This window comes from Flavobacterium shii, assembly GCF_025847235.1.
Classification (GTDB): domain Bacteria; phylum Bacteroidota; class Bacteroidia; order Flavobacteriales; family Flavobacteriaceae; genus Flavobacterium; species Flavobacterium shii.
This window is the reverse complement of record NZ_JAOZEW010000012.1, coordinates 1-115,343: the sequence shown is the minus strand read 5'-3', so window position 1 is coordinate 115,343 and position 115,343 is coordinate 1. Positions and strand designations below refer to the sequence as shown.

Here is a 115,343-nt window from a genome sequence, read left to right as displayed (position 1 = left end):
CTAATTTTTATAGTTATTTGAATACTATCTGAGGTAGTATCAGAAACAAAGGCACCTAAAATTCGACCATTATTACTTTCTACAATTTGAGTAATCTCACTCATAGAGTAATCTAAAAGTCCTTTTTTTACAATTATTATTCCACCTGGTTCCTTTAAAAAAGGAGTCTCATGAAAAAATTTGATGATGTCTTCTATTTCATAGACCCCTAGAAAAATGTTATTTTCATCCAGAACAGGAATTAAATTAGTGTGATTTTTGGCAAAAACTTCTAGTACATCAAGCCAAATCATATTTTTTCGGGCAAAAAAATGCTCAAGAGTATATTTGTAGTCTATTACTTTTTTGTCTCCATCAAAAGTTTCAATGTCATCGGCTGCTATACTTCCAATATAAATACCCTCTTCTAAAACAGGGAAATGCGAAAACTTCAAATCAGCAAAGAAATCCTGAACCGAAGCTATGGTTTCCTGGCTGTTGATAGCTCTAAAATCATTTGTTATATAATTGGTAATATCTGTCATAAATCAATCAGCAATATTTGATGCAAAATAATCAAAAAATACCAAAAACTCCTAAGTTTTACTTTGTATTTTTGTCGTAACAAATATAGTGTTACTAGAATTAATATCCATTTATATGACAAAGTTAAGTGTAAATATCAATAAAATTGCAACATTACGCAATGCACGAGGAGGAAATGTACCAGATTTATTAAAAGTTGCTACCGATATTCAAAAGTTTGGAGGGCAAGGAATCACCATTCATCCACGTCCGGATGAACGCCATATTCGTTATCAGGATGCTCGTGATTTAAAAGCAATTGTGCATACTGAATATAATATTGAAGGAAATCCAGAGAAAAGCTTTCTTGATTTGGTTCTCGAAATAAAACCAGATCAGGTTACTTTGGTGCCAGATGCTGTCGATGCAATTACATCCAATGCAGGTTGGGATACTATCAAACATGCTGATTATTTAACCGAAATTGTACAAGAATTTCAACGAAACGGAATTAGAACTTCAATTTTTGTAGATCCAGTTCTTGCAATGGTTGAAGGGGCTAAAAAAATTGGAACCGATAGAATCGAATTATATACCGAAGCTTTTGCACATCAATATGGTTTAGGAAATAAAAACGGAGTAGATCCGTATGTTGCTGCTGCAAAATTGGCAAATGAACTTAATATAGGAATCAACGCCGGACATGATTTAAGCTTGGATAATATCGAATTTTTTAAACAAAATATTCCAGGTTTATTAGAAGTTTCTATTGGACATGCTTTAATTTCTGAAGCTATTTATCTTGGTTTGGATAACGTAGTTAATATGTACTTAAGAAAACTAAAATAACATTGTAATTAAAACAATTATAACCTGATGTAATTGGGTTATAATTGTTTACTTTCGCACTTTTCTTATTAAAATCAAGTGTTGAAGTCAATTATACTCTTCTGTTTGTTCTGTTTTTCTAATGTATTTGCGCAATCCAAAGCTACTATAGCGGGGAACGTGAAATCTTTAGAAAATGAAAATTTAATCGGTGCCAATATCTCTTTTGAGGTCAATAGCCAATCCTACTATTCTGTAAGTGATGTTTTAGGACATTTTGCAGAAAATCTTCCAGTTGGATTAGTTAAAATCAAGGTTAATCATTTTGGATATCTTGAAAAATCCATCAGTTTTGATTCTAAAAAAGATACTATAATCTCAGTCGTATTAGAAAAAGACATTTCACTTTTAAATGAAGTTGTAATATCTAATGCTAAAAAGAATGCAATTACAAATCTTTCCGGTAGTAAATTATCCTTTAATCTTAAAGCATTATCTGCTGTTCCCACAGTTTTAGGAACAACCGATATAATTAAAATTTTACAGCTCACACCTGGAGTGCAAAATTCTGGAGATGCCAATGGGTATTTGTATGTAAGAGGTGGAGATCCGGGGCATAACTCTATGTTATATGATGGAACGCCCATTTATGGAATGTCACATTTATTAGGGGTATTTCCTTTTTATAATACAGATCATATACAAGATGTGGAATTTGATAAATCAAGTTCAAATTCGAAATATGGAGGACGCTTGAGTTCGACAACTTTATTAATCCCTAATAAAAAAATTCCTTCGGAGTTTACTGTTCAGGGGAATGTTGGTTTATTGGCATCTCAGGCTACATTAAGTGTTCCAATTAGTGAAAAATCAGGAATTACTATATCCGGTAGAAAAACTTATATAGATGAGATAATTGCTCCGATGTTAAGTTCTGATTCTAATAATAAGGATGTTCAGAATATGAAGTATGGATTTTCGGATGCTAACTTAACTTTTGTCTCAGAAATTTCTAAAAACAATTTGTTAACTGTTTCTGCTTTTACCAGTGCCGATAAATTGCAAATAGAAGACTCCAATCTGGCTTTACACACAAATTTAAAATGGAGTAATTTTAATATATCACCTGCTTTAATCTCAAAATTATCTTCTAATGTAACCATGTCTAATGCTGTTTATTTTACGAGATATACTAATGAATTAAATATGGAGCAATCGACAATCCAAATGGGGATTTCTTCATTTGTTGAAGATTTTGGATTTACAAACTCGATACAGTATTCGGTTAAAGGAACTCGTTTTGAATCGGGTTTGCAATATGTTTATCATAATTTACAGCCGCAAAAAATTGAGATTGAAAATTTTAACGATGCTAATAATACGGAACAAAATAATTCAATTAGGGCAAATGAATTAGCTGTTTTTACAACTGCAAAGCCAAGACTATTCGATAATTTAATTGCAGAATTAGGTTTAAGGATTAATTATTATAATTCGGGATCAAAATCATATTTGCATTTTCAGCCTCGAGTTATTCTTAATTATTATATGGATAAAAACGTGTCATTTTATGCTTCTTATAATAAACAAAATCAGTATTTAAACTTAATAACAACTTCAAGTGTAGGTATTCCTACCGATTTTTGGGTTGCAAGTACAGATGGGATTCCTGCACAGTCTTCCAATGAATTTGCTTTAGGCTCGAATCAGACTATTTCAAAGAGTTACACGTCTTCGTTTGGTGCATTTTATCGTTCGATGAAACATTTGCTGGAATACCCTTATGGAGTTACGCAGTTTAATGAGATTTCGACACTAAAAAATGATTTGTTGGAAGGAAATGGGAAAGCATACGGATTGGAATTTATGCTAAAAAAAAATAGTGGCAAGTTTAAAGGCTGGGTAAGTTATACTTTGAGTTGGTCCGACAGGAATTTTGAAAAACTAAATAACGGAAATACTTTTTATGCTAAATATGACAGACGACATAATTTGGCATTGGTTGGAACATATGATTTAAATTCAAAATGGAATTTTGGAGTTACTCAAATTTTCAGTTCAGGAAATCGTTTTACAATGCCTACATCATGGTATTTTATAAATAATAATCCAGTTAAAGAATATTCCGAGTATAATAATGCTCAAATGCCGAATTATGTTCGAACAGATCTTTCGGTTAATTATTTTTTTATAAAAAGCGCCAGAAAAGAAAGTGCTCTTAATTTTTCTATTTACAACACTTTTAATGTCGAGAATCCTATTTATGTTGTGCTAAGTGTACTTGTGAATACAGATAAAAATAGTGTAATCGTTAAGCCAGAGAAAAAGGTTTTGTATAGAATACTTCCTTCGATAAGTTGGAGATTTAAATTTTAGATGATGAAAAAAAATGTTTTATTTCTTTTGATAATTATAACATGTAGTTGTAATAATGACACTTTTACCGACGGGATTAAGCTGGAATCAAAACTGGCTGTTGAAGGCTGGATTGAAGAAGGAGATGGTCCGCAGGTAATATTGTCGAGTACGATACCAATAAAAGATGTGATCGACTCTACAAATGTTCTGGATCACGTGATACGTTCGGCAAAGATAACTGTGTCGGATGGAGAGACAATAGAAGTTTTGAGAGTTAAAAAGGACAATGACAGAGTTCCTCCATTCATATACTTTGGGAGTGAAATTATAGGAAAGGCAGGAAAGACTTATACATTAAAAATTGAATATTTAAACAGAATAGTAGAGGCTTCAACAAGTATTCCTAAAACGGTTCCAATTATAAGCGCAACCTACGAAAAGAAGAATGTAGTAGATACTATTGGATATGTTCATATAAAATTTGATGATCCGATAACTGAAAAGAATTATTACCAGATAGCGACGAAAATAGACAAGAAAGAGCCGATTTTTGTTCCTGCTTTTTATGGGAATCTTGATGATAAAAATTTTGATTCTCATTCGGTTTCTATGCAAGTAAACAGGGGGATATTGCTTTTCCCTAAAACTAAATTTACACCTTATTTTACCGATGGAGATTTGATCTTGGTGAAATTAAGAACTATGAATAAGGAAACTTTTGATTTCTGGAATAGTTGGCAAAATGAAATTGTAAATAGTAAAAACCCAATTTATCCATCTAATACAAGTTTAAAATCCAATATAAAAGGAGGAGTAGGTATTTGGGCTGGTTATGGACAAAGTACAGTTCAGGTTAGAACAGTGCAAAAAAAATAAAGCCGATTTGAATTATTTTCAAATCGGCTTTAAGTCATTCTTTTGTTGTTTCTATCTATCTGTTAAAAGATTTTATGAAATCGTTGAATTTAGTTTCTAATTGACCAAACCCTTCAGAGAAATAAGCACCCATTTCTACTTGAGTATTATCATTGAATTTTAAGTAATATACTTCGTCATATTGTTGAGTAGTAAATGCCTCTCCTGTACTATCCCAAGACCAATATCCACCATTAGTAGTTACCCAAACAGGTAAAGTATTAGCGTAGCTATATCCTTTTTCTGAACGTTGAACGATATCTGCTATTTTTGTTCCGTCTTTTTTAGATACTAAAATTAGTTTTGTGTTTTTATTATAATTAGCCACAGTACCTTCAGAATACTTTTGATAGTATATATTTCTTGCAGTGTAAAATGCTTTGTAATTATTGTTAGGGTTATTGTAATCAAGATATTCAGGATAAACTAAGCTTTTTTCTAGAGTTTCGTCATCTTTTGATAGTGCAGTAATATCTGCATCAGCAACAATAATAAAATTGTCCATGATTTTTACCAATCCATTAGCTTTACCTTGGTATTGAACAAGAGGCTCATCTTTTAATAAACCATCAATGTCTGCAGTACTTCCCGCAACAAATTCTACTAAGTTTTTTCCATTATATGTAAAAGAAGCTTTACCAGTATTATCTGTAGCTTTCTTGTTACCGCTAATTTCGAAAGTGTATCCGTCGTTTAATACCATTTTATAGCTAGCTTCATCCGGAGCTGAGCTTCCGTTAGAATATTTAGTATTAGAAACAATAGTTGCAGCCTGAGCACCACCAATTGTTAAAGTTGCATTAACTGATGTTGGTAAAAAGAAGTAGTCATTTATTGCAGGACTTTGAGTATACATTTGGGTTATTGGATCATATGACCAACTTCCGTAAGTATCTTCTAGTTTTACTTTTATAGTAGATGCTGTAGCATTAGATGTAAGTATTGCATCATTAGTAGTTCCTTTTATTTTAGCTGGGAAAATAAATTTTAATTCTGTGCTAGAAGCTGTTTTAGTCCACTTTTTGGTAGTGCTGTTCCAAGTATAAATACCATAAACATCGGCTACATTAAGAACGTCTTCTATTTTGTTACCATTTTTTCCACCAAAAACATCAACAGCATCAGTGCCTAATAAGTTTCCTAAATTTTGCATTGCTTCAACCGCACCAGACGTTTTAGATTTGTCCATTTGCAAAAGCATTTCATTTGCTTCAACCTCTAGTTTTACTTTTTGATCAGCTGGAGTTAAGGCAGAATAAGGTAGTTTGCTAATTCTTGCAATTTGTTCTTGTAGCGTTTCTGCTGCTGGAGGAGTTACGACAACAGGGTCTTTAATGATTTCGTCATCATTACTTGAACACGAAATAGTAAGCTGTGAAAGAATCACAGAAGCTAAAAATAATTTTTTAATCATTTTAAAGGGTTTAAGTTAAGGGTATGTATTTTATCAATCTTTTGGATTGACCTGGTTAAAATAGATTTAGATTTTTTCTTATTAAAAAAATAAATCTCGCGCAAAATTACTCTTATATAACGATGTCACAATACCCACTTTTAGTGATATTCGCTAGATTAAATTAGTTTTTTACCTTTGTTGTATGATTTAGTCAATTAAAAATAAAATTTATATTAAATGTTATACTCAAAAATAGAAGGTGAAGGCAAACCGTTACTTATTCTTCATGGATTCCTGGGAATGTCTGATAATTGGAAAACACTCGGGACACAATTTGCTGCTGAGGGGTTTCAGGTTCATATTTTGGATTTACGCAATCATGGTCGTAGTTTTCATTCGGATATATTTACTTATGAAGCGATGTTGCAGGATGTTTTCGAATATTGTCAAGCCAATAATTTAGATAAAGTTGATATTATAGGACATTCAATGGGTGGAAAAATGGCAATGTTTTTTGCAACTAAACATTCTGAAATGGTCGATAAGCTAATTGTTGCCGATATTGCTCCTAAATATTATCCGCAACACCATCAGGATATTCTGGCTGGATTAAATGCTGTAGACTTTTCGATAAAACCAAGTCGCAATGATGTTGAGACCACTTTGGCAGAATATGTTTCGGATTTTGGAACAAGACAATTCTTAATGAAAAATCTATATTGGATAGAGCCAGGGCAATTGGCATTCCGATTTAATTTGCCAGTTTTTAATACGAACTTAGAAGCTATCGGAAAAGAATTGGATGCGAATCTGGTTTTTAATAATCCGACTTTGTTTATTAGAGGAGGGGCTTCGAGATATATTTTGGATTCTGATTTTGAGAATATAAAGCAACATTTTCCAAACTCTAATATTGAGACAATTCCTAATGTTGGGCATTGGTTACATGCCGAAAATCCTAAGATGTTTTATGAGTTGTCGATGGCTTTTTTGAAAAAATAATTACTTTTTTTATAAAATTTTTATTACTTTTAAATAAACTTTAAAACTTAAAGAGATGAAATTACTACTAAGAATATTGATTACCGCAGGTTTAGTATTGCTAATTGCTCATTTTATGCCAGGCGTTCATGTTGCTAGTTTTACTATTGCTTTGATTGTTGCGGTTGTACTAGGATTGCTTAATGTTTTTATCAAACCATTATTGGTATTGTTCACATTGCCAGTTACTTTACTTACGTTTGGATTGTTTCTACTCGTTATTAATGCTATAATTATCTTGTTGTGTACTAAAATTGTTGGTGGATTTACGGTAGACTCGTTTTGGACAGCATTAATTTTTAGTATCGTACTGTCTATACTACAGTCGATTACATATAAAGTGTTAGGTGAGGATAAATAAATGAGTAAGAAGAAAGTGCATTAAAAAGCACTTCTTATCAATATATTAAAAAGCTTGGTTGGGTTGCAAAAATTTTATAATTTTGCAACCCAATTTTATTATGTAAATTAAAGAAGAAGATGGATATTAAAAGAGTAGCAATAAACGCAGTAAATGAGACAATTGTATTGAACGTTGTTCATATGGATTACAAAGGTCAAGTAGCAAAAAGATTAAACGAAAAAATGCCTTTGGCAACTGTAAAAGGTTTTAGAAAAGGTCAAGTTCCTAAAGACCTTGTTGAAAAACAATACGGGAAAGGATTAAAACAAGAGGAAGTTAAGAAAGTAGTTGATTTGGCTTTGGAGCGTTTTGTGCAATCTGAAAGATTAAATCTTCTTGGAACTCCACTTGCTAAAGAAAACGAAAATTTTGATTGGGATGCTGAGGAATTAGTATTCGAATATGAAATCGGTTTAGTGCCAAACTTTGAAATCGATCTTGAAGCTAAAAATGATATCGTTAAATATATCGTTACTGCAGATGATAAATTAATTGACGGTCAAGTAGAGCGTATCCAAAAACAATTTGGAAAAGCAATTCCTCAAGACGTAGTTGTAGCAGATTCTGACTTAACAGGAACTTTTACAAACGAAGAAAAAGGAATCAACAATACTACAACAATCTCTCTTTCTATCTTTAAAGATAAAAAAACTGCTGATAAATTTATCGGTAAAAAAGTTGGAGATGTTGTAACTGTAAATACTAAAGGTTTATTCGAAGACGATCACCAATTAATGGATTACTTAAAAGTAAGTCATGATGACGTTCACGGTTTAGAAGTAGATGTTAACTTTACTATCGAAGCTATCAACGGTGCAGAATTGGCAGAATTAAACCAAGAATTGTTTGATAAACTTTTTGGTGAAGGTAAAGTAGCTTCATTAGATGAGTTGAAAGCGAAAATTAAAGAAGACGCAGAGCTTCAATTTGCACAACAAGCAGATCAAAAATTATTATTAGATGTTCAGGATTTCTTAATCGAGAGCACTAAATTTGAATTACCTTCTGAATTCCTTAAAAAATGGTTGCAAACTGTAGGTGAGAAAAAATTATCTCCAGAAGAAGCAGAAGTTGAATACGCAAGATCTGAAAAAGGTTTACGTTTTCAATTAATTGAAGGAAAAGCAATGGCTCAAAGTAATATCCAAATTACATTTGAAGATTTGAAAGCATTTACAACAAACGCTATCAAACAACAAATGGCTCAATTTGGACAAACAAATCCAACAGATGAAGAAGTTCAGGGAATTGTTGCAAGAGTATTATCAAACCAAGAAGAAGTAAAAAGACTTTCTGAGCAAGTAGTTGCAGAGAAGTTATTGGTATTGTTTAAAGAAAAAGCAAATCCTACAACTAAAGAAGTTACTTACGAAGAATTTATTGCAGCTTCTTACGGAGAATAATTTCTAAAAAAAATAAGTATATTTGAGCGTCAAAAGAATATTTTTCTTTGACGCTCTTTTTTTAGGCTTAAAATTTAAAATAAGACATATTGGCATTGTTTATAAAGAGGTATGACCTTTGATTAAATGAAATATAGAATATAGTAACGTACAACTTAGAACAAAAAAATATGAACTACGGTAAAGAATTTAAAAAATTTGCTACAAAGCACCAAGGAGTGAATGCTATGTATTACGATAAAATCGTAAGTGCAATGACTCCAACCAATATGACTCCATATATTATCGAAGAGCGCCAGTTGAATATTTCACAGTTGGACGTTTTTTCAAGATTAATGATGGACAGAATCATTTTCCTTGGAACAGGAATCGATGATCAAATTGCAAATATTGTTCAGGCACAATTATTATTTTTAGAAAGTGCAGATGCATCTAAAGATATTCAGATTTATCTAAATTCTCCTGGAGGAAGTGTTTACGCAGGATTAGGGATTTATGATACAATGCAATATATCAAGCCAGATGTAGCAACAATTTGTACAGGAATGGCTGCTTCTATGGGAGCTGTTTTATTATGTGCAGGAGCTGCAGGAAAACGTTCGGCTTTACCACATTCCAGAGTAATGATTCACCAGCCATCTGGAGGAGCTCAAGGAGTTGCTACAGATATGGAAATTAACTTACGCGAAATGTTGAAACTGAAAGATGAATTATACAATATCATTTCTCATCACTCAGGACAAACTTTTGATAAAGTACATAAAGATAGCGAACGCGATTACTGGATGATTGCCGATGAAGCTAAAGAATACGGAATGATTGATGAGGTTTTAAGAAGAGGATAAATTTTTTAAGGTTCAAAGTTGCAAAGGCACTAAGTTACAAAGTGCATTGTTTTGTAAATTTGAAGATGAAAATTTAGGTTAAAATAAAATGAAGTTATAGGTTGTCTTAAGTTCTGAGTTTCCAATATAGGAACCTCAGAACCTCAGAGCCTTTGTAACTTTGCAACTAAATATAGATGGCAAAAGTAGTATTAGAATGTTCGTTTTGTGGGAGAAAAAAGCCAGAGACCAATTTATTAATTGCTGGTATTAATGCACATATCTGTGATAAGTGTATCGAGCAAGCACACGGAATTGTTTTAGAAGAATTAAAATCAAGTGGAAGTGCTAAATTAGTTGGTGATTTAATATTAAAGAAACCAAAAGAGATTAGAGCATTCCTAGATCAATATGTAATTGGTCAGGATCAAACTAAAAAAGTGATGTCGGTTGCGGTTTATAATCACTACAAGCGTTTAATGCAACAACAGTTGGATGACGAAGTAGAGATAGAAAAAAGTAATATCATTATGGTTGGTCAAACAGGAACAGGAAAAACATTGGTGGCAAAAACCATTGCAAAAATGTTAGACGTTCCATTGGCAATTGTTGATGCTACGGTTTTAACCGAAGCAGGATATGTTGGAGAAGACGTAGAGAGTATTTTGACACGTTTGCTTCAAGCTGCCGATTATGATGTGGCTAAAGCCGAAAGAGGAATCGTTTTTATTGATGAGATAGATAAAATTGCCCGTAAGAGCGATAATCCATCAATAACACGTGATGTTTCGGGTGAAGGAGTACAACAAGCATTATTGAAATTATTAGAAGGAACAGTTGTAAACGTACCACCAAAAGGAGGACGTAAACACCCGGACCAAAAATTTGTTGAGGTAAACACACAAAATATCTTGTTTATTGCCGGAGGTGCTTTTGATGGAGTAGAGCGTATTATTTCAAAACGTTTAAATCGTCAGGCAGTTGGTTATAGCACATCGAAAAATGTGGATAATATCGACAAAGACAATTTATTGCAATACATCATTCCAAAAGATATTAAAGACTTTGGATTGATTCCAGAAATCATTGGTCGTTTACCAGTTTTGACACATATGGATCCTTTAGATAGAGAAACATTACGTGCAATTCTTACTCAGCCTAAAAATGCATTAATCAAACAATATCAAAAATTGTTTTTAATGGATGAGGTAGAGTTTACGATTACCGATGAAGCATTGGATTTTATTGTAGAGAAAGCTTTGGAATATAAATTAGGAGCACGTGGATTACGTTCGTTATGCGAAGCTATATTAACCGATGCTATGTATGATTTACCAAGTTCGGATGTTAAGACATTAGAGATTGATAAAGATTACGCTAAAGAAACATTGAATAAAAATTTATTGAAACGATTAGAAATCGCTTCGTAAATCTTGAAAGATCTTTGAAAAAGTTTTAAGCTTTGTCAAAGATTAAAAATTAAAAATCCCAGCATTGCTGGGATTTTTTTTATCTCACTCTAAACTTCTCCCGATATTCTATCGGTTTCATACCGACCATTTTATAAAATACTTTTCTAAAAGATTTTGGATCATTATAACCAGTTTTTTCAATAATCTCGGATATAGAAAGTTGCGTTTGCTCGAGGTATTTTTTAGAACTTTCTACTCGAATGTTTTGCAAATACTCTATAGGAGGAATTCCAACTACGAGTTTGAATCTTCGAGTCATATTTCGATTACTAGTTGGAATGTCTTTAGTAATCTCTTCCAGTTTTTCTATGGTGCTATATTCATTTTCTATCTTATGTTGCAATTGCGCCACAAGAGTATCGTTATGTAAATGATTCGGACGAAAAGTGCTAAAATAACTTTGTTTGTGACGGTTTAAATCAATAGCAAAAATTTTGGCAATTTGCACAGCAACCTCATTTCCGCAATATTTCTGTACCAAAAGAATGAGTAAATGAAAGGATGAGGTCGATCCGCCACTGGTATAAAGCGTTCCGTCGGCAGTTAATGTTTCTTCGGGTTTTAAATTAACCAAAGGGAATGATTGATTAAAAGCACTGCAAGCATCCACATGTGTTGTTGCTGATTTTTCATCCAGTAATCCCGAAGCGCCAAGCAAGAAAGCACCAGTACAGAAACTAGCTATTTCTGCACCAAATTGATGTTGCTTCTTTAGCCAAGGAATAAAATTACTGTTTCTTGTAATCATTCCTTTCATATCGTCGGTCGTAAATGCGGGGATTAAAACCAATCCTAGTTTTTCGTCAGACGATTGAATGGAATTAACTTTATAATTAAATAATTTCTCTTGTTCGATTTGTTCAGATGATTGAAAAATTAATATTTCAAACGGTTTTTCACCTTCGGGATGTAGTTTATTAGCGGTTTCAAAAACTTCAAGAATGGCAGCTATACTCAATAATTTATAGTCATGCGGAACGATTAACCCAACTTTTTTACTCATTATTTTTTTCTTTTTAATGAAAATGACCCATGCAAAAATAGTTCTTTTGTCTTAAATGACCCTAAAAATGACTTTTATTATGATCTTAAGGATAGACGATTACTGTAAATTTGTTTTAAATAATTCGTAAATTTATATAAAAATGAAAACAGAAATTTTTTTAAATCTACCCGTTAAAGATTTGAATCGTAGTATGGCTTTTTTTACAGAATTGGGATTCACATTCAATTTAAATTTCACAAATGATAAAGCAGCTTGCTTAGAAATCGGTGAAAATATATTTGCAATGCTTCTGTTAGAAGAGTTTTTTAAAACCTTTACTAAAAAGCAAATCTGCAATACTGCAACTACAACCGAAATTTTAATGGCACTATCTGTCGATAGCCGTGAAAAAGTAGATGAAATAATTACATCAGTTGTAAAGGCTGGTGGTATCGAATATATGGAAGCCAAAGATTATGGCTGGATGTATCAAAAAGCCTTCTTGGATCTAGACGGGCACCATTGGGAAATATTCTTTATGGATGAGAGTCAGGCGCCAAAAGAATAAAATTCAATTTATAAGAGATAATTTTAAAAGATTAAATATGATAACAGTTCAAAGTACAGTAAAAGCTCCAATAACTAAAGTTTGGGAAATATGGACAACTCCTAAGCATATACAAGAGTGGAATAATGCTTCTCCGGATTGGCATACACCATACGCAGAAAATGATTTACAAACGGGAGGTAAATTCAAATCGACAATGGCTGCTAAGGACGGTAGTATGAGTTTTGATTTTGAAGGGGAATATACTTTAGTAAAAGAAAATGAAGTTATCGAGTACATAATGTCTGATGGAAGAAAAGTTGAAATTAGTTTTAATGAAACTCAAAAGGGAGTAGAAATAATCGAAAGTTTTGATCCCGAAACACAAAATCCCGAAAACTTCCAGCAGCAAGGATGGCAAGCGATTCTTGATAATTTTAAAAGTTACGCCGAGAGTAATTAAGTAAGGCATAAAGGCTCTGAGGTTTCTCTAAAAAAATGGATAAAAAACGTTGTGACTTAGCACCTCCTTTGCGGCAAATATATAGGCAGCTTAGCTGGTTTAAAATAAACTTAAAATATCAAAAAATGACAAAGCAAATATGGCTCAATTTGCCAGTAAAAGACATCGCAAAAACGAAAGCCTTTTTTACAAAAATAGGATTCACTTTTAATGAAGAACATGACACGTCAAGTTCGACTTGTATGTTAGTTGGCGAAGGTAAATTTGTAATAATGCTTTTTGAAGAAAATATGTTTGTAGATATTTCTCAAAACAAACTTACGGATACAAAAATAAGCTCAGAGATGTTAATATCTATAGATGCGGAAAGTAGAGAAGAAGTAGATGTACTTGCTAAAAAAGTTCAGGAAGCAGGAGGAAATGTTTTTTCAGCGCCTGCAGAGAATCAAGGCTGGATGTATGGTTGTGGATTTGCAGATTTAGACGGACATCGCTGGAATTCGTTGTATATGGATCTTGGTAAATATCCAAAATAATAATAGAATTAGTAATAATAAATAAATAACAAAATATCATGGCAGCAGTAAATCCCTATTTAGTTTTTAATGGAAATTGCGAAGAAGCATTTCTATTTTACAAATCAGTTTTTGGAGGCGAATTTGCATTCATTGGAAGATTCAAAGATATGCCCGTGGACGAAAATTGTTCTCAAACATCAAGCGAAAGTGATGAAGCTAACCGAATTATGCACGTTAGCCTACCTATTGGTCAGACCATTTTAATGGGAAGCGATAGTACCAAACAATCTGGAGATGTAATTTTTGGAGGAAACTTTTCGGTTTCAATTAATATCGATAGTACAAAAGAAGCAGACAGAATCTTTAATGGACTCTCAGCAGGAGGAAATCCATTTATGCCAATGAGTAAAACCTTTTGGGGTGCTTATTTCGGAATGTTTACCGATAAATTTGGAGTAAACTGGATGGTAAATTTTGATGAAAATATGCCAAGTAGTTAAATTAAATAACTGCGATTAGGCAGTATTCAGGAGATTATTTAAGGCAATTTAAGAACATGATTTGCATGTTTTTCCAGTTGTCATGAATAATCTCTTTTAATTCCAGGCAGCTTATTTTATTCAGCGGAAGCAAATAGTAATTTATTTAAATAAATCACATTGATTTGTGTTTTTTCTATATAAGAAAACAAAGCATATTCTTTTTTATCAACAATAGATTACCGATTTTTGTCACTTCTAAATCAATAAAGATAAAATGGCAGTAGAAGATAAAGAGATTATTTTATTAAAAGTTTCAGGTCATGATAAACCAGGAGTTACAGCTGGTTTAACCGCAGTATTGGCTACCTACGATGCTGTTATTCTAGATATAGGTCAAGCCGACATTCATGACACACTTTCTCTGGGGATTTTATTCGAAATCCAAGCCGGTTCAACTTCAGGGCCAGTTTTAAAAGACTTGTTGTTTAAAGCTTATGAATTAGAAGTAAAGGTAAAGTTTATCCCAATTTCTATAGAAGATTACGAAAAATGGGTAAAAACACAATCCAAGCAACGTTATATAGTTAATATTTTAGGAGAAAAATTAGCTGCATCACAACTAGCTGCAGTTGCCAAATTATTATCCGATCAAAATTTAAATATTGTTTCCATAATAAGATTAACAGGAAGAACATCTGTTGTAGAACAAGAAGATTATCCTCGTTCCTGCATACAATTATCCCTAACAGGAGATGTTGTCGATAAGATTGCAATGACGGCAAGTTTCATGGAAATTTCCAGAACCCTAAATGTAGATATCTCATTTCAGGAAGATAATATCTATAGAAGAAACCGACGTTTAGTTTGTTTCGATATGGACTCAACACTAATCCAAACCGAAGTAATCGACGAATTGGCAGAGCTTAACGGAGTAGGTGAGCAAGTAAGAGCAATTACAGAATCGGCTATGAATGGCGAAATAGATTTCAACGAAAGCTTCAAACAACGTATGGCATTGTTAGAAGGTTTAAGTGAAGACGTTTTACAGTCAGTTGCCGAAAAATTGCCTATAACCAAAGGGGCACATCGCTTAATGAAAGCCTTAAAATATTACGGATACAAAACCGCTATATTATCAGGAGGATTCACCTATTTTGGAGATTATTTACAAAAAGAATTAGGTATCGATTACGTTCATGCCAACCGATTAGAGATTAAAGACGGTAAATTAACCGGTAAATATTTAGGAGAAATCGTAGATGGACAAAAGAAAGCCGAATACTTAAAAGCAATTGCCGAAAAAGAAGGAATCCACATTAATCAAACCATAGCAGTAGGAGATGGAGCCAACGATTTACCAATGCTGAATTTAGCCGGTCTAGGAATCGCTTTTCATGCAAAACCAACCGTAAAAGAAAATGCATCAACCTCAATTTCAAGTCTAGGATTAGATGGCGTTTTGTACCTATTAGGATATCATGATCGATATATCGACATGATGTAGAATATCAAATAATATAAAGTTTGTCATTCTGAGACACAGCAGCATCTCCGCAAGTAGCTCGACAATCAAAATAAAAAATACAAACCTTAGTTTTAATTTAAGCTAAGGTTTTTTTATGGGCATGCCCCGCAGAAAAAGCGGGTCGGGCTATACATTACAATCTTTTTATTTTTTAAAGAAAAAAATAAAAAGGATTTCCATTGCTATCCCTCATGCGATCTAATCGTGAACAAAATAAAAAAGACCTAACAGGTTTTTAAAACCTGTTAGGTCTGACTAGATAATAACACCCAACCTCAATGTTAGTGCGAGCGTCTCGCTCGTACCCGTAAAGAATATATTTTAAAGTTAAATATTTAGTCTGTTTTCTCACAAACTTGTCATTCCGAAGAATGAGGAATCTCCACAAGAAACTAACACAACGTATTTCTATATTGTCGAGCAACTAACGAAGATTCCTCATTCTTCGGAATGACAAGTTTGTGGTTATTTTAGACAAAATCCCAACGCTCATACCAGTAACGGATGGGTTGTTGGTGTCTACAAAGATTATTCTATAAAATAAGATTCATTTAAGATGAGTATAAAACCTGAGCCTATTCCATATGGTCTTTTTAGTTCTTCGAAGTGATTGCCTACACGATTACCTGAGCCCATTGAACTAGTTGCTCCAGTTGGATTAATAGTTATCCATTGGGTTTCTATAAATGGTTGTAATTCATTAATGGTTTGGCTATTTAAAACCAATGGAATTTGAGAATTGCTTTTTTTGAGAAATTTCTCAGTATTATCATTTCCAATAATTTCACCTAATAGTAGGCTCATCCTTGTTTTAGTAGGAGTTTGTAATAATTTATCAAGTTCTATTAAAATATTTTTTAATTCAAATTCAGTTTTGTCTGCCCATTCAGCTAAGACTTCATTGTATTCTTGTTGCTCTTTTTCTCCCCAAATGGAACCCGAAGCAGCAATAAAACCTCCAATAAGAGGAATTGAACCAAATGAGTTTAATATAAATCTAATAGCTTGCTTTCCTCCTGGTCTTTCAATTATTTCATTCATTTTTTGAATCAAATCATCTTTATCTTTACTCATTTTTATGATTAATTTTTATTAGTTTAAAATACTACTATTTGGCAATTAGTGATTTAAACCTGCATCCCCTTCAATTGTTCCAAATAATCTCTTTGGTTCGAAAGCCTAGGTATTTTATGCTGACCGCCTAATTTGTCTTTTTCTTTTAACCAATCATAGAATAAATTCTCTCTGGCAACATTAATCACCAAAGGATTTAGCGTCATATTATTATAACGTTTGGCTTCATAGTCGGAGTTTAGAGATTGTAGTGTTTCGTCAAGAGCTTTTTGGAAAAGCCCTACATCGGCAGGTTTTTTCTTAAACTCAATCATCCATTCGTGAGCGCCTTTTTCCTTGTCTTGCATAAATATCGGAGCTACAGTATAATCTATAACTTCGGTATTTGTTAGCTGGCACGCTTTGGCTATAGCCTGATCGGTATTTTCGACCATAAGCTCTTCGCCAAAAACATTAATATGGTGTTTTGTTCTTCCTGTAACTCGAATCCTGTATGGGTTTAAAGAAGTAAAACGAACAGTATCACCAATTAAATAACGCCATAGACCAGAATTGGTGGTAATAACGATTGCATAATTTTTATCCAATTCTACATCTGCCAATCGGATAGCTTTTTGTTCTGGTTTCCCAAAAGTCTCCATCGGAATAAACTCGTAGAAAATTCCGTAATCCAGCATTAGCAATAAATCGCATGAATTATTTAAATCCTGAATGGCAAAGAAACCTTCAGAAGCATTGTATATCTCGTAGTATTTAAAATCTTTTTTAGGCAATATGTTTTTGTATTGTTCTCTATAAGGAGAAAAACTCACACCACCATGAAAATAAACTTCCAGGTTTGGCCATATTTCAAATAAATTCCCTTTTCCGGAATCTTCTAGAACACGATTCATTAAAACCAACATCCATGAAGGAACACCAGCAAAACTGGTTACATTTTCATTTTTCGTTTCATTAATAATAGCAGCAATTTTGGTTTCCCATTCGCTCATAAGCGAAGTTTTATTGCTAGGTGTACTACTAAATTCTGCCCAAATAGGCATATTCTCAATCAAGATAGCCGATAAATCTCCGAAGAACGTATTGTTGTTTTCGTAAATCTGAGAACTTCCGCCTAAGCGAAGACTCTTGCCTAGAAATAATTCAGAGTCTTCATTATTATTCAGATACAAGCACAGTAAATCTTTACTTCCTTTATAATGACAATCCTCCAGAGCTTCATTACTTACAGGGATAAATTTGCTTTTAGCATTTGTAGTTCCGCTAGATTTTGCAAACCATTTTATTGGAGTTTCCCAAAAAACATTTTGTTCACCTTGGCGTGTACGCTCAATCAAAGGTTGCAATTCTTCGTAGGTTGCAATAGGTAATCTTTCAGAAAAAGTTTTATAAGAATTTATCGAAGCAAAATCATATTGTTTTCCAACAATTGTATTTTCGGCAGCCAGTAATAAATTATGAAGGAGTTCTTCCTGAACTTCATTTGGGTATTTAAGAAAAAGCTCTATTTGATGAATTCTTTGTTTAAGAACCCAAGAAGCAAATGAATTGATTATTGATAGGGGCATGAATAATTTTAGATTTTAGATTGCTGATTTTCCTAGTAACTCAAAAAAGTCAAGAATTTAAGATTTGATTATCGGCAGACAAATACTAACTTTGTCGTTGTATCAAAAATAGTGTTTTTTTATAAACGACAATTCTATTTATGGCAAAGATTCCAATTCAAAAATGGAATTTTAACAATAAAAAATTTAAATTCTTTGAAGCGGGTTTAAAATCTAAAAACTGCTCCCGAAGCTTCGGGACTAAAATCTAAAAATCTAATGCAATATCAAGGTGTACTTACAAAGATGCAAACTGAAATGGGAAATCCAATTCAATATTATTTAGTTTTTGAAGACAGTTTTATAAATGTCAATCAATTATTGAATAAAGAAATCGAAATCAATTTTGTTGGGTATCAATGTTTGAATTGTGGTAAAAAGAAAAAGATATTCCGTCAGGGATTTTGCTATGATTGTTTTTACTCAAGCCCAGCTGTTGGAGATTGGATTATGAAACCAGAATTAAGTACGGCACATTTAGGAATTCAGGATCGAGATTTGGCATACGAAGAAAAAGTACAATTACAACCGCATATAGTATATCTGGCTCTGTCCAGCGAAGTAAAAGTAGGAGTGACCAGAAAGACGCAAGTACCTACACGATGGATAGATCAAGGTGCAACACAAGCTTTGGCAATCGTAGAAGTTCCGAATCGCTATTTGGCAGGAATTACCGAGGTAGCGTTAAAGAATCATTATGCTGATAAAACAAATTGGAGAAAAATGCTTCAGAATAATATCGAAAGCGTTGATTTGATTTTAGAGAAATCTAAAGTCGAAAACTTGATTCCAGATGAAGTTCGCGAATATTTTTTCCCAGAGAAAAATGATTTGTATGAACTGCATTATCCAGTTCTTGAATATCCAAAAAAAGTAGCAAGTTTAAGTCTGGATAAAACACCAACTTTTCAGGGAAAACTTACTGGAATAAAAGGACAGTATTTATTGTTTGAAGACGGAACAGTCTTTAATATCCGTGGATCTGAAGGATATGTAGTAGCAATAAATGTATAATTCTTTAAAAGGATATTTAACACATAGAAGCATAGATTTAAAACTTAAAAGAGTTTCTAGAAAATCATGATTTTTTCACATAGTGCTATGTGGTTTATTTTGAGTGAAACGTCTTTTTTATACTTTGAAAGTTAAACTATGTTTCTATGTGTTGAAATAATTGAAAGCGTGTATTTATTAGTTTCTTATCGTCGATTCCCTCTCGATAATGAGTGTTGGGAGTTCGATAGTTTGATGAATAACCGGAAGATGTTCTTTAATTTGAGCAATTTCATTTATTAATATAGAAGCAGCACGTTGACCAATATCATAACCGGGTTGGTCAATCGTGGTAAGCTTTGGCGAAATTACGGTAGACATAAACCAATTGCTAAAACCAAATACTGCAATTTGCTCCGGAATCTTAATATGCATATCGTTGAGGTATTTTATAATACCAATAGCCACTAAATCGGTAATGGCAAAAATAGCATCAACATCCTTATGTTCGGCAACTAGTTTTTGTGCATTGTCGTAACCATCTTCAAAATCGGAGTTGTGATCACATAAATAAACCAATGTAGGATCGTAAGGAATATTATGATCCTCCAATGCTTTTTTATACCCAAGAAAACGATCAATAGAATTTTGGGGTGTATAAGAACCCCTAAAATGAGCAATTTTTTTATATCCTTTATTTATTAGATAAGTTACAGCATCATAAGCCGCTTTTCGGTCATTGATAACGACTTTAGAGCAATCTACCAATTTCGCGATTTTATCAAATAATACTACAGGAGTATTCTTTTTTATAGCATCATTTATATGAGAGAAATCATCTGTTTCATTGGATAACGAAATTAAAATCCCATCAACTCTTTTTTGCTGCAGCAAAGCAATCTGCTTTTTTTCAAGCTCATACTTTTCATTAGATTGCAAAATAATTACAAGATAGCCTCTGTTTTCAGCCTCGTCTATAATTCCATTTAAAACACTCGAAAAGAAATGATGTACCATCGTAGGAATTACAACTCCAAGAGTTTTGGTTTCGTTAGTTCTAAGGTTTACCGCATTGGCATTGGGTTTGTAATTCATAGTAGCGACCATTTCAAGAACTCTTGCTCTGGTATTTTCGCTAATATCAGTGTACCCTTTTAATGCTTTTGAAACTGTTGTCACAGAAATTCCTAGGGCAGCCGCAATGTCTATAAGTCTGGTATCATTCATTGAATAAATGTAATAAAACTAATTGATAATTAATTAAATTTAATAAATCGAAAACGTTTTCGGTAAAATCGAAAACGTTTTCGTCGAAAATTTTCGTTGATATAATTAAATAGGCAATAGTTTTACCCTAACTAATAACCTAACCAAATAATAAATCATGAAACAGTTCAAATTTAGTTCAATAACATCATTCTGGATGTTATTGCTATTTATTCTTCCGGTGATGGCTTTTTCGCAAGAAAAAAGCAGTATCTCTGGTCAAGTATTCGATGAAAACGGACAAACAGCGCCGGGGGCAAATATTGTTATTCAAGGTTCCTCACTAGGAGTGAGCACAGATGTAGATGGTGGATATGTGTTTCCAAATCTTTCTGCAGGAAGTTACATTATTATTGTTACAAATGTTGGTTATAAATCAACTCAAAAAAGTATTACGATTAAGGATGGAGAAAACTCAAAAGCCGATTTTCATTTAGAGGCTGAGTCTCAAAGTTTGAAAGAAGTTGTTGTTACCGGATCCTCAAATCCAAGGTCTAAACTGGAGTCAAGTATTGCTATTACTACTTTGGGAGCGAAAGCAATTGAAAATAGAGCGCCTATTAGCACAGCAGATCTTCTTCAGACTATTCCGGGATTTGTTGTAGAAACATCGGGAGGAGAAGTAGGGAATAACCTTTTTGCAAGAGGAATTCCATCCGCAGGAGCTTATGAATATGTGCAAATTCAAGAAGATGGTTTACCCGTTTTTGAAGATGGTGCTTTGCAGTTTGCAAATGCAGATAACTGGTACAGACTTGATGAAACAGTGAGTAAAATGGAAGCAGTTCGAGGAGGTTCGGCATCAATTTTTGCCTCGAATGCGCCAGGAGGAATTGTGAATTTTATTTCGAAAACAGGACAAAATGATTTTCAGGGAAGAGCTAAACTTACTGTTGGAGATTATGGATTGTTCCGTACCGATCTTAATTTAAGTGGCGCCTTGGTAAAAGATAAATTATTTTTTAATGTAGGAGGATTTTACAGAGCCGACGACGGAATTAGGAAAACTGGTTTTACCGCAAACAAAGGTGGACAAGTAAAAATGAATCTTACTTATAAGTTTGATGACGGAGGATATTTGAGATTAAACTACAAAAAACTAGATGACAGAAACACGTTTTATTTACCAATTCCATTAAAAAGTAATAACGGAAAAGTAGAAGGAATAGCTGGATTTAATCCAAATTATGGAACATTGACTTCTGCAAATTTCTCTCATTTAAGTGTTCCTCAGTATGGTGGAGGAACTTTTAATGCCGATTTAGAAGATGGTGTTCATCCAGTTGTAGATGCGATTGGAGCAGAATTTAAAAAGAAAGTAGCTGATAAAGTTACCTTAAAAAACGCATTTAGAAATACCAAAATAGATTTGAATTACAATGCAATTTATAGCAGTGGCGGACCATGGACACAAGCAGGATATGCGACAGATGTACAGAATTTAGCTCCGGCAAATACAGGAAATTTAAGTTATACTTATGTAGATAATAATGCAAAATTAGATCCAAATGCTTTGATTATGAGAGCAGATCATTGGTATATCCATAAACAGATGGATAATTTTGCTAATAATTTGTCTTTTAATTTCGATTTAAAACCTGTTAATCTTACTGTAGGATATTATTATTCTAATTGGAGATCGAAGCAATATTGGAACTGGAGTAACTATCTGGTAGATGTTACCGACAATCCTAGATTGGTAAACGTGAATAATACTGCAACAGGAATAGCACATACCTGGAATGGAATAGAAAGAATTACCTGGCTTGAAAGAGATGCAGAAACCAAGGGGAAATTAAATGATGTTTATGTTGATGCCGAAATCCAAGCTACAGATAATCTAACATTTAATGCTGGAGTGAGATACGATAAAAATGTATATTCAGGATACAGAGATAATGCCCGTTTTGGAGCCGAAAACCTAGGAGTTTTGGAAAATAATACTGCCGATGATGCAGTAACTACAGTTCAGGGAAATCCATATACTTATTGGAGATATGATGTAAGTGAGTTATCTTATACAGCAGCAGGGAATTATAAGTTTAATGAAAATATGGCTTCTTATTTAAGATATAGCCACGGTTTTAGGTCTCCAATCGAGGAATCATTTTATGACAATGCCAAAGATTTGAGTAAACTTCAAAATACTTTTGTGAATCAATTTGAGTTAGGGTATAAATATGCCAATTCATTCCTTTCGGTGAATGCCAATTTGTTTCACATGAATTTAAAAAATGTAGCCTTTACAGATATATTGGCCGACGGAACATCTGAAAATAAATTTGCCGATGTAAATAATTTAGGGTTAGAAGTAGAAACAAATGTAAGATATAGTATAGCGAGACTGAATTTTAATTTTACACTTCAAAATCCGAAGTATGATAATTTTACAGGTCAAAATGCTGATGGAAGTACTTTTGATTTTAATGGAAATACAGCTCGAAGAATTCCTAAATTCTTCTGTGTTATAAGACCAGAAGTAGATATAACCAAAAGATTATCAGGATATGTTCAGTATTCCTATTTTGATAAAAAATATACAAATCAGGACAATAAACAAGTTTTACCAGCTTTTAAAGAAGTTGGAGCAGGTTTAAGCTACATCGTTAACAATTTACGATTTGCTGTTGATGGCACTAATTTGTTCAATGAGATTGGTTTGACAGAAGGAAATCCTAGACAATCAACATCAGATACAGATGTGTTTTTGGCAAGACCAATTTTGGGACGTGCTTTTAGATTTTCTGTAGCAATCAATTTTTAGTTTTTTATATTAATTAGTTCAGCCAAATGCTGTTTTAATAACAGCATTTGGTTTTTTGTTACATTCGTTAGTAAATCAATATGTTAAGATGAAAAAAGCAGGAATAACAGCAGTATTATATCTCAATTACTTTGTATTTGCGATTTTACTGAACAGCGTTGGGATAGTAATTTTAAAAGCGCAAAAGAATTATGGCGTAAATGAATTACAAGCTAGTATTCTGGAAGCTTTTAAGGATTTACCAATCGCAATTGTATCGTTTTTAATAGCTTCATTTTTACCAAGAATCGGCTATAAAAAAGCAATGCTCATTGGGTTAGGATTGGTAACTTTTGCCTGTATTGCTATGTATTATGGCAACTCTTTTAATTATGCCAAATTACTTTTTGCAACCGTTGGAGTTTCTTTTGCTTTGATAAAAGTATCGGTTTATTCTCTTATTGGTACGGTAACTAATAATCAAAAAGAACACAATGCTCTGATGAGTAGTGTCGAAGGTGTTTTTATGATAGGAATTGCACTGGCGTATTTTTTATTTCCCGCTTTTAATAACGATACTAATCCCGATTCTTGGCTTAATGTGTATTGGTTTTTAGCTTTATTGACATTGCTATCATTTGGCTTTTTGTTTTTTATAAAAATAGAAAAACCGGTAGAAATTCCAGGGGCTAATCTTGCTGATGATTTTGTGCAAATGATAAAATTAATGGCGAAGTCTCTCGTAATAGTTTTCGTAGTAAGTGCCTTTTTGTTTGTAATGATCGAACAAGGAATTATGTCTTGGTTACCAACATTTAATGATAAAGTACTTCATTTATCGGAGAACAATAGTATAATGATGGCGAGTATTTTGGCAATTTCATTGGCAATTGGAAGAATTTTGGCGGGTGAAATTACCAAAAAAATAAACTGGATTTGGGTATTGAGTTTCTGTATTATTTGTGCCATGCTTATTGTGATTTTTGTATTGCCAAAAGCAGTAGGACTAGAGGTAAAAACAATCCATTCGTTTAGCGAAATTCCATTAATAGGTTTTACATTTCCACTTGTGGGATTATTTATTGCGCCTATTTATCCGTTGCTTAATTCGGTTATATTAAGTGCTTTGCCTAAAAAGTTGCATAGCTCCATGACAGGATTAATTGTTGTGTTTTCGGCACTGGGAGGAACAATCGGCTCTAGAATAATTGGATGGTTATTCCAAAATCAAGGACCACAAAATGCATTTTATTACACTTTGATTCCAATGACATTATTATTGGTCTCTTTCTTTATATTAAAAAAAATAACTGCTAAAAATGAAATTTAAACTAAACATAAATCAGACGCTTCAGCGTTTATTGGCTCAGGAAGACACGGATGGTGACAAAAGAATTACGATTGACGATAAAGGACCGAAAAGCTTTTTGTTGGAAGATGAAAATGGAAATTCTCAGCTTATAGAAGGAACCTATTATTTGTCTAATTTATTACAGGAACTGGCATTGTCAAAAAAAAGCAATTCGGAATTTGCAGAAATAGATAGCTCCGAAATAATAGAGAATCCTGTAAGCCGTATTTCCAGAAAAATAAAAGATTTATATTGGAATGGATTAACGAGAACTATCGATGCAAAAGGAGTTGCGGAAATTGTAGAAGATGAAAAGATAGAAAATGCAATTTCGTATTTATATGTTCCTGCAACAGATACTGTAGCTTTTGAGTATTTTAAAGAATTGGAAAAAACGATTCCTAAATTAAAAGTGGTGCAACTAGCCGAAGATATTTCGTCTGAATATGTACTGACTTTAAATAAAAAGCCAGGGATTTTGGGCCTAGCATTGCAACAAGATAATAACGAGATAAAAGGCATTCCTTTTGTAGTTCCGGGTGGTAGATTTAACGAGATGTATGGTTGGGATAGCTATTTTATCGCAATAGGACTTTTGCTGGATGATAAACCAGAACTTGCGATTGCAACTGCAGAGAATTTTAAATACCAAATTGACCATTATGGTAAAATTCTTAATGCAAACAGAAGTTATTATTTAACCCGAACCCAACCGCCTTTATACACCTCTTTGATTGCGGCAATTGTAAAAAATGCAAAGCCTGAAAAAAACTGGATTGTAAAACATCTTAATACTGCGATAAAAGAATATCAAACTGTTTGGATGGAAGATGGGAAGAGACTTACGTCAAATGGGTTAAACCGATATAAAGCAGAAGGAATTGGTCTTCCGTTTGAAGTTGAGGTAGGACATTTTGATGATGTTTTGGAAAAATATGCATTGTTATATAATTTGCCTTTAAGAGAATTTGAGAAAAAATATCTTGATAGAGAAATCACAGATGTGAGTCTGGATGCTTATTTTGTTCATGACCGCAGCATGCGAGAAAGTGGTCACGATACAACCAATCGATTTGTAAATGTTTGTGCCGATTTAAACACGATCGACTTGAACAGTTTACTTTATAAATATGAAACAGATATTGCCTTCCTGATTGAGACAGAATTTGAGAATCATTTTACAGATGATAAAAACAAAACCTATTCAAGTGAATATTGGACAAAAAAAGCAGCTTTCAGAAAAGAAAAAATCGACGAATTGCTTTGGGATAAAGATGCAGGAATTTATTACGATTATAATTTTATTAGGAACGAGCCACATCCGTTTGAAGCTGCCGCAACATTTTATCCGCTTTGGGCAAAATTATGTAATGCAGAACAGGCAGAAACATTAGTGAAAACGATATTACCGAAATTTAAATTAAAAGGCGGAATTGCAGGATGTACCAAAGAAGCAATCGATGATATTGGTGTAAATTCACCGCAACGACAATGGGATTATCCTTTTGGATGGGCACCACACCAAATGTTTTTATGGGAAGGTTTACTTAATTATAATTATATAGATGAAGCTCAGGAAATGGTTTATCGCTGGTTATGGCTTATTACCCGCAATGCCGTAGATTATAATGGGGCTATTCCCGAAAAATTTAATTTAGAAACCAGTTCTCTTAAAATCGTTGCAGAATATGGTAATGTAGGTACAGTATTCGATTATATTACCGAAGAAGGTTTCGGTTGGATGAATGCATCTTATCAGCTTGGATTAAGTATTTTAAAAACAGATTTAAAAGGGGAGTTAGAAAAATTAACGGATCCTGATTCATTGTTTTAGAAATAAACATTTAATATCAATAAAAAAGCCTAAGCAATTATAATAATATGCTTAGGCTTTTTTTAAACGTAATGATGAAATTTTATGGAGTCGTTGCTGGCTCTTCTTTTTTCTTTTTCTTAAACAAACCGTTTAATAATTCGGTTGCTTTTGTAGTAACCTGTTCGGTAGTTTTTTCCTTATTTGTGGCAGCTGCTTTGGTAGTATCTTTCGATTTGGTATTTCTATTAATCAAATCGGTTAAAGCGGTTGTTCCTTGTTTCGTTAATTTGTCTTTTTGCTGATTTACCAATTGTGTTGTTAAACTTGTAACAGCGCTTTTCATATCAGTAGAAACTTTCGGATTAGAGAAATTCCCTGTCAATAAAGCGGTAATCGGAATGTTGTCTAATTTAGCAGCATCTGCAGGAGACATTTTAGCAATAAAAGCATTGGCTTCGGTTCCAAGGTATTTTGCAGGAACATCCAGTTTTATCGTATAGTTCATCGTTTGGTCAAAACCATGTGTTCCTCCAATTGTAGCTTTTATGTCTTGGTATTTTATGTCAAATGGTTTTACGTTTACTTTTCCATTTTCGAATGTAAGCCCAACTTTTAAATCATTTAAGTTTAGTTTGCTTACATCAAGGAATTTAACGTTAGAAGTTAAAGCATTTAATACAGTCGAATTTTTAGCATTAATAGTTGTCGAAAGTAATTGCCCTAATAAATCTCCAGAGATTGATTTTAAATCTGGAGTTAACTCGGTAGCATTAAGATTTCCGTTAAGTTTTATTGTCGAATTTAATTTACCATTGATAATTCCAGCTATTGGAGCAATCTTTTTCAACATGTCTAGTTGTGTAAACGATTGAGCAATATCAACTTGATTAAATCCTAAGTCCATATTAAAGGTGGGTACTTTTTCTTTTGTAGAAACAGTTCCGTTTACGCCAATTGTTCCTCCGAAAATAGATGTTTTAAAGTTCTCTAAAGTTGCTTTTTCGTCTTTTACAATTATCTTTCCAGCAACATTTGTTAGTTTTAAATTATCATACAAAACGGTATTTGCTTTAGCAGTTAATGTACAATTTAAGAAAGCTGGGATTTTCATTGCTTCGGCGGGTTTACCCTTAGCTTTAGAATCTGTTTCTGTTTTAGCTGGAGCAGCAGGTTCTCCTGTAGTCATAAAATCATCTACAGCAAGTTGGTTCGAACTCATATTGAAATTCCCTCTTAGTTCTTGTTTCTTAAACATAAAACCGTAGAAGTTTTCAAGAACACCATTGATGCTTAGGTCACTTTTTCCAGTTGTAGCATCAAATTGTTTTAAGTTAATCGTACTTGTGTTAAACTGAACAAGAGCAGTGCTAATATTCATCGATTTGTTATTCTCATCGGTATATTTAAATCCAGATAAACTCATTGTACCTGCATTTTTAATATTCTGATATTGACTTTTTTCAACCGAAGCCATATCAAAATTAGTAGTTACATCGGCTTTTAAAATTCCAGCCAATGGTTTGTCCATTTTTATAGGATATGCTTTAGAAAGATTGGCTAAGTTGATAGTTCCTTTTAAGGCTGCATCTACAATAGGATTTACAGTAATGTTTTTGATATTTGCTTTAGCATTAAAGACATCCTGATCAATCTTGAACGAAAGCTTATCCAAATTCACATACGTATCATTTAGCACTCCTGTTTCGTTTATAATTTTAGTATCAATTACAATATTCTGAACCGATTTTGGTAAATTAGGATATTTAAAAGAAGCATTATTTGAAGCAATTGCGATATTGAATTTAGGAACTGTAGTATCCGAGTATAATCCCTTGGCAAATCCTACAATTGTAAAATCTCCTGTTGTCTTTACACCGTCTAATCCAGAAGCGTAGGCAGAAGGAATTAATCCTAAGAAGTTTGTAAATGATGAGGTCGGTGTTTTAAACTTTAAATCATATTGTTGACCACCTTTCACCATTTGAATAAAACCATCAAATTCCAAAGGTAATTTATTGATTAAAGCTTTATTTTCTTTAAAAGTATATTTGCTGTTTTGTAAATCAATTCCTAAAACTGCATCAAGAGTTAGTGATACATTTTTCATATAATTCACTTTATCCATATCCAAAGATACTTTTGCAGTCGATTTTGTAGTTAAATCCAGTTTTGAAGCAGTAAAATCTCCTGTTCCTTCGTGGTTTAAGCTATCAATAACCATTTTTATTTTGGATCCCTGATCAAAATACCTAAAAGTGAAATTTTCGATCTTATAGTTTTGGATTTTTAATGAAAGAGGTTTGCTGGCAGTTTCGTCTTTTTTTGAATTGTCTTTTAATGCAATGTCAAAATTCCCAACACCATTTTTATCAAATATAATATTGATTAATCCATTTTTTGTATCAATTCCCTGGATACTCAAAGGTTCGTCTTTTCCTTTGAAAAGTTCTTTGATACTCATCTTTAAATTTAATTCACCTAGTGACACTAATGTATCTCCTTCAAATGGAGCTTTGTTTATAATCACTAATTTGTCAATAGAAACATTGGCATTAGGGAAATTTTTAAACAAGCTCAAATCTGCATCAACAAAACTTACTTTGGCGTCAACGCTATTATTGATGGCTTCGGATATTTTGGCTTTTATTTGATCTTTAAAAAAATACGGAATGGCAAACAATGATGCAATTAGCAAAATGACTACTATTCCTGCGATTTTTAGAATTTTCTTTACATTCATATACAGAGTTATTTGGGTTCAATATTACAGGTGTTTTCATACCTGCTTGTTGCAAAAATAGACTTTTATACGAGATTCCTTTTGTAATTTTTTCATAAAAAGGAATTGATATCTGATTATTTATAAGGTTTTACTGTCGTGAAGTCCAAAAAAATAGCCTACTGCATGTCCCAGGGTGGAGTATGAGTAAGCTATTCAAAAAATAAACAGGGTTATAATTGTCATAAACTTTACTTGCGCAAAGTGTCTTAAATTTTCCTTTAACTAGTCTTGTAATATTTGGCTAAAGTAGTAACAAGATGGTCTTATATGTGTTACCAGTAAATTAAACCTGAGTTAACTTTAATGGGTTTTATAATAGCATTGTTAGGGTATATCGAAAATGTTGTTGTATAAAATGGAACGCAGATGACGCAGATTTGCTAAGGCGAAAACAGGGATTAGATGGATTTTATTTTTGATTATTTTTAAATCAGTTTTTAATCCGCGTTACCTTATAGATATTTAAGTTAGCAACTCTTTGTCAAAGACCCAAACGTACTTTCGTGACCTGAGACTGAAAGTCGAACAGACGAAGTAAATTTATGGCAAAAAAACTTCTATAGTTTTATAAAATAGAAAATCCGTTTAAGTTAGACTCAAACGGATTGTAGTTTTTGGGTGAATTAGTATTTATTGGATATTAATTTGAAAAGGTATCATGGCTTGTACGCCTTTTTTTCCTTGTAATCTTTTTATTTGTTGGATGATAGTGTAATTATCTTCGCCTATTTCTTCTTTTAAGAAAGCTTCTTTTGATTTGGCAAAAGGTAAGTTTTGCAACATATCATTAAATTTCTTGTCATATTCAGGATAGTTTTGTGTGCTAAAGTCTTTTATTTTAGCAAGACTTGCTGCTTCGGCTATAGCATCATTTAAATCTCCAATTTTATCTACAAGACCAATTTTTATGGCTTCAGAACCTGCCCAAACTCTTCCTTGTGCAATAGCATCAACTTGCTCAAAAGTCATTTTTCTTCCTTCGGCAACATGAGTTACAAAGGTGTTGTAAATATGTTCTACACCTTCTAACGTTACTGCTTTGAAGTTTTCATCAAGAGGCACAAACGGACTATAATTGGCAGAGTTCTCATGAGTTTTTACTTGTTGTGTATTAATTCCAAGTTTATTTGCCAAAGGAGTGAAATTTGGTAATACACCAAAAACTCCTATAGAACCTGTAATTGTATTGTTTTGTGCGAAAATTTTATTGGCATTAGAAGCAATATAATATCCTCCGGATGCAGCATAATTACCCATAGAAACAACTACTGGTTTTACTTTTTTGGTTAATTCTACTTCTCTCCAAATTAAATCGGAAGTTAAAGCACTACCACCAGGGCTATCAATTCTTAATACAATTGCTTTTACATCTTTGTTTTTGCGAGCTTCTTGTAACGAGCGGCGCATTGAGCCTTCTCCTATAACGGTAACATCACCTTCACCGCTCTGGATTTCGCCTTGAGCATAAATAATCGCTATTTGATTACCCGAAGAGTCTGCAGTTTGAGCAGTTGTAATGATATTTTGAGTGTAATCCGAGATTGAGATTTTATTATAATCATCATCACCAGTTACCTTTAATGCTTTTTTAATTGCATTGTGGTATACATCTTCATAAGCTACAATATCTACAAGATGCTCTGCTTTTGCCATTTCTGGTGTTCTGGCCAAAAGTCCATTTGCGATTTCATTTAATCGGGTAATAGGAATATTTCGGCTTTTCGAAATATCGGCAACAACCGAATTCCATATAGAGTTTAATAACGCGCTGGTTTGCTCTCTGTTGGCATCACTCATGTGGTTTTCAAGAAATGGTTCAACGGCACTTTTATATTTTCCGTGACGAATAACTTCCATATGAATACCTGATTTTTCCTGAAAATCTTTAAAGAACATAATCTCCGATGATAATCCTTTAAAATCCAAATCTCCTACAGGGTTTAGATAGATAGTATTCGCAACCGAATTTAAATAATATTCTTTTTGTGAATAAGCATTAGAATACGCCAATATAAATTTTCCTGATTTTTTAAAGCTTTCAAGAGCGTTGCGTAAATCTTTGCTTTGTGCCATTCCTAAAGAAGATGCATCGTTAAGGATAGAAATTCCTTTGATGTTATCATCTGTTTTAGCGATATCTATAGCGTTTATAATATCTGTTAAACCAATACCTTTTTGCTCTGAAAAAATAGTTACCCATGGGTCTTTGTATTTTCCGGCATAGTCATTTTGTATCTTTCTTAAATCGAGTTCAATTACCGAATCGCTTTTTATGGAAACAGCATTGCTGTCACCTCCAAAAACTGCTGCGAGTAACATTATTCCGAAAAAAGATAGCATAAAAAAAACAAAAATACCGATTACGGTAGCTATTACGTTTCCTAAAAATTTCATAATTACATTTTTTTAATAAGTAGCAAAAAAGCTAAAATGTTACAAATCGCGACTTTATATTTTTTTATTTTGTTGTAAGTCGTTACACAAATATATTGCTATTTCTAAAATACTTTTAGTTAATTTGCATCTAATTATGAAATCACAGCATCAGGTCGTTTTATCACTAGGAAGTAACCAGGGAAATAGGTTCGCAAATATCGAAAATTGCATTAATTTAATACATCAGGAAATTGGTACTGTTGTTCAGGTTTCGAGATTATACGAGACGCCTGCCTGGGGTTTTGAAAGTGATGCATTTTATAATTGCACCTTAATTTTGCATACCAATGCATCGGCACAAAAAATATTAAATCAGGTTCTAAAAGTTGAAAAACAATTAGGACGTATTCGTTCAGAGCAGCAAGGATACCAGTCTCGTATTATAGATGTTGATGTGATTATTTATGATGATGAAGTTGTCGATACCGAAAAGCTTCAGATTCCTCACCCTTTGATGCAAAATCGAAATTTTGTATTGTTGCCCATACAAGATTTGAATTTACACTGGAAACATCCAATTTTTCAAAAAACAATTTCAGAATTAATTGCTATATCTCCCGATGATAGTGTGTGTACTGTTGTTCAGGATTTAAAAAATCCATTGCAGGAAATCCCGATGCAGCGATTTAATTATATTGCTTTTGAAGGAAATATTGGTGCAGGTAAAACAACTTTGGTTCATAAGATAGCAGATGATTTTAATGCAAAAACTGTATTGGAGCGTTTTGCAGACAATCCATTTTTGCCTAAATTTTACAAAGATCAAAATAGATATGCTTTCCCGCTTGAGATGTCTTTTCTCGCAGATCGATATCAGCAATTATCAGATGATTTAGCACAATTTGATTTGTTTAAAGATTTTATTATAGCTGATTATCATATTTTTAAATCATTGATTTTTGCCAAAATTACACTTGCCGAAGATGAATATCGCTTGTATCGCAATCTGTTTGATATTATTTACAAAGAAATGCCAAAACCAGATTTGTATGTTTATTTATATCAAAACACAGAAAGGTTATTGCATAACATAAAAAAACGCGGTCGAAGCTATGAGCAAAACATCTCGGCCGATTATTTGGATAAAATAAATAACGGATATTTAGATTATATCAAATCACAGCCAGATTTGAATGTTTTGATCATCGATGTTTCTGATCGTGATTTTGTTAAGAAACACGAAGATTATCTTTTTATCTTAAGCGAAATACAGAAAAAAATAGGATAGTTATTCTTTTCTCAGCCAACCTAAAATTCGGTTATTGGCGATTGTCCATTTACCCTCTTTTTCAATTAGAGAAAAGACTTCTCTCGATTTGCTAAACGGACCTGGATTTTGCTGGATTATTTCAATTGAGTTATCGGCAACATTCGAAACAATTGCAACGTGACCGAATCGGTTAAAGATAGTTCCGCTATAAATTAAAAGGTCATCAACCTTAGGTTTGCTGGTACTTGAATTAGTATATTGCGTTAAATCTCTTTTTTCGTTTTTTTGACCATCCGAAAGTTTATCATCAAAAAAATCTTTGGCATGACCATAACTATCGGGCATTTTATGGTTAAAATGTTCGTAATAATATCTTTTTACAAATTCTACACATTGATATTTTAAGCCAAGATTATAATTGTCTTCCGTAAGATTTCTATCTGTAACATTGTTTACTCCGCCATTGTAATAAACACAAATTCCATTTATGCTATCAAGAGGTTGTCCTATGGTATGACTGGAATTAAAGTTGAATTTTTTAAATGCCCATATTCCGGAGAAAAGAAATATTGACAAGCCAATAAGTAAGAATAGCCAACGTTTTGTTTTCATTATGAGAGGTGTTTTATTTTGGCCAATTCATCTTCTGAAATAAGTCCCAAACAACGATACCGGCACTTACAGATATATTAAGAGAATGTTTAGTTCCTAATTGTGGAATTTCGATACATCCATCACAAATAGCCACTGCTTCCTGGGCTACACCATATACTTCGTTTCCAAAAATCAAAGCGTATTTTTTATTTTTTTCAACTTCAAAATCCTGAAGAAAAATAGCACTTTCAACCTGTTCAATTGCTAGAGTTGTAACGTTTTCTTTTTTAAGATTCTCGATTACTTCCAATACGTTTTCGTGGTGTTCCCATGTAACTGTATCGGTAGCGCCAAGTGCTGTTTTGTGAATTTCTTTGTTTGGAGGAGTGGCTGTAATTCCGCACAAGATTATTTTTTCGATTAAAAAAGCATCTGCAGTTCTAAACACAGAACCTATATTGTGCAGACTGCGAATGTCGTCTAATACCAAAATAAGTGGTGTTTTCTCAGATTTTTTAAAATCAGCGATAGATTTTCTTTCGAGTTCGCTATTTTCGAGTTTTCTCATAATTTGTTAAATTCATGTAATAAAAAAAGCTTCCAAATATAAGGAAGCTTTTCGTTTATTTAGTTGTTTTACGATTTAGCTTTTTGTAGCGTCATCTGCTAAAACAGTACCTTTAATAGTAAGTACTTTTGTAGGCTGTCCAGCTGCATTAGATGTAACTGTTACAGTTTTTGTAAAAGCACCAACTCTATCAGTAGCATATTTTACACCAATAACACCTTTCGCTCCTGGAGCAATTGGTTCTTTTGGAGAAGTAGGCACTGTACAACCACAAGAACCTTGTGTGTTAGTAATGATTAATGGTTTGTTACCGTTGTTAGTAAATACAAATTCACGTTTTCCATCTGCATTGTGTGCAATTGTACCGTAATCTATAACTTCATTAACGAAAACCATTCCTGCACCATCAACTTTAGCAACTTTAGCTTTAGCTTGAGCGTTAGATGTAGCAACGCTTAATACTGTAAACATTGCAAGTAAAATTATTTTTTTCATTTTCAGTTTAATTTTTTAATTATTAACAAATCTATGTAAAATAATGAAAACGAAACTTAAAATTGCCTTAAAAATATTTTAATTTTTTTGAGATTCTTTATTCGCTTTAAAATTTATAAATTCGCTGTCATAATTTTTCATTTAAAACATAGTAATTTGGCAGCGAAAGAGAAAGTGGTGAAAGAAACACCCTTAATGAAACAGTACAACGAAATCAAGAGAAAATATCCTGATGCATGTCTGCTTTTTAGAGTTGGTGATTTTTACGAAACCTTTGGAGAAGACGCCATTAGAGCTTCTAAAATTCTTGGCATAACATTGACCAAACGTGGAGCTGGTTCGGAAACCGAAACAGCCTTGGCGGGTTTTCCACATCATTCTATTAATACGTACTTACCAAAATTAGTAAAAGCAGGACTCCGTGTGGCGATTTGTGACCAACTGGAAGATCCTAAAATGACCAAAACAATTGTAAAAAGAGGCGTTACAGAACTGGTTACTCCGGGAGTTTCTCTTAATGATGAGGTTTTGCAATCCAAAACTAATAACTTTTTGGCATCAGTATATTTTGCTAATAAGAATATCGGTGTTTCATTTTTGGATGTTTCTACAGGAGAATTCCTCACGGCACAAGGAAATGCTGAATACATTGATAAATTATTGCAGAATTTTAATCCAAGTGAGGTTCTGGTTCCGAAGCATAATAAGAATGACTTCAAAGAAGCTTTTGGGGAAGATTTTCATAGTTTTTATTTAGAAGATTGGATTTACAAAGAAGATTATGCTTTGGAGATTCTTACGAAACATTTTCAAACCGTTTCTTTAAAAGGTTTTGGAATTGAAGAATTGAAAGAAGGAATTATTGCTTCGGGGGCAATCCTGTATTATTTGTCCGAAACGCAGCATAATAGAGTACAACATATAACAGCAATTCAGCGTATCGCCGAAGATGCTTATGTATGGATGGATCGATTTACAATTCGAAATCTTGAATTATATCACAGTTATAATCCAAATGCTGTAACGCTTCTCGATGTTATCGACAGAACGCTTTCGCCAATGGGAGGGCGTTTGTTAAAACGTTGGCTTGCATTGCCACTTAAAGATAGTAATAAGATAAAAAGCCGTCATCAAGTGGTGACGTATTTAAAAGAAAATACCGAAGTATTACATGATATTCAGTATCAAATTAAACAAATATCCGATTTAGAGCGTTTGATTTCTAAAATCGCTGCAGGGAAAGTTTCTCCCCGTGAGATTGTTTATTTAAAAGAATCTCTGGATGCTGTAATTCCGATAAAAGAACTTGCGCTTAAAAGTCCGCAAGAAGCTGTAAAAGTAATAGGAGATAGTTTGCATAGTTGTGAATTATTGCGTGAGAAAATTAAAACAACTTTAAATCAAGAATCAGCACCGGTATCTATTAATAAAGGGAATGCTATTGCAAAAGGAATTAGCGAAGAACTGGATGATTTACGAGCAATATCGACTTCTGGGAAAGAGTATCTAGAAGGGATTGAGACCAGAGAATCGCAAAGAACAGGAATCACCTCTTTGAAGATATCATTTAATAATGTTTTTGGATATTATATCGAAGTTCGAAATACGCATAAAGATAAAGTACCTGCCGAATGGATTCGTAAACAAACCTTGGTTAATGCAGAGCGTTATATTACTGAAGAATTAAAAGAATACGAAACTAAAATTCTGGGAGCCGAAGAGAAAATTCATAAAATAGAGTTGGAGCTTTTTGAGCAATTGGTTTCTTGGATTGCAACATATATCAAGCCTGTGCAAATGAATGCAAGCTTGGTGGCACAATTGGATTGTTTGTGTTCGTTTACACAATTGGCAATCGAGAATAAATACGTTTGTCCGGAAATAGATGATTCTTTCGAATTAGAAATTAAAAACGGAAGACACCCTGTTATCGAAAAACAATTACCTGTTGGAGTACCTTATATTGCCAATGATGTTTTCTTGGATAGAGAAACGCAACAGCTAATTATGATTACTGGACCTAATATGTCTGGTAAGTCGGCTATTTTACGTCAAACCGCTTTAATTGTATTGCTGGCGCAAATGGGAAGTTTTGTTCCTGCAGATAGCGTTAGGATGGGAATGGTTGATAAAATTTTTACCAGAGTAGGAGCTTCGGATAATATTTCGATGGGAGAATCTACTTTTATGGTTGAGATGAATGAAACAGCTTCTATTTTGAATAATATTTCCGACAGAAGTTTAGTGTTGCTAGACGAGATAGGAAGAGGGACGAGTACTTATGATGGAATTTCGATTGCATGGGCAATTGCCGAGTTTTTACACGAGCATCCATCAAGACCTAAAACTTTATTTGCTACGCATTATCATGAATTAAATGAAATGACGGATTCGTTACCGAGAATCCAGAATTATAACGTTGCTGTAAAAGAATTAAAAGATACCGTCCTTTTTATCCGAAAACTGGTAAAAGGAGGTAGTGCGCATAGTTTTGGTATTCACGTTGCAAAAATGGCAGGAATGCCTCAAATTGTAATTTTGAAAGCACAGAAGCTTTTAAAGAAATTAGAGAAAGATCATTCAAGCGATGCATTAAACGGAATTAAGTCGGATAGCGATGAAATGCAAATGAGTTTCTTTAATTTGGACGATCCGTTATTGGAAGAGATTAAAGAGGAGATTTTAAATCTTGATATTAATGCGATAACCCCAGTAGAAGCGCTGATGAAGCTTAATGAGATAAAAAGGATGATTACAAGAAAATAATTTCACTTTTAAAGTTTACGTTATCAGAAGGTTATGTTTTTCTTGTAATTTTTTTTCAAAAAAGGCTTGTTTAATTCAATAAATGTCCTAAATTTGCACTCGCAATACAGAACAAGTCAAGTGTTGTAGTTCTTAAACAGAAATTGAAACGCGAAAATAGCTCAGTTGGTAGAGCGCGACCTTGCCAAGGTCGAGGTCGCGGGTTCGAGCCCCGTTTTTCGCTCAACACCATATAATGCTCGGATGGTGAAATTGGTAGACACGCTGGACTTAAAATCCAGTGAACAGCAATGTTCGTGCGGGTTCAAGTCCCGCTCTGAGTACTAAAACCTCTTCTTTTTGAAGAGGTTTTTTTATTTTACAAAAGTTTGTAATCTTAAAAGTAAACTTATAATACTTGATTTCAAATTTTAAATAAATCTTCGTTGATCTTGAAATCAACAATCTAAAATCTAAAAAATATAAATGGGTGCTTTTGTAATCAGTAAAAGGTTCAATGATGAGTATAAATTCGTGTTTACTTCCAGGAAGGGAAAGGTGATCTTTACGAGTCTTAGTTATGAGCTTAAATTTGAATGTGAGGAAGAGATTGAGAAATTTAAGGGAGGTATAGAGTCTGCTAAATTTTTGAAGTTTAAATCGTCTGGAGGAAAGTACTTTTTTAAGTTGGTTTTTAATGATAATCATTTTGCTACAAGTAGAAAATATACAACCGAGTTGCTTCTTCAAAAAGGGATAAAAGAAATTGTTACTTATGGTTCCAGGTCTGAGATTTTGGATTTCTCGGTGGATGATTTTGTTTTTGAGGATTAGTAAGGTGGGTTGGAAGTGAAAAAAGAGAGCGTTTTGATAAATCATCAAAATGCTCTCTTTTTTTTGGCTCAAAAAATAATGTGAGACTTTAGTCCAATAAAAAAGCCATCTCGCTCTAAGCGGATGGCTTTAAAAATTTTAGAATCTAAGTTCTAATTATTTTTTTGCAGCTTCAGTTGCAGTTTTAGCAGCATCAGTAGCAGTAGCAGCAGCAGAATCAACTACAACAGCAGCAGAATCAACTACAGCAGCAGCAGAATCAACAACTACAGCAGCAGAATCAACTACAGCAGTAGCGTCCTCAGCAGGAGCAGCATCAGCTTTTTTACAAGATACAACAGTTAAAACAGCAACAACAGCTAAACTTAAAAATACTTTTTTCATCTTACTTTATTATAAAAGGTTAATTATTAATTCGTGGCAAAGATATAAATTTTTTAATATGTAAAATATTTTTTTATTTTTTTTTTAAAATATTCTTCGTTGCCTACGTTTATCTTATTATCAATTAGTATGCCAGAAACGTTAAAAAAAGGTTTTTATTGATGAATTGTTATCTAATAAGGTGTTTATCAGTAGAAAATGCTTGGTAAGGGTAATAACTAGGGTGGTTTTCTGGTTTAAACTAGATTTATCGCAATGAAAAAAGAGGTGTATTGGTTATGAAAACCTAATTTCGAAACTGATTTTAACTAAAATAAAGAAATTATTGTGATTTCCAGCAGGGCTTTTTATGAAAAATTAGGGAGCAAGATCAAATCGTGTTCATAATTGTACTAGTTGCGCCTTTCTTGTTTTGTACATAAGAGCTGCAAATTAATCCCTTTTTATTAAGGTATTCTTTGTTTAAGATAAGAGAGTCAAATGCTGTTTTTAATTCTTCTTCGTTAGTAATGGAAATGCAACCTTTTAATTGAACAAGTTCTGTGGCTTCGGCAAAATGAGAAAAATTAGGTCCTATTACAATAGGAAGTCCAAATGTTGCTGGTTCAAGTATATTATGAACGCCTGGGTTTCCAAAACCACCACCAACATAGGCGATTGTTGCGTAGCTGTATATCTTGGTTAATATTCCAACAGTATCAATAAGGAAGACGTCGTAATCGGCTAGGTTTTTGCCTTCTTTTTCCGAGAATAAAACGGTTTTTTTATTAATTGAATTTTTTAGAGAATTGATTTGCTCCGGTTTGATGTTATGTGGAGCGATAATGAATTTTACATTTTCATTAGTTGTGTTAATGTATTCGGTAAGTAAAGCTTCGTCTTTTGGCCATGAGCTGCCAATAACAATAGTAGGAGTGTTGTTTTTAAATTGTGCAACAAAATCCAGAGTATTGTCACGTTCTAAAATAGCAACTACGCGATCAAATCTTGTGTCTCCAGAAACAATAACATTTTTATAGCCAATGGATTCAATTTTGTTTTTCGAACTTTCGTTTTGAACAAAAAAATAAGTGAATGCATCAAGTGCTTTTTTGTAAAATCCACCATACCACTTAAAGAATATCTGATTGTCTCTAAAAATCCCTGAAACTAAATAGGTTGGGGTATTGTTCTTTTTTAACTCATTTAAGTAGTTAAGCCAAAATTCATATTTAATAAAGAAAACCATTTCAGGATGAGCCAATTTTAAAAAGCGCTGCGCATTTTGTTTGGAGTCCATTGGTAAATAAAGTGTTACATCTGCAACAGTATTGTTTTTTCGAACTTCATAACCTGAGGGAGAGAAAAATGTAATAATGATTTTATGAGAAGGATATTTTTCTTTTATTTTTTCGATGACTGGTAGCCCTTGCTCATATTCTCCAAGAGAAGCCGCATGAAACCAAATTGTTCTGTCGGTGGCTTTTATTTTTTGTTGTAAAATGGTAAAAACATCTTTTCTTCCTTCTGTAAAAAGTTTGATTTTAGGAATAAAAAGAGCTACTATTTTTAATAAAAAGCTTACAATAAAAACGATCAGATTGTACAAGAAAAGCATAGTTAAATATTTGAGGCTAAAATACGTTTCTTTCAATTATTTTCATTGGTTTAAACTCATTAAATAACTATTTTTGTTCCTCGTTTTTGAAAGTGTTATTTTAAAAGCCAACTAAGATATGGCTTTGTTCTTTTGGGAGCGCAAACTTTAAATTAGAATATCGTAATGAAAAAAATTCAAATGGTTGACCTAAAAAGTCAATATGATAAAATAAAAGAAGCTGTAAATGCTTCAATTCAAGAGGTTTTAGATACTAATACATATATTAATGGACCATTGGTTCATCAATTCCAAAAAAATCTTGAAACGTATTTAGGGGTAAAACACGTTATTCCTTGTGCAAATGGTACAGATGCATTGCAGATTGCAATGATGGGATTGGATTTAAAACCGGGAGATGAAGTTATTACTGCCGATTTTACTTTTGCAGCAACAGTTGAGGTGATTGCTTTGTTGCAATTAACACCAGTTTTGGTAGATGTTGAGATGGATAGTATGAATATTTCTATTGATGCTATTAAAAAAGCAATTACACCAAAAACAAAAGCAATCGTTCCAGTTCATTTGTTTGGTCGTGCTGCTAATATGGATGCAATTATGGATCTTGCAAAAGAGCATAATTTATATGTAATTGAAGATAATGCACAAGCAATTGGAGCTGATTATATCTCTAAGTCTGGTGAAAAATCCAAAGTGGGAGTTATGGGACATGTAGCTGCAACTTCTTTTTTTCCATCTAAAAACTTAGGTTGTTATGGAGATGGTGGAGCAATTTTCACGAATGATGATGCTTTGGCACATATTATTCGCGGGATTGTAAATCACGGAATGTATGAGCGCTATCACCATGATGTAGTAGGGGTGAATTCACGTTTAGATAGTATTCAGGCAGGTGTTCTGGATGTAAAGCTTCCATTTCTTGATACTTATAATAATGCTCGTCGTGAGGCAGCATCTAAATATAATTCGGCATTAGCAGGACATGCAAATATCATTACACCTTCGTTTAATGCTAGTGAAAATGATCACGTTTTTCATCAATACACATTAAGAATTATTAATGCTGATAGAAACGGATTATTACAACATTTACAAGATAAAGGAATTCCTTGTGCAATTTATTACCCAATTCCGTTGCATTCACAAAAAGCATATGTTGATGTTCGTTATAAGGAAGAATACTTCCCGGTAACAAACCAATTAGTGCAAGAAGTATTGTCATTGCCAATGCATACAGAATTAGATGATGAGCAAATCAAATTCATCACCGATTCGGTTTTAGAGTTTTTAAATAAATAGATAATTTGCAAACCCGATTGTTTAGATAATCGGGTTTGTAAATATATAAACACCAATTCATGAAAATAGTAGTAACAGGAGGATTAGGTTTCATTGGTTCGCATACTGTGGTCGAATTACAAAATGAAGGTTTTGAGGTAGTTATAATTGATAATCTTTCCAACTCAACAGAGGGAGTTTTAGATGGAATTGTAGCTGTAACTGGAAAAAAACCTTTGTTCGAAAAATTGGATTTACGGGATAAAGCGGCAGTTCAGGACTTTTTTAAGAAATACAAAGATGTTTCGGGAGTAATTCACTTTGCTGCTTCAAAAGCTGTTGGTGAAAGTGTAGAGAATCCGTTACTTTATTATGAAAACAATATAACGACACTAATTTATTTGCTTCAGGAATTACAACAAAAACCAGAAGCTAGTTTTATATTTAGTTCATCTTGTACTGTTTACGGTCAAGCTGAAAAAATGCCTATTACGGAAGATGCTCCGGTGCAACAACCTATTTCTCCATATGGGAATACTAAGAAAATTGGAGAAGAAATCATCCGGGATACTGCCAAAGCAACTAATATTCGTGCCATTTTATTGCGCTATTTTAATCCTATTGGTTCGCATCCTTCTGCCGAAATCGGAGAATTGCCAATTGGAGTTCCTCAAAATTTAGTCCCTTTTATCACACAAACCGGGATTGGGTTGCGTAAAGAATTATCAGTCTATGGAGATGATTATCCTACAAACGATGGTACCTGTGTTCGGGATTATATTCATGTAGTTGATTTAGCAAAAGCACATGTCGTAGCGCTACAGAGATTATTGGATAAGAAGAATCTGGAGAAAGTAGAAACGTTTAATCTGGGGACAGGAAAAGGAAGTTCTGTCTTGGAGGTGATTACTAGTTTTGAGAAAGCAAGTGATACAAAATTACCTTATAAAATTGTAGCAAGAAGAGAAGGTGATATTACTGAGGCATATGCAAATACAGCAAAAGCTAATGATGTGCTGGGGTGGAAAGCACAATCTACGCTTGATGAAGCGATGAAAAGTGCTTGGAAATGGGAACAAAAGATAAGAAGCAAAGTTTCTTAGTTTAAAATAGATAGTATTTTAAAAGTCCCAAATTATAGAATTATAATTTGGGACTTTTTTATTTAAAACATATATCATTAATAATGAAACAGAATCCGGATTATAAATTATTTCTCTGTATGGCTACAGTTGGAATCGTGTGGGGAACAACCTTTTTGGGGATTAGAGTTGCAGTGGAGACAATTCCGCCTTGGTTTGTAACTTCTATTCGTCAAGGTTTGGCGGGATTAATAATGTTGATTATTTTATTGTATAAGAAGCAATTAAAATGGATTGGATGGGAAAATTTCAGACATCAGTTAATTCCGGCCTTGTTAATGATTGTAATTGCAAACGGATTTACAACAGTTGCCGAGCAAACTTTACCAAGTGGGTTAGCGTCGATAATGAGTGCTTTGTCACCGGTACTTATTTTTATTGGTAGTGTTATATTTGGATTACAAAAACCAAGTTTAAAAGGATTTATAGGAGTTATAATTGGTTTTGCAGGAGTTGTTTTTATATTTAAAGAGGGGCTAGGATCTTTTTTGGATTCTAATTACCAACACGGACTTCTATTTATGGGGTTGGCTATTTTGGGTTGGGCTTCGGGAACAATTTATACCAAAACTCACGCTAATAAATCGAATAATATTACATTGAATTTATTTTACCAGTTTACTATAGCTACTTTGGTTCAGTTGGTTTTAGCATTCATTTTTTCTCCAAATCCAGATGTAAGCTTATGGAGTACGAGAAGTATTTTTGCAGCTTTATATTTGTCTGTTTTTGGATCGATACTTGCTTTTTTCTCCTATCATTATGCTTTAAAACGAGTAACGGCAATTCAGGTTTCGATTTTATCTTATATCAATACTATAATTGCAGTTTTTCTCGGATGGTTATTGTTGGACGAAGTAATTACTGTAGATTTTATTATCGCAACAGCACTTATTATATCAGGAGTTTTTATTATCAATTATAAAAAGAAAGAAAAAAGGATTGTGTAAAATCTTGTTTCTAATTAATAAAAATCCCAAATTATCATCTTGATAGTTTGGGATTTTTTGTTTAATGTAAAATGTTGTAAATTTGGCTGTTAAATAAATTCGTCATGAATGCTAAAAAAGAAAAATCTAAAATAAATAAAGTCGAAGAGCCTTCGGTTGCTTATGAAGTTTCTCCGGCTAAATTTAAGGGAATTGATAGGACTACTTTTGATTTTGATGAAGAGATGAAAAAGGGATTTACACCAGAGGAGTTTAAGGCTGAAATGTATAAAAGAATAAAAGCATATCCTTGGGAAAAATAATTTTCGAACAAGTAGTTCTGGAATATTTTGATAAGTTAGTTTTTGCTCTCTTTACTGAGGAATATTTTAGTTACCCTAAAAGTGCTCAACTTTACGTTGATAAAATTGTAGATTTTATAATTCTAGAAATTTCTAGCTTCCCACATAGGGCAGCGCCAAAATCACTTCGATATTTAGGTTCAAATTATATTTTTTATAAAGTAAATAAAAGGACTACATGGTTTATTTTCTTTGAAAAAAAGAATGAAAGTTTCTTGATTACAGGAATTTTAAATAATCATTGTGAAGAAGCAAATGGTTTTTAATTCTGTTTCTTTAGCAAGAAAGTATAACTGATATTTAACTCATTGCTAACGTGAATTGATTATAAATAGCATTCATTTGTTTAAAATTTAAATTATGAACTCATTTCAAATTTTAAAAAGTGTCATTTTTATAAGTGGAGTTATTTTGTTACTATCTTGTGATACAAATGATAATAATGAAGAGATGAAAGAAAAAGGAAAATATCCTACTTTAACTGGAGCAAATCCTATTGTAATTGCTCATCGTGGCGCATCAGGTTATTTACCAGAACATACTATTGAAGGGTATACTAAAGCTATCGAAATGGGAGCTGATTTTATTGAGCCTGATTTAGTAATGACAAAAGATGGGCAACTTGTAGTGCGTCATGAGCCAATGTTATCCGGAACGACAAACGTATCAGAAATTCCGGTTTTTGCTTCTAAAAAAACTACCAAAAATATTGATGGCGCAATGATAACCGATTGGTTTGTTTCTGATTTTACTTTAGCAGAAATAAAACAATTAAAAGCAAAACAGGCTTTTGCGGAGCGCTCACAACAGTATAATAATATGTATGCGATCCCAACATTTGCAGAAGTTATTGCTTTGGCAAAACAAAAATCAGCACAATTAGGACGTGTTATCGGGATTTATCCAGAAACAAAACATCCTTCTTTTCATGAAGCATTAAATTTAAAAATCACCGATAAATTATTAGAAATGTTAACTGCTGAGGGATGGAACAATGCTTCTTCTCCAGTATATGTTCAGTCGTTTGAAGTTTCTAATTTGCAATATATAAGAACTAAATCGACAGTAAAGACTATTCAATTATTAAGTTGTTCTGATGTGGCTCTAAACGGAGATTTAGTTTTTGCAGTTCCAGAAGGAGGAATGATTTCTGATGGAAAACCGTATGATTGGCATCTAAAAGGAGATACTAGAGATTACGGATTTTTTAGAACGCAGGCAGGTTTGGATTTTGTAAAAACCTATGCAACAGGAATTGGTCCGTGGAAACCTTTTATTATTCCATATAAAGGGGTAGATGCAAATAATGATGGCAAAGCAGATGATATAAATGGGGATGGTAAAGTTGATGATGCCGATAAAGTAGCGTTACCACCAACAACTTTAATTTCGGATGCGCATAAAAAAGGATTACAAGTACATGCATATACGTTCAGAAATGAAGGGAAACGATTGTTGAGTAATTATAAAAATAACCCAACTTTAGAATATCAGGCTTTTTATAAATTAGGATTGGATGGTGTGTTTTCTGATTTTACAGATACTGCCGTTCAAGCGAGATAATTTTCTTTTCAATAAGAATCTCTAATTGCAAGGTTTTTAAAACTTTAGATATAAGGATGTTAATTGCCAAATACCTAACAGGTTTTAAAAACCTGTTAGGATAATCTAGAGATTGTTACTGCGGGTCGAAAGTTTGAGGAATTTTTCTGTCCTCTTTTTCTTTGTCAAAAGTCCAAGATATAATCCACCATCTGCCTTCGTTGTAATAGAGTTGTATGCTGTTAATTCCTCTTCGGGCAACAGGACCATTTTTTGCTAATCTAGTTTCATAAGTGCTCCAAACGTGAGCGATATTCCCAAATACACGAACTTCTCTATTTATTTCATTTTCATAAAAGGCTGTTTTTGCAACCATAGTATCGGTTTCTTTATGAAAGTCTTTAAGAGACATTGTGGTTTGTTGTATTTTTCCATCAGTATTTTCCGCAGGAAAGGAATAAATAGCATTTGGGTCATGAAGCGAAAGATCGCGTTCCCATTGTCGTTTTTCTCCAGCTTCTCCCGAAACAGCTTCGTAAGTTGCTTTTATAATTCCGTTAATAGTAGCTACATCTTCCTTTAAAGGATATTTTTGTGCATTCGAAATTTGTGTAGACATAATAATAGTTAATGTGATTTTTAAAATTGCTTTCATCATTACTGAATTGTTTAATGTTCAGGCAAATGAAAACAAAGTATAAAGCACATGAAACTATTTTATACAAACGTGTGTAAATACTATACACACTGCTTATATTTTTATGTAGGCGGTTATAACATAAATTTATCGAGAGCGGTAGTAAGGCATTCTTTGTAGGTTTTGCCAATGGTGATTTTATTTCCTTTGGCCATGATATGATTGTCTTCTATGCTATCGATATTAGTCAGGTTAACTATTGAAGAATTGTGAACCCTCATAAATTCATTGGGTAATACATCAATCAAATCTTTTAGGGATTTGTAATAAGTGTATTTTGTATTATCTATAGTTATTATTTGTACATAATTACCTAAACCAGTAATGACGGCGATAGTATCAAAGTATAATTTGATTATCTTTTTATCGGTTTTTATGAAGGTAAATTTTTCAGATGTCATTGTTAGTTTTTAGTTTGCGTGGTTTTTCGAAATTACATAAAATTATTTATGGTGAGTTTGAAATATTAAAAAAAATCCCCACAAACATAGGCTTGTGAGGATTCTATTTTTGTTGACAATTTTTAGACTGACTTCTTAAAATTGTAACTGAATACCGAAAAATTATGCATTTGCAGTAACAGCTTCTTTATCAATTTTACCGATTAATCCAGCTAAAACTTTTCCAGGACCTACTTCTGTAAATAAAGTAGCACCATCAGCAATCATTTGTTGTACAGATTGAGTCCATTTTACAGGAGCTGTAAGCTGAATGATTAAATTCTTTTTTATTTCATTTGGATCAGAAACCGCACTTGCAGTTACGTTTTGATATACAGGACAAATAGGAGTAGAGAAAGTTGTTGCTTCAATCGCAGCAGCCAATTCTTCTCTTGCAGGCTCCATCATTGGGGAGTGAAAAGCACCACCAACAGGTAATATCAAAGCACGTTTTGCACCAGCAGCTTTCATTGCTTCACAAGCTTTCTCTACAGCAGTTGTTTCTCCAGAAATTACTAATTGTCCAGGACAGTTATAATTTGCAGCAACTACAATTCCGTCTATCGAAGCACAAACTTCTTCTACAACATTATCTGCTAAACCTAAAACTGCAGCCATTGTAGATGGAGTAATTTCGCAAGCTTTTTGCATTGCCAAAGCACGTTGTGAAACTAGTCTTAATCCGTCTTCAAAAGACAAAGTACCATTTGCAACCAAAGCAGAAAATTCTCCTAATGAGTGACCAGCTACCATTTCTGGTTTAAAATCTTCTCCCAAAGTTTTGGCTAAAATAACCGAATGCAAGAATACTGCAGGTTGTGTTACTTTAGTTTCTTTTAGTTCTTCGGCAGTACCTTCAAACATGATATCTGTAATTCTGAAACCTAATATTTCATTAGCTTTCTCGAATAATTCTTTGGCTAAAGCCGAATTTTCATACAAGTCTTTACCCATTCCTGTAAACTGTGCGCCTTGACCTGGAAATACGTATGCTTTCATTTGTTTTAATTTAAAAATTTAATGATTCTGAAATTGAAAAATTAGTTTCAATTGAAAGGCAAAAATACTATTTTTTTAGCTTGAATAATTCTTAAACATGTAAATCCATAACAATCTCGAAAATCGGATATTAAAGAATGAGAAAGATATAATTACCGCAGCAATAATCGGAATGATTCTTAAATCGAAATTTTTTTCAAAGAAAAATTGAGCAATGCAATAAGTGGCAATACTTTGTGCAACTGTTAATCCATAATTCATGTACATGGCGCCAAAGAAGAAACCAGGTTCTTTCTCGAATTTAAAACCACATTCGCTACAGGTTTTGTTCATTTTTGGAAATTTGATATTGAAAAATATATTTTTTTCATCAAAAACTTTTCCTTTGTGACAATTAGGACATTCATTTCTTAAAATATGTGTGATCATATATGACATAATTGATTCATTTTTTATTATATACAAAGATACCTCGCTGGTTTTCAATTCTGTTTTTATATCTTCGCTTATTATAGCACAATAAAGACATTTGTGACCATGAAAAAGTATCCAATTTATAGCGTTAAGAATTTTAGTTGTAACGATACAAGAAGCGATTTTTATGTGAATTCTTTTACAGAGCATTTAAAAACGCATAGTTTCGTCGAGAAACCGCATCGCCATGATTCTTATTTAATGGTTCTTTTTACAGATGGTTCTGGAATTCATGAGATTGATTTTGATAGGTTTGAGATAAAAAAAGGAAGTTTGTTTTTGCTTCAGCCTGGACAAATACATTTTTGGAGTTTATCGCAAGACATTGAAGGGTATGTTGTAATCTTCTCTCAGGAAATGTACAACCTGTATTTTGGTCAAAAAAAAATCAATGATTATGCTTTTTACAGTTCAATAAATAATAAACCACAAGTTTATTTTGATGCCGATGCTATAAAAGGAATTGAACCTTATTTTGAGTTGTTAATGCGAGAAAGCAAGCAGAAAAATAAATATCAATTGGATAAAATGCTCAATTTATTAGATTCAATTCATATAGAAATTGCAAGGAAATATGATGATTCCGAGGTTCATGAAGTACATCCGTACAATATAAAAATAAAGAAATTTGAAGAACTTCTGGAACTTCATTTTAAAAGTAATAAATCGCCTTCGTTTTATGCTGAACAATTGCATATTACCTTAAAACATCTCAATAGAATATGTAATGATATTTTGAAAAAAACAGTAACAGAAGTAATTATAGATCGTGTTGTTCTGGAAATAAAAAGAATGCTAATCGATAAGCAATTAGCGGTTAATGAAATTGCCGAAGAAGTTGGGTACGATGATTATTCTTATTTCTCTCGGGTTTTTAAAAAATATACCAATTTATCGCCAACAGAGTTTAGGAATTTGAAGAAGTGATTTTTTTTGTGAGAGGTGAGAAGTAAGATGAGAGAAACAAGATTGTTTGTTTGTAATGATTACTCGTAAAAGAGCCACAATCTTGTCTTCCTGACGAAGGAAGGATCTCCGCTAGTGACTCGGCAAAGTTTGTGGTAAATAGAACGCAGATTAAACAGATTCACAAAAGTGAAGACGCAGATAAAAACGGATTTTTCAAACAATGATAAACAATAGTTATTAACGTGTTGTTTGTAGAGATGCACCGTAGTGCGTCTTCATAATGTAATTCTGAAAAGTTTGTAATCTTCTACATGGACATAAAAAAATAAAACCCTATGCTTTGTAAAAAAGCATAGGGTTTTAACCAAATTAAATACTAAAATTTATGAGGAGATAATTATTGTTTTGCAAATTGCAATTCGATGTTTAAGCGAACATCATCGCTTACTAAAACACCTCCAGCTTCTAAAGCTGAATTCCAATTTAATCCCCAATCTTTACGGTTGATTTTACCTGTAATATTCAAACCAACTTTTGTGTTTCCCCATGGGTCAGTCATGATTCCGCTAAATTCTACCGGAAGTTTAACTTGTTTTTCAACACCTCTGATGTTTAAATTACCAGTAAGTTCATAATTACCATCGTCTATTTTTGTAAAAGAGGTAGATTTAAAAATCATTTTTGGACTATTTTCTACATCAAAGAAATCGGCACTTCTTAAGTGATTGTCTCTGTCTGTGTTTCCTGTATCAATAGATTTGATGTCTGCAGAAAATTCAATTGCTGCATTCTCAAAGTTATTTTCATTACTTGTAATTGTAGCTTCGTAGTTGTTAAACTTACCTGAAACATTAGTAAACATCATGTGTTTTACTTTAAATCCAATTTCTGAGTGTGTTGGGTCAATTGCCCATTTTGTAGTTGCCATAATTTTTTGTTTTTATTTATTAAATAATAGTTTTATATAATGTTGAATTAATAATTTACTTGCATCGGAATTTCCATTATAAGAAACTCAGCATCAGTATTTGCAGTAAAAGTTACGGTTTTAAAATCAGTAATTCCGATAGCGTCACGAGTATTTAATTCATGACCATTGATAGTTACGTTTCCTTTTAGGATAAAAACATATAAACCGTTCCCTTCTTTTTTAACTGAATATTCTGTTGTAGTTCCAGCATCAAAATTCCCCATGTGGAACCAAGCGTCTTGATGAATCCAAACTCCGTCATCATCAGGATTTGGAGATAATACTTGTTGTAATTTATTGTGTCTGTCCTCAGTATTTAACGAAATTTGTTGGTAACGAGGCGTCACATTACGTTTGTTTGGGAACAACCAAATTTGTAATAATTTAGTTTGCTGATCTGCATTTGGATTAAACTCACTATGTTGGATTCCTGTTCCGGCACTCATTACTTGAATATCTCCGTGCTTGATGATTTCAGTATTTCCCATGCTGTCTTTATGAGCCAAATCTCCTTCAAGCGGAATGGTAATAATCTCCATATTATCGTGAGGGTGTGTACCAAAACCCATTCCTGCAGCAATAGTATCGTCGTTTAAAACACGAAGTGCTCCAAATTGTATACGCTCTGAATCATAATAAGTTGCGAAACTAAAACTGTGATATGCGTTAAGCCAACCGTGGTTTGCATTTCCACGAGTTTCGGCTTTATGAATTACTATATTTTCCATGATTGTTTGTATTAGTTGTTATTTGATAGGGCAAATTTACAACCAAAGGAAAGGGTGAGCACTTAACCTAGATTAAGAAATTTTTTTTTTGAGGTTCAGAGGTTCAGAGAGGCAAAGGTTCAAAGGAGAATAGGTTCTGAGTTGCTGAGGTTCTAAGTTACTAAGTTAAGAGATTTTAGAGTGAAGATTAACGATTGCTGATTTTTGATTTTGTGTTAATAAATAATAGGATTTTTGATTTTGCGAGGTTTTGTACTTCTGAAATCAAAAATCGTTAGTCAAAAATCGTTAGTCGAAAATCTTAAATCATTCCTTAACTTAATGGCATTGGGTACTAAGTGGCAAAGGGACAAAGGCGCGTCTACACATAAACTAACCACAAACTAACCGCAATATTGTCATCCTGACGCAGGAAGGATCTCCATGAGTAACTCGTTAAAGATTTTGAGTTACTAAGGTTCTGTTTTGGGTTAATCAAAAAGTGAGTGCAATCTTGTTATTCTGAGGCGGAGTCGAAGAAGTGTTACTATTATAGTAGTGCATTGTGTTAGTTTCTCGTGGAGATTCTTCCTTCGTCAGAAAGACAAGTTTGTGTAAAAGTATTATGGTTTAAGGCTTGTAATAATCTAACAATCCAAAATTCTAACTATACTTCGCGATATATTGCTGTACAACTAAATCGGTGTTTTCGTGGCGTTTTTTGTTTTCTAGTTGCGTTGGAGGTGAGGCTCTTTCCATGCAGTTTTTTACAGCGCAAGTTTCGCAAGTAACACCAACTATTTGTTTTACAACAGGTTTGGCTTCTATAAACTTAAATTTCTTTTTCATGGCTGGAGTAATCAGGATTCCAACCGAAATACTTCGGATGCAGTTTTCTACAAAAGGATCTTTGGTTGCTGATGAAAAAACAAGATATTCGTTTCCGCTATTCTCATAGCTAGAAATCTGAGCGTCAAAAAAATGAGCTTTATTTTGTTTAATAGCTTCATCGATGGTTTTAATCGAAACCCATCGGCGACAATAATGCTCATTCATTTCATTGGCATGAGGTTCTTGCTGATTGGTAATATGAAGCTCTTTTTTTATTTGATATGTTCCTGAACCTATATGGTGAGACATTCTCAGAAAAAATAAATTCTTTAAATGGAAATCCTTTGGTAAAAGATTGGTTAATCTTTGATAAAATGATTCTGGTGAAACATTGAATTTTTCGATTAAAGCTACAAACTCTTCTGGTCTTGGTTGTTCTTTGGTCAAGAAAAGATTAATGTCGTCTATTAATAATTTTCTTGGTAATAATAGTGCTCCAGCAAAATAGGAAGCATAGAAATTATGCAAGACTTGATCAAAATTATCAAACTTTATCCAGCTGAAGGTTAGTAATCTGTCGGTTATTTCTAAGTAATTATACGCTATTTCTTTGGCTAATATAAAAGCTCTTTGTGGATCATCTATTTCTTTAGATAGTAATAATGTTTTGCTTTTAGGAACATAAATAGATCGTAAGTCTCCCAAAGCCTCCTGATCTTTAAAAAGGAGTTCCTTAATTGTATAACCGTATTCTTCTTTTAGGATAGCACTTAACTCAAGAGTGGAAATTTGATTTTCTAGATTAATCTGAAATGATTTTGAAAAAGCGACTACTTTATTTTCTAAATCTTCAAAGTAATTGGTATGTGCTTCTTGATAAGAACGCAATGATGCTAAGAAAAAACTTTCTCGGCTTAAATTATAATGTTGAGCAATTTCTATTATGGTACTAATAAAGGCATTGACTTTGGCGGGAGCATTAGCAATAATATCAATTAAATCATTTTCATGGATTCCAAAAAGCTCTAATGGAATTTCTTTTAGAATACCAGATTTTAAAATTTCGCCTATCGGTGCCAAGTTGTTATCTAGTTTCAAAGAAACCATTTGATCATAACTTATGTCAAGATTTTCGCACAAGAGTAAAATCTTGTCCGTCTTCGGATATTTTTTTCCTTTTTCTATTTCGTTCAAATAGGATTTAGAAAGGTTCGTGAGTTTGGCTAAGCCAAATAACGAAAGGTTTTTTTGCGTGCGAACCTGTCTTAATTTAAGTCCGAAAATAAGTTTGATATAGTCTTTTTCAATGTCCATAACTCAAAAATACGCATTATAAAAATAATCGCCAAAAAAATATTTTTAATATTTAGCGAACGTTCGCTTGTTTTGTAATAATCTTTTTTATAACATTGTAGTATAAAATGTATTAGCTATGAAAAACCAATTGGAAATTACAGAGTCGGCAATGGAGTTTTTAGCCGAAAAAAACAATTCTTATGCTGCTATTTGGACAGATGAAGCAGTTGCTTTTATAACAGAATTGCACCGAAAATTTGATTCTCAACGAAAACTATTATTGTTGCAAAGAGAACAGAGACAAATTTTATTTGATCAAGGTGTCATGCCGACTTTTCCAGTTGAAACTAAATTGGTCAGAGAAGATAATTGGACAGCAGGATCCATACCCAAAGATTTATTAGATAGGAGAGTAGAGATTACAGGGCCAGTTGATAGAAAAATGATTATCAATGCCCTTAATTCTGGTGCAAAAACTTTTATGGCCGATTTTGAGGATAGTACATCTCCAACATGGGAGAACTTAATGAGTGGACAAGTAAATTTAATTGATGCTGTAAATAAAACGATCAGCTTAACAGATGAGGTGAAAAATAAAACCTATCAGTTAAATGAAAAGATAGCAACATTAATTGTTCGCCCAAGAGGATTGCATCTTAAAGAGAAACATGTTCTTGTAGAAGGGCAGGAAGTTTCAGGATCTTTGGTAGATTTTGGTTTATATGTTTTTCATAATCATAAAAAATTACTTGAAGAAGGAACTGCTCCCTATTTCTATATCCCAAAATTAGAACATTATCTAGAAGCGCGTTGGTGGAACAATGTTATTGAGTTTACTCAGAATTATTTTAGAATTCCTCAGGGAACAATTAAAGTTACGGTTCTTATAGAAACGATAACGGCAAGTTTTCAGTTGGACGAAATTATTTTCGAATTAAAAAATCACATCGTTGGATTAAACTGTGGTCGTTGGGATTATATTTTTTCATACATAAAAAAATTCCACAAGCATCCTTCGTTTTTAGTTCCAGATAGAGATCAGGTAAATATGACTTCGCCTTTTATGAAAGCTTATTCTAGTCTTGTAATTCAGAGATGTCACAAAAGAGGAATTCATGCAATTGGCGGAATGGCAGCACAAATTCCGATTAAGAATAATGATGAGGCTAATGCTATCGCTTTCGCGAAAGTAAAAGCTGACAAAGAGCGTGAAGTACGTAATGGACATGACGGAACATGGGTAGCACATCCGGATTTGGTTTCATTAGCAAAAGAGATATTTGATGCAGGAATGCCAACACCAAATCAGATTCACATAGCAAGACCACACCTTATAATTACCGAACAAGATTTGCTTGAAGTGCCACAAGGTACTATAACAGAAGAAGGAGTTCGAAAAAATATTAATGTAGGAGTTTTGTATCTGGCTTCTTGGCTTAACGGACAAGGTGCAGCGGCTATACATAATTTAATGGAAGATGCGGCAACAGCAGAGATTTCTAGATCTCAATTGTGGCAATGGCTATATAACAAAGTGGTTTTGGATAATGGAAAGCAGTTGAATCTGGCCTATTATCACAAATTAGCTTTAGATGAATTCAGTAAAATTAAAAAGGAATTGGGCGAAGAAAACTATGAAAAACGCTGGTTTCCTTTGGCTGAAAAAGTATTAGAAAGACTGGTTGTAACGCTCGACTTTGAAAACTTTCTTACTATACCGTGTTACAAATATCTATAATGAATTAAAAATTGAGAATTAAAAATTAAAAATATTTTTTCACGCAGATTTAGCAGATAACGCAGATTTTTAATTCTCAATTTTTAATTTAATAAAATGCTTTACTAACAACCCAAATAACTATACTATGAAAACAACAGAAGACAGAATTCAGGAATTGATCAACGATTGGTTAACAAACCCAAGATGGGCAGGAGTAGAGAGACCTTACACAGCAACTGAGGTGGTTACTTTGCAAGGTTCTTATGAAATAGAACATTCTATTGCCAAAATGGGCGCTCAAAAATTATGGAGAAAACTTAAAAGTCAAGATTTTGTAGCAGGATTAGGTGCTTTAACCGGTAATCAGGCAATACAAGAAGTTGATGCAGGTTTAGAAGCTATTTATTTGAGTGGATGGCAAGTCGCTGCAGATGCAAATTTGGCTGGCGAAATGTATCCTGATCAATCTCTTTATCCTGTAAATAGTGTGCCTATGGTGGTTAAGAAAATAAATAATGCTTTGTTAAGAGCAGATCAAATTCAGGTTGTTAATGGAGTTCAGGATAAAAAAGATTATTTAGTACCAATTGTTGCAGATGCCGAAGCTGGTTTTGGAGGAAATCTAAATGCATTCGAACTGATGAAATCTATGATTGAGTCTGGAGCTTCTGGAGTTCATTTTGAAGATCAATTGAGTTCTGCTAAAAAATGTGGACATCTTGGAGGAAAGGTTTTAGTGCCAACTCAAGAAGCGATTAATAAATTAGTAGCAGCAAGATTAGCAGCAGATGTTATGGGAACACCAACTCTTATTGTTGCAAGAACTGATGCTGATGCAGCAAATTTATTAACAAGTGATGTAGATCCTAGAGATGCTCCGTTTATTACTGGTGAGAAAACTAATGAAGGTTTCTTTTATGTAAATAGCGGAATTGATCAAGGAATTGCAAGAGGATTAAGTTATGCGCCTTATGCTGATTTAATCTGGATGGAAACCAGTAATCCGGATTTGGTATATGCTAAAAAGTTTGCTGATGCTATGCGCGAGCAATTTCCTGATAAAATGTTAGCTTATAATTGTTCTCCATCATTTAATTGGGCAGCTAAATTATCTGTTGCCGAAATGGAAACTTTTAGAGAAGACTTGGCTGCAATGGGATATAAATTCCAATTCATCACTTTGGCTGGTTTCCATGCTTTAAATACAAGTATGTTCGAATTGTCTAAAGCATATAAAGAAAGAGGAATGGCTGGATATTCTGAATTACAGGAGAAAGAATTTGCTTTGCAAAGTAGCGGATTCCGCGCTGTAAAACACCAAGCTTTCGTAGGAACTTCTTATTTTGATGCGGTACAAAATACTGTAACAATAGGAAAATCAACAACTACAGCAATGAAACATTCTACTGAGGTTGAGCAGTTTTAATTCAATAAAACAAGTTTAACATTGAACTGGTTTTTAAATTTTAACCATTAAGATATTAAGTTTCATTAAGATTTAAAACTTAATTTTTCTTAATATCTTAATGGTTTAAAAAAAAACTATTTTTTCAAAAGTCTTGCTTTCATTTTGCTAAAAAACTCGGGTGTGACTCCGATGAAAGAAGCAATTTGTTTTTGGGGTACTTTCTGGATTAGTGTTGGATATTTGGCGCAGAATTTCTCGAAGCGTTCTTCGGCAGATAAACTTAGATTATCCATTAAACGTTGCTGATTGGCAACCAATGAATTCTCGGTTAAAATCCTGAAAAAACGTTCTAATTTTGGAATGTCAAAATACAATTGTTCTTGGTTTTCTTTACTAAGTACAACAACTTCCGAATCTTCTAAAACTTCGATAAATAGTTGTCCTGGTTTTTGGGTAATAAGACTGTACATATCGCTTATCCACCATCCCTGACAAGAAAAACTCAATACGTGTTCTACAATATTATCATTGATATTAAAGCTTCTAATGATTCCTGAGTTTATAAAATAAGATTCTTTGCAAATATTTCCTGCGTTTAATAAAATCGTTTTGGCTTTATAGAAACGGGTTTCGGTTTTGGATAAAAAATGAGCTTGCTCCTCTGGAGTTAGCGAAACATGTTTGGCAATGTTTTCTAGAATTAAATCCATTATTTTTCTTTTACCAATGTAAACGTAGTTACTTTATAACGATTGTTTTCTATTTTTCCAGTAACTGCTGCTTTACGGATAGTATTGCAAAAGCCGTCTTTGGCATGCGCATCACCATGTTCGTCTATAGTGGTTCCGTCTACAAAATAAGATTTTCCGTCTATGCGAACGGCTAAATCACAGCTATTGCCTTTCATCCCAAATTGACATTCTCCACAAGCTGTTTCTACAATTTGAGGTTTTTCGGTAGTTTTTTTGTCTTGTGCATTGATTGTGATACTCAAGAATAGAAATGCTATAAATACTAATTTTTTCATCTTTTATAAATTTACGGTTATTAATTGTGCGGTTTTTTTTGCTCTTTCGACTACTTCTTCAATAGGAGTTTCCAGAATGTCATTTGATAAAACAACTCCCATACGACGATAAGGTCTAGAGGTTGGTTTCCCAAAGATACGGAAGTCGGTTTTAGGTAATGCAGCAACTTTTTCGATTCCGGTATAAGTCGGATTATTAGATTCTCCTGAGGCTAGAATTACGGCACTTGCTCCAGCTTTTTCTAGAGTTATTTCGAAAATTGGTAAACTTAAAATAGCACGTAAATGCAATTCAAATTCGTTGAAGTTTTGTGTTCCTGCTAAAGTTACCATTCCGGTGTCGTGCGGGCGAGGGGAAAGTTCTGAGAAATAAACTCCTTCGTTGGTTAGAAAAAATTCTACTCCAAAAAGCCCTGCGCCTCCCAAAGCTTCGGTTATTTTCTCGGCCATATCTTGGGCTTCGTATAAATCTTTGTCGGATACTCTGGCGGGTTGCCAACTTTCCTGATAATCACCGCGTTCTTGTCGGTGACCTATTGGGGCGCAAAACAAGGTTGGGTTATTATTCTGGGTAATTGTTAAAAGTGTAATCTCTGAGTTGAAATCTACAAATGCTTCTACAATTACTTCGATAACATCTCCGCGCGAACCTGCTACGGCATAATCCCAAGCTTTTAGGATATCCTCTTGAGTTTTTATAGTTGACTGTCCTTTTCCTGAAGAGGACATTAAAGGTTTTACAACGCATGGCATTCCTACTTCCTGTACGGCTTTTTGTAGTTCTTCGGCTGAGGTTGCGTATTGGTATTTGGCAGTTTTTAAGCCAAGTTCTTTGGCTGCCAAATCACGAATGGCTTTACGATTCATAGTAAAGTTAGCCGCTTTAGCAGATGGAACTACGGTAATACCTTGTTTCTCGTAATCGTAAAAACGTTCGGTACGGATGGCCTCTATTTCGGGAACTATAAAATCGGGTTTATGTTTGGCAACGATTCGGTCAAGGGCTTCGCCATCGAGCATATTGATTACTTCAAAACCATGTGCAACTTGCATTGCAGGAGCATTTTCGTAACTATCTACAGCAATTATGGTTTGTCCGATTCGTTGTGCTGCGATGGTAAATTCTTTGCCTAATTCGCCTGAACCTAGAAGTAGTATTTTCATTTTGGAGTTTTGTAATGTTGGAGTAGTAAAAGTAACTAAAAATGTTTTTAACCACAAAGTTCTATTCACATTCCAACTGTAGAGACGCACCGCAGTGCGTCTACGTAATCTATATCTATAATCTATTTTTTGGATGTGTTGATTTAACCGCAAGGTTCGCAAAGGATTACGCGAAGGACGCAAAGACATCTCGCAGATTTTGCAGATTTAATTGTTGGCTGTGTTGTAATACTGTATGTAGACGCACTGCGGTGCGTCTCTACAGTCTGTACGCGTAAATAGATATTTGGTATAATTGAAATAAAAAAGTTCGCAAAGATTTTAAAATTAATCTTTGTGAACCTTTTTGTAAATCTTTGCGCTCTTCTTTGCGATAAAAAAACTTTGCGGTTAAATATTAATGAAAATGATCTTCTTCGATTTCAAATTCGGCATCTTTCTCCCAAATTTCCATTTCGCAAGGTTTACAGTTAAATTTTAGTTTGTATTCTAGTTCGCCTTGTTTTAATACCAATGGTTCTTTTACTTTAACACCCATTATGTCTTTTTGGTGTATTGGACATTTTTTTAATTCGTATTTAATACAATATTTGGTAGTCATTACGCGCGATTTTCCTGGATCCCATTGTAATTCAAATGCTTTTTCGATTTCGGTTACGCCATGACGTTCGTAGAATTTACGTGCCGTTTTGTTTGAAACATTGTACATGAAATCTAATTTGGTTTCAGGATACGGATGCGATGTTTTTACCAATTGGTGTTCTTCACGCTTGTAATTTGCTAAGCGAATCTTGGTTAATTGATCGTAAACAGTTCTTCGCATTTCGTTGATTTTTGAAATAGGAAGGAACCAGTTTTGAGTAAACATCACATTAATTTCATCGGCTGTATATGGTGTAAAACCTGTTTTTGCCAATTGTGTTTTGATGTTTTCTTCTATTGATTCGCCAGTTTTAGTTTGTTCCTTAGAATGTTCTAAAGTAACGACACTAACATTTCCGTCTTCATCGGTTGCGATTAATTCAAAACCAGTTTCGTTTTCGGCAAGTAATAAAGTGGTGCTTAGTTTACGAACGGCGCTGTCTTCTCTTTCTACAATTTTGATGAAAGCGGCGTCGTTATTACGGTAAATAAAAGTTCCGTCTTTTACTTCTTTTAAAACGTTTGGATATATTTTTCCGTTTTCGGCTTTGTTTACGTAGATTCCGTCGGCTTCGTTATTCTCGTTGATGAAACAAAGTCCGTCACCATTGTTTAATAATTCGCCATTTTCGATTTCGTAGGCGTTTCCAACAGTTCGGATTAGTTTACCAATATATTGTCCTTTTGATTTTGGGCTTTCCCAAGATCCAATACTATGATTTCTATCGTTTACAAAATAATCGGTGTAACCACGATTAAATGTTCTGTTTAAAGAAGAATCAAAAGTGTAAGTGCATTTTCCTGAAGAAGCTTTCATGTATTTATCGTTTCCTTCTGCTTCTAGAAAACTATCTAGTTTCTGGCGAAGATAGGATACGTTATTTTTTACGTAAACTATATCTTTTAATCTTCCTTCGATTTTAAAAGATACGATTCCTGCTTCAATTAAATTCGGAATTTGATCTGAAATATCTAAATCTTTAATCGAGAGTAAGTGACTGTTTTTGATTAATGTTTCTCCGTTTCCGTCGATTAAGTTATAAGGTAAACGGCAGTTTTGCGCGCATGAACCACGATTGGCACTACGTTCTCCGTTTGCTACACTCATATAACAGTTTCCGCTGAAGGATACACATAAAGCTCCGGTTACGAAAAACTCTAGTTCGACATCGGCTTCGTCATAAATCGTTTTAATTTGATGCAAGTTTAATTCGCGGGCTAATACCACACGTTTTATTCCAGCATCTTTTAAGAATTTAATTTTGTCGGCGTCACGATTGTTGGCTTGTGTGCTGGCGTGAAGTACGATAGGAGGTAGCTCCATCTCCATGATAGCCATGTCCTGAATAATTAATGCATCTACGCCAATATCGTATAACTCATAAATCATTTTGCGACAAGTCTCAAGTTCGTTATCGTACAAAATGGTATTCATTACCACAAAAACTTGGGCATTAAATAAGTGGGCATATTTTACCAATGCGGCTACATCTTCTATTGAATTGTTGGCATTAGAACGCGCACCGAATTGTGGTGCACCAATATAAAGGGCATCGGCTCCGCTATTTATGGCGGCCATTCCCTGAATTAAATCTTTAGCCGGAGCTAATATTTCGATTTTCTTCTTCATCGAGTTGATGATAAATTATTTATTTCTAAAACTTCATACTTTTAGGCTTTCGCCCAAAAAAGTTTGTAAAGTTCCTATAAATTATTTGAGTTTGCTAATGCTAAAGTGACTTTTTTTTGGATTAGCTAACTTATATAGAATGATGATGTTTAAGTTTTTTATTTATTTGATTCGTAAGTAAGTTGTACTACACCCGATTTGAATGTATTGGTCTTAATCAATTTTAATTCTATTCGTTTTTTTAAGTCTTCAAATAATGGTTTTCCGCTTCCTAAAGCTATTGGATGTACAGATATTCTGTATATGTCAATAAGATCTAATTGAATAAATGTTTTAATAAGACTTGCTCCACCGTATAGCCATATATCCTTTCCGCCTTGTTTTTTGATTTCAGTAACTTTATTAATAATGTCAGTACTTATAAAAGTAGCTTTGTCATCATGTACGTTTTTACTTGAGAAAACAATTTTTTCTTTTGAATGTACCGCTTTCCATAATGTTTGTTCGGTTGGATAGGAGTTAGTTTCTGGTTGATAATTCCCCCACATATCATAGCTCACTCTACCATAAAAGATGGTGTCTATGCTTGATAAAAAACCATCAAAGTTCATATCATCGTCCATTATGCACCAATCAACTTCTCCGTTTGGTCCTTCGATAAATCCGTCTAAGGTTACAGCTAAATCTAAAATTACTTTTTTCATTTGTTGAATATTTAATGTTTGTCTCGCTTTGTTTTCGATATAAAAATATATTATTTCGATTTATATAAAACAAAAAAACTACTCGGTTTGTTAACAAAGTAGTTTTGGTTTTTGAAAATATTTTTATTGATTTGAGGAGATTACGTTTTGAATTATCTCTAGCTAAATCTTAAATTAATAGAAATGAGTTTTCTTTTTGCACTACCAATTTAGGGGAAAAGTATATCCTGCCGTAAATGCACCGAAAGCTTGTTCGCCAGATAAATTTCCGTAAAAGGTAGCTCCAATTTCTATGTTGTTTTTTGGTCCCAATGCAAGTCCTATGCTAATTGGGATATGTGGAACTACACCACTTTTTTTCTCATTGACATAATTAGTGTAGGTTTCAAAAGAGCCTATTGATGCGCCAATACCAGTTTCTATAAATGGCGCAATCCAAGGTATGGGAGCACAAAGGCGAACTTTTGTTCCTAAAAAAAAGGCATTAGTTTCTACTTTGTATCCTTGCGGGTTTTTAACGGCATCTTTACTAGTTGAGGTAAAAATAACGCCGGCATAAGGTCTTACGCTAAACCATTTGGTAACTCCTATTATATATTCTCCTTGAGCAAAAAAACCAGAGCCATCGATGATTTCTGGATTTTCTTCTTCATAATTTGAAGTGCTTGAGCCAAAACCTATTGAAGCTTTAATGAATCTTCCTGTTGTTTGGGCTTTTGCCAGATTAGAAAAAAATATTGTAAAAATGAAAATGATTAAGATTTTACGAAAAGTAGAAGTCATAATTAGGTGGTCTTTTGGTTTATTAATCTGTTGTAGGTGATTGGAACGAAATTAAGATTTATTTTTAGATTCTTATGAATGAAAAATAATCTATTAGGATTTGGGTTAGGGATAGGAGCGGTATCCTTTTATTTTTTCTTTTTAAAAATAAAAGATATAGTCGGATAGCCCGGCCAGAGGAAACCCCATAAAAAAAAACAGCTTAAAGTATAAAGTGATGAAACTTTAAACCTTAAGCCGTTTTAATAAACTTATTTTATATTATTATGCAGCCAAAGCTTCTTTAATTCTGCGTAATGCTTCTTTTAAAATATCGTCGCTTGTTGCGTAAGAGAAACGAATACAGTTTGGGTTTCCAAAAGCATCACCTGTTACGGTTGCTACGTTTGCTTCGCCAAGAAGATACATTGATAAATCATTAGCATCTTTAATGTGTGTTCCTTTTAAAGTTTTTCCGAAGAAAGAAGAAACGTCTGGGAAAACATAAAATGCTCCTTCTGGAACGTTGATTTTTACACCTGGAATTTCTTTTAATAATCCAACTACTAGATCTCTACGAGTGTGGAAAGCCTTAACCATGTGGTTTAAAACACTTGGATCGGCATCGACAGCTGTAATTGTAGCGCGTTGTGCTACAGAGTTTGCTCCAGATGTTACCTGACCTTGAATTTTTGTGCATGCTTTTGCAATAAATTCTGGTGCTCCGATGTAACCAATTCTGTATCCAGTCATTGCAAATGCTTTTGCAACTCCGTTTACAGTGATTGTTCTTTCTAGCATTCCCGGGATTGATGCAATACTACAGAAGGTTCCTGAGAAATTAATGTGCTCATAAATCTCATCGGCAACAACGTATATATTTGGGTGTTTTTCTAAAACTTTTGCAAGAGCTGTTAACTCTTCTCTGTTATAAACAGAACCAGAAGGGTTACAGGGTGAACTAAACCACATCATTTTTGTTTTTGGTGTGATAGCTGCTTCTAATTGTTCTGGTGTAATTTTAAAATCGGTATCTACAGATGTTGGAACTTCTACTGGAACTCCGCCTGATAATTTTACGATTTCGAAATAAGAAACCCAGTATGGTGCTGGTAAAATAACCTCGTCACCATCATTTAACATTACTTGTGCAATGTTGTATAATGATTGTTTTGCTCCTGTAGAAACTACAATTTGTGATGGTTTATATTCTAAATTATTATCTCTTTTGAATTTTCTGCAAATTGCTTCTCTTAATTCTAAATAACCTTCTACTGGAGAATAGGTACTGTAATTTTCGTCGACTGCTTTTTTAACAGCTTCTTTAATGAAGTCAGGAGTATTAAAATCTGGTTCACCTAAACTTAAACTGATTATGTCTTTTCCTTGGGCTTTTAATTCGCGTGCTAAAGCAGCCATTGCTAATGTTTGTGATGTCGCTAAATTGTTGATTCTGTCTGAAAGAATATGATTCATTTTATAGTTAATTGTGGTTTGTTATTGTGTTGATATGGTAGAGACGTACAAAAGTGCGTCTTTATAGTTTGTTTTAAAAATATTACGCCATTTCGGGTTTCATTCCTAAATCTCGTAAATGTTTGTAGTGTGCCAGAACTGCACCTCTCATGGTTTTGAATTCATGGTATGGTAAGTTGCATTCGATTGCAGTTTGTTTTACTATTTCGGCAATTTTCCCGTAATGGATGTGGCTTATGTTTGGAAAAATATGGTGCTCAATTTGGTGATTTAATCCACCTGTAAACCAGTTTACAACTTTGTTCTTTGGAGCAAAATTGGCTGTAGTGTACAATTGATGTATTGCCCAGGTGTTTTCCATCTCGCCATCTTCATTAGGTACTGGGTTAGAAGTTTCTTCTACAACGTGTGCTAATTGAAATACGATACTAAGAATTAATCCTGCTGTGTAGTGCATTACGAAAAATCCAATAACAACTTTCCACCATGCAATGCCTAAAAGCATTGGTAATGCCATCCAGATTAATACGTAAATGATTTTTGTTATTACCAATACTGTCCATAATTTGGCAGGACTTTGTGGTGTTCCGTAAGATAATTTTCTTTTTAGGTAGTTTTTCATTTGCTTAAAATCGGTTGTTAAAGCCCAATTGAAAGTCAATAATCCGTAAAGGAAAAAGGAATAATAATGTTGAAATTTATGAAAACGATGCCACTCGGCATTTTGTGTAAAACGAATAATCCTTCCTGCATCAAGATCTTCATCATGACCATGAATGTTGGTATAAGTGTGGTGTAAAACATTATGTTGTACTTGCCAGTTATGTACGTTTCCTGCAAGGACATAAATACTTCCTCCCATGATATTATTAACCCAACTTTTGGTCGAGTAAGAACCGTGATTACCATCATGCATTACATTCATTCCAATCCCTGCCATACCAATTCCCATAACAATAGTTAATAGTAAATGAGCCCAAAATGGCATGTTTAGCGTAAGTATTAAAAAATAAGGCGCAAGAAAAACAGTAAAGAGAATAATAGCTTTTAAATGAAGTTTCCAATTTCCAGTCTTTTGGATATTATTATCTTTAAAGTAACTGTTCACTCGCGAGTTAAGAGTTCTGAAAAACTTTAAGTTGTCTTGCTTAGCAAATGTAGGTATGGTCTTATTCATATAAATTTTAAATAGTGCTCAAAGGTAATTATTATAAATTTTCAATTTGCAATTTTGAGTTAAATATTTCGACTGTAAAGTAGTACTTTTGTTAAAAAATTAGAACAATGAATGAGATTCTGAAATATTTTCCTGATTTGACTGACACTCAAAAAGAACAATTTCAAAAATTAGATTTTTTATACCATGATTGGAATGAAAAAATTAATGTTATTTCACGTAAAGATATTGATGCCTTATACACCAAGCATATTCTACATTCGCTTGGAATTGCAAAAATTATAAAATTCGAACCAGGGACTTATGTGCTTGATGTAGGTACTGGCGGTGGATTTCCTGGAATACCGTTGGCGATTCTTTTTCCGGAAACTCGCTTTTATTTGATTGATGTAATTGCAAAAAAAATAAAAGTAGTTCAGGGTGTTGTCGATGCTTTGGATTTAAAAAATGTAAAAGCCGAGCAGCTTCGTGCCGAAAATGTAAAAGGGGATTTCGATTTTATCGTAAGTCGTGCTGTAACCAATATGCCTGATTTTGTTTCTTGGATTAAAGATAAAATCAAGAAAAAACATAAACACGAACTTAAAAACGGAATTTTGTACTTAAAAGGTGGTGATTTAACCGAAGAATTAAAAGATTTCCCTAAAGCGACAGAATATAATTTAGCTGATTTCTTTGAAGATGAATTTTTTGAAACCAAAAAAGTAGTTCATTTGCCGTTGAAATTTACAGTATAATATTTACCGAATACGTTTTATAAAACCCTGTCTAGTTTAGATGGGGTTTTTGCATTTTAATTTAATTATCATAACACAAAGATAATTTTGTCGCTAAGTGTATTTTTTTATCTTTGAAATACTTACAAAAGAAAAGTAATGATGGATAGAAGGAAGTTTTTTAGAAATGGCTCTTTGTTTACAATTGGAGCTGCGGTTATGAGTCCTTTTCAGGGTTCGGCAAATATTTTGGATTTAGAATCGGTTAATAAAAATAAGAAGGCCAAAAATATTATTCTCTTAGTTAGCGACGGGATGAGTACCGGAACTTTAAATATGGCCGATTTGTACCTGAACAGAAAAACAGGAAAAGGGTCTAATTGGATTCAGTTATATAAAGACAACAGAGTTTCGAGAGCATTGATGGATACAGCTTCTGCCAATTCCATAGTAACCGATTCATCGGCTGCGAGTTCTTCTTGGGGTGGTGGTTTCAGGGTGAATAATGGGGTGCTTAATGTTAGTCCTCAAGGTGAGCCTCATTTGCCTATTTGGCAAAAGTTCAAGAAGGCAGGAAAAATGGCTGGTTGTGTGACTACTGTTCCAATTACTCATGCAACTCCCGCGGGTTTTTGTGTAAATAGTAAAAGTAGAAATGCTCAGGATGATATCGCCGAACAATATCTGGACCTTGGTTTTGATGTTATGATGGGTGGAGGTTCAAATTATTTTAGTTCTGAAGTAAGAAAAGACAAAAAAGATATGTACGCAGCTTTTAAAGCTAACGGATATCAAGTTGTAAAAACTCGTTCGGATATGAATGCAGCTTCTAATTCTCAGCCTATTTTGGGTGTGTTTGCAGAGGATGGTCTTCCATATTATGTAGATAGAAATAATGATGATAATTTAAAACAAACAGTTCCAAGTCTTGCTGAAATGGCTCAGAAAGCTATTGATAGAATGAAAGGCCATAAAAAAGGTTTTGTTTTACAAATAGAAAGCGGAAAAGTTGATTGGGCTGCACACGGGAACGATATTGCAGGTTTAATTAATGACCAAATCGAGTTTGATGAAGCAATAAAAATTGCCATAGATTTTGCAGAGAAAGACAAAGAAACTTTAGTTATAATTACTACAGATCATGGTAATGCCAATCCTGGGATTATTTATGGTAAAGAGGCCAATGATAATTTTGATAGCATCCAGAAATATACACAGACTAACGAGTGGATTTTAAATCAGATAAAACCTGATTCTTCGGTTGCTCAGGTAAAGGAGATTATCGAAAAAGCCAATGGACATTCGGTTTCGGATGAAGATGCCAAAACGGTTTTGAGTTATTATGATGGTTTGCATAAGGAAGACGGATTGTATAATTACAAGAAATTGCCTTATAAAGCTTTTGCCGAAATGCAAGGAAAAATAAATTCTGTAGGTTGGATTAGTATGGATCACTCTGCCGATTATGTAGAACTAGCAATGTTTGGTCCTGGAAGCGAACTTTTAAAACCTTTTGTAAAAAATACCGATTTGCATTACTTGATGTTGCAAGCCGCAGAAGTAGAAAATAAATTTTAATTTACTTTAAAAAAATAACCCCACAAGTTTCAGAATCATCTGAAGTTTGTGGGGTTTTATTATTTGATTACCTGTTAGATAAGTTAACCAGTTTTCTTTATAACTATTTCCTATAGGGATTTCTATTGCGTTTATTTCGACTTCGTTTTTGGAATAAGCTGTCAGTTTTTTTGTCTGAATAATAAAAGAACGATGAACTCGAACAAAATTTGAGTCTAATAATTTTTCGAAGGCTGAAATGTTTTGTTTAAGATGATGCGATTTCCCGTTTTCAAGATGTATCGTGATATAATCTTTTAGACTTTCGATGTATAAAATTTCTTCAAAAATTATTTTGATATTTCTATTTCCACTAGACACGAAAATATGATTTTTAGGAATTGATTTTTCTTCTTTTTTGGGCGTTTGTAATTGTTTGAATTTTTCTATTGAAACAAAAAAACGATCAAAAGTAATTGGTTTTAAAAGGTAATCTATAACATTGAGTTCATATCCTTCGATGGCATATTCGCGATAAGCGGTTGTGAAAATTACCTTAGGAGGATTTTTTAATTTCTTCAAAAAATCATTCCCTTTTAATAAAGGCATTTCGATATCCAGAAATAGTAAATCGACAGTATTTGTTTCTAAAAAAGTATATGCTTTTAATGCGTTTTCAAATGAATTGACTAGTTCGAAGCTGTCAAAATTAGCCAGATGTGATGCAATTAATTCTCTAGCCAATGGTTCGTCGTCGACGATAATACATTTGTATTTCATTTGAAAACTTTATATTTAGTAAATGCAATTTTAATCTTTTTGAGGATGGTTTGCAATCTAATCTAGTTATTTTGCAGTTTCTTTTGCTATACGTTCTAAAACTTCTATTGCATTTTTATTCTCAGGATTAAGGACAATAGATTTTTTATACATTGCAATAGCTTCTTCTTTTTTATTGATTTTTAGCAAAGCTTCGCCATAACTATCATATGTATTTGCACTTTTTGGATTTAAAAGCATATTTAATTTAAAAACTTCGACAGCCTTTTCATTTTCATTTTTGCGTAATAATTCATATCCCCAATTGTTTAAATCATCTTCGGAATTATTGTAAGCCAATTGCTCTTTTTTGTCCTCGTTAAATGCTTGGATTGTATATTGTAAAGCGCGTTCTTGAATTTCAGTTTTTTGTTTAGAACCATTTGCATACATTTTGGCAATTGAAGTAATTACCAATGGCGGATTGTCTAGCCAAATAGCATGTCCGCAGCCATAAGCGGTGATATCGGTAACATTAGGGTTGTTTTCAACATATTTTTTATGACCATTTTTCCATCGTTCTATTTCTTCGGGTATTTTATAGAAAGGGATTCCGTTGATAAAATCAACAACAGGAATGGTTTTAGGAATAGATAACTTGCTCATTATCTTTACAGTTTCGGCAATAGTTGCCGACATATAATAAATGCCTTTATTGTTTTTTTTCCATTGTGGGATTAGTTTATCTTGCGTGGCTAACATTTTTTCGATATACCCATCTTCAAAATAGCTATGATTAACATCAATTAATACAACCGCTTTTACAAGTTTAGGATGCCTGGTTGCATAAAGAGTTGATAAATAACCTCCGTAAGAATGTGAGACTAACATGATTTCTTTATCGTATCCTAGTTTTTTTAAACCAATTTCCAAATCTTCAATACTACTGATGATTCCGTGTTTAGAATCATCGGTTTGTAAAGTATCAATTGTACTTGTACCAAAACCAGATCTGTCGTAAGTTATTAAAGTAGCGTTTGTAATTTCGGAAATTGGTTTTAAAATAGAATTCCAAACCGAACCATCATTCCCACCACCAGCGTCAAAAAGAATGGGAGTTCCTTTTCCTTTTACAATCTTAAAATGAATTTTGTGATTCCCAACATCGACTAGAGTATCAATAGTTTTAGATTGGCTGTTTACTGTAATAACTGAGCAAAAAAATAAAAGATTAATATTAATTAAGAAATATTTTTTCATAAAAGTTGAGAGGGTTAGTTTTTTGTAGAAAATTGTTTTGAAATTTTAGAGATTAAGATAAAGCTTAACCTTATAAAGGAATTGTGTTTCTTCTATTTCTAATTGATGTTTTTTGGGATATAATAAATCCAATTGTTTTCGAATATTTTCTAATCCAATTTTTGATTTATCTGAAATTGCTGTAATCTCATTTTGCGGCTTTGTATTCTCGATACTAAAGATGATTTGTCTTTTTTTACTCTCTAAATTCATTTTGATAGTGGCTTTCTCAGTCTCATTAATTACACCATGTTTAAAAGAATTTTCTATAAATGTTAAGATAATAAGAGGCGAAATTTTGTTGCTTTCCTGAATGTCTTTTGTAAATAAAATATTTAATCTGTTTTCGCTATAGCGAAGTTTTTCCAGAGCGATGTAATTCTCGATTAAGGCAATTTCTTTTTCGATAGAAACGTAATCTTCATTACAACGGTATAATACAAAGTCCAGAATTTCGGATAATTTGGCAATTACTTCGGGAGCTTTATCATCTTTTTTAAGGGTTAATGTGTATAAATTATTCAGCGTATTAAAAAGAAAATGAGGATTTAATTGATTCTTTAAAACTTTTAATTCCATCGATTTTTTTTCTTCTTCTAATTTTAGAAGGCGTTGCTGCTTGCGATTAAAGCTGATAAAACCCAATATGATAATTGGATAAGTGATAAAAGAAAACTCTCTGAATATTAATTTAAAAGAAGTTAATCTTTCGGGAATAGACATTTTGTGTCCAAGCCAATCATCAAAGAAACCGGGGAATTTTGGCTCTAGATAATAGAATTTTAAAATCATTAAAAGAGCAAAAACAAGATAAAGCCAACTTGTAGCAAAAAGTATAAAAAGTAAATATTTCTTTCTATTAAGTGTTTGTGGGATAATCCAATAAATTAGTCCATAAGCAACAGTTATCTGCGCTAAAATTTTCCACGCATAAACAAACGCAAAATCATAATAAGTATGAGTATCACCATCAGACTTACCATTGATGTATAATAGCAAAAAGGAAATCCAATAGATACAATGAAGGAGAATTCTTTTTAGGTCGATATTTTTTAAAAAACTCATTATAATATTTTAAGAGGGAACAAGATAATAAAATATCGAAGTATCCTTTATTCACGGGTTTAAATAAAAGCTTTTTGCCCCTAAAAATAGCATTTGAGCATACGAATGAACTATTCTTTTAAAATCTATTATTTGAATGCTAAAGTTGTGTTTTCGATTGCGTACCAAATAGAGAATTTATTCTAGAATTATATTCGCTAAAAAAATAAATGATGATTAAACTCATTCTTCTATTCGCATTATTTTTAGTAAACGAGCTAAAAAGTATCCTTTTTTAAACAATCCAAAAAATACTTAAACCTAAACAAAATGAAGACAATGATTAAAAACGTACTAGGTATTCTGATTCTCATGAATACGGTAAATTTATTTTCACAAGAGGGCAAACAAGAAATCACTTATAGTGAAGTTTCGAGAACAATTAAACCAACTTTGTTTGCCGATTTAGGCGAAACTTGCCAAACTCCCGATGGCATGGCTTTGGATAAAAAAGGCAATCTGTATTTGGCTATCACCAATCCGATGACTTTTGAAAAGCATGGAAGTAAAATTTTGACTTTTGATAAAAATGATAAACCTGTACTATGGTTTGATAAACTACCAGTACATCCTGTAACGAAGAAGGTGCATCCTATGGGGATGGAATTTGGTCCTGACGGGAATTTATATGTAATGGATAATCAGTTTTTTGCTGATAAAGAAAATTTCTCCAGATTGTTAAGGGTCGTTGTTGAGAATGGTAAACCTAAATATGCTGAGGTTTTGGCAGAAGGTTTCAATTTTGGTGAAGCAGTAAGATGGTATAAAGATAGAGTTTATATAACGGATGCTCTTTTTGAGAATAGAAGAGAAAGTGGGATTTATAGCTTCTCGCTGAAAGAATTAAATTCGGGCAAAATAACTTTGGATAGGAATACAAAACCCAATTATCTCGTAACAACATTTACTCTTAAACCGGAAGTAACAAAACGAACCATTGGCATTGATGGAATTGCTTTTGATAAAAAAGGGAATCTGTATGCGGGAAATTTTGGAGACGGTGTAATTACAAAACTTGAATTTACAAAAGAAGGTAAACTAAAATCTAAAAAAGTAGTTTTTGACTCGGATAAATTAAAATGTTGTGATGGATTTTTCTATGATGAGAAAAGGAATTCTATTTTTATTGCCAATTATGATAACAATAGCGTTCATCAGTTAGATTTAAATACAAATACAATACATTTAATTTGGGAAAATGACAATGCAGATGGTTCAGACGGTCAGTTGGATAATCCTTGTGAAACGATAATTTATAAAGGAAAATTACTGGTTGTAAATTACGATACTTTTAAAGGGGAGAAGAATATTGAAATAGACTCTTTTCATACTATTTCTAGTTTTGAATTAGGTAAATAGATTTAGCTCGTAATAAAAAAGAATACCCACAAGTTTAAAATGTTTTAAACTTGTGGGTATCTCTATAAAATATATTGATTTAACTAGCTTCTTTAGGAAAGCATAAAAAAGGATTTGTTTCGTAGTTTAAACTTGCAACATAATCTTTAATGGCAGTTTCCGAAGATTTTGCACTGTATTTATAAAAAGGATCGAAGAAAAATTCACGACATATTACAGGTTCTGTTGACGGATTGTATACTTTTTTACTTGCATCATTTAAATCTTCCTGATTGTATTGGCAAGGCATGAAACGTGTTAATTCGGATATAGTATCTTTTAACCATTTGTCAAATATTTTCTTCTTTGGTGAAATATGGCGTGCAAGTAATGCTAAGCCGATAATTTCACTTTGTAGATAGTAAGATCCTTTTCTGCGCAATACATCTATCATTCTCACATTCATTAGTGCTACCCAAATCGGACCATCTATGGGACCAGATGCAGGAACATCCATATTAAGATCAAAAACCAATGGTTTGGTATATTCTGGATTTGATATGGAGCACCAAAGTGCTTCAATGCGCTGTTTCGTGTCTTGTGATGATTCTACATGACTCTTATAACGCCAGTATATCCATTCTAGTAAGGCTGCAGTAAGTCCTAATGACGCTTTATATCCAATCCCAGATAGAGAATTCTCTAATCCCATATGGTCACCTGCGGGATCAATAAATTTCTCCATTATCTTTTCATTCCATTTAAAATCAATTACGTGACCAACACTTTTAGCCTCACGAATTATTTCGGGTACTTTTTCCAAACTTTTCATATATCATTTAATTAAAATCTGCATTTATGTGTAAATATTTTCTTATCTTTTAAATTTTGTTTTAGGAGAAGTAAGGTGTTCATTTCTCGATGTTTTTTTAATTTAATTGTAAGATTAAGAATGTCCAAATTTACAAGTGTGCTTGTTTTTTTTAAGTCAGGATAAGTTTTTAAAATGACAGAATAAGGTTTTTAAAAGGGTATAGCTTTGAAAATCAATTACGTAAGAAAATAATTACACATTAAGTAGATTGAGTTTTGCTAGGAATTATTTTGTAAAAAGAAAAACCCACAAGTTTCAAAATTATTTGAAGCTTGTGGGTTTTATTATTTTTAAACTTTAGAGATTATTCTCCTAAAAATGGATATCTATAATCTTCTGGAGTTACAAATGTTTCTTTTATTGTTCTTGGAGAAGCCCAACGCAATAAGTTTAATGCAGAACCTGCTTTATCATTTGTTCCTGATGCTCTTGCACCACCAAATGGTTGCATTCCTACAACAGCTCCTGTTGGTTTATCATTGATGTAGAAGTTACCTGCAGCATTTTGTAATTTAGTTGTAGCTACTTCTATAGCATAACGGTCTTGACTAAATACAGCACCAGTAAGAGCATATTCAGAAGTAGTATCAACTAATTCTAAAGTTTCTTCCCATTTTGCATCTTCATATACATATAAAGTAATTACCGGCCCGAATAATTCGGTTTCCATTGTAGTATATTTTGGGTTTGTAGTTACGATTATCGTTGGTTCAATAAAGTATCCAACAGATTTATCGTAATTTCCACCAACGATTATTTCAGCATCAGCATCTTTTTTAGCCTGATCAATAAAACTAGCTAATTTATCAAAAGATCCTTCGTGAATAACTGCAGTAATAAAGTTACCAAAATCTTCTGGTGACCCCATTTTCATAGATTTCACATCAGTAATTAATTGTTCTTTTATAGCTGGCCATAAGCTTTGTGGAATATAAGCTCTTGAAGCTGCAGAACATTTTTGTCCTTGAAATTCAAATGCTCCACGTACAATTCCAGTAGCAACTTGTTTTACATTAGCGCTTGGGTGTGCAATGATAAAATCTTTACCACCAGTTTCTCCTACGATTCTTGGGTATGTTTTATAATTGTGAATGTTTGCACCAATTTTAGCCCAGATATCTTTAAATACATGAGTTGATCCTGTGAAGTGAACTCCAGCAAAATCACGACTTGCTAATACTGTATCAGTGATCATTAATGCATCACCAAAAACTACGTTTATTACACCATCAGGAACTCCAGCTTCTTTAAAAACTTCGATGATAATTTGAGTAGAGAATACTTGGCTATCACTTGGTTTCCAGATCACAACATTCCCCATCATTGCAGCACTTGCAGGAAGATTTGCAGCAATAGCAGTAAAGTTAAAGGGAGTGATTGCGTATACAAAGCCTTCTAGAGGTCTGTATTCAAGACGATTCCAAGTTGTAGAATCAGATTTTGGCTGATCTCCATAAATTTGAGTCATAAACTCTACGTTGTAACGTAAAAAATCAATCAATTCACAAGAAGCGTCAATCTCTGCTTGGTGAATGTTTTTAGATTGCCCGATCATTGTAGCTGCGTTTATTCTAGCTCTGTAAGGACCAGCAATAAGTTCAGCAGCTTTTAAGAAAATTGCAGCACGTTGTTCCCATGCCATATTTGCCCAAGATGCTTTTGCTTCAAGCGCATTTGCAATTGCTTTTTCAATATGTTTTTTTTCGGCTAGGTGGTAAGTTCCTACTACATGTTTGTGGTCATGAGGAGCCGTAATATTTCTAGTGTTTCCGGTTTTAATTTCTTCACTTCCAATGTATAACGGAACATCAATTTTTGAGTTCCACATTGAAGTATAAGCTGCTTGTACTGCTGCTTTTTCTGGTGAGTTTGGTGCATATCCTTTTACGGGTTCGTTTACCGCTTTAGGTACATGAAAAAATCCTTTTAGCATATTGTTTAAAATTAGATAATTAGACAAATTAACAGTCGGATAATTCATTTTATACGAATTATCTAACGCTGTACAAAAGTACGAAGGTTAAATTAATAATCTGATAATTTTGTTATAAGATAACTATAAAATATTCTGGTGAAATAAAGAGATTAGTTCAATGCAAAAGGAGCACACATTCTAAATGTAGGTACGATAACCTTGAAAGTTTTTGTAGTAGTAAAATTAACCATATTAAAATATCCTTTCATTGCGCCATAAGGAGACGATAATAAACAACCAGAGCTATAAGTGTGGAATTCGCCAGGTTTTAAAACAGGTTTTTTACCTATTACGCCTTCACCATCTACTATTTCGATATCGTTTAATGAATCGAAAATTTCCCAATGACGAGAAGTAAGTTGCACCGAATCTTTACTATGGTTCTCTATAGTAACCACATAGCTAAAGGCAAAGTGAATCTTGTAGTTCTTGAAGTAGGTACCTTCAAAACTAGTCAAAACCGATATTTTTATGCCTCTTGTTATTTGTGAAACCATACTAAAGTGGTATATATGTGCGTAATAGAAGCAAATTTACAAAAAAAATGATTCAAAAGAACCATTTCTTAAATGTTTTTTAATTGATGATATTTAAGGAGTTAGCAGATCCTTTCCCAATTACACGATCATAACGGTCTCTGCTTTCGCGATAATAGACCAATATAGTATATTCATTCTCTGTTTGGTAAAAATTGCCATCGATTGCATTTTGAGCATCGATAATTCCTTTTTTATCAGCTATTTGATATTGGTAGTTAGTAAATCCCTGCTTTATCATTATGGCTTTTTCGTACACTCCTTTTTCGGTATTATAATCCATTTTATTTTCGGGAGTTAAACTGTAGTTGTTAAACATTCCGTTAATGTAAATGTCTTTATTGAGTCGGAAAGATGGAGCCGAAAGGGAGAAATAAACCCAGGCATAATCGGCTTCCACCTCATTATTGGAGGCGTTTATATTCTTCACAACAAAGTTTCCATCAATATCCTGATAGTTTGTATAAGGGAAATTGCCTCTGGCGCTATTAGTGTATAAATAAGAACTATATATATCTTTACTAGAATCTACTCTTCCCACATTATTACCTGCATTACGGATGTCTTTATTTTCAAAATATAAAAATTCATTTCCAGCCCAAAACTGTGTTTCGTTGTTGTATTTGTATATTAAATCGTTCCCAATTGTGTACTGTGGTGGGACGTTTTTAATTCCAGTATTAAAGTTGCCATTTTGTAATATAAAAACTTTTACACTTTGTAATGGAGTCTGAAAAAGGAATGAGTTAGATTTTATGGCAAAATCCAAATTATGTTTGTATTCGATATCACTTACAGTTCGACTTCGTTTTACCTGAACAGGTACAGTAACCAAGTTTTCATAAAGAATAAATTTTCTTGTAAAAACAACATCTTTATCTTCATTTAGGATTTTAATGATATAATTACCTGTGATTAATAGTTGTGTATTTTGATTCGGAAAAGAAACTTTATAATGAGAATATAATTGTATGGTATTAAATGAATTGGTGTAATTGGTGATTCTTTGACCATCAAATCCTTGTAGATAATCTGTTTTCGGAATATCGGATGGAATCCAATTGTAATCGCAGTGAATGATTTCGTAGTAGTAATCGGCTTCGTTGCCAAACAGGTCGTCAAACTGCAACTGAAATTCATTTCCTAGTTCAATTATAGGAACAACATTTTGCCCACCTTGTACAAACGAAACGGTTTTGATATTATAAGGGGGCGGGATTTCGGATTGTACCTGGGCTGTAGCCGAAGCAAAAACAAAGAAGAAAATTAATTTTTGAAAGAAAGAATTTGGCATCTTATTACGTTGTAAGATTGTAAATATAACAATTTTATATAACGAAAAATATGCCAATTTATTAAGAACCTAATATGTATTCTAAATTAACTTCAATTTCGTCGTTAACAAAGCTTTCTTCTAAAAGTGAATCAGATAATAGTTTTTTGTTTTCTTGCAGTTTAATTATTTTTTCTTCAACCGTATTTTTCGAAATAAATCGGATAACATTTACTTTGTTTAATTGCCCAATTCGGTGCGCTCTTCCCACTCCTTGTTTTTCAGCAAAAGGATTCCACCAAGGATCTAAGAACAAAACATAAGAAGCTTTGGTGATATTTAAACCAACGCCACCAGCTTTGAGCGATATAAAAAACAACAAAGGATCTTCGTTTTCCTGAAACAGATTTACCTGCTGTTCTCTTTTCTTAGCAGGGGTATCGCCTGTAATTTCGCAAAAAGCTATTTTATTTTCTTTGCACCAAGTCGTGTAAAAACTCAAATTAGTAACAAATGAACTAAAAATGATCGTTTTTTGTTTCCCTTTTACTAACGTTTCTAGATAATTAGTGACTGCATTGTATTTTCCGGAATCAATTTCAGATTCCTGATCTACCATTTTCGGATGATTACTCAGTTGTCTTAACTTCATCAGCGTATTGATAATGCTAATTTTGTCTGGGCTGGATCCATCTGTGTTTAGTAAAAAATTACGAGCTTTTGATTTCTCTTTTTCATATAATTTCTCCTGTTCAGGATCCATGTCGCAATAATAAATCTGCTCTGTTAATTCGGGTAAATCTTTTAAAACCTGTTCTTTGGTTCTTCTTAAAATATAAGGCTGAATAAGATTTTTTAGCTCTGCTAAACTATCTTCATCTTGCTTTTTCTCAATCGGAATTTTATAATTTTCGGCAAAGAAATTATAACTACCCAAAATATCAGGATTTATAAATTGCATTTGCGACCATAAATCATCCAAAGAGTTTTCGATAGGCGTACCACTTAAAGCTATTTTATGTTCCGTGTTTATTTTATTTATAGCTTTAAAAATCTTAGAATTTTTATTTTTAATGTATTGACTTTCGTCCAAAATTAAATAACGGAAATTGTATTTTTCTAAAATTGAAATATCACGATGAATGATGCTGTAACTAGTGAAAATCAAATCGGATGATTCTAATCTGCTCGCTAATGGTTTTCGGTCGTTACCAACATACTGCATTTTTGAAAAATGCGGTGTAAATTTCCCAGCTTCATTATACCAGTTAAAAACCAATGAAGAAGGTAAAACGATTAAAGTTTTTAAAGGTTCTCTTTCGATAATGGTTTCGTTTTGAAACAAGTCAAAATTCGTGGTTTTAGTTGTAAATCCTAACTGCTCTTGTACGGCAACCAATACGGCTAAGGTTTGTAAAGTCTTACCAAGTCCCATATCATCGGCCAGACAAGCGCCTAAATTGGAGTTAAAATGACTCAAAAGCCATTTTACACCATCAATTTGATATGGTCTTAAAGTCGCTTTTAGCAAATCAGAAGATACATATTCAGCTTTTAGAATTGGATTTACATCGTTTTTGATTTCCGGAATTGCATCTAAAGCGGCAAAATTACTTTTACGCAAAAGCAGATTTCCATTCTCTGTTCTGGCCAATTTTGCCAGCGAACTATATTTACTGAGCCATTCTAAAGGAATCAAAAAATAGTTTCCGTCAGGTAATAAAAAAAGTCTTTCTTTGCTTTTTATATTTGGAATAATTTCGCTGAAATTGATTGTATAATCCCCAATCGAAATGATTATTTTAATGTCAAACCAATCTTCTTTAGTTTCTCCTTTTGAAAATAAAACAGTATGATTTTCTGTAATGATTGCTTTGCTTTCCAGTTGCAAATTTTGGATTGTAAAACCTAAATTTTCTAATTCTTCCTTGCGATTAATTACCAATTGAATATTAGTGTAAGGATCAGGAATTTCGGTGTCCGAATTCCATCCAAATAATTCATTTTTTATTTTTATAAAACCAATTTCAAGTAGCTTATCTGTATATGAAGTTTCATCAGGACTTCGTTTAAATTGAATTATTTTTGGCTCATTGGCAACGCTAAAATCAACATATGTATGTGTTTTTTTAGGCTTACTGGCATCAAAAATATACCCGTCATAATCGAAATGAAGGTTAAGATAATAACAGTTTTTAAAAAAATCATAAACGGGTTGAATCGTACAGGAAATAATTTTATCACGAAGTTCAATTTCAAAACCAGTTGCTTCAATATCGGTCTTTTTTGCTATTTCAGGAATGAAATTCTTAAAATAATCATCAACTAATCTTGAAGGTATTTCGATTGATTTTTTCTTTAAAAAAGGGGAAAGTTTTTTAGAATTCAGTTCTTTTAATTGCCCTAATTTTTTATCGATAATTAACCAGCCTGGCTCATCTAGTAGGATATCGACACTACTATTCATAGGCAAAAATGTAGTGTTGTTTTCTTTTAAAGATAGGGTATAGGTAATTCCTTCTGAGTGTTTGTCAAATTGAATTAGAGGTTCAAAATCTAGAGGATTAATAGTAACTCGCGAACGATAAAAATCCTTTTCAATTCCCATGTTAATAGATAACGGAAATTGTTCTTTTACAATTAGTGTGTAAAAGGAACTTAAATTTAGTTGTAAATGCTGACGAATTGCAAAATCTATTTTGGAATCTTTTTGCAAATCAGTAATTGTTTTAGCCGATTTTATTTTTGCACTAAATTTCTTGAAAATAAATTCAGGCTTTAAAGATTCACAAGCCGTCAATATTTTTTTTGAGTTAGCATCTAAATTTTCGAAGACAATTCCAAAGCCATCAAGAACGTCTGCAGTTGCTTTTTTGTTTAAATATTTAATGTCATTATCAATAACATCTTCTACAATATAAGCAGTTGGGATATGGGTATTCAGATTTTTTTCAAAACTGATGTCAAAACAAAATTGAAATGATTTCGAAGGTTCCAAGATTAGGGATTTGGTTTGGTTGTAATTTGGGAAGTTGTCTAATTCGAAAAAACTAAAAGTAACGCAGATAAAACGGATTGCTAAAGCAAAACGCTGATAAAAACGGATTTTTTGTTTTAGTTATTAATTCGAATCAAGAATTTAAATAAAAAAAATACTATTCCATTGATGAACCTAACAGGTTTTTAAAACCTGTTAGGTTTTGAATGATTATTATATTTTATAATTCAGTCTTGATTGTATTATTGGTCAAGAGCTTTTTAAATGAACTTACATCACTTATATGGTGAAAAACTTTTTAGTTTTCCTGTTTAAAGCAAAGTGGGATAATTTCTCCTTTGGCCAAACAATATTTCTCTACCAGTTCTGGAGCTATTTTGTTAGTGTAATCTTCTTCGATTACTATAAAGCCAATGCTTCTTAATTTATCAAAATAATCACGACCGTAAATACGTACGTGGTCATATTGTCCGAATATCTTAGCACGTTCTTTTTGGTCGGTAATTGTATCATCGGCAAAAGTAACTTCTCTTGATAAATCTTGTGGGATTTGCAAAATTGCCATTCCGCCTGGTTTTAAAACGCGAAATAATTCTTGCATAGCTTTAGTATCATCAGGAATATGCTCTAAAACGTGATTGCATAAAATGACATCATATTCATTATCCTTAAAAGGCAAATTGCAGATATCTGCTTTTACATCTGCTAAAGGAGAGAACAAATCAGTCGTTGTATAATCAAGATTTTTTTGCTTGCGAAATAGTTTATAAAATGCTTGTTCCGGAGCAAAGTGTAATACTTTTTTTGGCGCTGTAAAGAAATCTGTTTGATCGTTCAGATATAACCATAACAAACGGTGTCTCTCTAAAGAAAGCGTACTTGGTGATAATACGTTGTTACGTTGAGTTCCATAACCATAAGGTAAAAACATTTTGAAACTTTTACCATCGATAGGATCGGTAAATTTATCTCCTTTTAATGTAAAGGCTAAAATAGGACGTGCCACATAACTCAAACGAATTAATAATGGACGTGGAATGGTATTAAGTATTAGTTTAAAAAGTTTCTTCATAATTATTTCGCAAAGGCTCACAAAGTGAACTCAAAGATTCGCTAAGTTTTTAAGTATTTGATTTTGAGTTTATAAATCTTTTTATATTGTTTTTTAATATGGTGCTGTTATAGTTTATCAATAAACCTAATGGATATTTTCCTAGCTTTAAATACGTTACTATTTGTGCAAAATGAGCTGGGCTGAAATTTTCGACATTTTTTAACTCAATTACTAATTTGTTTTCGACAAGTAAATCAATTCGATATCCTTGTTCTAATCTAATTTCTTTATAAATAATTGGGAGTGTAACCTCTTTTTCAACCTTTAAACCTGCATTTTTAATTTCATAAAATAGACACTCTTGATAAGCTGATTCAAGTAAGCCTGGTCCAAGTTGTCGATGAACTTCAATTGCTAAGCCAATTACCTTGTATGATATTGCTTGTAAATCTTCAGGTATTTCGGAGAACTCTTGACTCATCTTTAAGACTATTTGAAACTAAATCTTTGTGTTTGCTTTGTGAAACTTAGCGTAATAGCTTTATCTTATAATACCAGAGGCACTTTTCTGAATTCATCTTCTTCGTTACTCTCGATTCCTAGGGCTTTATAGATGTATTGGAAAGTTGATAAGATTTCTGGTTTACCATCGATTAAAGCTACATCATGCTCAAAGTGTGCACTTGCTTTACCGTCGGCAGTTGTAATTGTCCAGCCATCTTTATGTTGTTTTATGTTTCTTGTTCCAAGATTAATCATTGGTTCAATGGCAACAACCATTCCTTCAACAAAAAGTTTTCCTCTTCCTTTTTTACCATAATTAGGCATTTCAGGATCTTCGTGCATTTTTTGTCCAAGTCCGTGACCAACTAGTTCGCGAACAACACCATATCCATGTGCTTCGGTATATTTTTGTATAGCGCTTCCAACATCTTCTACGCGGTTTCCAGCTTTAAATTCGCGGATTCCTACATATAAAGATTCTTTGGTAACTTGTAATAATTTTTTAACCTCTGGAGCAACTTCTCCTATCTCAAAGCTGTAAGCGTGATCTCCGTGATAACCGTTTTTGTATGCACCACAATCTACCGAGATAACATCACCACTTTTTAGAGGTGTATTATTTGGAATACCGTGAACAACTTGCGAGTTTGGACTCATACAAAGTGAGTTCGGGAAGTCGTACAAACCTAAAAAGCTTGGTACAGCACCGTGATCACGAATAAATTCTTCGGCTAGTTTGTCAAGATATAATGTGGTAACTCCTTCTTTTATTTCAGAAGCAATCATTCCTAATGTTTTAGATACGATTAAGGCACTTTCGCGCATTAATTCTATTTCTTCACGTGATTTTACAATAATCATAATTTCGGATTTTCAGTTGGCAAAAGTACAATTTTAATATTATTTTTTTTAAATAGCTTTTGTATTTAATTATAACAATTATAATTACAACAAATAGCAGACAATAAATATATAGAAAGATTGTAAAATTATCTTGTTAAAATGAAAAGAGTTGTAGAAACAATTGAATAAATTAGCTTATTAATTAACTCGTTACATTATGAAAAATAGTATTAACCAAGAAGGTAAAAGTAAATCGGCAGGCTTGATTAAGATGAAGAGATTTGCTTTGGGAGTATTGGGTGTAGCTGTAGTTCTTTTTTTAATTGCAATTTATTTTAAAATAGGTTGGCTAAAAGCCTTTAGCGAAGCTGCGATGGTTGGTGGAATTGCAGATTGGTTTGCTATAGTGGCATTATTCAGGCATCCTCTAGGATTGCCAATTCCGCATACCGCCTTAATACCTAATAATAAAGATGCCATTGGGCAAAATCTCGGCACTTTTGTTTCTGATGAGTTCTTAATCAAAGAGAAATTAGAAGTAAAAATCGAACAGTTTAATTTTGCCGAAAAGGCTGCAAACTGGTTGTCTGATAAAACTAATGCAAATACGATTGCGTCATTAATTATTGAAGATATTATACCAGGGATTTTAAAAACAATTGTAGATGAAGATGTTCAGAGGTTTATTCAAGCCAAATTTGAAACCAAATTAAGGGAAATAAATTTTGGAGAATGGATTGCAGTAGGGTTGGAGTCTTTAACCAAAAGTGAAAAACAAGAACAGTTAATTACTAATGTATTAAAAATACTTACCGAAGAATTGCAGAATAACAGAGATGTGATTCGCGAAAAAGTAAATAAATCAACGCCTTGGTATACGCTTGGAGTAGCCGATAAAAAGATTGCAGATGGTATTTTTAACGGACTTTATGAGTTTATCGATGAAGCAAAACATTCTAACAGCAGTATCAGGAGAAAAATAAATGCTTACGTTCTTGACTTTATTACAGAGTTAAATAATTCGCCAGAGCTTCAGCAAAAAGTAAATGATTTAGTAATAGAGTTTGCTCATAAAAGCGAAGTAAGAGAATATATCAATGATATTTGGAGTCAGATTAAAGTGGCTATTTCTGCCGATTTAGAAAAGAAAGATGATTCTAAAATAAAAAATAAAATCATCAGCATGATTCAGAATTTTGGCGTGAGTATAAAAGGGGATGAGATTATGTTGAGCAAAATAAATAATTTTATAAAAATAGATTTGCTAGGAATCCTTTTAAAGAATAAGCAAATGATTGGTGACTTAATTGCTTCTTCGGTTAAAAGCTGGGACAAGGAAGAAATTTCGAATAAGCTAGAATTAGAAATCGGGAAAGATCTACAGTTTATCCGAATTAACGGAACCGTAGTAGGAGGGTTTGTTGGTCTTTTTATTTATTTTGTAGAACATATTATTACCTAAAAAAAGAGACAAACCGTAAGATTTGTCTCTTTTCAGGATATTTTAAGTTCTGTTTTAATCTGGATTTGCCATGATTTTAAAAAGTTCCGAATTAGAAATATAAAATCTGTTTTCTAAAGCAATAGCTGCAAGCTTGGCACTTACTAAATTATTTTCTCGAGTATTGATTAAGAATAGAGAGCTTTCTCCAAACGAAAATAAACGTTCTTCGGAGTTGAGCATCGTAACATTATTTTCAACCAAATCTTTCGCCAGTTTCTTTTGTTTTAAGAGCGAATTGATTTCTAATTTTTGAGCACTTATTTTATTCGTTAATTGTGTTTTTTCTAAAGCCAAAGCAAATTCATTTTCTTGAACTTTAAATTTTGCTAGTTTTAAATTCCCTCTTTCCTTTCTTAAAAATAAAGGGAAATAAAATTCTAAGCCAACTTTATAATCTTTAAAATTATAATTGTCAATGTAGCTAGGTTCTGATAAATAAGAGTAGCCTACATTTATTTTAGGTAACAGCATATTCTCTTTTAGCTTTTTTTCTACATTCAAAATCTCTATTTTGTTTTGTAATGCGTTTATTTTTGGATGCGTTTCTAAGCTAAAGTCGTTTTGTAATAAGTCATTAGTTTTTAGCGTTTCTTGCAATGTGTTTTCTAATGCAGTTTCAGGAACAAGACTATCCGACATCTCTAGCGGAATATTATTTTCTAACCAAAGAAAATTAGATAGTTCTAGTTTAGCTTTAGCTAGTTTTAATTTAGAATCCTCAAGGCTTAATTCTCTATTTTTTAAACTAATTCCAGCTTCGATACTATCAATTGCAGGTTTGTCTCCCTGACTTATTAAAGCTTTGATACCTGATAAGCGTATTTCAGCATTATTATCGTATGTTTCATAAAGCTTCATTTCGTCAAAATTCTTCTTCCAGTTAAAATAAGCAATCGAGGCATCGTACAATACAGCAATGGCTTGAAGTTTCCTTTCGGACTCACTTAGTTTTATCTGAATTTTAGCTTTTCGAACATCTGCCATTCTTTGATTAATGAATAGTCCTTGCCCAATAGGTACACTAATCCCGAAAGAAGTTAATCCCTGATTTGGGGTTGTGTTCTCAGGATTAAGATAAACACCTTCGTTATTGTCGAATCCGGCTTTTAACTCAATTCCGTACCAGGTTGGGATTTTAAAACTGCTATTTAAAATGGAGTAATATTCTTTGTCTTTAAATTGTTTTTGACTAAAATCGACTTCAATTTTTGGATCAAAACCACCTCGAGCCATCATTAAATTGGCTTGAGCTTTGCTTACTTCCAAATTAGCATTTTTAACCAATGGATGGTATTTTTTTACATATCCAAGGAATTCATTATAAGTGAATTCCTTAGAAATTGGTTCTTGACCAAAAACGGTAAAACCAATAAAGAGAAAGGCAATAAGTATTGGTTTCATTATTTCTTTTCTTTTGTAGTTTTTGTTTCGCTCTTATAATAATTAGGAGGAAATCCGTTAAGAGTTCTCCAGATTTCAAACCAAATAGGCACAGTGTCTAATAGGGCAATTGTTTGCGCACCAGAACCAATGCTTAGTTGTTTTGGCCATTTAGCTTCGGATGGGTCAGGGGCAATTAGAATTCTGTATTTACCATTGTCGCTAATAAAGTTTTCTATTGCTACGACTTGACCTCCAAAAGTTCCATAAGAAATATCAGGCCAGCCAGAAAATACAATCGTAGGCCAACCATCAAACCAAACACGTACTTTTTCTCCTTTTTTGATCAAAGGTAAATCGATTGGGTTTATAAAGGTTTCAACCGCAATATCATATTCAGATGGCATTATGGTTACTATCGGAGTTCCTTCTTTTATAGTCTCACCAATACCAGCCAGCAAAGCTCTGTTTATATAACCATTTTGAGCCGCTTTTATATAATACATACCATTACGTACGCTGTAATTTACATATTGATTCTCTAGTTTACTTACTTGAGCTTCAGTATCAAATTTATTACTCAAGGTAGTATATTGATCACTTTTGGCTTTAGCTGCTTTTTCAGAATATTCCGCTGTGATTCTGTTAATCTCAACTTTGGCATTTATATATTCATTTTTGCTCGTTAAGTATTTGTTTTCCTGAGTTACAATTTTAGCATCAACATCTTGTAGTTTTAAGCGTTTTTCTTCTACATCAGTCATTGGTTTTAATCCCTCTTTATTTAATTGTAAGGAACGATTATATTGTGTATTTGCAATTTTTAGCTGTGTTTTTACTGCTACAAGATCAATACTGTCGCTTTTTATTTTTAAAAGAGATTGTTTTACTTTGTTTCTAGCTTGTTCTAATTTTAATCTCTTTTCATTTTCTATAAACTCTATTTGTTTAGAAAGGGTGTTTACTTTTTCTCCATAAGATTCAAGAGAATGCTTTTTGGCATCTACTTGGTTTTTAGTATTCTCAACTAAATTTGGATCCATGTAATCTTCTTTTATCTCAGATATAAACATGATAGTATCGCCTTTTTTTACAAAATCTCCTTCTTGTACATACCATTTTTCTATTCGACCAGAAATAATACTTTGGATAGATTGTGGTCTTTGGTTAGGTTTTAAGGTTGTTACAGCTCCTGATCCAGAGATATTCTGAGTCCAAGGCAAGAAAAGAGCAATTATCCCTATAATCGCAGTACCAATTATTATTTTATTCAAAATTTTATAATGTGGTCTGTTGCTTAGGTCTTTTATCGTTTTATACTTGTCTAAAGACTGTAGTTTTGTTTTATTGTCGGAAATGTTTAGCATGACGTATTAGTTTTTTTGATCAAGAATAATGAGGCCATTTTGCATGGTTAATTTTCGAGTCGATTTTGTTTTCCAATAAGGGTTTTTAGACGAAACAATAATGGTCCATTTATTCTTATCTGAAGTTATAAAATCAATAATTTCGTTGGCAACATCTTCGTCCATTGTATCTGTCGGATCTTCGTAAAAAAGGATTTTTGGTTTATGAATAATACTTCTTGCCAATAGAATTTTTTGTGCATTAGATGAAGACAATTGCCTTCCTTCAGGATAAATGTGTGTGTCTAAACCTTTAGGTAGTAATTTAATAAACGGGCTAAGTTGTACGCCATCAATTGCCCATTTTAAGTCTTCAGAACTTATCGTTGGATCATTAAAAGTAATATTTTCTAAAATGGTTCCCTCAAATGGGGTTTCGTTATGGATAATACTGCCAATCTGTGAGCGATATTGCTTTAGGTCTATTTTCTTAAAGGTGTCGTCATTGATATAAAAAGCGCCAGAATTTTGTTTAAGTATACCCGATAATACTCGAATAAGAGTTGTTTTTCCTGAGCCATTTTGACCGTCAATTACTATTTTTTCTCCCTGATTTATTTTAAGTGTTATAGCGTCTAAGGCATTCTTTGGAGAATCTGGAAATTTAACACTTAAACCTTCTGTTTCTAAAGTGATGTTGTTATAGCAACGGTCGTTTTGTGAGTCTGAATTTTCTTCTAATTCTAAATCAGTTACTTGTCCTATTTTTTCAACAGAAGTCAAAACATCATAAAAACTTTCGAGTCCAAGAATAATCTTCTCAACAGAGTTAATGACTAATAAGATGATAATTTCAGCGGCAACAAATTGTCCAATATTCATTTCCTGACTCAATACCAAATATCCTCCAATAGATAGTAAACTAGCTGTTATGATGATTTTGAAAAGAATCAATTGTGTAAATTGTCTTTTGATAATACTAAAATGTTTCTCACGATAAGTAAGATATCCAGCTACTATTGAGTTGTTTTTTTGAAGGGCAAAATCATAATTAAGTTCATTTCTAAAACTAAAATTATTACGTGCCATTTCTTGTAACCAGCTAGCAACCTTGTATTTAAATTTTGATTCTTTTAAACTAGTTTCTAAGCCTGATTTGTATGAAAATTTAAAAATGAAGTATAAAAGCAGGAACAATAAGAGACCAAATACTATAAAATAGGGATGGTATAAGGACAACAGGATGATTCCAAAAGTGATTTGGAGTAAGGCTGCCGAGAAATCAGTCAATAATTTTGAAGTCCCTTTTTGAATAGTCATGGTGTCAAAAAAACGATTCGTTAATTCTGGAGGATACGTGCCATATAATTCTGCTTGTTTTATTTTTGGCAAACGAGCTGCAAATTCAAACGAAGCACGAACAAATATTTTTTGTTGTAAGTTTTCGGTAATTCGCAATTGCATAAAAGATAAAATTCCAACAAGCGCAACTCCGGCAACAACCAATATAATCAGAACAATCCAGGATGCGCTTACTCTGCCAGATTGTATAAAAGTAATAATTGCCTGAATACCTAAAGGCAGTGATAAGCTTATTAATCCAGCGAAAATAGCATAGAAAAAGATTTGATAAATGTCTTTTTTATCCAGTTCAAGTAAATTGTAAAATCTTTTTAGTGGAGTCATGTTGGTTATTTTTAGCGTAAAACGTTTTCTGTAAGATTTAAGTAAAATTGTGTTGTTGTAACAGTGTCATTACAATCGGTAATTGTTTTTAAATGATCTGTTAGAAAATGTTGGTGTAAGCTTCCTTCTACAATAGTTGAAACTAATGATTTAGCAAAAGCATATTCGGGATTTACTTCCTTTACAATTGTAACAATTCTATTAATTACTCTTTTGTATATTAAAAAAAAGCCTTCTTTATTTTCTTGATCTACTTCTTTTGTATGAAGTGTCTTTGTGAATTCTGCAATTAGAATCTTATTTAAAATCGCTTCATTAATGTGTTCTGTAGCGGTATCATCTGTTATTTTCTCGGTAACAATTGTGATGGCTTTATTGAGTTTTTCTTTTTTATCTGTAATGTTAGTTGTGGCAAAAACCAGTTTGTATTCCATCCAGCTCCAGTACCAAGAGGATAAGTAGACTAATAATTTGTGTTTGTTTTCGAAATAGCGATAAATCGAACTTTCGTTTGATCCTATTTTCTCTCCTAATTTTTTAAATGTAAAATTATCAAAACCAATAGCATCAATGAGTAAAATACTTTGTTCAATAATCTTTTTTCCCAACGCAGATGTTTCGGGATCTTTTACATAGATCTTTTCATTGACTTGGATTTTTAAATTTGATAGTATAATTTCCATAAAAGTTATTTTTAATGCAAATATAATAGTATTACTATCAATTATGAGCTTTTAACTCTTATTTGTGCAAAAAAAAAGCTATTCTTATGATTAAGAACAGCTTTTTTACTATTTGTTTGACATTGTTTTTACAATAACGAGTGGCAAGTCATTGCTGCTGGTTGTGGGATTCCCATTAATTCAAGAATAGTAGGAGCAATGTCGCCAAGAACACCGTCGTGTATTGTTTTTAATTCTTTGTCTACCAGTATAATTGGTACAGGATTAGTTGTGTGCGCTGTATTTGGGCTTCCGTCTGGATTAATCATCGTCTCGCAATTACCGTGATCGGCAATTACGATAGTAGTATAATCATTTGCAAGAGCGGCTTCGATAACTTCTTTTACGCAAGCATCAACAGCTTCACAAGCTAATATTGCAGCACTCATAATTCCTGTATGTCCTACCATGTCTCCATTGGCAAAATTTAAACATACAAAATCTACATCGCCTTTATTTAATTCAGGAACAAGTGCGTCTTTTAATTCAAAGGCACTCATTTCTGGTTGTAAGTCGTATGTTGCTACTTTTGGAGAATTTCTTAAGATTCTGCTTTCTCCTTCAAATGGAATTTCTCTTCCTCCAGAAAAGAAGAAAGTTACGTGAGGGTATTTTTCAGTTTCGGCAATTCGGATTTGCTTTTTGTTTGCTTTTTCTAAAACTTCACCTAAAGTCTCTGTTATGTTGTCTTTGTTATAAACAACTTTTACGTTTAGATAGGTTTCGTCATAATTGGTAAGCGTTACATAATACAATTTTAGTTTGTGCATGTTTTGTTCATGAAAATCTTGTTGCGATAACGCCTCAGTAAGTTCACGACCTCTATCGGTTCTAAAATTGAAGAAAATAACAACATCGTCCTCTCCGATAGTTGCTAATGGTTTATCATTTGCATCAACCATGATTATTGGTGCGATAAATTCATCGGTAACGTTGTTTTTGTAGCTTTCTTTTATTGAGGCTACAGCATCTTTGGAGTGTGTTCCTAATCCGTTTACAACCAAGTCGTAAGCTAGTTTTACACGTTCCCAGCGTTTGTCACGATCCATTGCATAATAACGACCTATAACAGATGCTATTTTTACTGGAGTGTTTGCGATGTGATTTTCTAAATCCTGAATGTAAGTTGCCCCAGATTTTGGATCTACATCACGACCATCTGTAAAGGCATGAACAAATACTTTGTCTAAACCATATTCTTGTGTAGCATCAATTAATCCACGTAGGTGAGAAGTGTGTGAGTGAACACCACCATCAGAAACTAGTCCTAAAAAATGTACTTTTTTATTATTCTCTTTTGCATAAGTAAAAGCATCTACAAGTACTTGCTCTTTGGCTAGAGTATTGTGAGCTACTGCAAGGTTGATTTTTGCTAAATCCTGGTAAACGATTCTTCCTGCACCAAGATTCATGTGACCAACTTCACTGTTTCCCATTTGTCCTTCGGGTAAACCTACATTTAAGCCGTCAGTGCGAAGTTGTGCGCTTGGGTAGTTTTGGTAAAGGCTGTTTATAAATGGAACATTTGCATTGTCTATTGCAGATACTTTAGGGTCGGGAGATTTTCCCCAACCATCTAAAATCATAAGGATTACTTTTTTGTTCATCAGAATTTATTTTCTACAAAGATAAGCCATTTATAAAATGTTTAAGAATGACCTGAGTACAATTATGCTTTATAAAGTGAACTGTATTAAAAAATAATAATTTAATTGTAGAAGCTGATTTTTTTTAAAATAAATGCAGATTAGATTTTATTTTCACCACGATATATTGGGTAAATTGAAAATACTTATTAATAAATATGTTTTAATATGTAACTCATAAGTGGGCGTGCCAAATATGTTTTTTGCTGTAGTTTCATCTTTAGTTGGTGTATCTGGATTATTGAAAATTGATAGTAAATAATTGGAAATGGTTTTTGTGTATAAGTATTTGGAGTTTAAAAAGTTAGGTGTATTAATCATTGTTTTTATCTTTTCGTTAAGAAAACACAATAAAAAGTAGCTTATAACCGTTAAAATTTAACTAAAGTTCAATGACTTTCTTGCATAAAATTTTGAAAGATGCATTTTTTTTATACATTTGCGAACCACGAAACAAATTATAACCTAAACATATTCAATGATTTATAAGATTTATCCCGCACTGCTTTTTTTGTTTTTGTCATTTACCACGGATACAAAAACTACCCCAGAAGTTAAAAAAGTTGAGAAGAAAAATATTGCTAGTATTGTAGGATCAAGTTTGGATGTAAGAATCAAAACTGTTTACAATATGCTTAACGCAAATAATTTTGATTTACCAGAACTTAAGAGTTTTACAGAAGCTTTAAAAGGTTTTTATTTATTAAAAGAAAAAGGACTTATTCAAAAAGATCTTTTGACTTTAGTAGATTTTAGTTTGTCATCTAATCTGAAACGTCTTTGGGTTATAGATTTATCTACAAATACAGTATTGTTTCAATCCTTGGTTGCGCATGGAAAAAATACTGGTGAAGAATTTGCATCAGATTTTTCAAATACAAATTCATCTTTTAAGAGTAGCCTTGGATTTTATGCAACAGGAGAGGCGTATAAAGGAAAACACGGAATTTCATTACGTTTAGATGGTTTGGAAAAAGGTATTAATGATAATGCACGAGAAAGAGCAGTTGTAATTCATGGTGCCGATTATGTTTCGGAATCTTTTATTAGAGATAATAAAAGATTAGGTCGTAGTCTGGGTTGTCCAGCTATTCCGGTAGAATTAACAAATGCAATCATCGAGGCTATAAAGGATAAATCGTGTTTATATATTTATCATCCATCAAGAAGTTTTGCGATGGAAGAAAAGCTAATTTCTTAATTTAGCATATAAATCTGAATCTAGGTTATATATATCATCTCTAAACTGTAATGTGTTTTTTTCGCTCCATGCAGTCCAATACCATTGATACATAGCATATTTTTTGGCAATTTTCACACTGGTAGTCTTCTTGGTTACGATAACGGAGTCTATTCTTTCTTTAGACCAATTATTAGAGTCTAATATATGTTGTGCCAGTTCCAATGGGTTTTCAACACGAACGCAGCCAGAACTTAAAGAACGATTGTTTCTGCCAAATAAGTTGCGATGATTGGTGTCGTGTAAATAAACACTATGATTATTTGGGAATAATATTTTCATTAATCCTAAAGAATTGTTACTTCCCGGACTTTGTACATAGCGATAATTGCCTGGTGAATTTTCATTCCAGTCATTAGGTTCTACAACCGAATTTGCTTTATTGTAAATTGTAATATTCTTATTTTTTAAATAATTACGATTACGTTTCATCGCAGGAACGACATCTTCTTTTAAAATTGTTGGCGGGACAGTCCATGTTGGGTTAAAAACTACAGATTTAAGGGTTGAGGTTAAAATAGGAGTTTTTCGACTATTGGTCCCTACTACAATTTTTCGAACGATGGTAGTATCTTTATTTTCAATAACATTCAGGCTGTAATCGGGAATGTTTATTATAAAATAATTTTCAGATAAAGTATCCGAGAACCATCTCCAGCGTTCTATATTGGCAATTATTTGTTGTTTTCTTTTTATTTTAGAAAAATTCAGAGCATTAATTGTTCCTTGTCCTATAACTCCATCCGCAGCAAGACCATGACGCGTTTGGAATTTTTTAATTGCTTCAAATGTTTTAGTATCGTAAATTGATGTCAGGCTGTCTCTGCTTGATAAATCGTTCCAGTATAGAAGTCTTTTTTTTATACTAATCATGGCATTGCTAGTGTCATGTAGAGTTACTTTATCCTTGATTTCTATTTTCTTTATATCATCATCCGGAAATTTATTAATTAATTCAAGTGATTTTAATAAGCGCTTGTAGGTGTATGTCTTTGGTTGGCTTTTTTCGATGGCAAGGTCTAAGTCATTGTCGTTAAAAGCTTTTATTAGGATGGTGTTTACATCAAAAGGTTTATCATTTAGATCCCAATCGTTATATAATTTCTTTGGATTTAATTTTCCTTTATATAGGTGAGTAAGATATTTTTGGAAATTATAAGTAAGTAAAACATCATAAAGGGCTAAATCGGTATCGTCTAGCTTATTTATTTTCTTTTCAAAGTCTTCTATCTTTTTTATGTTGTAGTCGTTCGGGTTTAGTCCCAACGTCTCAGATTTTTTTAGTTCATCAATAATGAATGTTCTTTTTTTGAGGTCTCCCCAAACAGTTTCATTGTTTGATGCGATGTAAAATTTTTGAAGGTTTTCACTTTTAAAAGAGCCAATCAATGAAGTGTCTAATTGAATTTTTCGTTCATCAGTCTGGATGATTGAAGGAAGGGGTGTAGTCTTTTTTACAGGAATTATTTTCTCTTCTTTCTTGCAGCTAATAACGATACATAATAATAGAAAAAAGTATAATTTATTCATTTTAAAGTTTTTTAAACATTAGTAGATGTTTTCCAACATCATTTATTTCAAAAATAGCGCCCGTTTTTTGATATCCCATTTTTTCATAAAAACCAACGGCTTCAATTCTGGCATTAAACCATATTAACTTGCAATTAGTGGTAATGCAATATTCTTCACAGTAATTTACCAAAGCCTCTCCAAATCCTTTCTTTCTAAAATTGTCCAAAATGGCCATTCCTCGAATCTGCGATTGGAAATTTTCCGCAAAGGTAATATTAGAATTCCGGAATAGCGAAATAATTCCTACTAAATTTTTATCATCGAATAAACCAAAGTGATGTGTAGTGGGTAAATCATCACCATCAAAGTGGCAACTTTCTATAGGTTTTCCTTTTCGTAGAACAGGATTGCGTACCGGATAAGTTTCTTGGGCGGATATTTCTCGTATGTTTGACATGATTTTTTAAAGAATAGTAAAGTTATAACTTTTTAGTTTTAAATATATTAAAGAATTTGTTTAAGATTTTGCGAAATTTTTGTAAAAAAAACTTGTTTATAACTGAAGTTATTATCTATATTTGCACCACAGTAATGCGAAAGTAGCTCAGTTGGTAGAGCTCCAGCCTTCCAAGCTGGTTGTCGCGAGTTCGAGCCTCGTCTTTCGCTCTAAGAAACCGAAATTGCAAATGTTTCGGTTTCTTTTAAAAAGAAAAAGTTTTTTGATTTTTATTTTTTAGAATGATTTAAATTTTTTACATTTGCACCCTGTTAATGCGAAAGTAGCTCAGTTGGTAGAGCTCCAGCCTTCCAAGCTGGTTGTCGCGAGTTCGAGCCTCGTCTTTCGCTCTTTAAAAAGCCGAAACTTAATAGTTTCGGCTTTTTTATTGCACATAACTCAACTCTGTTTGAGGAGCTAATTCTTCAGGCTCTTGATTTTGTCTAAAAAGACGAGCAGATAAATTTCCTTTCAAAACAATTTGATTTCCTTTTACATCTAGCCAGCTTCCTTCACGTAATCCTAAAACTGGAAGTGTATTAAAAGCATGGAATTCTTTAATTCTTGTTTCGCGTGTTTCGCCCATGTGTTTAGATTGAGAATCTGGATCTAAATAATGTGGATTTAAATTAAACGGAATTAATCCTAAAGTCTGGAAACTTGGTGGGTAAATAATTGGCATATCGTTAGTGGTTTGCATTGATAGTCCGCAAATGTTACTGCCTGCACTCGTCCCTAAATAAGGTGTTCCATTTTTTACCGCTTCGGCAAGAACGGTCATAATGTTATTTTTGTAAAGTTGTGTTACTAATAAAAAAGTATTTCCGCCACCAGTAAAAATTCCTTCGGCGTTATTAATAGCAGTTATAGCGTCTTCAAATTCATGGATTCCTTTTACTTTAATGTTTATTTTTTCAAAAGCTTGAGAAACCGTATTTGTATATTGTTCGTGCGAGATTCCTCCAGGTCTTGCAAAAGGGATAAAAAGAAGTGTATTGCAGTTCTTAAAGTGTACTTGTAATTCGGGTAATAAATAGTCTAAGTAGCTTCCGCCGTGTATAGTAGAAGTGCTGGCGATAATGATGCTTTTCATGGGATTTGTGGTGTTTTTATTTAAGTTAAAGGTATTAAATTGTACTTTTTAAAGCTATAAAATAAAGGTTTAATTAACATTTTTTTACCAACTCATTAATATTAAATTTGGATGACATTAAGATACTTTTACAACTTATCCTTATTATGTTTTGATGAACAAAGTTGTATGTGTATTTTTTGTTTTCCTTGCAAATAACCTTTTGGCTCAAGTAGGTGTGTCTCCTGTTGTAAAAGGAAAAGTAGATGTTAATGCAATGGATTTAGAAGGAATTTATGTTGTGAATTTAAAAACTGAAGCTTCTGTTGTTACAGATGCAGAAGGTGTTTTTGCAATACCAGCAAAAATAGGAGATACACTTGTTTTTTCATCGGTACAGTTTAAAGAGAGAAGGGTCATTTTAACAGATGAGAATTTTGTATCGGCTAATTTTAGCGTAAGAATGGAGCCGGCAATGAATCAGCTGCGGGAAGTTATTATAAAGAGATATGATAATATTAATGCAGTAGCATTGGGGATAATTCCAGCAGGACAACGTTCTTATACTGCTGCAGAACGAAAGCTGAAAGCGGCAACAAGTCTTGATCCTACTGCAACTGCAGGTACAATGGCCGGAGGTTCAATCTCTGCAGATCCATTGCTTAATCTTTTTTCGGGTAGATCGAAAATGCTTAAAAAAGAACTTGCTGTAGAGAAAAAAGAAATCTTTATGCAGCTTTTGGAAAATATGTTTGATACAGATCATTTTGTGCGAAAATTGAGTATTCCTGTTGACTATGTTAAGGGGTTTGAATATTTTGCAATTGAAAATGAAAGCTTTACAAAGATTCTAAATTCTAAAAATAAAACAACCACAGAGTTTTTATTAGGAGAATTGGCTGTGAAATATAAAGAAATCATCGCACGTGAAAATAACTAATTTCCTACTTTTATGTATTGTATCTTTATTCTCTCAAATGACTTTTGGGCAAACTGTTGTTGCAAAAGAAATTTCGGGAAGAATTGTAGCCGATTCAAGTTCGGTCGAAGCTGTTACGATTGTGAATAATACATCTCAGGCAACTACTATTTCGGATGGTAAAGGACAGTTTTCTATCCTTGTAAAAGTAGATGATGTTTTGGTTTTTTCGGCAGTGAATCTAGAGCCGTTTCGAAGAAGAATTACAACTGATGATTTAAAATTGGACTTAGTTCTGATTAAGATGACGGCTAAAAATGTCGAGTTAAAAGAAGTTATTATAAATGAATATTCTAATATCAATGCCGAAAACTTAGGAATTATACCCTATGGGCAAAAGAAGTATACTCCAGCAGAACGAAAATTATATACAGCAAGGTCAACTTTAACAGATGCGCTTTTGAATAAGATATCTGGGCGCACGGCAATGTTGAAAAAAGAAGCAGTTGTAGAAAAAAAAGAACTTTTGTATTCAAAAATTGAATATCTTTTCGAAGAAAATTATTATACAGAAAGATTGAAGATTCCTGTTGAATATATAAAAGGATTCCAACTTTATTGTATAGATGATCCAGAATTTGTAAATTCGTTAAACGCCAAGAATAAAACAATTACTATGTTTTTGATTACAGGACTGGCGCAGAAATACTTAACAATTATTGAAAATGAAAAATAAAATTGGAATATTGGTCTTGAGTTTGTTTTGTCAGTTGTGTATAGCGCAAACTGCTACAAGAATGTCTTTACATGGACGAGTAGTAAATGATTCTGTAGCTTTGGAAAGTGGTTATGTTTTAAATGTTAATACAAAAACAAGAACTTTTATCTCATCAAACGGATTGTTTGATATTTTGGCACAGCCCAAAGATACTTTGTTGTTTTCGAGTTTGGCTTTTCAAACAAGAAAAATGGTGCTGACAGAAAAAGACTTTGCTGAACGCCTTTTAGTAGTTCGATTAGGTATGAAAAACAATCAGTTAAAAGAAGTTGTTATTCCGAAAGGAATAAAAGTAAAATCGCTGGATAAGAATACACAGAAATATGTTGACATGCAATTTGAGGATGATCAACAATCTACCCCTGAAAATAGTGCTTCTTATTCAGATCAAACCATAAAATACGGTACAGATTTCGTGAGGATATTTAAGGATGTCAAGAAACTTTTGAATAAATCAGGTGATAAAGAGGTTCCAGTAGACGATGTAGCTTTTACGCAATATGTAAGGGCTAATTTTAGCCCGACTTTCTTTACTAAGACTTTAGAATTAAAAGAAGATGAGATTGATTTGTTCTTGATGTATAGTTCTAATGATCCAGTTTCAAAACAATATTTAAAACCGCAGGATAGATTTCAGTTAATGGATTTTTTGATTAATAAAAGTAAAGAATTCAAAAAAGTGAATGATATTAAAAAATGAGAAAAATTGTAATTTACTCTTTAATAGGGTTATTGTTTCTATCATTATCATCTTTTGCTTTTCATAAATTTTATGTTGGGGTTTATCAGGTAAATTATGTTCCAGAAAAAAAAATGCTCCAAATTACGTCTCGGATTTTTATTGATGATTTAAATAAAGGAGTTGAGAAAACATATAAGACGAAATCAAATATTGGAACAGCAAAAGAGGATGAAGCTGATATTGCTCTTTTGAAAAAATACCTTTTGGAGAATTTCACGATAAAAGTAAATGGCCAATCAAAACCTATTACGTTTTTATCCAAAGAAGTGGAATCGAATGATGTTTTAGTTTGTTATTCCAGAATAAAAGATGTGGATAAAATTAAAAGTCTTGAAATTTCAAATACGATTTTGGTCGATTGGAATGCCGAGCAACAAAACATTACACATGTTTCGGTATTAGGAGTTAAAAAGAGCGTACTTTTTACAGAGTCTTCAAGGAAAGAAGTGTTAAAGTATGAATAAAATCAGGGTGGTGTTTTTTAAATTATTATTTTCACGACCTGACAAAACTCCAAAAACCAGTTATGAAAAGAATTACAATTTTATTGTTTTTTCCTGCTATTTTATTTGCACAGGAAAAAGCTACTACACCCACCAGACAGCAAGGGAAGTACGATACTAATAAATTTAGTCAAATGTACGATTTGTTGGCAACTCCCAATATGTTTCGTACAGCATCCGGAGCTCCGGGACCTGCATATTATCAACAACAAGCCGATTATAAAATAGATGTTGAACTAGATGATAAAAGTGCAAGATTAAATGGTTCGGAGACAATTACATATTCTAATAATTCTCCAGATAATTTGGAGTATTTGTGGGTGCAATTAGACCAGAACCAGGCTAAGAAAAACACGCAATCTACATTGGCAGAAAGCGAAAAAATTAGTCAGGTATTACCTTTGAATGGTTTTTCGAATAAATATTTAAAGGAAGGATTGGCTCGAGGTTTTAATATCGATTATATAAAAGACGCAAAGGGTAATCCAATGTCTTATACGGTTAATGAAACCATGATGAGAATCAATTTGGCTACGCCTTTAAAAGCGGGTGAAAAAATTACATTCTCTATCAAATGGTGGTATAATATCAATAATTACAGACAAGATGGAGGGCGTTCAGGATATGAATTGTTCGAAAAAGATGGAAACAGATTGTATGTAATTGCGCAATTCTATCCAAGAATGGCAGTTTATAATGATGTAGAAGGTTGGCAGAATATGCAGTTTTGGGGAGCAGGAGAATTTGCTTTACCATTCGGGAATTTCGATGTAAATATTACAGTACCTGCAGATCATGTGATGGAAGCTACGGGGGAATTGATGAATAGGAGTGAAGTATTTACTCCGGAGCAGGTAAAAAGATATGAGCTTGCTCAAAAATCATACGACAAACCTGTGGTAATTGTTACTCAGGAAGAAGCAGAGGTAACTGAAAAAGGATTTTCGGAAAAGAAAAAAACATGGAAGTTTAGTGCTAAAAATGTTCGAGATTTCGGAATTGCAACTTCTAGAAAATTTATTTACGATGCAATGGCCGTAAAGCTTGGTGATAAAACTGTTATGGCAGCTTCGGTATATCCAAAAGAAGCAAATCCACTTTGGGGAGAAACTTCAACGATAACAGTTGCGCATACCTTAAAAAGTTATTCTTCACACACATTTGATTACCCTTATCCAAAAGCGGTTTCTGTTTCGGCAGAAGATCAAGGAATGGAATATCCAATGATTTGTTGGAATTTTGGACGTCCGGATGAAAATGGAGTTACTAGTAAAGAAATGAAAAACGGAATGATTGGTGTGGTAGTTCACGAAGTGGGACATAACTTTTTTCCAATGATAGTAAATTCCGATGAGCGTCAATGGAGTTGGATGGACGAAGGTTTAAATTCTTTTTTGGAGTATTTGGCTGAGCAAGAATTAGATCCTAATTTCCCTTCAAGACGTGGTCCTGCCAAAAATATTGTTCCTTATATGAGTGGTGATCAGAAAGCATTGGAACCAATTATGTCTAATTCTGAGACTATTATCCAATTTGGAAATAATGCATACGGAAAACCGGCAACGGGTCTTAATATTTTAAGAGAAGTGGTTATGGGGAGAGAATTGTTTGATTATGCTTTTAAAACATATGCAAACAGATGGAAGTTTAAACACCCAACTCCAGAGGATTTCTTCAGAACTATGGAGGATGCTTCGGCTGTCGATTTGGATTGGTTCTTTAGAGGTTGGTTTTACTCAACAGATTTTGTAGATATCGGGATCAAAGAAGTGAAACAATATTATGTTAGTGAAACTGCAACAACAGATTTAAAAGATGTTAAGGTTAAAAAAGGACGTTTTGGTGTTGAAAAAGGACCGTTTGTATATTTAATTCCTAGTGATAATAAAGAATTAAATGCGTCTAATAAGAAGGCATTGAAGATTGATGATGTAAAGTTATTGTCTGATTACATTGCACAAACTTTTACAGCAGAGGAAAAAGCGAATTTAAAAACGCCTAAATATTTTTACGAAGTAGAGTTTAATAAGCCAGGCGGAATGATTATGCCTATTCTTGTTGAAATTACGTATGAAGACGGAACAAAAGAAAATTTTAAATACCCAGCACAAATCTGGAGAAAGAATAATGATACGGCTAAGAAAGTGTATGCGACTGAAAAAGCTATAAAAAGTATCCAAATTGATCCAAAATTACTTACTGCCGATATTGATGTAACTAATAATACATGGCCAAAAGTAGAAGAAAAATCAAAATTTGATTAAATTGTAGATTATGGAAGAGACTCGTAAAAGAGTCTCTTTTTTTTAAGGAAATTTTAAAACACTCAGCTACAAAATTTAATATCTTTGTAGCACATAAAATAAAAAAGATATGTTTGGTATAGGAGGAGGAGAATTAGTTTTTATACTATTTGTAGTACTTATGCTTTTTGGTTCTGATAAAGTGCCTGAAATTGCTCGTACAATGGGTAAAGCAATGGCACAACTTAAAAATGCTACAAACGATATAAAAAGCGAAATCCAAAAAGGAGCTGAGGCAAATGGTTTTGATGCAAAATCATTGGATAATATTACAGGTAATATTAATTCTGAAATAGAAAAAGCTAAAACTAATTTGTTGGGTGATGCTTCTACACAATTGGAAAAAACAAAAGAAGAAATTGATACTATTACAGGCCCTATAAAACGTCAGATATAATGCTTGAAAAAATACAAGAACTCGATACTAATTTATTTGTATATCTTAACGGATTAGGCTCTGAAACCTATGATAATCTTTGGTTAATAATTACAAAACAAGTAAATTGGATTCCCCTTTTTTTATTGTTGTTTTATTTTATCTATAAAAAATTAGGAACAAAACAAACCTTGTATTTATTGCTTTTTATAGCGATTTTAATAACTTGTACAGACCAATTAACAAATTTGGTTAAAAATAATGTGCAGCGTTTAAGACCTTGTAATAATCCGGATATTAAATCATTTATTCGAATCGTACAAAGCCGAGATTCATTCAGTTTTTTCTCAGGACATGCAGCCAATACAATGGCGGTAGCTACTTTTTTATATCTATTGCTTAATAAGTACTTCAAATATTTTGGATTGATATTTTTATGGCCATTAATATTTGCTTATAGCCGTATTTATCTAGGATTGCATTATCCGTTGGATATTCTTTGCGGGTATTTAGCAGGAGCAACAATGGGATTTCTAATCTATAAAATATATCAAAAGGTAAGAGCTAGGTATTTTCCAGTATAAAATTCGGGAGCTTTTTCCAGCTGTACACTCTATCTTTTCCTGGCTAAAGGAGCTAGAAAAAGGATGCCGTTTCCATCTGGGCTAGAATTGCCCTTAAGAATTTAAAAAGTTTATATTAATTAAGCTTCGTTTTCTCGCTCCATTCTAATCCGTCTGGTAATTCGGTATTGCTAAATTCAATATGGATAACTCGTCTTCTTTCGTTATTTGTTGTTTTATTTGAAGCATGAAAAAGTAATGGTTTCATGATCATTACTCCGCCTTTTTCGACTTCACAAATCGTTTCTTTTTCTTTCTTTATTTCTATATTTTCGATTCTTTGAATTCCTTTTGAATGGGAGTTATTGATTACTTTTAAAGCACCATTATCTTTCGTTGTTTTGTCGATATGTATCCTAATGGTGAAATTGTTTTCAAGAATTTCTTTTGGTGGTTGTACAGCAAATTGATTTTGTTTGGTAGTCCAATTTTCGAAATTTTCTATTTCTAATTTTTTATCAACCGAAATTGTCAAATCCTGATGGTAAGCAACGAACCAATTTGATTTTTCGGGTTTGTCAAAATAGATTGATTTAGTTATAAAATAATTCTCATCAAAGATTGATTTTATAATATCCTTTAAATTCTCATTAAAAATATAATCTAATGTTTCAGGGATTTCCTTGTGAAATTGTCTAATAGCAAATAGATCTTCAGATTTCCTAAATGTTGTTTTATCTGTTTTATTTTTAGTAACGTTTTCAATTATCGAAATCAGTTTTTTAATTTCGTTTTCATCGTAAACATTGTCTATAATTACAAAGCCCTCTGAGTTTATTTCATTGATGTATTCCATATTCAACTCTGTTTTGATCTAGTATGTTGGCTGAAAAATTATAACACTCGACTTACGGTTAAACCATCACGAATAGGTAGTAAAACAGTTTCTACCCTTGGATCATTCTTTAAAAGTAAGTTGTATTCTAAAAGCACTTTTGTACTAATGTCATTTGGTTGTAATGGTTCTAAGACTTTACCGCTCCACAAGACGTTGTCAGATAAGATAATACCGCCTTTATTCATTTTAGGAACAATCAATTCGTAGTAATTAAGATAGTTTTCTTTGTCGGCATCAATAAAAACCAAATCAAATTTCACATCTAATGTTGGGATAATAGTTATTGCTTCGCCTAGATGTTGAAAGATTTGCTTTCCCCAAGGAGATTTGTCAAAATGTTTTCTCTGAAAATCGATTAACTCTTCTTTAATGTCAATTGTGTGTAATTGCCCATTTTCCTGCATTCCTTCACACAAACATAAAGCCGAGTATCCGGTATAAGTTCCAATTTCAAGAATGTTTACAGGTCGGATTAATTTCGATAACATGCTTAAAACACGTCCTTGAAAATGACCGCTTAACATTCGTGGTAAAAGGATTTTTTGGTATGTTTCTTTATTTAAACGAACCAGTAATTCAGGTTCTTTTTCAGAGTGTTGTTCGATGTAGTCTTCTAAGTCTTGTGAGATGAAATGCATTTTTATACTATCTAAGTTTTGAAGACAAAAATACAAAATATCTGCTATATTTTTTGGCATAAAAAAAACCATTCGACTTAACGAATGGTTTTTTTATGGGTAAAAAAAATTATTTTTTCAATGCGTCATTTACTTCTTTAGCTGTTTTTACAGTTCCGTCTTTGGCAGCTTTAGCAGCCTCTTCTGCTTTTTTAGCAGCTTTATCGGCAGCCTCTTTTACGTCATCTGCAGCTTTTTTGGTTGCGTCTTTTACGTCCGTAGCAGCATCTTTGGCTTTGGTTACTGCAGTGTCTTTCACTTCTTTTATGTCGCTTGCAAGTGAATCTACTTTGTTTCCTATTGTAACTTCATCAGCTTTCGCGTCTTTTTTACAAGATTGAACAGTTAAACTCAATACGGCAACTAATGCTAAACTTAAAATTTGTCTTTTCATAATTTTAATTATTTGGGTTTGTAATTAGGTTACTGATCCTTGATTATTGTTTTGTGACAATGACATCTTTTACAAATCTACTGAATTAGAAATAAATACGGTACAATTATCCTACTTTTATTATGCAAATATTTTAAAAATAACGATAATTTTTTTGTTTAAATAAGAAGATGAAGACGATTTTGAATCGATTTGCTAAACTAGCAAATTAGAGTTAAGAATAAAAAGCAAATTAATATAGAGAAAGTAATGTTAGGTATTCAATTTTTGTATAAACTAAAACTTATATTTATTTCGTCCTTTACTTTTATAAGTCCTGCCATTTTTACTGGTGCTTTAAGTCCAAGGTCTGTAAATGTTAGATTAATATTTCCTTCAATTTTATTATTTGTCTTGTTTAGTAGTATGAAGTCTTTGAATTTTAAAGTTTTATTTGCAATTACAAATGTAAGATCACATTTATAATTTTTTGAAAATGATTTTAGGTCAGAAAAAGTAACGTAACTATTAGGGAATTCATCCGATTTTACGGTTTTTAATAAATCCTTGGTCATCATCTTGTTTCCGCAATCAAAGGTAGACATCGGGATTTCTACTTTTGCGCTATTTTTTTTATTTAGATAGAAAAAAATAGTGTCTTTTTTAGAAAACATATTGGCGCAATTGTATTTGCCTACCGTTGAGATTCCGTCAATTTGAATCTCTATTTTATTGATTTTTAATATAAGATCATCGTTGAAATAATTTGGTTTAGCACTTCCCAAAAAAAAGGAAAGTACTAAACCGATTACTGTTATTGTTGTTGTGATTCGCATCTCATTAGAATGTAATTACAGCTTCGAACATTATTCCTTTGAAGTTTCCACCAAAGAAATCATTAGGTGTTACTCCATTAAATTGAGAATAGTTTTTGTAGTTTTGATCGACATATTCTACTTTTGCTAAAATATTTTTTGTCATGAACCAACCCGCAGCTGCTTCAAATCTATTTATTTGAATTGCTTGAGCATTTGCATTAGCAAGTTTTCCATCTACCAAATTATATTTTCCACCTACATAAAATTTTTCTCCTTCACCAAAACGGTATACTATATCTCCAACGTATTGATTTACTTTACGAGTTGCATCCGTTCCTTTAAAATCTCCTCCAGAAGTAAATTCTAACGTTCCAAAAAACTCAAATCCTTTGTATTTTATAAATGGATTTATCATGTATGATGTTGCCCAGTTCCCGTATCCAGGATTAAATCTCCCAGTATCTTTATTTGCCATTGGGTCAAAATTATCTGCTACAGTAGTTTTTTGACCAGCGACAGTAGAAGGAATTGGGTTTCCAGATGCATCAAGTATATTATAGGCAGAGTGAGTCATAACTCCGTAAAAACGGCTACCTGCTCTGTCTGAAGAGTATAAATTACCGCTAGAGTTTGCCGTGTGATACAATGATCCTGTAAGTCTGATTCTTAAATCCTGATCAATTTGCTTGTCCCATCCTATTTTGGCAATTATTGAAGGGCTTACAGTTGTGTTAATGTCAGGTTTTGTATCAGTAGGAGTTGCAGGTTTGATTTCTTCAACGCTTTGATTTAGTTTTGAATTTGTAACACCAATCATGCTTATGAATCCTGATCTGTTATAGTATATTTCAGCACCCATTTCGGTAATAAAAGCATCCATAATATTATTCCCTACAAAAGGATTCATAAGTGCGTTTCCGTTGTCAGACCTTCTAAAGTGGGCGTCACCATAATTGTTTTCCATTTGCCCAATCTTGATGGTTGTATATTGCATGAAGTCGGCTAAGAAGTCTTTTTTGATAAAATCTAATTTGTCGATTTGCAAGTAACCACCTTTTACCCAAGTTTCGTTATGATGCCTTGATGCAAGATATACATCTAAATTCACGCGTACACCATCATATAATTGAGCTCCAATTGTAAAATTTGCATTTGGTAAATTAAAATTGTTCTGTAAATTGTTTAATCTGTAATCCGGAGCTGTAGCTAAGTTTCCTTGGTCATTAAATGAATTTACTCCTTGAAATTGTAAGGCAAAAGCAGCTCCGATGTCAATGCTAATTCCTTTGTATGCAACAGTATCTTTTTTTACATCAAATTGGTTGATCCCTTTTTGATTTCTGGGAATTTGGTTTTGGATGTGTCCAAAGCCTACTTGTGCCGTTGCTGTAGTAATACTTAGTATTGCAATTGCTAATATGTATATTGATTTCATAGTTGTCTTAATTAAAGTTTAAATTGAATTTTATTGTTAAGTTTTCTCCAGTTTTAATGGTTCCTAGTAATGCAGTTGGAGATTTCATTCCAAAATCTGTAAAAGTGATTTTGTTAGATCCTTGTAGTGTTACAGCTTCTTTGGTAACTGAAGTTTTTACTTGTGTTTTTAATACTTTGCTTACTCCGGCTATGGTATAAGTTCCAGTAAGTTCCCATGTAGTTTCGTTAATTTTTTCGGCAGATTTTAAAACATATTTAATGTTTTTGAATTTGTCTGTTTTTAAAGTTTTGTATGCTACTTTATCCATACTTGTTTTTTCGCTTTTAATGCTTTCTGCAGGTAGGGTAATATCAATACTATTGATACTTGTCAATCTAGAATCTGTGATTGTAAAATTTGCTGTTCCTGTTTTGGAGTCAGATTTCATTTCCCAATCATGCATTGTTGATGTTCCTGATACAGAGAAATTGGTTTTTGCATCTAGCGTGAAGTTTTTTTGAGCGCTTGAGGAGAATATAATTCCGAAGAATAATAGTGTTGAAAACAGTAATTTGATTTTTGGAGATTTCATGTTCTTGTATTTAATTATTATTAATTTATTCTGACTCGTTGCTCTAGTATTATGTTTTTTAGCAACTAATCGTGGTATTTATTTAAGTCAAATTTATTACCTATAAACCGTTTGAGGTATGATATAAATCATTGTTAAAATTATATTAAAGCCCTATCTATGACTACAACGATGTAGCATAAGGGGTTTTTATTGGGTGTAAGAAGTATTGGGGATTTATTTGTTTGAAGAAGAAGAAAATCATGTTTTTTAATTAATATGATCGCTTGGGTTTTATATGTAATAAATGTTTAATTATAGCGTATGATCGATTAAAATCAGCAAATACTTAGTAACTTTGCACCATGCAAATGGAGAAAAAAGATATACGAGCCTTATCAAAAGAGCAATTGCGCGATTTTTTTGTCGCAAATAATGATAAAGCTTTTCGCGGAAACCAAGTTTATGAATGGTTATGGAGTAAAGGAGCACATAGTTTTGAGGATATGACAAATGTTGCCAAAACAACGCGTTCTATGCTCGAAGATAATTTTGTTATCAATCATATTAAGGTCGATACAATGCAACGCAGTAGCGATGGTACTGTAAAAAATGCTGTTCGTTTACATGACGGACTGGTTGTAGAATCGGTTTTAATTCCTACCCAAACAAGAACTACAGCTTGTGTTTCCAGCCAGGTTGGTTGTAGCTTAGACTGTAATTTTTGCGCTACAGCACGATTAAAAAGAATGCGAAATCTAGAGCCTGCAGAAATTTACGATCAGGTAATAGCTATAGATAAAGAAAGTCGTTTGTATTATAATCATCCTTTATCGAATATTGTTTTTATGGGAATGGGCGAACCGCTAATGAATTATAACAATGTCATGAAGGCGATTGATATGATTACTTCTTCGGAAGGTTTAGGAATGTCTCCTAAACGTATTATGGTATCGACATCGGGAATTCCAAAAATGATTAAGAAAATGGCAGATGATGATGTGAAATTCAAATTGGCAGTTTCATTACACTCTGCAATTGATGAAATCCGTTCTCGAATCATGCCTTTTAGTACAAACTTCCCTTTGGCAGATTTACGGGAATCATTAGAATATTGGTATAGAAAAACTAAATGTAAAGTTTCGTACGAGTATGTAGTGTGGAAAGGTATTAATGATGATAAAGCATCGATTGATGCTTTGGTTAAGTTTTGTAAATACGTGCCTTGTAAAGTAAACCTTATTGAGTATAACCCGATTGATGACGGAGAGTTTCAGCAAGCATCAGAAGAATCAATTAATGCGTACATAAAAGCACTTGAGAATATTGGTATTGTGGTAAAAGTACGTCGAAGCAGAGGGAAAGATATTGATGCTGCTTGTGGGCAATTGGCCAATAAAGAAGCTGAAGTGTCTTAAAATAAATAAATGTTATTCTAACTTTAAAATAATGGTATTTGGGTTCCAAATAATAATTTATATATGGAATTCAATTTTCAAAGTAGTATATTTGAAATCTAAATGAATATTACTTCTCAAATAAAACAGCCCATTTTTAGTGAAATGGAACTTTTTGAAAAAAAGTTCCATGAATCGATGACTTCAAAAGTGGCTTTGTTGAACAGAATTACTTATTATATCGTAAACCGTAAAGGAAAACAAATGCGTCCTATGTTTGTTTTTCTGACAGCCAAAATGGTTTCGCAAGGAATTGTAAACGAGCGCACGTATCGCGGTGCTTCTGTTATTGAATTGATACATACTGCAACTTTGGTTCATGATGATGTGGTTGATGATAGTAACCGTCGTCGTGGATTTTTCTCTATAAATGCGCTTTGGAAAAATAAAATTGCCGTTCTGGTTGGAGATTATTTACTTTCAAAAGGATTGTTGCTTTCTATAGATAATGGTGATTTTGATTTGCTTAGAATAATTTCTGTAGCAGTTCGCGAAATGAGCGAAGGCGAATTACTTCAAATAGAAAAAGCACGAAGACTAGATATCACCGAGGATGTTTATTATGAAATTATTCGAAAAAAGACAGCAACACTTATCGCTGCTTGTTGTGCACTTGGCGCAAAATCGGTTATTGAAGATGAAGCTCAGGTAGAGAATATGCGTAAATTTGGAGAGCTTATCGGAATGGCTTTTCAGATAAAAGACGACTTATTCGATTATAGCGAAGAAGCAATTGGTAAACCTACCGGGATTGATATCAAAGAGCAAAAAATGACTTTGCCCTTAATACACGTTTTAAACAATTGTACTTCCAAAGAAAAAAGCTGGCTTATTAATTCTATTAAAAACCATAATAAGGACAAGAAGCGTGTAAAAGAAGTTATTGCTTTTGTAAAAGATAATAATGGTTTGGCTTACGCCGAAAATAAAATGGTAGAATTTCAGCAAGAAGCACTTTCTCTTCTTGGAAATTATGTAGATTCCGAATTCAAAGCAGCCTTGACTTTGATGGTTAACTACGTTATCGAAAGAAAAAAATAATTAGATAATTTGTCACGATTTTGATTGAATTTTTAAAAATAATTAATTTTTTAAAAACTTATATTTCATTGTGTTGTGGTTTTTTGTTTGAGTTTTAAATCTTTTAATTATTGAATTTTAAAATTCCCATACAACCTTTTTTAATCTTAAAGCGTCTATGCTAATAGAAGTCTGTTTTATTTTAAACTGACGATATATAATAATAGTATTTGAGTTTATTTTTACCGAATCATTTTTTTTGAATTCTCTATTAAGTTTTATGAAAGTAATCTATTTACATCAAGAAGAAACTGAAATCATTCAGTTGGCTATCGATAATAATCGACAGGCGCAACAGCAGATATACAATCGGTTTTCTTCGAAAATGTTAAGCGTATGCCGTCAGTATATAAAAGACATACAATTGGCCGAAGATGTAATGATAACAGCTTTTATGAAAGTCTTTACAAATCTTGGAAAATTTGAAAATAAAGGAAGTTTTGAAGGTTGGGTTCGAAGGATAATGGTAAATGAATGTATCTCCTATCTCCGGGTTCAAAAAAAGGTAAAGTTTATTGAAGATGAAAATTATACCGAAGAGAGTTTTAACGGAATCGAAAGTCAATTATCAATAGATCAGATACAGTTTTTGATAGATAATTTACCAGATGGTTATAAAATGGTTTTTAATCTTTATGCTATTGAAGGATATAAACACAATGAAATTGCAAAGATGTTAGGGATTAATGAGGGGACATCAAAATCGCAATTATCACATGCTCGCAAAATGTTGCAAAAGCAAATTATTACATTAAAAAAAGAAGAAAATGGAACTGAATAAACTAGAAAATGAGTTTCGTAAAAAACTAAATGAAAGAGAAATTAGTCCTAGTGATAAAGCTTGGGACCGATTGGATGCGATGCTTAATGTTGCTGAAAAAACGAAACCTAAAAAGAAATATACATGGATGTATGTTGCGGCAGGTTTTCTAGGCTTTTTGTTGGTGTGTACTGTTTATTTCAATCAAAGAGAAACTTTAGTTAATAATCCGAAAAATGTTATAGTTGTTAAAGAGGAACAAGCGAAAGATACTATTGCAAAGCCAAACAATAGTATAGAGGATAAAATAATTTTGAAGCCTTTAAAGTCAAATGTAGTTGTTGTAAAAGAAACACAGGAAGTTCAAGAAGGAAAAAGTGAAAAAGTAAATCAAAACAGAATTAATAAAAATCAAGTAGCGGAGCGTTCAATCATCAAAGAAACCAATACAGAAAATTGGAAAAACAATCAAGAAACAGAATCAAAAAACAATCAAACTTCAATCGCAGAGAATTCAAAAAATGCCACAGTTGATCAATTACTAACAACGGCAGAAAAAACTTTGGCAATGGATAAATCTACACAACAAAAATCCAGAGTTAAGATAAATGCCAGTGATTTACTATCACAAGTAGATGGAGAATTGGACCTTTCTTTTAGAGAGAAGGTAATTAATAAGGTAAATAAAAATTACCAAACTGTAAAAGTAGCTTTAGCAAACAGAAATGTTGAAGAATAGCTATTTAATAATTAAAAGAAGAATCATCATCAATCAATCTAAAAATAAACAATCATGAGAAATTTTACCATTTATTTAGTCCTTATCCTGTTTTTATTTGTCAGTAAAATGATAGGACAGGAAACATTCGAATCAAAAGCAAAAAAGATTGCGAATAACATTGAAAAAGTCACCAAAGAAGAGAAAGCAGCTTTGAAAGAAGAAGTTGAAGTTGTGAATGTTCAGTTATCTGAAGGAAAAATTACAAAAGAAGCTGCTGATAAAAAGAAAAAAGAATTGGCAGAAGCCAGAGCAATTATAATCGAGGAGAAAGTTGCAATTGCACAAAATGAATTGAGTGATTTAGTACAACAAAAAGTAGATGGGAAAATAAAAGAGAAAGATTCTACAAAAACATACATGATAAGTTTTGACTGCAAAAGATGTGGTAAAGAAAAGGATTCAATTTATAGAGAGAAAAGAACAACTACACAATTTGTTTTTGCAGCAGGGTTAAATAATATTGTGACGAATGGTAGTTTGAAAGATTCGGATTATGAGTTTATGGGTTCACATTTTTATGAATGGGGATTTACATTTAATTCTAGAATTTTAAAAAATCATAATTTGCTTCATGCTAAATACGGATTGTCATTAATGTATAATAATATTCGACCTACAGAGAACCGTAATTTTGTTGTAGATGGTGATAAGACTGTTCTGGAAGTTAACCCTATAAATCTAGATGAATCTCGTTTTAGAAACGTTTATTTAGTTGTACCGGCACATTTGGAGTTTGATTTTTCGGGAAGTAAACATGATAGTAACGGAGGGACTTATTTTAGAACACACAGAAGTTTCCGTTTTGGGATAGGAGGATATGCAGGGATTAATGTTAAGTCCAAACAAATCCTAAAATATGATCAAAATGATATAAAAGAAAAAGTAGTATCTAAGGGGGATTATAATGTAAACAATTTCATTTATGGGTTAAGTGGTTATATGGGGTATAGAGATATAAGTTTGTATTTAAAATATGATTTAAACCCTTTGTTTACGGACAATGATATAAAACAAAACAATGTTTCATTAGGATTACGTTTAGATTTGAATTAAAAAAGTTAAGTTAGTTTTATAATGATGAGGCACTTCGGGAGAAGTGCTTTTTTTGTTTTATATAATTCAAATATCAAGTTTGATTTGTGTAATTTTACAGGCTTAAATCTTTAAAAAATAAATACGTTTTGATTTCACAAAATACCATAGATACTGTTTTTGAAACTGCTCGAGTAGAGGAGGTAATTGGCGATTTTGTTAACTTAAAACGGGCAGGAAGTAACTTTAAAGGTTTAAGTCCATTCTCGGATGAGCGATCCCCGTCGTTTATGGTGTCGCCAGTAAAAGGGATTTGGAAAGATTTTAGTACAGGAAAAGGAGGGAATTCGGTTAAATTCCTGATGGAACACTCCCAATTTACATATCCGGAAGCCATTCGGTACCTGGCTAGAAAATATAATATTGAGATTGAAGAAACAGAACAATCAGAAGCTGAAAAAGCCATAACGGATGTTCGCGAAAGCATGTATCTAGTCTCGGAATTTGCCAAAAAGTATTTTCATAATGTCCTTTTAAATACAGATGAAGGTCAGGCAATAGGATATTCGTATTTTAAAGAAAGAGGTTTTACAAATGAAACAATTAAAAAATTCGAATTAGGATATTCTCCAGAAACTTGGGATGCTTTAACCAAAGAAGCACTTGGTCAGGGGTATAAATTAGAATTTTTACAAAGTACAGGATTAACAATTCCAAAAGATGATCGCCCTTTTGACCGATTTAAAGGTCGTGTTATGTTTCCGATACAAAGTATGTCGGGGCGTGTACTTGGTTTTGGAGGCCGTATCCTTACTAATGATAAAAAAGCTGCAAAATATTTAAACTCACCAGAGAGTGATCTTTACCATAAGAGTAAAGTATTATATGGTATTTTTCAGGCAAAGCAATCTATTGCGAAACTAGACAACTGTTTTTTGGTAGAAGGATATACCGATGTGATTCAATTTAATCAGGCAGGAATAGAAAATGTTGTTGCTTCATCCGGAACAGCTTTAACCCCAGACCAGATTCGATTAATAAATAGATTGACCAAAAATATTACTGTACTTTTTGATGGCGATGCAGCAGGTTTAAGAGCGTCCATTAGGGGAATTGATTTGATTCTGGAAGAAGGGATGAACGTAAGAGTATGTAGCTTCCCCGATGGTGATGATCCGGACAGTTTTGCCAGAAAAACTTCGTATGATGATTTGGTGGCATATTTGGAAGAAAATGCAAAAGACTTCATTCAGTTTAAGGCTTCGTTGTTAATGAATGATGCTAAAAATGACCCTATAAAGAAAGCCGATTTAATTCGGGATATGGTTACGAGTATTTCTAAAATTCCGGACAGAATTCAGCGTGAAATTTATGTTCAGGAATGTGCGCGAATAATGGATATTTCAGAGCAGGTACTTGTGAGTACTTTGGCACAGTTAATTCAAAAAGATATTGCAGAAGTTAATAAAAAGCAAAAACAGGAACAAAAACCTTTTGAAGTTTTAAGAAACCAAAAGCCAAAACATACTGGGTATTCAGGAGGAGATCCAGAAGATCCAAGAAACGGACCACCTGATGATTATCCAGGAGAGCCAGGATATCCAGAACAGCAGCAAGTAGAAAAAATAGATATTCTATATGGTTTAGAACGAAAAGTTATTGAGATTCTATTGCTTTATGGAGATAAGGTAGAAGTGTTTGAAGATGTCTTCATGAAAACAAATGAAGAAGGGGAGATCGAGCTTGTAAGTGAAAAAAAAGAATATAAGGTATACCAAAGAATCTACTTGAGTTTGCAAGAGGATGAGGTAGAATTATCTAATGAATTGTTTAGAGATATTTTTAAAAATCTAACAGACTTTTATCTTCAGAATGAAAAATTTAATCTGGAGCAATATTTAATGCGTTTACAGCCGGAATTTGCTCAGGAAGTAACAGATATTTTAATGGAAGATGAAAAAGTGAGTCTCCATGATTGGGAAGGACAAAATATTTTTGCAAAAGATAAAATGGCATCTATAGGTCAATATGTAACCGAGACAATTTTGTCTATGCGTTGGTATTTGGTTGATAAGATTATAGAGGAATTAAAAAACTCTATATTATCTGAACCTAAATCCGATAATATAGAGCTTTTATCAATGGTTATGGATTACTCTAAATTAGTTAATTCGTTTTCGAAAAAATTAGGAAGAGTAATGTCTCGTTACCATGTTTAAATGATCTCTAGTGTTTTGGCTTTATTAACCAAATCTACTAAATTGGTAACATTCAATTTTGTTAGTAACCTTAACTTGTATGTACTAATTGTTTTTTCGTTAAGGTTCAAAATTTTAGAAATCTCATTGTTTTTCTTACCATCGCTTAAGTAACGCAATACTTCAATCTCTCTGTTAGAAAGTTTTCTGTACAAACGTTCGCTTTTGCTCTGTTTTGCGATCAATGCCATATTTTTACGTACGGTTTCATTGATAATAATTTTCCCTTCGTGAACTTTTATAATCGAAATCCCCAGAGTCTCTAGTTTTTCTGTTTTGTGAATGTATCCCGAAACACCAGCTTTTATAGCATTTGGAGCGTACATTTGTTCAGAAAGATTACTGAAGATGATGATTTTTGTTTTTGGAAAAGTTTTGAGAATCGATTTCACTTCAAAAATACTGGCAAGACCTTCTAATTCTAGATCTAAAATAAGAATGTCAATGTCCTTGGTTTGAAGGATGTCTTTTACCATCGTAAAATTACCTACATTTGCGACAATTGAAATGTCATCGTGGTCTTTAAAATACGACTTAACGCCAAAGTGCGTCACAGGGTGGTTGTCTGCTAAACATACTTTAATCATAGTTTTACCTTTTTAAGAATTGTTCATTTTTTTTTGGAACTGTAAAATTAATAAATAAATTCTGTAATTTATTGCAAATCAGCATAAAAATGATTATTTTAACTTTTTAGGTATAGAACACACAGGTATTGGGTTCATTTTGTGCTGGTTAGCTGTGTTTAATTTCTTATAAATTTCAAAAACGACTTTTTCTCTTCCTACAAACTCAGTAGCTGATTTTCCTAGCTCATCGGCTAACATTGCCCACTCCAATTCGTCATAACTTGCTCCTAATTGGTCCTCATCTGTTCGATTATCTCCAAATAAGCCATCGGTAGGTGCAGCTGTTAAAATTGTGTTAGGAATTTTAAGAAATTCGCCCAAAGCATACACATCGGATTTCATTAAATCGGCTATAGGACTCAAATCTACACCGCCATCTCCGTATTTTGTGTAAAAACCTACTCCAAAATCTTCAACTTTATTTCCTGTTCCAGCAACTAATAAACCGTGAATTCCAGCTAGATAGTATAAACTTGTCATGCGTAAACGGGCACGTGTATTTGCCAAAGATAAATTTACCTTAGTGGTTTCGCCATCTGTAGGAACGGCGTCCTTAAATGCATCAAATGTACTTGTTAAGTCGGTTTCTATACTTGAAACATTTGGGAAGCGTTTTTTTAATTGTTCAATATGTTCTCTTCCTCTGGAAACTTGATTTGGAGCTTGGTGTATAGGCATTTCTACACATAAAACCTTAAATCCCGTTTGGGCACATAATGTTGAGGTTACAGCCGAATCGACACCACCAGAAATTCCTATTATAAAACCGTTCACTTTAGCATTGTTAGCATAATCTTTTAACCACTCTACAATGTAGGTATTTACTTTTTCTGTTTGAATAGTGCTTTTTTTAGCCATAATAGTTTAAGTTTTAAAATACAGGAATGTATATTTGCAGAATTATATTTAAGTAGTCTTTCCTTAAAATTTTTTGCAACACAAATTTAATTAAAATAAAATGAAAATATATCGCTTTGCTTTCGCTCTATGTGTCTTTTTTTTGTCTTGTGATAAAAAAAGCAAAATTGAAAAAGCTGTAGAAGAAATTCCTGTTAATATTAAGGTGGAGCGTTTTGATAAAGTGTTTTTTGAAACCCAGCCTAAAGATTTAGCTAAAATAAAAAAAGAGTATCCTTTTTTCTTTCCTGAGGGAAATGATGATTCGGTTTGGTTAAATAAAATGCAAGATCCGCTTTGGAGAGAATTGTATACCGAAGTTCAAAAGAAATATGGGAATTTCGAGCCAGTTCGAAAAGAATTTAATAAATTGTTCCAGCATATAGAGTATTATTTTCCTAAAACTAAAACTCCAAAAGTTATTACTATAATATCGGAGATGGATTATAATAATAAGGCTATTTATGCAGATAGTTTAGTTATCGTTGCGCTTGAATTGTATTTAGGAAAGGAACATAAGTTTTATCAATTTCCTAATTACATCAAACAAAATTTTGAAGAGAAACAGATTATGCCAGATGTAGTTTCGAGTTTTTCTTCGAAAAAGATAGCAAGAATTACCGATAAAAATTTTATCACAAAAATGGTGTATTATGGAAAGCAATTATATTTAAAAGATTTGCTTTTGCCTGAGTATAGTGATGCCGATAAAATAGGGTATACTCCAGAACAAATAAAATGGTGTGAAGAGAACGAAGGATATATGTGGCGTTATTTTATAGAAAGAGAAATGTTGTACAGTGATGATTCAAAACTTACGACACGCTTTATAAATACAGCTCCATTTTCTAAATTTTACCTCGAAATAGATAATGAATCTCCAGGGCGCGTTGGAACCTGGATTGGTTGGCAAATTGTGCGCTCATACATGAAAAACAATGATGTTTCGGTAGAGCAATTAATGCAAACCAACGCTAAAGAAATTTTTGAAAAGTCAAAATATAAACCTAAAAAGTAATGTCAGATAATAAACAACAAACCTCAGAAATTAAATTTCTTATAGAATTAGATGAAAACCGTGTGCCAGAAAAATTAAAATGGTCGGCAAAAGATGGTGGAGTCGAAGCTCAGGAAGCAAAAGCAATTATGCTTTCTATCTGGGATAGTAAAGTACAAGAAACAATGCGTATTGATTTATGGACAAAAGATATGCCGGTAGATGAAATGAAAATTTTCTTTCACCAAACTCTAGTAGCAATGGCGGATACTTTCAAGCGTGCTACAGACGATGAAAAAATGTCGGATACGATGAAAGACTTCTGTGATTATTTTGCTGAAAAGCTAGAATTGAAGAAATCGTAATTGAATAAATGTTAATATCCATTCACTTGGAAAAACGCTGTAAGACTTAGGTTTTACAGCGTTTTTTTATGGAGCTCCCGAAGCCTCGGGACTGCAGTGCATTATATCTTTTATGGTTTCTGAAGTGTCGGGACCATCAGGACTAGAGAAAACCAAACCAATTGCATGAGATTTTAAAATAATCTAAAAATAACTTATACGCACTCTTTTTCTCATGAAAAAGTCTGATTCTGTTAGTTATATAACTTATTGAGACCAGTGAAAGGATTG

The 115,343-nt window shown here is 32.8% G+C and carries 104 protein-coding genes and 4 tRNA genes (1 of these 108 running past the window's edge); 53 read left to right on the top strand and 55 right to left on the bottom strand.

Annotated elements, in window-relative coordinates:
- On the bottom strand, nt 1-524 hold the 5' portion of the coding sequence (locus tag OIU83_RS12580; protein ID WP_264206605.1) for a CBS domain-containing protein. Its footprint begins 136 nt before the window's first position; 524 of the gene's 660 nt are visible here — the first part of the coding sequence; it begins with the start codon at nt 522-524; its stop codon lies beyond the left edge, outside the window.
- Nucleotides 525-639: 115 nt separating this feature from the next.
- Between OIU83_RS12580 and OIU83_RS12575 the strand changes: the two genes are divergently transcribed.
- From OIU83_RS12575 to OIU83_RS12565, 3 genes are all read left to right on the top strand, one after another.
- A complete protein-coding gene (locus OIU83_RS12575) occupies nt 640-1,353 on the top strand; it encodes a pyridoxine 5'-phosphate synthase (protein WP_264206604.1) in 714 nt (237 codons plus the stop codon).
- 159 nt (nt 1,354-1,512) lie between these two features.
- The gene (locus OIU83_RS12570; RefSeq protein ID WP_264206603.1) at nt 1,513-3,708 is read left to right on the top strand and encodes a TonB-dependent receptor; all 2,196 of its coding nucleotides are present in this window, start codon (nt 1,513-1,515) and stop codon (nt 3,706-3,708) included.
- A 3-nt stretch (nt 3,709-3,711) separates the two neighbouring features.
- Nucleotides 3,712-4,566, top strand: a complete 855-nt coding sequence (locus OIU83_RS12565; protein WP_264206602.1) for a DUF4249 domain-containing protein — start codon at nt 3,712-3,714, stop codon at nt 4,564-4,566.
- A gap of 55 nt (nt 4,567-4,621) precedes the next feature.
- Here OIU83_RS12565 and OIU83_RS12560 read toward each other — a convergent pair whose 3' ends face one another.
- A complete protein-coding gene (locus OIU83_RS12560) occupies nt 4,622-6,019 on the bottom strand; it encodes a hypothetical protein (RefSeq protein WP_264206601.1) in 1,398 nt (465 codons plus the stop codon).
- A 219-nt stretch (nt 6,020-6,238) separates the two neighbouring features.
- Between OIU83_RS12560 and OIU83_RS12555 the strand changes: the two genes are divergently transcribed.
- From OIU83_RS12555 to clpX, 5 genes are all read left to right on the top strand, one after another.
- Nucleotides 6,239-7,003, top strand: coding sequence for an alpha/beta fold hydrolase (locus tag OIU83_RS12555; RefSeq protein WP_264206600.1), 765 nt, complete (start codon nt 6,239-6,241; stop codon nt 7,001-7,003).
- Between the two features lie 55 nt (nt 7,004-7,058).
- On the top strand, nt 7,059-7,403 hold the full coding sequence (locus tag OIU83_RS12550; RefSeq protein ID WP_264206599.1) for a phage holin family protein: 345 nt from the start codon (nt 7,059-7,061) through the stop codon (nt 7,401-7,403).
- 119 nt (nt 7,404-7,522) lie between these two features.
- A complete protein-coding gene (locus tag OIU83_RS12545; RefSeq protein WP_264206598.1) occupies nt 7,523-8,848 on the top strand; it encodes a trigger factor in 1,326 nt (441 codons plus the stop codon).
- A gap of 170 nt (nt 8,849-9,018) precedes the next feature.
- Nucleotides 9,019-9,693: an ATP-dependent Clp endopeptidase proteolytic subunit ClpP gene (clpP, locus tag OIU83_RS12540; protein ID WP_229989974.1), complete on the top strand. Its 675-nt coding sequence runs from the start codon at nt 9,019-9,021 to the stop codon at nt 9,691-9,693.
- Nucleotides 9,694-9,869: 176 nt separating this feature from the next.
- The gene (gene clpX / locus OIU83_RS12535) at nt 9,870-11,102 is read left to right on the top strand and encodes an ATP-dependent Clp protease ATP-binding subunit ClpX (RefSeq protein WP_264206597.1); all 1,233 of its coding nucleotides are present in this window, start codon (nt 9,870-9,872) and stop codon (nt 11,100-11,102) included.
- A gap of 79 nt (nt 11,103-11,181) precedes the next feature.
- Here the strand turns inward: clpX and OIU83_RS12530 are convergent, their stop codons facing one another.
- Nucleotides 11,182-12,147, bottom strand: a complete 966-nt coding sequence (locus tag OIU83_RS12530; protein WP_264206596.1) for a GlxA family transcriptional regulator — start codon at nt 12,145-12,147, stop codon at nt 11,182-11,184.
- Nucleotides 12,148-12,289: 142 nt separating this feature from the next.
- Here OIU83_RS12530 and OIU83_RS12525 point away from each other — a divergent pair, with 142 nt between their 5' ends.
- From OIU83_RS12525 to serB, 5 genes are all read left to right on the top strand, one after another.
- Entirely contained in the window at nt 12,290-12,697 is a 408-nt protein-coding gene (locus tag OIU83_RS12525) for a VOC family protein (RefSeq protein WP_264206595.1), read from the top strand.
- Nucleotides 12,698-12,734: 37 nt separating this feature from the next.
- Entirely contained in the window at nt 12,735-13,139 is a 405-nt protein-coding gene (locus tag OIU83_RS12520; RefSeq protein WP_264206594.1) for an SRPBCC family protein, read from the top strand.
- A 125-nt stretch (nt 13,140-13,264) separates the two neighbouring features.
- Complete coding sequence (locus OIU83_RS12515) at nt 13,265-13,675, top strand: VOC family protein (protein WP_264206593.1); 411 nt, start codon at nt 13,265-13,267, stop codon at nt 13,673-13,675.
- A 38-nt stretch (nt 13,676-13,713) separates the two neighbouring features.
- On the top strand, nt 13,714-14,157 hold the full coding sequence (locus OIU83_RS12510; protein ID WP_264206592.1) for a VOC family protein: 444 nt from the start codon (nt 13,714-13,716) through the stop codon (nt 14,155-14,157).
- Nucleotides 14,158-14,413: 256 nt separating this feature from the next.
- The gene (serB, locus tag OIU83_RS12505; RefSeq protein ID WP_264206591.1) at nt 14,414-15,643 is read left to right on the top strand and encodes a phosphoserine phosphatase SerB; all 1,230 of its coding nucleotides are present in this window, start codon (nt 14,414-14,416) and stop codon (nt 15,641-15,643) included.
- Nucleotides 15,644-16,192: 549 nt separating this feature from the next.
- Here serB and OIU83_RS12500 read toward each other — a convergent pair.
- Together OIU83_RS12500 and OIU83_RS12495 are read right to left on the bottom strand one after the other, a co-directional pair.
- Nucleotides 16,193-16,738, bottom strand: a complete 546-nt coding sequence (locus tag OIU83_RS12500) for a hypothetical protein (protein ID WP_264206590.1) — start codon at nt 16,736-16,738, stop codon at nt 16,193-16,195.
- Nucleotides 16,739-16,791: 53 nt separating this feature from the next.
- Entirely contained in the window at nt 16,792-18,306 is a 1,515-nt protein-coding gene (locus OIU83_RS12495; RefSeq protein ID WP_264206589.1) for a GH3 auxin-responsive promoter family protein, read from the bottom strand.
- A 258-nt stretch (nt 18,307-18,564) separates the two neighbouring features.
- On the opposite strand from OIU83_RS12495, the gene OIU83_RS12490 reads away from it, so the two are divergent.
- A complete protein-coding gene (locus OIU83_RS12490; RefSeq protein WP_264206588.1) occupies nt 18,565-19,359 on the top strand; it encodes a DUF2797 domain-containing protein in 795 nt (264 codons plus the stop codon).
- A 177-nt stretch (nt 19,360-19,536) separates the two neighbouring features.
- On the opposite strand, the gene OIU83_RS12485 is transcribed toward OIU83_RS12490, so the two are convergent.
- Nucleotides 19,537-20,565: a LacI family DNA-binding transcriptional regulator gene (locus OIU83_RS12485; protein WP_264206587.1), complete on the bottom strand. Its 1,029-nt coding sequence runs from the start codon at nt 20,563-20,565 to the stop codon at nt 19,537-19,539.
- Nucleotides 20,566-20,722: 157 nt separating this feature from the next.
- Between OIU83_RS12485 and OIU83_RS12480 the strand changes: the two genes are divergently transcribed.
- The 3 genes from OIU83_RS12480 (at nt 20,723) to OIU83_RS12470 (ending at nt 26,532) form a co-directional block, all read left to right on the top strand.
- Nucleotides 20,723-23,368, top strand: coding sequence for a TonB-dependent receptor (locus tag OIU83_RS12480; protein WP_264206586.1), 2,646 nt, complete (start codon nt 20,723-20,725; stop codon nt 23,366-23,368).
- A gap of 88 nt (nt 23,369-23,456) precedes the next feature.
- On the top strand, nt 23,457-24,677 hold the full coding sequence (locus OIU83_RS12475) for an MFS transporter (protein ID WP_264206585.1): 1,221 nt from the start codon (nt 23,457-23,459) through the stop codon (nt 24,675-24,677).
- The gene (locus tag OIU83_RS12470) at nt 24,667-26,532 is read left to right on the top strand and encodes an alpha,alpha-trehalase (RefSeq protein WP_264206584.1); all 1,866 of its coding nucleotides are present in this window, start codon (nt 24,667-24,669) and stop codon (nt 26,530-26,532) included. Before OIU83_RS12475 ends, OIU83_RS12470 begins: the two co-directional genes overlap by 11 nt.
- An 82-nt stretch (nt 26,533-26,614) precedes the next feature.
- On the opposite strand, the gene OIU83_RS12465 is transcribed toward OIU83_RS12470, so the two are convergent.
- Both OIU83_RS12465 and sppA read right to left on the bottom strand, forming a co-directional pair.
- Nucleotides 26,615-29,254: an AsmA-like C-terminal region-containing protein gene (locus tag OIU83_RS12465; RefSeq protein ID WP_264206583.1), complete on the bottom strand. Its 2,640-nt coding sequence runs from the start codon at nt 29,252-29,254 to the stop codon at nt 26,615-26,617.
- A 672-nt stretch (nt 29,255-29,926) separates the two neighbouring features.
- On the bottom strand, nt 29,927-31,690 hold the full coding sequence (gene sppA / locus OIU83_RS12460; RefSeq protein ID WP_264206582.1) for a signal peptide peptidase SppA: 1,764 nt from the start codon (nt 31,688-31,690) through the stop codon (nt 29,927-29,929).
- Nucleotides 31,691-31,826: 136 nt separating this feature from the next.
- On the opposite strand from sppA, the gene folK reads away from it, so the two are divergent.
- Entirely contained in the window at nt 31,827-32,960 is a 1,134-nt protein-coding gene (gene folK / locus OIU83_RS12455; protein WP_264206581.1) for a 2-amino-4-hydroxy-6-hydroxymethyldihydropteridine diphosphokinase, read from the top strand.
- On the opposite strand, the gene OIU83_RS12450 is transcribed toward folK, so the two are convergent.
- The 3 genes from OIU83_RS12450 to OIU83_RS12440 all read right to left on the bottom strand — a co-directional run bounded on the left by OIU83_RS12450 (nt 32,961) and on the right by OIU83_RS12440 (nt 34,599).
- Nucleotides 32,961-33,554 (bottom strand): CHAP domain-containing protein, encoded by a 594-nt coding sequence (locus tag OIU83_RS12450; protein ID WP_264206580.1) that lies wholly within the window; start codon nt 33,552-33,554, stop codon nt 32,961-32,963. It lies immediately after the preceding gene.
- A 13-nt stretch (nt 33,555-33,567) separates the two neighbouring features.
- On the bottom strand, nt 33,568-34,104 hold the full coding sequence (locus OIU83_RS12445; RefSeq protein WP_264206579.1) for an RNA methyltransferase: 537 nt from the start codon (nt 34,102-34,104) through the stop codon (nt 33,568-33,570).
- A gap of 75 nt (nt 34,105-34,179) precedes the next feature.
- Nucleotides 34,180-34,599, bottom strand: coding sequence for a DUF1573 domain-containing protein (locus OIU83_RS12440; RefSeq protein WP_264206578.1), 420 nt, complete (start codon nt 34,597-34,599; stop codon nt 34,180-34,182).
- A gap of 156 nt (nt 34,600-34,755) precedes the next feature.
- On the opposite strand from OIU83_RS12440, the gene mutS reads away from it, so the two are divergent.
- From mutS to OIU83_RS12420, 4 genes are all read left to right on the top strand, one after another.
- Nucleotides 34,756-37,365, top strand: coding sequence for a DNA mismatch repair protein MutS (mutS, locus tag OIU83_RS12435; protein ID WP_264206577.1), 2,610 nt, complete (start codon nt 34,756-34,758; stop codon nt 37,363-37,365).
- Between the two features lie 150 nt (nt 37,366-37,515).
- Nucleotides 37,516-37,588, top strand: a tRNA-Gly gene (locus OIU83_RS12430).
- Between the two features lie 14 nt (nt 37,589-37,602).
- A tRNA-Leu gene (locus tag OIU83_RS12425) sits at nt 37,603-37,688 on the top strand.
- Nucleotides 37,689-37,830: 142 nt separating this feature from the next.
- Nucleotides 37,831-38,178, top strand: a complete 348-nt coding sequence (locus tag OIU83_RS12420) for a DUF1508 domain-containing protein (RefSeq protein WP_264206576.1) — start codon at nt 37,831-37,833, stop codon at nt 38,176-38,178.
- Nucleotides 38,179-38,334: 156 nt separating this feature from the next.
- On the opposite strand, the gene OIU83_RS12415 is transcribed toward OIU83_RS12420, so the two are convergent.
- Together OIU83_RS12415 and OIU83_RS12410 are read right to left on the bottom strand one after the other, a co-directional pair.
- The gene (locus OIU83_RS12415) at nt 38,335-38,562 is read right to left on the bottom strand and encodes a hypothetical protein (protein ID WP_264206575.1); all 228 of its coding nucleotides are present in this window, start codon (nt 38,560-38,562) and stop codon (nt 38,335-38,337) included.
- Nucleotides 38,563-38,932: 370 nt separating this feature from the next.
- Nucleotides 38,933-40,159, bottom strand: a complete 1,227-nt coding sequence (locus OIU83_RS12410; protein ID WP_264206574.1) for a 3-deoxy-D-manno-octulosonic acid transferase — start codon at nt 40,157-40,159, stop codon at nt 38,933-38,935.
- Nucleotides 40,160-40,324: 165 nt separating this feature from the next.
- On the opposite strand from OIU83_RS12410, the gene OIU83_RS12405 reads away from it, so the two are divergent.
- From OIU83_RS12405 to OIU83_RS12380, 6 genes are all read left to right on the top strand, one after another.
- Nucleotides 40,325-41,458, top strand: a complete 1,134-nt coding sequence (locus tag OIU83_RS12405; protein WP_264206573.1) for a DegT/DnrJ/EryC1/StrS family aminotransferase — start codon at nt 40,325-40,327, stop codon at nt 41,456-41,458.
- Nucleotides 41,459-41,517: 59 nt separating this feature from the next.
- Complete coding sequence (gene galE, locus OIU83_RS12400; protein WP_264206572.1) at nt 41,518-42,540, top strand: UDP-glucose 4-epimerase GalE; 1,023 nt, start codon at nt 41,518-41,520, stop codon at nt 42,538-42,540.
- Between the two features lie 83 nt (nt 42,541-42,623).
- Complete coding sequence (locus tag OIU83_RS12395) at nt 42,624-43,529, top strand: DMT family transporter (protein WP_264206571.1); 906 nt, start codon at nt 42,624-42,626, stop codon at nt 43,527-43,529.
- 104 nt (nt 43,530-43,633) lie between these two features.
- Nucleotides 43,634-43,831, top strand: coding sequence for a hypothetical protein (locus OIU83_RS12390; RefSeq protein ID WP_264206570.1), 198 nt, complete (start codon nt 43,634-43,636; stop codon nt 43,829-43,831).
- Complete coding sequence (locus OIU83_RS12385; protein WP_264206569.1) at nt 43,819-44,136, top strand: hypothetical protein; 318 nt, start codon at nt 43,819-43,821, stop codon at nt 44,134-44,136. The genes OIU83_RS12390 and OIU83_RS12385 overlap by 13 nt, the downstream gene beginning before the upstream one ends.
- A gap of 94 nt (nt 44,137-44,230) precedes the next feature.
- Nucleotides 44,231-45,433 (top strand): glycerophosphodiester phosphodiesterase, encoded by a 1,203-nt coding sequence (locus OIU83_RS12380; protein ID WP_264206568.1) that lies wholly within the window; start codon nt 44,231-44,233, stop codon nt 45,431-45,433.
- 115 nt (nt 45,434-45,548) lie between these two features.
- On the opposite strand, the gene OIU83_RS12375 is transcribed toward OIU83_RS12380, so the two are convergent.
- The 4 genes from OIU83_RS12375 to OIU83_RS12360 all read right to left on the bottom strand — a co-directional run bounded on the left by OIU83_RS12375 (nt 45,549) and on the right by OIU83_RS12360 (nt 47,881).
- On the bottom strand, nt 45,549-46,070 hold the full coding sequence (locus tag OIU83_RS12375; RefSeq protein ID WP_264206567.1) for a hypothetical protein: 522 nt from the start codon (nt 46,068-46,070) through the stop codon (nt 45,549-45,551).
- A 113-nt stretch (nt 46,071-46,183) separates the two neighbouring features.
- Nucleotides 46,184-46,510, bottom strand: coding sequence for a LytR/AlgR family response regulator transcription factor (locus tag OIU83_RS12370; RefSeq protein WP_264206566.1), 327 nt, complete (start codon nt 46,508-46,510; stop codon nt 46,184-46,186).
- A 162-nt stretch (nt 46,511-46,672) separates the two neighbouring features.
- On the bottom strand, nt 46,673-47,548 hold the full coding sequence (fabD, locus tag OIU83_RS12365) for an ACP S-malonyltransferase (RefSeq protein ID WP_195736687.1): 876 nt from the start codon (nt 47,546-47,548) through the stop codon (nt 46,673-46,675).
- A 75-nt stretch (nt 47,549-47,623) separates the two neighbouring features.
- Nucleotides 47,624-47,881, bottom strand: a complete 258-nt coding sequence (locus OIU83_RS12360; protein WP_264206565.1) for a DUF983 domain-containing protein — start codon at nt 47,879-47,881, stop codon at nt 47,624-47,626.
- A 204-nt stretch (nt 47,882-48,085) separates the two neighbouring features.
- On the opposite strand from OIU83_RS12360, the gene OIU83_RS12355 reads away from it, so the two are divergent.
- Nucleotides 48,086-48,949: an AraC family transcriptional regulator gene (locus OIU83_RS12355; protein WP_264206564.1), complete on the top strand. Its 864-nt coding sequence runs from the start codon at nt 48,086-48,088 to the stop codon at nt 48,947-48,949.
- A gap of 379 nt (nt 48,950-49,328) precedes the next feature.
- Here the strand turns inward: OIU83_RS12355 and OIU83_RS12350 are convergent, their stop codons facing one another.
- The 3 genes from OIU83_RS12350 to OIU83_RS12340 all read right to left on the bottom strand — a co-directional run bounded on the left by OIU83_RS12350 (nt 49,329) and on the right by OIU83_RS12340 (nt 52,753).
- A complete protein-coding gene (locus OIU83_RS12350; RefSeq protein WP_264206563.1) occupies nt 49,329-49,859 on the bottom strand; it encodes a YceI family protein in 531 nt (176 codons plus the stop codon).
- Nucleotides 49,860-49,906: 47 nt separating this feature from the next.
- On the bottom strand, nt 49,907-50,629 hold the full coding sequence (locus tag OIU83_RS12345; RefSeq protein ID WP_264206562.1) for a pirin family protein: 723 nt from the start codon (nt 50,627-50,629) through the stop codon (nt 49,907-49,909).
- Between the two features lie 642 nt (nt 50,630-51,271).
- Nucleotides 51,272-52,753: a helix-turn-helix domain-containing protein gene (locus OIU83_RS12340; RefSeq protein WP_264206561.1), complete on the bottom strand. Its 1,482-nt coding sequence runs from the start codon at nt 52,751-52,753 to the stop codon at nt 51,272-51,274.
- Nucleotides 52,754-52,871: 118 nt separating this feature from the next.
- On the opposite strand from OIU83_RS12340, the gene aceB reads away from it, so the two are divergent.
- Both aceB and aceA read left to right on the top strand, forming a co-directional pair.
- The gene (gene aceB / locus OIU83_RS12335; RefSeq protein ID WP_264206560.1) at nt 52,872-54,473 is read left to right on the top strand and encodes a malate synthase A; all 1,602 of its coding nucleotides are present in this window, start codon (nt 52,872-52,874) and stop codon (nt 54,471-54,473) included.
- Between the two features lie 127 nt (nt 54,474-54,600).
- Nucleotides 54,601-55,881 (top strand): isocitrate lyase, encoded by a 1,281-nt coding sequence (gene aceA / locus OIU83_RS12330; RefSeq protein WP_039114763.1) that lies wholly within the window; start codon nt 54,601-54,603, stop codon nt 55,879-55,881.
- A gap of 116 nt (nt 55,882-55,997) precedes the next feature.
- Here the strand turns inward: aceA and OIU83_RS12325 are convergent, their stop codons facing one another.
- The 8 genes from OIU83_RS12325 to OIU83_RS12290 all read right to left on the bottom strand — a co-directional run bounded on the left by OIU83_RS12325 (nt 55,998) and on the right by OIU83_RS12290 (nt 64,445).
- A complete protein-coding gene (locus OIU83_RS12325; RefSeq protein ID WP_264206559.1) occupies nt 55,998-56,573 on the bottom strand; it encodes a Crp/Fnr family transcriptional regulator in 576 nt (191 codons plus the stop codon).
- A complete protein-coding gene (locus OIU83_RS12320) occupies nt 56,573-56,890 on the bottom strand; it encodes a DUF6370 family protein (RefSeq protein WP_264206558.1) in 318 nt (105 codons plus the stop codon). Before OIU83_RS12320 ends, OIU83_RS12325 begins: the two co-directional genes overlap by 1 nt.
- Nucleotides 56,891-56,893: 3 nt before the next feature.
- On the bottom strand, nt 56,894-58,243 hold the full coding sequence (gene purT / locus OIU83_RS12315) for a formate-dependent phosphoribosylglycinamide formyltransferase (RefSeq protein ID WP_264206557.1): 1,350 nt from the start codon (nt 58,241-58,243) through the stop codon (nt 56,894-56,896).
- 208 nt (nt 58,244-58,451) lie between these two features.
- The gene (locus OIU83_RS12310) at nt 58,452-60,326 is read right to left on the bottom strand and encodes a peptidase U32 family protein (protein ID WP_264206556.1); all 1,875 of its coding nucleotides are present in this window, start codon (nt 60,324-60,326) and stop codon (nt 58,452-58,454) included.
- A gap of 158 nt (nt 60,327-60,484) precedes the next feature.
- Nucleotides 60,485-61,030, bottom strand: a complete 546-nt coding sequence (locus tag OIU83_RS12305; protein WP_264206555.1) for a dihydrofolate reductase family protein — start codon at nt 61,028-61,030, stop codon at nt 60,485-60,487.
- Between the two features lie 201 nt (nt 61,031-61,231).
- Complete coding sequence (locus tag OIU83_RS12300) at nt 61,232-61,813, bottom strand: hypothetical protein (RefSeq protein WP_264206554.1); 582 nt, start codon at nt 61,811-61,813, stop codon at nt 61,232-61,234.
- 264 nt (nt 61,814-62,077) lie between these two features.
- Nucleotides 62,078-63,268, bottom strand: a complete 1,191-nt coding sequence (locus tag OIU83_RS12295; RefSeq protein WP_264206553.1) for a pyridoxal phosphate-dependent aminotransferase — start codon at nt 63,266-63,268, stop codon at nt 62,078-62,080.
- 82 nt (nt 63,269-63,350) lie between these two features.
- Nucleotides 63,351-64,445, bottom strand: a complete 1,095-nt coding sequence (locus OIU83_RS12290; RefSeq protein ID WP_264206552.1) for a fatty acid desaturase family protein — start codon at nt 64,443-64,445, stop codon at nt 63,351-63,353.
- 107 nt (nt 64,446-64,552) lie between these two features.
- On the opposite strand from OIU83_RS12290, the gene rsmG reads away from it, so the two are divergent.
- Both rsmG and OIU83_RS12280 read left to right on the top strand, forming a co-directional pair.
- A complete protein-coding gene (gene rsmG, locus OIU83_RS12285; RefSeq protein WP_264206551.1) occupies nt 64,553-65,182 on the top strand; it encodes a 16S rRNA (guanine(527)-N(7))-methyltransferase RsmG in 630 nt (209 codons plus the stop codon).
- 141 nt (nt 65,183-65,323) lie between these two features.
- Nucleotides 65,324-66,739, top strand: a complete 1,416-nt coding sequence (locus tag OIU83_RS12280; RefSeq protein WP_264206652.1) for an alkaline phosphatase — start codon at nt 65,324-65,326, stop codon at nt 66,737-66,739.
- A 6-nt stretch (nt 66,740-66,745) separates the two neighbouring features.
- Here the strand turns inward: OIU83_RS12280 and OIU83_RS12275 are convergent, their stop codons facing one another.
- The 3 genes from OIU83_RS12275 to OIU83_RS12265 all read right to left on the bottom strand — a co-directional run bounded on the left by OIU83_RS12275 (nt 66,746) and on the right by OIU83_RS12265 (nt 69,841).
- Nucleotides 66,746-67,498 carry a LytR/AlgR family response regulator transcription factor gene (locus OIU83_RS12275; protein WP_264206550.1) on the bottom strand — a complete coding sequence of 251 codons (753 nt, stop codon included), beginning with the start codon at nt 67,496-67,498 and terminating at the stop codon, nt 66,746-66,748.
- Nucleotides 67,499-67,564: 66 nt separating this feature from the next.
- Nucleotides 67,565-68,737 carry an alpha/beta fold hydrolase gene (locus OIU83_RS12270; protein WP_264206549.1) on the bottom strand — a complete coding sequence of 391 codons (1,173 nt, stop codon included), beginning with the start codon at nt 68,735-68,737 and terminating at the stop codon, nt 67,565-67,567.
- Nucleotides 68,738-68,782: 45 nt separating this feature from the next.
- Nucleotides 68,783-69,841 carry a sensor histidine kinase gene (locus OIU83_RS12265; protein ID WP_264206548.1) on the bottom strand — a complete coding sequence of 353 codons (1,059 nt, stop codon included), beginning with the start codon at nt 69,839-69,841 and terminating at the stop codon, nt 68,783-68,785.
- 309 nt (nt 69,842-70,150) lie between these two features.
- On the opposite strand from OIU83_RS12265, the gene OIU83_RS12260 reads away from it, so the two are divergent.
- Entirely contained in the window at nt 70,151-71,239 is a 1,089-nt protein-coding gene (locus OIU83_RS12260; protein WP_264206547.1) for an SMP-30/gluconolactonase/LRE family protein, read from the top strand.
- A gap of 79 nt (nt 71,240-71,318) precedes the next feature.
- Here the strand turns inward: OIU83_RS12260 and OIU83_RS12255 are convergent, their stop codons facing one another.
- From OIU83_RS12255 to map, 8 genes are all read right to left on the bottom strand, one after another.
- The gene (locus OIU83_RS12255) at nt 71,319-72,050 is read right to left on the bottom strand and encodes a hypothetical protein (protein WP_264206546.1); all 732 of its coding nucleotides are present in this window, start codon (nt 72,048-72,050) and stop codon (nt 71,319-71,321) included.
- 346 nt (nt 72,051-72,396) lie between these two features.
- The gene (pruA, locus tag OIU83_RS12250; protein WP_264206651.1) at nt 72,397-74,025 is read right to left on the bottom strand and encodes an L-glutamate gamma-semialdehyde dehydrogenase; all 1,629 of its coding nucleotides are present in this window, start codon (nt 74,023-74,025) and stop codon (nt 72,397-72,399) included.
- Between the two features lie 152 nt (nt 74,026-74,177).
- Nucleotides 74,178-74,564, bottom strand: coding sequence for a Co2+/Mg2+ efflux protein ApaG (gene apaG / locus OIU83_RS12245; RefSeq protein ID WP_264206545.1), 387 nt, complete (start codon nt 74,562-74,564; stop codon nt 74,178-74,180).
- A 79-nt stretch (nt 74,565-74,643) separates the two neighbouring features.
- Nucleotides 74,644-75,897, bottom strand: a complete 1,254-nt coding sequence (locus OIU83_RS12240) for a type IX secretion system plug protein (protein WP_264206544.1) — start codon at nt 75,895-75,897, stop codon at nt 74,644-74,646.
- A gap of 61 nt (nt 75,898-75,958) precedes the next feature.
- Complete coding sequence (locus OIU83_RS12235) at nt 75,959-78,874, bottom strand: DEAD/DEAH box helicase (protein WP_264206543.1); 2,916 nt, start codon at nt 78,872-78,874, stop codon at nt 75,959-75,961.
- Nucleotides 78,875-79,172: 298 nt separating this feature from the next.
- Nucleotides 79,173-79,946, bottom strand: coding sequence for a class I SAM-dependent methyltransferase (locus OIU83_RS12230; RefSeq protein WP_264206542.1), 774 nt, complete (start codon nt 79,944-79,946; stop codon nt 79,173-79,175).
- A 49-nt stretch (nt 79,947-79,995) separates the two neighbouring features.
- Nucleotides 79,996-80,409, bottom strand: coding sequence for a GxxExxY protein (locus OIU83_RS12225; RefSeq protein ID WP_264206541.1), 414 nt, complete (start codon nt 80,407-80,409; stop codon nt 79,996-79,998).
- 65 nt (nt 80,410-80,474) lie between these two features.
- A complete protein-coding gene (map, locus tag OIU83_RS12220) occupies nt 80,475-81,293 on the bottom strand; it encodes a type I methionyl aminopeptidase (protein ID WP_264206540.1) in 819 nt (272 codons plus the stop codon).
- A gap of 199 nt (nt 81,294-81,492) precedes the next feature.
- On the opposite strand from map, the gene OIU83_RS12215 reads away from it, so the two are divergent.
- Entirely contained in the window at nt 81,493-82,737 is a 1,245-nt protein-coding gene (locus OIU83_RS12215; protein WP_264206539.1) for a DUF445 domain-containing protein, read from the top strand.
- A 54-nt stretch (nt 82,738-82,791) separates the two neighbouring features.
- Here OIU83_RS12215 and OIU83_RS12210 read toward each other — a convergent pair whose 3' ends face one another.
- From OIU83_RS12210 to gpmI, 5 genes are all read right to left on the bottom strand, one after another.
- Nucleotides 82,792-84,180 (bottom strand): TolC family protein, encoded by a 1,389-nt coding sequence (locus OIU83_RS12210; RefSeq protein WP_264206538.1) that lies wholly within the window; start codon nt 84,178-84,180, stop codon nt 82,792-82,794.
- Nucleotides 84,180-85,526: an HlyD family secretion protein gene (locus tag OIU83_RS12205; RefSeq protein ID WP_264206537.1), complete on the bottom strand. Its 1,347-nt coding sequence runs from the start codon at nt 85,524-85,526 to the stop codon at nt 84,180-84,182. Before OIU83_RS12205 ends, OIU83_RS12210 begins: the two co-directional genes overlap by 1 nt.
- Before the next feature lie 6 nt (nt 85,527-85,532).
- Complete coding sequence (locus OIU83_RS12200) at nt 85,533-87,191, bottom strand: peptidase domain-containing ABC transporter (protein WP_264206536.1); 1,659 nt, start codon at nt 87,189-87,191, stop codon at nt 85,533-85,535.
- 11 nt (nt 87,192-87,202) lie between these two features.
- Nucleotides 87,203-87,874 carry a TetR/AcrR family transcriptional regulator gene (locus tag OIU83_RS12195; protein WP_264206535.1) on the bottom strand — a complete coding sequence of 224 codons (672 nt, stop codon included), beginning with the start codon at nt 87,872-87,874 and terminating at the stop codon, nt 87,203-87,205.
- Nucleotides 87,875-88,002: 128 nt separating this feature from the next.
- Nucleotides 88,003-89,520 carry a 2,3-bisphosphoglycerate-independent phosphoglycerate mutase gene (gpmI, locus tag OIU83_RS12190; RefSeq protein WP_264206534.1) on the bottom strand — a complete coding sequence of 506 codons (1,518 nt, stop codon included), beginning with the start codon at nt 89,518-89,520 and terminating at the stop codon, nt 88,003-88,005.
- 517 nt (nt 89,521-90,037) lie between these two features.
- Between gpmI and OIU83_RS12185 the strand changes: the two genes are divergently transcribed.
- Nucleotides 90,038-90,760, top strand: coding sequence for a murein L,D-transpeptidase catalytic domain family protein (locus OIU83_RS12185; RefSeq protein ID WP_264206533.1), 723 nt, complete (start codon nt 90,038-90,040; stop codon nt 90,758-90,760).
- Here the strand turns inward: OIU83_RS12185 and OIU83_RS12180 are convergent.
- Together OIU83_RS12180 and OIU83_RS12175 are read right to left on the bottom strand one after the other, a co-directional pair.
- Nucleotides 90,749-92,329, bottom strand: coding sequence for a L,D-transpeptidase family protein (locus OIU83_RS12180; protein ID WP_264206532.1), 1,581 nt, complete (start codon nt 92,327-92,329; stop codon nt 90,749-90,751). The genes OIU83_RS12185 and OIU83_RS12180 overlap by 12 nt on opposite strands.
- Before the next feature lies 1 nt (nt 92,330).
- A complete protein-coding gene (locus OIU83_RS12175) occupies nt 92,331-92,768 on the bottom strand; it encodes a GNAT family N-acetyltransferase (protein ID WP_264206531.1) in 438 nt (145 codons plus the stop codon).
- 136 nt (nt 92,769-92,904) lie between these two features.
- Between OIU83_RS12175 and OIU83_RS12170 the strand changes: the two genes are divergently transcribed.
- A tRNA-Gly gene (locus OIU83_RS12170) sits at nt 92,905-92,977 on the top strand.
- 107 nt (nt 92,978-93,084) lie between these two features.
- Nucleotides 93,085-93,157: transfer RNA gene (locus OIU83_RS12165), tRNA-Gly, on the top strand.
- A gap of 35 nt (nt 93,158-93,192) precedes the next feature.
- Here OIU83_RS12165 and pepE read toward each other — a convergent pair.
- Nucleotides 93,193-93,900: a dipeptidase PepE gene (gene pepE / locus OIU83_RS12160; protein WP_264206530.1), complete on the bottom strand. Its 708-nt coding sequence runs from the start codon at nt 93,898-93,900 to the stop codon at nt 93,193-93,195.
- Between the two features lie 154 nt (nt 93,901-94,054).
- Between pepE and OIU83_RS12155 the strand changes: the two genes are divergently transcribed.
- The 7 genes from OIU83_RS12155 (at nt 94,055) to OIU83_RS12125 (ending at nt 100,084) form a co-directional block, all read left to right on the top strand.
- Nucleotides 94,055-94,819 carry a carboxypeptidase-like regulatory domain-containing protein gene (locus OIU83_RS12155; protein ID WP_264206529.1) on the top strand — a complete coding sequence of 255 codons (765 nt, stop codon included), beginning with the start codon at nt 94,055-94,057 and terminating at the stop codon, nt 94,817-94,819.
- Nucleotides 94,806-95,534, top strand: a complete 729-nt coding sequence (locus OIU83_RS12150; protein WP_264206528.1) for a carboxypeptidase-like regulatory domain-containing protein — start codon at nt 94,806-94,808, stop codon at nt 95,532-95,534. Before OIU83_RS12155 ends, OIU83_RS12150 begins: the two co-directional genes overlap by 14 nt.
- On the top strand, nt 95,524-96,276 hold the full coding sequence (locus OIU83_RS12145) for a hypothetical protein (RefSeq protein ID WP_264206527.1): 753 nt from the start codon (nt 95,524-95,526) through the stop codon (nt 96,274-96,276). Before OIU83_RS12150 ends, OIU83_RS12145 begins: the two co-directional genes overlap by 11 nt.
- Complete coding sequence (locus OIU83_RS12140; protein WP_264206526.1) at nt 96,273-96,782, top strand: DUF6702 family protein; 510 nt, start codon at nt 96,273-96,275, stop codon at nt 96,780-96,782. The genes OIU83_RS12145 and OIU83_RS12140 overlap by 4 nt, the downstream gene beginning before the upstream one ends.
- A 62-nt stretch (nt 96,783-96,844) precedes the next feature.
- On the top strand, nt 96,845-99,085 hold the full coding sequence (locus tag OIU83_RS12135; protein ID WP_264206525.1) for a M1 family metallopeptidase: 2,241 nt from the start codon (nt 96,845-96,847) through the stop codon (nt 99,083-99,085).
- Between the two features lie 109 nt (nt 99,086-99,194).
- Nucleotides 99,195-99,521 (top strand): Sec-independent protein translocase subunit TatA/TatB, encoded by a 327-nt coding sequence (locus OIU83_RS12130; protein ID WP_264206524.1) that lies wholly within the window; start codon nt 99,195-99,197, stop codon nt 99,519-99,521.
- A complete protein-coding gene (locus OIU83_RS12125; RefSeq protein WP_264206523.1) occupies nt 99,521-100,084 on the top strand; it encodes a phosphatase PAP2 family protein in 564 nt (187 codons plus the stop codon). Before OIU83_RS12130 ends, OIU83_RS12125 begins: the two co-directional genes overlap by 1 nt.
- Nucleotides 100,085-100,199: 115 nt before the next feature.
- Here the strand turns inward: OIU83_RS12125 and OIU83_RS12120 are convergent, their stop codons facing one another.
- The 6 genes from OIU83_RS12120 to OIU83_RS12095 form a co-directional block, all read right to left on the bottom strand.
- Complete coding sequence (locus OIU83_RS12120; protein WP_264206522.1) at nt 100,200-100,919, bottom strand: phytanoyl-CoA dioxygenase family protein; 720 nt, start codon at nt 100,917-100,919, stop codon at nt 100,200-100,202.
- A gap of 38 nt (nt 100,920-100,957) precedes the next feature.
- On the bottom strand, nt 100,958-101,599 hold the full coding sequence (locus OIU83_RS12115) for an O-methyltransferase (RefSeq protein WP_264206521.1): 642 nt from the start codon (nt 101,597-101,599) through the stop codon (nt 100,958-100,960).
- Nucleotides 101,600-101,708: 109 nt separating this feature from the next.
- Nucleotides 101,709-102,032 carry a hypothetical protein gene (locus tag OIU83_RS12110; RefSeq protein ID WP_264206520.1) on the bottom strand — a complete coding sequence of 108 codons (324 nt, stop codon included), beginning with the start codon at nt 102,030-102,032 and terminating at the stop codon, nt 101,709-101,711.
- A 260-nt stretch (nt 102,033-102,292) separates the two neighbouring features.
- Nucleotides 102,293-102,847, bottom strand: coding sequence for a YceI family protein (locus OIU83_RS12105; RefSeq protein WP_264206519.1), 555 nt, complete (start codon nt 102,845-102,847; stop codon nt 102,293-102,295).
- A 4-nt stretch (nt 102,848-102,851) separates the two neighbouring features.
- Complete coding sequence (locus OIU83_RS12100; RefSeq protein WP_264206518.1) at nt 102,852-104,264, bottom strand: hypothetical protein; 1,413 nt, start codon at nt 104,262-104,264, stop codon at nt 102,852-102,854.
- A 7-nt stretch (nt 104,265-104,271) separates the two neighbouring features.
- A complete protein-coding gene (locus OIU83_RS12095) occupies nt 104,272-104,838 on the bottom strand; it encodes a YceI family protein (RefSeq protein WP_264206517.1) in 567 nt (188 codons plus the stop codon).
- Between the two features lie 344 nt (nt 104,839-105,182).
- On the opposite strand from OIU83_RS12095, the gene rlmN reads away from it, so the two are divergent.
- The 6 genes from rlmN to dnaG all read left to right on the top strand — a co-directional run bounded on the left by rlmN (nt 105,183) and on the right by dnaG (nt 112,146).
- Nucleotides 105,183-106,235 carry a 23S rRNA (adenine(2503)-C(2))-methyltransferase RlmN gene (gene rlmN / locus OIU83_RS12090; protein WP_264206516.1) on the top strand — a complete coding sequence of 351 codons (1,053 nt, stop codon included), beginning with the start codon at nt 105,183-105,185 and terminating at the stop codon, nt 106,233-106,235.
- A 102-nt stretch (nt 106,236-106,337) separates the two neighbouring features.
- Nucleotides 106,338-107,315, top strand: a complete 978-nt coding sequence (locus OIU83_RS12085; protein WP_264206515.1) for a polyprenyl synthetase family protein — start codon at nt 106,338-106,340, stop codon at nt 107,313-107,315.
- Between the two features lie 259 nt (nt 107,316-107,574).
- Entirely contained in the window at nt 107,575-108,135 is a 561-nt protein-coding gene (locus OIU83_RS12080) for an RNA polymerase sigma factor (RefSeq protein WP_264206514.1), read from the top strand.
- Nucleotides 108,122-108,853, top strand: a complete 732-nt coding sequence (locus OIU83_RS12075) for a hypothetical protein (protein WP_264206513.1) — start codon at nt 108,122-108,124, stop codon at nt 108,851-108,853. Before OIU83_RS12080 ends, OIU83_RS12075 begins: the two co-directional genes overlap by 14 nt.
- A 54-nt stretch (nt 108,854-108,907) precedes the next feature.
- On the top strand, nt 108,908-109,948 hold the full coding sequence (locus OIU83_RS12070; protein ID WP_264206512.1) for a hypothetical protein: 1,041 nt from the start codon (nt 108,908-108,910) through the stop codon (nt 109,946-109,948).
- 128 nt (nt 109,949-110,076) lie between these two features.
- Complete coding sequence (dnaG, locus tag OIU83_RS12065) at nt 110,077-112,146, top strand: DNA primase (protein ID WP_264206511.1); 2,070 nt, start codon at nt 110,077-110,079, stop codon at nt 112,144-112,146.
- On the opposite strand, the gene OIU83_RS12060 is transcribed toward dnaG, so the two are convergent.
- Nucleotides 112,143-112,772 (bottom strand): LuxR C-terminal-related transcriptional regulator, encoded by a 630-nt coding sequence (locus tag OIU83_RS12060; RefSeq protein ID WP_264206510.1) that lies wholly within the window; start codon nt 112,770-112,772, stop codon nt 112,143-112,145. The genes dnaG and OIU83_RS12060 overlap by 4 nt on opposite strands.
- A 93-nt stretch (nt 112,773-112,865) precedes the next feature.
- On the bottom strand, nt 112,866-113,672 hold the full coding sequence (gene nadE, locus OIU83_RS12055) for an NAD(+) synthase (protein ID WP_264206509.1): 807 nt from the start codon (nt 113,670-113,672) through the stop codon (nt 112,866-112,868).
- Between the two features lie 100 nt (nt 113,673-113,772).
- On the opposite strand from nadE, the gene gldB reads away from it, so the two are divergent.
- Both gldB and gldC read left to right on the top strand, forming a co-directional pair.
- Nucleotides 113,773-114,729, top strand: a complete 957-nt coding sequence (gene gldB, locus OIU83_RS12050) for a gliding motility lipoprotein GldB (protein WP_264206508.1) — start codon at nt 113,773-113,775, stop codon at nt 114,727-114,729.
- Nucleotides 114,729-115,073: a gliding motility protein GldC gene (gldC, locus tag OIU83_RS12045; protein WP_264206507.1), complete on the top strand. Its 345-nt coding sequence runs from the start codon at nt 114,729-114,731 to the stop codon at nt 115,071-115,073. The genes gldB and gldC overlap by 1 nt, the downstream gene beginning before the upstream one ends.
- The last annotated feature ends 270 nt before the right edge of the window (nt 115,074-115,343 follow it).

Bases quoted from the DNA above. Each gene is read 5' to 3' on its own strand.
- OIU83_RS12550 (WP_264206599.1), top strand. From the start codon at position 7,059: ATGAAATTACTACTAAGAATATTGATTACCGCAGGTTTAGTATTGCTA.
- OIU83_RS12130 (WP_264206524.1), top strand. From the start codon at position 99,195: ATGTTTGGTATAGGAGGAGGAGAATTAGTTTTTATACTATTTGTAGTA.
- OIU83_RS12355 (WP_264206564.1), top strand. From the start codon at position 48,086: ATGAAAAAGTATCCAATTTATAGCGTTAAGAATTTTAGTTGTAACGAT.
- OIU83_RS12410 (WP_264206574.1), bottom strand. From the start codon at position 40,159: ATGCTTTTCTTGTACAATCTGATCGTTTTTATTGTAAGCTTTTTATTA.
- OIU83_RS12135 (WP_264206525.1), top strand. From the start codon at position 96,845: ATGAAAAGAATTACAATTTTATTGTTTTTTCCTGCTATTTTATTTGCA.
- pepE (WP_264206530.1), bottom strand. From the start codon at position 93,900: ATGAAAAGCATCATTATCGCCAGCACTTCTACTATACACGGCGGAAGC.
- OIU83_RS12280 (WP_264206652.1), top strand. From the start codon at position 65,324: ATGGATAGAAGGAAGTTTTTTAGAAATGGCTCTTTGTTTACAATTGGA.
- OIU83_RS12555 (WP_264206600.1), top strand. From the start codon at position 6,239: ATGTTATACTCAAAAATAGAAGGTGAAGGCAAACCGTTACTTATTCTT.
- OIU83_RS12420 (WP_264206576.1), top strand. From the start codon at position 37,831: ATGGGTGCTTTTGTAATCAGTAAAAGGTTCAATGATGAGTATAAATTC.
- OIU83_RS12390 (WP_264206570.1), top strand. From the start codon at position 43,634: ATGAATGCTAAAAAAGAAAAATCTAAAATAAATAAAGTCGAAGAGCCT.
- OIU83_RS12520 (WP_264206594.1), top strand. From the start codon at position 12,735: ATGATAACAGTTCAAAGTACAGTAAAAGCTCCAATAACTAAAGTTTGG.
- OIU83_RS12450 (WP_264206580.1), bottom strand. From the start codon at position 33,554: ATGAAAACAAAACGTTGGCTATTCTTACTTATTGGCTTGTCAATATTT.
- OIU83_RS12370 (WP_264206566.1), bottom strand. From the start codon at position 46,510: ATGACATCTGAAAAATTTACCTTCATAAAAACCGATAAAAAGATAATC.
- OIU83_RS12240 (WP_264206544.1), bottom strand. From the start codon at position 75,897: ATGCCAAATTCTTTCTTTCAAAAATTAATTTTCTTCTTTGTTTTTGCT.
- OIU83_RS12560 (WP_264206601.1), bottom strand. From the start codon at position 6,019: ATGATTAAAAAATTATTTTTAGCTTCTGTGATTCTTTCACAGCTTACT.
- OIU83_RS12395 (WP_264206571.1), top strand. From the start codon at position 42,624: ATGAAACAGAATCCGGATTATAAATTATTTCTCTGTATGGCTACAGTT.
- sppA (WP_264206582.1), bottom strand. From the start codon at position 31,690: ATGAAATTTTTAGGAAACGTAATAGCTACCGTAATCGGTATTTTTGTT.
- OIU83_RS12265 (WP_264206548.1), bottom strand. From the start codon at position 69,841: ATGAGTTTTTTAAAAAATATCGACCTAAAAAGAATTCTCCTTCATTGT.
- OIU83_RS12325 (WP_264206559.1), bottom strand. From the start codon at position 56,573: ATGGATTTAATTCTAGAAAACATTGCCAAACATGTTTCGCTAACTCCA.
- aceA (WP_039114763.1), top strand. From the start codon at position 54,601: ATGAAAACAACAGAAGACAGAATTCAGGAATTGATCAACGATTGGTTA.
- gldB (WP_264206508.1), top strand. From the start codon at position 113,773: ATGAAAATATATCGCTTTGCTTTCGCTCTATGTGTCTTTTTTTTGTCT.
- OIU83_RS12195 (WP_264206535.1), bottom strand. From the start codon at position 87,874: ATGGAAATTATACTATCAAATTTAAAAATCCAAGTCAATGAAAAGATC.
- OIU83_RS12270 (WP_264206549.1), bottom strand. From the start codon at position 68,737: ATGAAAAAATATTTCTTAATTAATATTAATCTTTTATTTTTTTGCTCA.
- OIU83_RS12445 (WP_264206579.1), bottom strand. From the start codon at position 34,104: ATGAGAAAACTCGAAAATAGCGAACTCGAAAGAAAATCTATCGCTGAT.
- OIU83_RS12120 (WP_264206522.1), bottom strand. From the start codon at position 100,919: ATGGAATACATCAATGAAATAAACTCAGAGGGCTTTGTAATTATAGAC.
- galE (WP_264206572.1), top strand. From the start codon at position 41,518: ATGAAAATAGTAGTAACAGGAGGATTAGGTTTCATTGGTTCGCATACT.
- OIU83_RS12495 (WP_264206589.1), bottom strand. From the start codon at position 18,306: ATGCCCCTATCAATAATCAATTCATTTGCTTCTTGGGTTCTTAAACAA.
- clpX (WP_264206597.1), top strand. From the start codon at position 9,870: ATGGCAAAAGTAGTATTAGAATGTTCGTTTTGTGGGAGAAAAAAGCCA.
- OIU83_RS12260 (WP_264206547.1), top strand. From the start codon at position 70,151: ATGAAGACAATGATTAAAAACGTACTAGGTATTCTGATTCTCATGAAT.
- OIU83_RS12105 (WP_264206519.1), bottom strand. From the start codon at position 102,847: ATGCGAATCACAACAACAATAACAGTAATCGGTTTAGTACTTTCCTTT.
- OIU83_RS12415 (WP_264206575.1), bottom strand. From the start codon at position 38,562: ATGAAAAAAGTATTTTTAAGTTTAGCTGTTGTTGCTGTTTTAACTGTT.
- OIU83_RS12320 (WP_264206558.1), bottom strand. From the start codon at position 56,890: ATGAAAAAATTAGTATTTATAGCATTTCTATTCTTGAGTATCACAATC.
- OIU83_RS12305 (WP_264206555.1), bottom strand. From the start codon at position 61,030: ATGAAAAAAGTAATTTTAGATTTAGCTGTAACCTTAGACGGATTTATC.
- serB (WP_264206591.1), top strand. From the start codon at position 14,414: ATGGCAGTAGAAGATAAAGAGATTATTTTATTAAAAGTTTCAGGTCAT.
- OIU83_RS12350 (WP_264206563.1), bottom strand. From the start codon at position 49,859: ATGGCAACTACAAAATGGGCAATTGACCCAACACACTCAGAAATTGGA.
- OIU83_RS12180 (WP_264206532.1), bottom strand. From the start codon at position 92,329: ATGAATAAATTATACTTTTTTCTATTATTATGTATCGTTATTAGCTGC.
- OIU83_RS12465 (WP_264206583.1), bottom strand. From the start codon at position 29,254: ATGAATGTAAAGAAAATTCTAAAAATCGCAGGAATAGTAGTCATTTTG.
- OIU83_RS12360 (WP_264206565.1), bottom strand. From the start codon at position 47,881: ATGAACAAAACCTGTAGCGAATGTGGTTTTAAATTCGAGAAAGAACCT.
- nadE (WP_264206509.1), bottom strand. From the start codon at position 113,672: ATGGCTAAAAAAAGCACTATTCAAACAGAAAAAGTAAATACCTACATT.
- OIU83_RS12300 (WP_264206554.1), bottom strand. From the start codon at position 61,813: ATGACTTCTACTTTTCGTAAAATCTTAATCATTTTCATTTTTACAATA.
- OIU83_RS12230 (WP_264206542.1), bottom strand. From the start codon at position 79,946: ATGAAGAAACTTTTTAAACTAATACTTAATACCATTCCACGTCCATTA.
- OIU83_RS12510 (WP_264206592.1), top strand. From the start codon at position 13,714: ATGGCAGCAGTAAATCCCTATTTAGTTTTTAATGGAAATTGCGAAGAA.
- map (WP_264206540.1), bottom strand. From the start codon at position 81,293: ATGATTATTGTAAAATCACGTGAAGAAATAGAATTAATGCGCGAAAGT.
- OIU83_RS12485 (WP_264206587.1), bottom strand. From the start codon at position 20,565: ATGAATGATACCAGACTTATAGACATTGCGGCTGCCCTAGGAATTTCT.
- OIU83_RS12175 (WP_264206531.1), bottom strand. From the start codon at position 92,768: ATGTCAAACATACGAGAAATATCCGCCCAAGAAACTTATCCGGTACGC.
- fabD (WP_195736687.1), bottom strand. From the start codon at position 47,548: ATGAAAGCATACGTATTTCCAGGTCAAGGCGCACAGTTTACAGGAATG.
- purT (WP_264206557.1), bottom strand. From the start codon at position 58,243: ATGTCTTTGCGTCCTTCGCGTAATCCTTTGCGAACCTTGCGGTTAAAT.
- OIU83_RS12205 (WP_264206537.1), bottom strand. From the start codon at position 85,526: ATGCTAAACATTTCCGACAATAAAACAAAACTACAGTCTTTAGACAAG.
- OIU83_RS12210 (WP_264206538.1), bottom strand. From the start codon at position 84,180: ATGAAACCAATACTTATTGCCTTTCTCTTTATTGGTTTTACCGTTTTT.
- gpmI (WP_264206534.1), bottom strand. From the start codon at position 89,520: ATGAACAAAAAAGTAATCCTTATGATTTTAGATGGTTGGGGAAAATCT.
- OIU83_RS12145 (WP_264206527.1), top strand. From the start codon at position 95,524: ATGAAAAATAAAATTGGAATATTGGTCTTGAGTTTGTTTTGTCAGTTG.
- OIU83_RS12075 (WP_264206513.1), top strand. From the start codon at position 108,122: ATGGAACTGAATAAACTAGAAAATGAGTTTCGTAAAAAACTAAATGAA.
- OIU83_RS12100 (WP_264206518.1), bottom strand. From the start codon at position 104,264: ATGAAATCAATATACATATTAGCAATTGCAATACTAAGTATTACTACA.
- rlmN (WP_264206516.1), top strand. From the start codon at position 105,183: ATGCAAATGGAGAAAAAAGATATACGAGCCTTATCAAAAGAGCAATTG.
- OIU83_RS12575 (WP_264206604.1), top strand. From the start codon at position 640: ATGACAAAGTTAAGTGTAAATATCAATAAAATTGCAACATTACGCAAT.
- OIU83_RS12275 (WP_264206550.1), bottom strand. From the start codon at position 67,498: ATGAAATACAAATGTATTATCGTCGACGACGAACCATTGGCTAGAGAA.
- OIU83_RS12140 (WP_264206526.1), top strand. From the start codon at position 96,273: ATGAGAAAAATTGTAATTTACTCTTTAATAGGGTTATTGTTTCTATCA.
- OIU83_RS12060 (WP_264206510.1), bottom strand. From the start codon at position 112,772: ATGATTAAAGTATGTTTAGCAGACAACCACCCTGTGACGCACTTTGGC.
- OIU83_RS12480 (WP_264206586.1), top strand. From the start codon at position 20,723: ATGAAACAGTTCAAATTTAGTTCAATAACATCATTCTGGATGTTATTG.
- rsmG (WP_264206551.1), top strand. From the start codon at position 64,553: ATGAATGAGATTCTGAAATATTTTCCTGATTTGACTGACACTCAAAAA.
- OIU83_RS12225 (WP_264206541.1), bottom strand. From the start codon at position 80,409: ATGAGTCAAGAGTTCTCCGAAATACCTGAAGATTTACAAGCAATATCA.
- OIU83_RS12200 (WP_264206536.1), bottom strand. From the start codon at position 87,191: ATGACTCCACTAAAAAGATTTTACAATTTACTTGAACTGGATAAAAAA.
- OIU83_RS12500 (WP_264206590.1), bottom strand. From the start codon at position 16,738: ATGAGTAAAGATAAAGATGATTTGATTCAAAAAATGAATGAAATAATT.
- OIU83_RS12470 (WP_264206584.1), top strand. From the start codon at position 24,667: ATGAAATTTAAACTAAACATAAATCAGACGCTTCAGCGTTTATTGGCT.
- OIU83_RS12545 (WP_264206598.1), top strand. From the start codon at position 7,523: ATGGATATTAAAAGAGTAGCAATAAACGCAGTAAATGAGACAATTGTA.
- OIU83_RS12340 (WP_264206561.1), bottom strand. From the start codon at position 52,753: ATGGACATTGAAAAAGACTATATCAAACTTATTTTCGGACTTAAATTA.
- OIU83_RS12515 (WP_264206593.1), top strand. From the start codon at position 13,265: ATGACAAAGCAAATATGGCTCAATTTGCCAGTAAAAGACATCGCAAAA.
- OIU83_RS12115 (WP_264206521.1), bottom strand. From the start codon at position 101,599: ATGCATTTCATCTCACAAGACTTAGAAGACTACATCGAACAACACTCT.
- OIU83_RS12080 (WP_264206514.1), top strand. From the start codon at position 107,575: ATGAAAGTAATCTATTTACATCAAGAAGAAACTGAAATCATTCAGTTG.
- pruA (WP_264206651.1), bottom strand. From the start codon at position 74,025: ATGCTAAAAGGATTTTTTCATGTACCTAAAGCGGTAAACGAACCCGTA.
- OIU83_RS12565 (WP_264206602.1), top strand. From the start codon at position 3,712: ATGAAAAAAAATGTTTTATTTCTTTTGATAATTATAACATGTAGTTGT.
- OIU83_RS12110 (WP_264206520.1), bottom strand. From the start codon at position 102,032: ATGAAAAGACAAATTTTAAGTTTAGCATTAGTTGCCGTATTGAGTTTA.
- aceB (WP_264206560.1), top strand. From the start codon at position 52,872: ATGAAAAACCAATTGGAAATTACAGAGTCGGCAATGGAGTTTTTAGCC.
- OIU83_RS12125 (WP_264206523.1), top strand. From the start codon at position 99,521: ATGCTTGAAAAAATACAAGAACTCGATACTAATTTATTTGTATATCTT.
- OIU83_RS12085 (WP_264206515.1), top strand. From the start codon at position 106,338: ATGAATATTACTTCTCAAATAAAACAGCCCATTTTTAGTGAAATGGAA.
- OIU83_RS12290 (WP_264206552.1), bottom strand. From the start codon at position 64,445: ATGAATAAGACCATACCTACATTTGCTAAGCAAGACAACTTAAAGTTT.
- OIU83_RS12310 (WP_264206556.1), bottom strand. From the start codon at position 60,326: ATGAAGAAGAAAATCGAAATATTAGCTCCGGCTAAAGATTTAATTCAG.
- OIU83_RS12375 (WP_264206567.1), bottom strand. From the start codon at position 46,070: ATGATGAAAGCAATTTTAAAAATCACATTAACTATTATTATGTCTACA.
- OIU83_RS12530 (WP_264206596.1), bottom strand. From the start codon at position 12,147: ATGAGTAAAAAAGTTGGGTTAATCGTTCCGCATGACTATAAATTATTG.
- OIU83_RS12405 (WP_264206573.1), top strand. From the start codon at position 40,325: ATGAAAAAAATTCAAATGGTTGACCTAAAAAGTCAATATGATAAAATA.
- OIU83_RS12155 (WP_264206529.1), top strand. From the start codon at position 94,055: ATGAACAAAGTTGTATGTGTATTTTTTGTTTTCCTTGCAAATAACCTT.
- OIU83_RS12525 (WP_264206595.1), top strand. From the start codon at position 12,290: ATGAAAACAGAAATTTTTTTAAATCTACCCGTTAAAGATTTGAATCGT.
- OIU83_RS12295 (WP_264206553.1), bottom strand. From the start codon at position 63,268: ATGAATCATATTCTTTCAGACAGAATCAACAATTTAGCGACATCACAA.
- OIU83_RS12185 (WP_264206533.1), top strand. From the start codon at position 90,038: ATGATTTATAAGATTTATCCCGCACTGCTTTTTTTGTTTTTGTCATTT.
- OIU83_RS12490 (WP_264206588.1), top strand. From the start codon at position 18,565: ATGCAATATCAAGGTGTACTTACAAAGATGCAAACTGAAATGGGAAAT.
- OIU83_RS12070 (WP_264206512.1), top strand. From the start codon at position 108,908: ATGAGAAATTTTACCATTTATTTAGTCCTTATCCTGTTTTTATTTGTC.
- OIU83_RS12440 (WP_264206578.1), bottom strand. From the start codon at position 34,599: ATGAAAAAAATAATTTTACTTGCAATGTTTACAGTATTAAGCGTTGCT.
- gldC (WP_264206507.1), top strand. From the start codon at position 114,729: ATGTCAGATAATAAACAACAAACCTCAGAAATTAAATTTCTTATAGAA.
- apaG (WP_264206545.1), bottom strand. From the start codon at position 74,564: ATGGTTTCACAAATAACAAGAGGCATAAAAATATCGGTTTTGACTAGT.
- folK (WP_264206581.1), top strand. From the start codon at position 31,827: ATGAAATCACAGCATCAGGTCGTTTTATCACTAGGAAGTAACCAGGGA.
- OIU83_RS12475 (WP_264206585.1), top strand. From the start codon at position 23,457: ATGAAAAAAGCAGGAATAACAGCAGTATTATATCTCAATTACTTTGTA.
- OIU83_RS12345 (WP_264206562.1), bottom strand. From the start codon at position 50,629: ATGGAAAATATAGTAATTCATAAAGCCGAAACTCGTGGAAATGCAAAC.
- OIU83_RS12255 (WP_264206546.1), bottom strand. From the start codon at position 72,050: ATGAAAAGTTTGGAAAAAGTACCCGAAATAATTCGTGAGGCTAAAAGT.
- OIU83_RS12380 (WP_264206568.1), top strand. From the start codon at position 44,231: ATGAACTCATTTCAAATTTTAAAAAGTGTCATTTTTATAAGTGGAGTT.
- OIU83_RS12215 (WP_264206539.1), top strand. From the start codon at position 81,493: ATGAAAAATAGTATTAACCAAGAAGGTAAAAGTAAATCGGCAGGCTTG.
- clpP (WP_229989974.1), top strand. From the start codon at position 9,019: ATGAACTACGGTAAAGAATTTAAAAAATTTGCTACAAAGCACCAAGGA.
- OIU83_RS12095 (WP_264206517.1), bottom strand. From the start codon at position 104,838: ATGAAATCTCCAAAAATCAAATTACTGTTTTCAACACTATTATTCTTC.